This is a genomic window from Thalassospira sp. MCCC 1A02898 (genome assembly GCF_001618185.1).
Classification (GTDB): Bacteria; Pseudomonadota; Alphaproteobacteria; order Rhodospirillales; family Thalassospiraceae; genus Thalassospira; species Thalassospira tepidiphila.
In genome coordinates this window covers 288,358-403,004 of the sequence record NZ_LPXK01000012.1, presented here as the reverse complement: position 1 = coordinate 403,004, position 114,647 = coordinate 288,358, and the positions used below count along the sequence as shown (strand labels likewise).

108 protein-coding genes (2 of these 108 only partly in view) are annotated in these 114,647 nt (G+C 54.4%); 38 read left to right on the top strand and 70 right to left on the bottom strand.

Annotated features, from left to right (window positions below; translation table 11 throughout):
• Positions 1–73, bottom strand: the 5' end (the start) of a protein-coding gene (locus AUQ41_RS16285) for a hypothetical protein (protein WP_063089304.1). 1,106 nt of this gene lie to the left of the window's left edge; only the first 73 of its 1,179 coding nucleotides appear in the window; its start codon is at positions 71–73; the stop codon falls past the left edge of the window.
• Here AUQ41_RS16285 and AUQ41_RS16280 point away from each other — a divergent pair.
• Positions 72–911: a hypothetical protein gene (locus tag AUQ41_RS16280; RefSeq protein ID WP_063089303.1), complete on the top strand. Its 840-nt coding sequence runs from the start codon at positions 72–74 to the stop codon at positions 909–911. The two genes, AUQ41_RS16285 and AUQ41_RS16280, sit on opposite strands and share 2 nt — an antisense overlap.
• 17 nt (positions 912–928) lie before the next feature.
• Here the strand turns inward: AUQ41_RS16280 and AUQ41_RS16275 are convergent, their stop codons facing one another.
• The 14 genes from AUQ41_RS16275 to AUQ41_RS16215 form a co-directional block, all read right to left on the bottom strand.
• A complete protein-coding gene (locus AUQ41_RS16275) occupies positions 929–1,864 on the bottom strand; it encodes a hypothetical protein (protein WP_143588749.1) in 936 nt (311 codons plus the stop codon).
• Positions 1,846–4,260 carry a VirB4 family type IV secretion system protein gene (locus AUQ41_RS16270; protein ID WP_083952854.1) on the bottom strand — a complete coding sequence of 805 codons (2,415 nt, stop codon included), beginning with the start codon at positions 4,258–4,260 and terminating at the stop codon, positions 1,846–1,848. Before AUQ41_RS16270 ends, AUQ41_RS16275 begins: the two co-directional genes overlap by 19 nt.
• Positions 4,257–4,562, bottom strand: coding sequence for a hypothetical protein (locus AUQ41_RS16265; protein ID WP_063089300.1), 306 nt, complete (start codon positions 4,560–4,562; stop codon positions 4,257–4,259). Before AUQ41_RS16265 ends, AUQ41_RS16270 begins: the two co-directional genes overlap by 4 nt.
• Positions 4,563–4,575: 13 nt before the next feature.
• Positions 4,576–4,914 carry a hypothetical protein gene (locus tag AUQ41_RS16260; protein WP_063089299.1) on the bottom strand — a complete coding sequence of 113 codons (339 nt, stop codon included), beginning with the start codon at positions 4,912–4,914 and terminating at the stop codon, positions 4,576–4,578.
• A 28-nt stretch (positions 4,915–4,942) separates the two neighbouring features.
• Positions 4,943–5,380 carry a hypothetical protein gene (locus AUQ41_RS16255; protein ID WP_063089298.1) on the bottom strand — a complete coding sequence of 146 codons (438 nt, stop codon included), beginning with the start codon at positions 5,378–5,380 and terminating at the stop codon, positions 4,943–4,945.
• Positions 5,380–6,123: a conjugal transfer protein TraL gene (locus AUQ41_RS16250; protein ID WP_063089297.1), complete on the bottom strand. Its 744-nt coding sequence runs from the start codon at positions 6,121–6,123 to the stop codon at positions 5,380–5,382. The genes AUQ41_RS16255 and AUQ41_RS16250 overlap by 1 nt, the downstream gene beginning before the upstream one ends.
• Complete coding sequence (locus tag AUQ41_RS16245; RefSeq protein WP_063089296.1) at positions 6,110–6,343, bottom strand: helix-turn-helix transcriptional regulator; 234 nt, start codon at positions 6,341–6,343, stop codon at positions 6,110–6,112. Before AUQ41_RS16245 ends, AUQ41_RS16250 begins: the two co-directional genes overlap by 14 nt.
• On the bottom strand, positions 6,327–7,040 hold the full coding sequence (locus AUQ41_RS16240; RefSeq protein WP_063089295.1) for a hypothetical protein: 714 nt from the start codon (positions 7,038–7,040) through the stop codon (positions 6,327–6,329). The genes AUQ41_RS16245 and AUQ41_RS16240 overlap by 17 nt, the downstream gene beginning before the upstream one ends.
• Before the next feature lie 212 nt (positions 7,041–7,252).
• Positions 7,253–7,618 carry a hypothetical protein gene (locus AUQ41_RS20750; RefSeq protein ID WP_143588750.1) on the bottom strand — a complete coding sequence of 122 codons (366 nt, stop codon included), beginning with the start codon at positions 7,616–7,618 and terminating at the stop codon, positions 7,253–7,255.
• Positions 7,619–8,019: 401 nt separating this feature from the next.
• Positions 8,020–8,742 carry a sulfotransferase family 2 domain-containing protein gene (locus tag AUQ41_RS16235; RefSeq protein WP_168173426.1) on the bottom strand — a complete coding sequence of 241 codons (723 nt, stop codon included), beginning with the start codon at positions 8,740–8,742 and terminating at the stop codon, positions 8,020–8,022.
• 533 nt (positions 8,743–9,275) lie between these two features.
• Positions 9,276–11,837 carry an FAD-dependent oxidoreductase gene (locus AUQ41_RS16230; protein WP_063089293.1) on the bottom strand — a complete coding sequence of 854 codons (2,562 nt, stop codon included), beginning with the start codon at positions 11,835–11,837 and terminating at the stop codon, positions 9,276–9,278.
• A 94-nt stretch (positions 11,838–11,931) separates the two neighbouring features.
• On the bottom strand, positions 11,932–12,789 hold the full coding sequence (gene purU / locus AUQ41_RS16225) for a formyltetrahydrofolate deformylase (RefSeq protein WP_008889668.1): 858 nt from the start codon (positions 12,787–12,789) through the stop codon (positions 11,932–11,934).
• A 35-nt stretch (positions 12,790–12,824) separates the two neighbouring features.
• On the bottom strand, positions 12,825–13,760 hold the full coding sequence (locus AUQ41_RS16220) for an electron transfer flavoprotein subunit alpha/FixB family protein (protein ID WP_063089292.1): 936 nt from the start codon (positions 13,758–13,760) through the stop codon (positions 12,825–12,827).
• A 20-nt stretch (positions 13,761–13,780) separates the two neighbouring features.
• Positions 13,781–14,530 (bottom strand): electron transfer flavoprotein subunit beta/FixA family protein, encoded by a 750-nt coding sequence (locus AUQ41_RS16215; RefSeq protein ID WP_063089377.1) that lies wholly within the window; start codon positions 14,528–14,530, stop codon positions 13,781–13,783.
• A gap of 416 nt (positions 14,531–14,946) precedes the next feature.
• On the opposite strand from AUQ41_RS16215, the gene AUQ41_RS16210 reads away from it, so the two are divergent.
• Positions 14,947–15,996, top strand: coding sequence for a GlxA family transcriptional regulator (locus AUQ41_RS16210; protein ID WP_063089291.1), 1,050 nt, complete (start codon positions 14,947–14,949; stop codon positions 15,994–15,996).
• Positions 15,997–16,069: 73 nt separating this feature from the next.
• Here the strand turns inward: AUQ41_RS16210 and AUQ41_RS16205 are convergent, their stop codons facing one another.
• Together AUQ41_RS16205 and AUQ41_RS16200 are read right to left on the bottom strand one after the other, a co-directional pair.
• Positions 16,070–17,203 (bottom strand): hybrid-cluster NAD(P)-dependent oxidoreductase, encoded by a 1,134-nt coding sequence (locus AUQ41_RS16205; RefSeq protein ID WP_008889672.1) that lies wholly within the window; start codon positions 17,201–17,203, stop codon positions 16,070–16,072.
• Positions 17,200–18,471 (bottom strand): SRPBCC family protein, encoded by a 1,272-nt coding sequence (locus AUQ41_RS16200; RefSeq protein ID WP_063089290.1) that lies wholly within the window; start codon positions 18,469–18,471, stop codon positions 17,200–17,202. The genes AUQ41_RS16205 and AUQ41_RS16200 overlap by 4 nt, the downstream gene beginning before the upstream one ends.
• A 658-nt stretch (positions 18,472–19,129) precedes the next feature.
• On the opposite strand from AUQ41_RS16200, the gene AUQ41_RS16190 reads away from it, so the two are divergent.
• The gene (locus AUQ41_RS16190) at positions 19,130–20,062 is read left to right on the top strand and encodes an L-lactate dehydrogenase (RefSeq protein ID WP_063089288.1); all 933 of its coding nucleotides are present in this window, start codon (positions 19,130–19,132) and stop codon (positions 20,060–20,062) included.
• 9 nt (positions 20,063–20,071) lie between these two features.
• Here the strand turns inward: AUQ41_RS16190 and AUQ41_RS16185 are convergent, their stop codons facing one another.
• Positions 20,072–21,109 (bottom strand): GlxA family transcriptional regulator, encoded by a 1,038-nt coding sequence (locus tag AUQ41_RS16185; RefSeq protein ID WP_063089287.1) that lies wholly within the window; start codon positions 21,107–21,109, stop codon positions 20,072–20,074.
• Positions 21,110–21,122: 13 nt separating this feature from the next.
• Here AUQ41_RS16185 and AUQ41_RS16180 point away from each other — a divergent pair, with 13 nt between their 5' ends.
• The 3 genes from AUQ41_RS16180 to AUQ41_RS16170 all read left to right on the top strand — a co-directional run bounded on the left by AUQ41_RS16180 (position 21,123) and on the right by AUQ41_RS16170 (position 24,587).
• The gene (locus AUQ41_RS16180) at positions 21,123–22,070 is read left to right on the top strand and encodes a 3-keto-5-aminohexanoate cleavage protein (protein WP_232308417.1); all 948 of its coding nucleotides are present in this window, start codon (positions 21,123–21,125) and stop codon (positions 22,068–22,070) included.
• Positions 22,070–23,521, top strand: coding sequence for a carnitine 3-dehydrogenase (locus AUQ41_RS16175; RefSeq protein WP_063089286.1), 1,452 nt, complete (start codon positions 22,070–22,072; stop codon positions 23,519–23,521). The genes AUQ41_RS16180 and AUQ41_RS16175 overlap by 1 nt, the downstream gene beginning before the upstream one ends.
• 127 nt (positions 23,522–23,648) lie before the next feature.
• Positions 23,649–24,587 (top strand): alpha/beta hydrolase, encoded by a 939-nt coding sequence (locus AUQ41_RS16170; protein ID WP_143588751.1) that lies wholly within the window; start codon positions 23,649–23,651, stop codon positions 24,585–24,587.
• A 47-nt stretch (positions 24,588–24,634) separates the two neighbouring features.
• Here AUQ41_RS16170 and AUQ41_RS16165 read toward each other — a convergent pair whose 3' ends face one another.
• The 5 genes from AUQ41_RS16165 to AUQ41_RS16145 all read right to left on the bottom strand — a co-directional run bounded on the left by AUQ41_RS16165 (position 24,635) and on the right by AUQ41_RS16145 (position 31,975).
• Positions 24,635–26,641: a CocE/NonD family hydrolase gene (locus AUQ41_RS16165; RefSeq protein ID WP_063089285.1), complete on the bottom strand. Its 2,007-nt coding sequence runs from the start codon at positions 26,639–26,641 to the stop codon at positions 24,635–24,637.
• A gap of 92 nt (positions 26,642–26,733) precedes the next feature.
• Positions 26,734–28,365, bottom strand: coding sequence for an ABC transporter ATP-binding protein (locus tag AUQ41_RS16160; protein WP_063089284.1), 1,632 nt, complete (start codon positions 28,363–28,365; stop codon positions 26,734–26,736).
• The gene (locus tag AUQ41_RS16155; protein ID WP_008889682.1) at positions 28,358–29,185 is read right to left on the bottom strand and encodes an ABC transporter permease; all 828 of its coding nucleotides are present in this window, start codon (positions 29,183–29,185) and stop codon (positions 28,358–28,360) included. The genes AUQ41_RS16160 and AUQ41_RS16155 overlap by 8 nt, the downstream gene beginning before the upstream one ends.
• The gene (locus AUQ41_RS16150; protein WP_008889683.1) at positions 29,182–30,189 is read right to left on the bottom strand and encodes an ABC transporter permease; all 1,008 of its coding nucleotides are present in this window, start codon (positions 30,187–30,189) and stop codon (positions 29,182–29,184) included. Before AUQ41_RS16150 ends, AUQ41_RS16155 begins: the two co-directional genes overlap by 4 nt.
• Before the next feature lie 196 nt (positions 30,190–30,385).
• Positions 30,386–31,975, bottom strand: coding sequence for an ABC transporter substrate-binding protein (locus AUQ41_RS16145; RefSeq protein WP_063089283.1), 1,590 nt, complete (start codon positions 31,973–31,975; stop codon positions 30,386–30,388).
• Between the two features lie 860 nt (positions 31,976–32,835).
• On the opposite strand from AUQ41_RS16145, the gene AUQ41_RS16140 reads away from it, so the two are divergent.
• Together AUQ41_RS16140 and AUQ41_RS16135 are read left to right on the top strand one after the other, a co-directional pair.
• Positions 32,836–33,249 (top strand): universal stress protein, encoded by a 414-nt coding sequence (locus AUQ41_RS16140; protein WP_063089282.1) that lies wholly within the window; start codon positions 32,836–32,838, stop codon positions 33,247–33,249.
• Positions 33,250–33,313: 64 nt separating this feature from the next.
• Positions 33,314–34,984: a BCCT family transporter gene (locus AUQ41_RS16135; protein ID WP_008889687.1), complete on the top strand. Its 1,671-nt coding sequence runs from the start codon at positions 33,314–33,316 to the stop codon at positions 34,982–34,984.
• Positions 34,985–35,118: 134 nt separating this feature from the next.
• On the opposite strand, the gene AUQ41_RS16130 is transcribed toward AUQ41_RS16135, so the two are convergent.
• A complete protein-coding gene (locus AUQ41_RS16130) occupies positions 35,119–35,577 on the bottom strand; it encodes an META domain-containing protein (RefSeq protein WP_063089281.1) in 459 nt (152 codons plus the stop codon).
• Between the two features lie 233 nt (positions 35,578–35,810).
• On the opposite strand from AUQ41_RS16130, the gene AUQ41_RS16125 reads away from it, so the two are divergent.
• From AUQ41_RS16125 to AUQ41_RS16100, 6 genes are all read left to right on the top strand, one after another.
• Positions 35,811–36,806, top strand: coding sequence for an Ldh family oxidoreductase (locus AUQ41_RS16125; RefSeq protein ID WP_063089375.1), 996 nt, complete (start codon positions 35,811–35,813; stop codon positions 36,804–36,806).
• Positions 36,807–37,110: 304 nt separating this feature from the next.
• Positions 37,111–37,956, top strand: coding sequence for a phosphonate ABC transporter ATP-binding protein (gene phnC, locus AUQ41_RS16120; RefSeq protein ID WP_008889690.1), 846 nt, complete (start codon positions 37,111–37,113; stop codon positions 37,954–37,956).
• A gap of 70 nt (positions 37,957–38,026) precedes the next feature.
• Positions 38,027–39,043: a phosphonate ABC transporter substrate-binding protein gene (phnD, locus tag AUQ41_RS16115; protein ID WP_008889691.1), complete on the top strand. Its 1,017-nt coding sequence runs from the start codon at positions 38,027–38,029 to the stop codon at positions 39,041–39,043.
• 68 nt (positions 39,044–39,111) lie between these two features.
• Positions 39,112–39,924: a phosphonate ABC transporter, permease protein PhnE gene (gene phnE / locus AUQ41_RS16110; protein ID WP_008889692.1), complete on the top strand. Its 813-nt coding sequence runs from the start codon at positions 39,112–39,114 to the stop codon at positions 39,922–39,924.
• A gap of 2 nt (positions 39,925–39,926) precedes the next feature.
• Entirely contained in the window at positions 39,927–40,574 is a 648-nt protein-coding gene (locus AUQ41_RS16105) for a chloramphenicol acetyltransferase (RefSeq protein ID WP_063089280.1), read from the top strand.
• A 95-nt stretch (positions 40,575–40,669) separates the two neighbouring features.
• Positions 40,670–41,371, top strand: coding sequence for a DUF1045 domain-containing protein (locus AUQ41_RS16100; RefSeq protein ID WP_063089279.1), 702 nt, complete (start codon positions 40,670–40,672; stop codon positions 41,369–41,371).
• A 48-nt stretch (positions 41,372–41,419) separates the two neighbouring features.
• Here AUQ41_RS16100 and phnN read toward each other — a convergent pair whose 3' ends face one another.
• From phnN to phnG, 8 genes are read right to left on the bottom strand one after another with little or no spacing between them, the layout of a single operon-like run.
• Complete coding sequence (gene phnN, locus AUQ41_RS16095; RefSeq protein WP_063089278.1) at positions 41,420–42,025, bottom strand: phosphonate metabolism protein/1,5-bisphosphokinase (PRPP-forming) PhnN; 606 nt, start codon at positions 42,023–42,025, stop codon at positions 41,420–41,422.
• Positions 42,022–43,164, bottom strand: a complete 1,143-nt coding sequence (locus AUQ41_RS16090; RefSeq protein ID WP_063089277.1) for an alpha-D-ribose 1-methylphosphonate 5-triphosphate diphosphatase — start codon at positions 43,162–43,164, stop codon at positions 42,022–42,024. Before AUQ41_RS16090 ends, phnN begins: the two co-directional genes overlap by 4 nt.
• Positions 43,157–43,861, bottom strand: a complete 705-nt coding sequence (gene phnL / locus AUQ41_RS16085) for a phosphonate C-P lyase system protein PhnL (protein ID WP_063089276.1) — start codon at positions 43,859–43,861, stop codon at positions 43,157–43,159. Before phnL ends, AUQ41_RS16090 begins: the two co-directional genes overlap by 8 nt.
• A gap of 14 nt (positions 43,862–43,875) precedes the next feature.
• Positions 43,876–44,649: a phosphonate C-P lyase system protein PhnK gene (gene phnK / locus AUQ41_RS16080; RefSeq protein ID WP_063089374.1), complete on the bottom strand. Its 774-nt coding sequence runs from the start codon at positions 44,647–44,649 to the stop codon at positions 43,876–43,878.
• 8 nt (positions 44,650–44,657) lie between these two features.
• Entirely contained in the window at positions 44,658–45,584 is a 927-nt protein-coding gene (locus AUQ41_RS16075; RefSeq protein ID WP_063089275.1) for an alpha-D-ribose 1-methylphosphonate 5-phosphate C-P-lyase PhnJ, read from the bottom strand.
• A 4-nt stretch (positions 45,585–45,588) separates the two neighbouring features.
• On the bottom strand, positions 45,589–46,722 hold the full coding sequence (locus tag AUQ41_RS16070) for a carbon-phosphorus lyase complex subunit PhnI (RefSeq protein WP_063089274.1): 1,134 nt from the start codon (positions 46,720–46,722) through the stop codon (positions 45,589–45,591).
• Between the two features lie 2 nt (positions 46,723–46,724).
• Positions 46,725–47,348 (bottom strand): phosphonate C-P lyase system protein PhnH, encoded by a 624-nt coding sequence (gene phnH / locus AUQ41_RS16065; RefSeq protein ID WP_063089273.1) that lies wholly within the window; start codon positions 47,346–47,348, stop codon positions 46,725–46,727.
• Positions 47,345–47,845, bottom strand: coding sequence for a phosphonate C-P lyase system protein PhnG (gene phnG, locus AUQ41_RS16060; protein WP_063089272.1), 501 nt, complete (start codon positions 47,843–47,845; stop codon positions 47,345–47,347). Before phnG ends, phnH begins: the two co-directional genes overlap by 4 nt.
• A gap of 133 nt (positions 47,846–47,978) precedes the next feature.
• Here phnG and phnF point away from each other — a divergent pair, with 133 nt between their 5' ends.
• Complete coding sequence (gene phnF, locus AUQ41_RS16055; RefSeq protein ID WP_063089271.1) at positions 47,979–48,692, top strand: phosphonate metabolism transcriptional regulator PhnF; 714 nt, start codon at positions 47,979–47,981, stop codon at positions 48,690–48,692.
• A 1-nt stretch (position 48,693) separates the two neighbouring features.
• Here the strand turns inward: phnF and AUQ41_RS16050 are convergent, their stop codons facing one another.
• From AUQ41_RS16050 to AUQ41_RS16040, 3 genes are read right to left on the bottom strand one after another with little or no spacing between them, the layout of a single operon-like run.
• Positions 48,694–50,928: a class I SAM-dependent methyltransferase gene (locus AUQ41_RS16050; RefSeq protein WP_063089270.1), complete on the bottom strand. Its 2,235-nt coding sequence runs from the start codon at positions 50,926–50,928 to the stop codon at positions 48,694–48,696.
• Between the two features lie 60 nt (positions 50,929–50,988).
• A complete protein-coding gene (locus AUQ41_RS16045) occupies positions 50,989–51,624 on the bottom strand; it encodes a trimeric intracellular cation channel family protein (RefSeq protein WP_063089269.1) in 636 nt (211 codons plus the stop codon).
• Entirely contained in the window at positions 51,621–52,601 is a 981-nt protein-coding gene (locus AUQ41_RS16040; protein ID WP_063089373.1) for a LysR family transcriptional regulator, read from the bottom strand. Before AUQ41_RS16040 ends, AUQ41_RS16045 begins: the two co-directional genes overlap by 4 nt.
• A gap of 104 nt (positions 52,602–52,705) precedes the next feature.
• On the opposite strand from AUQ41_RS16040, the gene pcaH reads away from it, so the two are divergent.
• From pcaH to map, 4 genes are all read left to right on the top strand, one after another.
• Entirely contained in the window at positions 52,706–53,419 is a 714-nt protein-coding gene (pcaH, locus tag AUQ41_RS16035) for a protocatechuate 3,4-dioxygenase subunit beta (protein WP_120225792.1), read from the top strand.
• A 3-nt stretch (positions 53,420–53,422) separates the two neighbouring features.
• Positions 53,423–54,052: a protocatechuate 3,4-dioxygenase subunit alpha gene (pcaG, locus tag AUQ41_RS16030; RefSeq protein WP_063089267.1), complete on the top strand. Its 630-nt coding sequence runs from the start codon at positions 53,423–53,425 to the stop codon at positions 54,050–54,052.
• Positions 54,053–54,247: 195 nt separating this feature from the next.
• Positions 54,248–55,918, top strand: coding sequence for a GGDEF domain-containing protein (locus tag AUQ41_RS16025; RefSeq protein WP_063089266.1), 1,671 nt, complete (start codon positions 54,248–54,250; stop codon positions 55,916–55,918).
• Positions 55,919–55,966: 48 nt separating this feature from the next.
• On the top strand, positions 55,967–56,716 hold the full coding sequence (gene map / locus AUQ41_RS16020) for a type I methionyl aminopeptidase (RefSeq protein WP_063089265.1): 750 nt from the start codon (positions 55,967–55,969) through the stop codon (positions 56,714–56,716).
• Positions 56,717–56,826: 110 nt separating this feature from the next.
• Here map and AUQ41_RS16015 read toward each other — a convergent pair whose 3' ends face one another.
• Both AUQ41_RS16015 and AUQ41_RS16010 read right to left on the bottom strand, forming a co-directional pair.
• Entirely contained in the window at positions 56,827–59,019 is a 2,193-nt protein-coding gene (locus AUQ41_RS16015) for a malate synthase G (protein WP_063089264.1), read from the bottom strand.
• 204 nt (positions 59,020–59,223) lie between these two features.
• Entirely contained in the window at positions 59,224–60,639 is a 1,416-nt protein-coding gene (locus AUQ41_RS16010; RefSeq protein WP_063089263.1) for an MFS transporter, read from the bottom strand.
• Between the two features lie 434 nt (positions 60,640–61,073).
• On the opposite strand from AUQ41_RS16010, the gene AUQ41_RS16005 reads away from it, so the two are divergent.
• Complete coding sequence (locus AUQ41_RS16005; protein WP_083952857.1) at positions 61,074–62,036, top strand: TAXI family TRAP transporter solute-binding subunit; 963 nt, start codon at positions 61,074–61,076, stop codon at positions 62,034–62,036.
• 74 nt (positions 62,037–62,110) lie between these two features.
• On the top strand, positions 62,111–63,877 hold the full coding sequence (locus AUQ41_RS16000; protein ID WP_063089262.1) for a TRAP transporter fused permease subunit: 1,767 nt from the start codon (positions 62,111–62,113) through the stop codon (positions 63,875–63,877).
• 68 nt (positions 63,878–63,945) lie between these two features.
• Here the strand turns inward: AUQ41_RS16000 and AUQ41_RS15995 are convergent, their stop codons facing one another.
• The 4 genes from AUQ41_RS15995 to AUQ41_RS15980 all read right to left on the bottom strand — a co-directional run bounded on the left by AUQ41_RS15995 (position 63,946) and on the right by AUQ41_RS15980 (position 67,807).
• Positions 63,946–64,137 (bottom strand): PLDc N-terminal domain-containing protein, encoded by a 192-nt coding sequence (locus AUQ41_RS15995; protein WP_008889714.1) that lies wholly within the window; start codon positions 64,135–64,137, stop codon positions 63,946–63,948.
• 121 nt (positions 64,138–64,258) lie between these two features.
• A complete protein-coding gene (locus AUQ41_RS15990) occupies positions 64,259–65,443 on the bottom strand; it encodes an NAD(P)/FAD-dependent oxidoreductase (RefSeq protein ID WP_063089371.1) in 1,185 nt (394 codons plus the stop codon).
• An 82-nt stretch (positions 65,444–65,525) separates the two neighbouring features.
• On the bottom strand, positions 65,526–66,632 hold the full coding sequence (locus AUQ41_RS15985; RefSeq protein WP_232308416.1) for a GGDEF domain-containing protein: 1,107 nt from the start codon (positions 66,630–66,632) through the stop codon (positions 65,526–65,528).
• A 158-nt stretch (positions 66,633–66,790) separates the two neighbouring features.
• Positions 66,791–67,807 carry a GGDEF domain-containing protein gene (locus AUQ41_RS15980; RefSeq protein ID WP_063089260.1) on the bottom strand — a complete coding sequence of 339 codons (1,017 nt, stop codon included), beginning with the start codon at positions 67,805–67,807 and terminating at the stop codon, positions 66,791–66,793.
• Positions 67,808–68,279: 472 nt separating this feature from the next.
• Here AUQ41_RS15980 and AUQ41_RS15975 point away from each other — a divergent pair, with 472 nt between their 5' ends.
• Entirely contained in the window at positions 68,280–69,239 is a 960-nt protein-coding gene (locus AUQ41_RS15975; RefSeq protein WP_008889718.1) for a hypothetical protein, read from the top strand.
• Between the two features lie 80 nt (positions 69,240–69,319).
• Here the strand turns inward: AUQ41_RS15975 and AUQ41_RS15970 are convergent, their stop codons facing one another.
• Positions 69,320–69,997 carry a D-lyxose/D-mannose family sugar isomerase gene (locus tag AUQ41_RS15970; protein WP_063089259.1) on the bottom strand — a complete coding sequence of 226 codons (678 nt, stop codon included), beginning with the start codon at positions 69,995–69,997 and terminating at the stop codon, positions 69,320–69,322.
• A gap of 236 nt (positions 69,998–70,233) precedes the next feature.
• On the opposite strand from AUQ41_RS15970, the gene AUQ41_RS15965 reads away from it, so the two are divergent.
• Genes AUQ41_RS15965 through AUQ41_RS15955 form a run of 3 tightly spaced genes read left to right on the top strand, consistent with a single transcriptional unit; the run spans position 70,234 to position 72,653 of the window.
• Positions 70,234–70,968: an SIMPL domain-containing protein gene (locus tag AUQ41_RS15965; protein ID WP_063089370.1), complete on the top strand. Its 735-nt coding sequence runs from the start codon at positions 70,234–70,236 to the stop codon at positions 70,966–70,968.
• Positions 70,969–71,016: 48 nt separating this feature from the next.
• Positions 71,017–71,760: an rRNA large subunit pseudouridine synthase E gene (locus AUQ41_RS15960; protein WP_083952873.1), complete on the top strand. Its 744-nt coding sequence runs from the start codon at positions 71,017–71,019 to the stop codon at positions 71,758–71,760.
• A 5-nt stretch (positions 71,761–71,765) separates the two neighbouring features.
• Positions 71,766–72,653 carry a 23S rRNA (adenine(2030)-N(6))-methyltransferase RlmJ gene (locus AUQ41_RS15955; RefSeq protein WP_063089257.1) on the top strand — a complete coding sequence of 296 codons (888 nt, stop codon included), beginning with the start codon at positions 71,766–71,768 and terminating at the stop codon, positions 72,651–72,653.
• Positions 72,654–72,732: 79 nt separating this feature from the next.
• Here the strand turns inward: AUQ41_RS15955 and AUQ41_RS15950 are convergent, their stop codons facing one another.
• Both AUQ41_RS15950 and AUQ41_RS15945 read right to left on the bottom strand, forming a co-directional pair.
• A complete protein-coding gene (locus AUQ41_RS15950) occupies positions 72,733–73,437 on the bottom strand; it encodes a ChrR family anti-sigma-E factor (protein WP_063089256.1) in 705 nt (234 codons plus the stop codon).
• Entirely contained in the window at positions 73,434–74,024 is a 591-nt protein-coding gene (locus AUQ41_RS15945; protein ID WP_063089255.1) for a sigma-70 family RNA polymerase sigma factor, read from the bottom strand. Before AUQ41_RS15945 ends, AUQ41_RS15950 begins: the two co-directional genes overlap by 4 nt.
• A 224-nt stretch (positions 74,025–74,248) precedes the next feature.
• On the opposite strand from AUQ41_RS15945, the gene AUQ41_RS15940 reads away from it, so the two are divergent.
• The 5 genes from AUQ41_RS15940 (at position 74,249) to AUQ41_RS15920 (ending at position 79,611) form a co-directional block, all read left to right on the top strand.
• A complete protein-coding gene (locus AUQ41_RS15940) occupies positions 74,249–75,592 on the top strand; it encodes an NAD(P)/FAD-dependent oxidoreductase (protein ID WP_063089254.1) in 1,344 nt (447 codons plus the stop codon).
• A complete protein-coding gene (locus AUQ41_RS15935) occupies positions 75,589–76,422 on the top strand; it encodes a DUF1365 domain-containing protein (protein WP_063089253.1) in 834 nt (277 codons plus the stop codon). The genes AUQ41_RS15940 and AUQ41_RS15935 overlap by 4 nt, the downstream gene beginning before the upstream one ends.
• Positions 76,423–76,427: 5 nt before the next feature.
• On the top strand, positions 76,428–77,705 hold the full coding sequence (locus AUQ41_RS15930; RefSeq protein WP_063089252.1) for a cyclopropane-fatty-acyl-phospholipid synthase family protein: 1,278 nt from the start codon (positions 76,428–76,430) through the stop codon (positions 77,703–77,705).
• Positions 77,692–79,032, top strand: coding sequence for an MFS transporter (locus tag AUQ41_RS15925; protein WP_063089251.1), 1,341 nt, complete (start codon positions 77,692–77,694; stop codon positions 79,030–79,032). The genes AUQ41_RS15930 and AUQ41_RS15925 overlap by 14 nt, the downstream gene beginning before the upstream one ends.
• An 87-nt stretch (positions 79,033–79,119) precedes the next feature.
• Complete coding sequence (locus AUQ41_RS15920) at positions 79,120–79,611, top strand: DUF3833 domain-containing protein (protein WP_008889729.1); 492 nt, start codon at positions 79,120–79,122, stop codon at positions 79,609–79,611.
• Here AUQ41_RS15920 and AUQ41_RS15915 read toward each other — a convergent pair.
• The 3 genes from AUQ41_RS15915 to AUQ41_RS15905 are packed head-to-tail and all read right to left on the bottom strand — an operon-like array spanning position 79,574 to position 81,587.
• The gene (locus AUQ41_RS15915) at positions 79,574–80,020 is read right to left on the bottom strand and encodes a nuclear transport factor 2 family protein (RefSeq protein ID WP_063089250.1); all 447 of its coding nucleotides are present in this window, start codon (positions 80,018–80,020) and stop codon (positions 79,574–79,576) included. The genes AUQ41_RS15920 and AUQ41_RS15915 overlap by 38 nt on opposite strands.
• A 2-nt stretch (positions 80,021–80,022) precedes the next feature.
• Positions 80,023–80,784 carry an SDR family oxidoreductase gene (locus AUQ41_RS15910; protein ID WP_063089249.1) on the bottom strand — a complete coding sequence of 254 codons (762 nt, stop codon included), beginning with the start codon at positions 80,782–80,784 and terminating at the stop codon, positions 80,023–80,025.
• Complete coding sequence (locus tag AUQ41_RS15905) at positions 80,781–81,587, bottom strand: DUF6134 family protein (RefSeq protein ID WP_232308415.1); 807 nt, start codon at positions 81,585–81,587, stop codon at positions 80,781–80,783. The genes AUQ41_RS15910 and AUQ41_RS15905 overlap by 4 nt, the downstream gene beginning before the upstream one ends.
• A 137-nt stretch (positions 81,588–81,724) precedes the next feature.
• Between AUQ41_RS15905 and AUQ41_RS15900 the strand changes: the two genes are divergently transcribed.
• A complete protein-coding gene (locus tag AUQ41_RS15900) occupies positions 81,725–82,528 on the top strand; it encodes an RluA family pseudouridine synthase (protein ID WP_063089247.1) in 804 nt (267 codons plus the stop codon).
• Here AUQ41_RS15900 and AUQ41_RS15895 read toward each other — a convergent pair.
• The 10 genes from AUQ41_RS15895 to AUQ41_RS15850 all read right to left on the bottom strand — a co-directional run bounded on the left by AUQ41_RS15895 (position 82,475) and on the right by AUQ41_RS15850 (position 95,932).
• A complete protein-coding gene (locus tag AUQ41_RS15895) occupies positions 82,475–83,401 on the bottom strand; it encodes an AEC family transporter (protein ID WP_063089246.1) in 927 nt (308 codons plus the stop codon). The two genes, AUQ41_RS15900 and AUQ41_RS15895, sit on opposite strands and share 54 nt — an antisense overlap.
• Before the next feature lie 56 nt (positions 83,402–83,457).
• Complete coding sequence (locus AUQ41_RS15890) at positions 83,458–83,904, bottom strand: methylglyoxal synthase (protein ID WP_063089245.1); 447 nt, start codon at positions 83,902–83,904, stop codon at positions 83,458–83,460.
• A 189-nt stretch (positions 83,905–84,093) separates the two neighbouring features.
• A complete protein-coding gene (lpdA, locus tag AUQ41_RS15885) occupies positions 84,094–85,500 on the bottom strand; it encodes a dihydrolipoyl dehydrogenase (RefSeq protein WP_063089244.1) in 1,407 nt (468 codons plus the stop codon).
• A gap of 24 nt (positions 85,501–85,524) precedes the next feature.
• Entirely contained in the window at positions 85,525–86,799 is a 1,275-nt protein-coding gene (gene odhB, locus AUQ41_RS15880; protein ID WP_063089369.1) for a 2-oxoglutarate dehydrogenase complex dihydrolipoyllysine-residue succinyltransferase, read from the bottom strand.
• Between the two features lie 105 nt (positions 86,800–86,904).
• Complete coding sequence (locus tag AUQ41_RS15875; protein WP_008889738.1) at positions 86,905–89,817, bottom strand: 2-oxoglutarate dehydrogenase E1 component; 2,913 nt, start codon at positions 89,815–89,817, stop codon at positions 86,905–86,907.
• 70 nt (positions 89,818–89,887) lie between these two features.
• On the bottom strand, positions 89,888–90,763 hold the full coding sequence (gene sucD / locus AUQ41_RS15870) for a succinate--CoA ligase subunit alpha (RefSeq protein ID WP_008889739.1): 876 nt from the start codon (positions 90,761–90,763) through the stop codon (positions 89,888–89,890).
• Positions 90,764–90,765: 2 nt separating this feature from the next.
• A complete protein-coding gene (gene sucC / locus AUQ41_RS15865) occupies positions 90,766–91,995 on the bottom strand; it encodes an ADP-forming succinate--CoA ligase subunit beta (protein ID WP_255356213.1) in 1,230 nt (409 codons plus the stop codon).
• Positions 91,996–92,135: 140 nt separating this feature from the next.
• Positions 92,136–93,086 (bottom strand): malate dehydrogenase, encoded by a 951-nt coding sequence (gene mdh, locus AUQ41_RS15860; protein ID WP_008889741.1) that lies wholly within the window; start codon positions 93,084–93,086, stop codon positions 92,136–92,138.
• Between the two features lie 631 nt (positions 93,087–93,717).
• The gene (zapE, locus tag AUQ41_RS15855; protein ID WP_063089243.1) at positions 93,718–94,845 is read right to left on the bottom strand and encodes a cell division protein ZapE; all 1,128 of its coding nucleotides are present in this window, start codon (positions 94,843–94,845) and stop codon (positions 93,718–93,720) included.
• 97 nt (positions 94,846–94,942) lie between these two features.
• Positions 94,943–95,932 carry a CorA family divalent cation transporter gene (locus AUQ41_RS15850; protein ID WP_008889743.1) on the bottom strand — a complete coding sequence of 330 codons (990 nt, stop codon included), beginning with the start codon at positions 95,930–95,932 and terminating at the stop codon, positions 94,943–94,945.
• Positions 95,933–96,151: 219 nt separating this feature from the next.
• Here AUQ41_RS15850 and AUQ41_RS15845 point away from each other — a divergent pair, with 219 nt between their 5' ends.
• Complete coding sequence (locus AUQ41_RS15845) at positions 96,152–98,770, top strand: DUF3772 domain-containing protein (protein WP_063089242.1); 2,619 nt, start codon at positions 96,152–96,154, stop codon at positions 98,768–98,770.
• A 37-nt stretch (positions 98,771–98,807) separates the two neighbouring features.
• On the opposite strand, the gene AUQ41_RS15840 is transcribed toward AUQ41_RS15845, so the two are convergent.
• The 4 genes from AUQ41_RS15840 to nadA form a co-directional block, all read right to left on the bottom strand.
• A complete protein-coding gene (locus AUQ41_RS15840) occupies positions 98,808–99,641 on the bottom strand; it encodes an isocitrate lyase/phosphoenolpyruvate mutase family protein (protein WP_063089241.1) in 834 nt (277 codons plus the stop codon).
• Positions 99,642–99,770: 129 nt separating this feature from the next.
• A complete protein-coding gene (locus AUQ41_RS15835; RefSeq protein WP_051007597.1) occupies positions 99,771–100,196 on the bottom strand; it encodes an NUDIX domain-containing protein in 426 nt (141 codons plus the stop codon).
• Between the two features lie 6 nt (positions 100,197–100,202).
• Entirely contained in the window at positions 100,203–101,042 is an 840-nt protein-coding gene (gene nadC / locus AUQ41_RS15830) for a carboxylating nicotinate-nucleotide diphosphorylase (protein ID WP_063089240.1), read from the bottom strand.
• Between the two features lie 78 nt (positions 101,043–101,120).
• On the bottom strand, positions 101,121–102,143 hold the full coding sequence (gene nadA, locus AUQ41_RS15825) for a quinolinate synthase NadA (RefSeq protein ID WP_008889748.1): 1,023 nt from the start codon (positions 102,141–102,143) through the stop codon (positions 101,121–101,123).
• A gap of 474 nt (positions 102,144–102,617) precedes the next feature.
• Between nadA and AUQ41_RS15820 the strand changes: the two genes are divergently transcribed.
• Both AUQ41_RS15820 and AUQ41_RS15815 read left to right on the top strand, forming a co-directional pair.
• The gene (locus AUQ41_RS15820; protein WP_008889749.1) at positions 102,618–102,944 is read left to right on the top strand and encodes a hypothetical protein; all 327 of its coding nucleotides are present in this window, start codon (positions 102,618–102,620) and stop codon (positions 102,942–102,944) included.
• 200 nt (positions 102,945–103,144) lie between these two features.
• Positions 103,145–103,369, top strand: coding sequence for a hypothetical protein (locus AUQ41_RS15815; protein ID WP_063089368.1), 225 nt, complete (start codon positions 103,145–103,147; stop codon positions 103,367–103,369).
• Between the two features lie 88 nt (positions 103,370–103,457).
• On the opposite strand, the gene AUQ41_RS15810 is transcribed toward AUQ41_RS15815, so the two are convergent.
• The 8 genes from AUQ41_RS15810 to fsa all read right to left on the bottom strand — a co-directional run bounded on the left by AUQ41_RS15810 (position 103,458) and on the right by fsa (position 109,952).
• Positions 103,458–103,829: a hypothetical protein gene (locus AUQ41_RS15810; RefSeq protein WP_143588754.1), complete on the bottom strand. Its 372-nt coding sequence runs from the start codon at positions 103,827–103,829 to the stop codon at positions 103,458–103,460.
• Positions 103,830–104,417: 588 nt separating this feature from the next.
• Positions 104,418–105,806 (bottom strand): glutamine synthetase family protein, encoded by a 1,389-nt coding sequence (locus AUQ41_RS15805; protein WP_063089238.1) that lies wholly within the window; start codon positions 105,804–105,806, stop codon positions 104,418–104,420.
• A gap of 69 nt (positions 105,807–105,875) precedes the next feature.
• Positions 105,876–106,367 (bottom strand): class I SAM-dependent methyltransferase, encoded by a 492-nt coding sequence (locus tag AUQ41_RS15800; RefSeq protein ID WP_063089237.1) that lies wholly within the window; start codon positions 106,365–106,367, stop codon positions 105,876–105,878.
• A gap of 97 nt (positions 106,368–106,464) precedes the next feature.
• Positions 106,465–107,070 (bottom strand): glutathione S-transferase family protein, encoded by a 606-nt coding sequence (locus tag AUQ41_RS15795; RefSeq protein WP_063089236.1) that lies wholly within the window; start codon positions 107,068–107,070, stop codon positions 106,465–106,467.
• Positions 107,071–107,156: 86 nt separating this feature from the next.
• Positions 107,157–107,462, bottom strand: a complete 306-nt coding sequence (locus AUQ41_RS15790; RefSeq protein WP_063089235.1) for a YrhK family protein — start codon at positions 107,460–107,462, stop codon at positions 107,157–107,159.
• A gap of 86 nt (positions 107,463–107,548) precedes the next feature.
• Positions 107,549–108,499 (bottom strand): tyrosine recombinase XerC, encoded by a 951-nt coding sequence (locus tag AUQ41_RS15785; protein ID WP_063089234.1) that lies wholly within the window; start codon positions 108,497–108,499, stop codon positions 107,549–107,551.
• Complete coding sequence (locus tag AUQ41_RS15780) at positions 108,478–109,167, bottom strand: DUF484 family protein (protein WP_008889756.1); 690 nt, start codon at positions 109,165–109,167, stop codon at positions 108,478–108,480. Before AUQ41_RS15780 ends, AUQ41_RS15785 begins: the two co-directional genes overlap by 22 nt.
• A gap of 128 nt (positions 109,168–109,295) precedes the next feature.
• Complete coding sequence (gene fsa, locus AUQ41_RS15775; RefSeq protein ID WP_008889757.1) at positions 109,296–109,952, bottom strand: fructose-6-phosphate aldolase; 657 nt, start codon at positions 109,950–109,952, stop codon at positions 109,296–109,298.
• A 171-nt stretch (positions 109,953–110,123) separates the two neighbouring features.
• Here fsa and AUQ41_RS15770 point away from each other — a divergent pair, with 171 nt between their 5' ends.
• Positions 110,124–112,355, top strand: coding sequence for a primosomal protein N' (locus AUQ41_RS15770; protein WP_083952860.1), 2,232 nt, complete (start codon positions 110,124–110,126; stop codon positions 112,353–112,355).
• Between the two features lie 26 nt (positions 112,356–112,381).
• Here AUQ41_RS15770 and AUQ41_RS15765 read toward each other — a convergent pair whose 3' ends face one another.
• A complete protein-coding gene (locus tag AUQ41_RS15765; protein WP_063089233.1) occupies positions 112,382–113,209 on the bottom strand; it encodes an ABC transporter substrate-binding protein in 828 nt (275 codons plus the stop codon).
• A gap of 73 nt (positions 113,210–113,282) precedes the next feature.
• Here AUQ41_RS15765 and AUQ41_RS15760 point away from each other — a divergent pair, with 73 nt between their 5' ends.
• The 3 genes from AUQ41_RS15760 to atpA all read left to right on the top strand — a co-directional run.
• Positions 113,283–113,600: a MazG nucleotide pyrophosphohydrolase domain-containing protein gene (locus AUQ41_RS15760; RefSeq protein ID WP_063089232.1), complete on the top strand. Its 318-nt coding sequence runs from the start codon at positions 113,283–113,285 to the stop codon at positions 113,598–113,600.
• A 458-nt stretch (positions 113,601–114,058) separates the two neighbouring features.
• The gene (locus AUQ41_RS15755) at positions 114,059–114,616 is read left to right on the top strand and encodes a F0F1 ATP synthase subunit delta (protein WP_040823053.1); all 558 of its coding nucleotides are present in this window, start codon (positions 114,059–114,061) and stop codon (positions 114,614–114,616) included.
• Positions 114,616–114,647, top strand: partial view of a F0F1 ATP synthase subunit alpha gene (atpA, locus tag AUQ41_RS15750; RefSeq protein ID WP_008889762.1) — the 5' end (the start) only. The gene runs 1,501 nt beyond the window's last position; 32 of the gene's 1,533 nt are visible here — the first part of the coding sequence; it begins with the start codon at positions 114,616–114,618; its stop codon lies beyond the right edge, outside the window. The genes AUQ41_RS15755 and atpA overlap by 1 nt, the downstream gene beginning before the upstream one ends.

Below are 114,647 nucleotides of genomic sequence, written 5' to 3'. Positions count from 1 at the left end.
ATTTCTCGGAAAGACCGATGAAGGTTTGCGCGACAGTACAGGTCGCACAGTCTATTGTTTCAGCGTTTTCCATGATGCTGATCCTTTTGGTGAGCTTGCCCGCTTTGGGTGAAACCCCTGGGCTGTATGAAATTGCCAAAGAACCTGTTCGGACGGCCTTCTTCGATGTTGATAGGGCGAGAAACTTCTGGGAGGAGGACCGCACGTTTCTCCAGCTGGAGAAGGCGTATGAACGATGTGTAGATAACCAAGCGTTCGATTACTGGAACCGTGTCTGGCTTGATACAGAAAGAGGAGGAGGGGATGGCGGATACGGAAATAAAACGCGCGACTTTATTCGCCGTGTTTGGAATCCAATTAATGGAGCCGGTGACCGAAAACTTCGCAGTCAATATGAAGCTGAGTATGAAGCAAACCGTGCCCAATTCACTCTTGACTATATTCTTGGCAGATATGGCACTGAGGGAATGGAATTGGTCAATTCCGACCTTGACACCATCAAATACTGCCATGATTTGTCGAGGGCTTACGAAAAATGGCGCTTTGAATATGCATCCACGGCAATGGGTGGACAGTTCTCTATGATGCCCAGGACTGACTGGATTCGCGTTCCTTACAACGAATGGGACAACGCTATATGTGAAAGCCTTCAGAAAAAAGTTGGGCGTGACGATGTGGTTCTTCTCTCCAACACTTGTGAACTTCCTGATTGGCGATCTCCGGAAGAAGTGGCGAATTACGACACGGCACTGTTGAACAACGTGATCCGTCAGCAAAATGAAGCGAAGAAGAACGCCAAATCCCGCACTCAAAGCCGTCAGGTGATCGAGGCCTATCTGAGCGATCACGGGGATACGCTTAGTGATGCAGACCGTAAGGCCCTGGAGACGATGCTCAAACAACTGAACTGAAGGTGTGGTGAGGGCGATCATTGGTTGCCCCCATTTTCTGCTGTCTCTTCTTCTCCTAAATCCACTCCACCCAGAGCTTCCTCAATTGTTGCTTCAGGCGGCATAAGTTTGAGCAGGGTTGCCGCCTGAATACGGATCAACTGTGCTCTTTGTTGTTGGGATTGAATCTCCTGCCTGTCCTGATGAAGAATAGCTTTGATCAAGACGAGCATTAGGGCTTTCAGATCTTCGGCGGCATCTGCCTCTGCTTCGAGTTCATCCGCTGTTTGCTGGTTTTCGTCCACCTGATCAATAATCTGATCCGACTGAGACAACCCTGTATTGATCGCGTCCTTAACCACTGCATTTTGCCTGGCAAGAACCTGCTGCCGGGCAAGGTCTCTTGCCTTTCGGAACGCAAAATCTGCTTCAGGGGAGCTGTCAGGATTTTGCCAATCTGGACCGTTGCCCGCACCTCCCCAACTGCCACCATCAGGGTTCGACCAGTCTTCAGGTGCTGTTCCTTCATTGAACTTCCAGCTTTCCGGGTCGTTGGGATCGAACCACAACATTTCCTGATAGAAGGCACGACGAGCACAAATGCTTTCCCAGTCCAGATCATCGAGATCGATGCTCGGCAGAAGTCGCGAGAGATCGGGTAAAAGGCAACGAGCGTCTTTGTTAATCGCCTGGACCATCTTCGCCATATTGACGATGGGCATGGTAATTTTACCCATTTTCCCAATGGCGTTGATCTGATCTTGCGCAGCCTTGCTGATTTTCCCAAGGATTTGGGTTTGCTCCATCAATTGATCGAGCTGCTTTTGCAGACTGTTAAATTGCTCTGTGAGCTTTACAAAAGAGGTCGCGTCAAAGACTGGATAAGTGGCGTATGCAAATGAAGGCGTCATGATCAACATGCCAGCGATGATCATGCCCTTAAGCCGCGCTCGCGTTACAGGTGGCTTTGCCATGTCGCCCCCCATTTTTGTTTGAGACTTTCAAGGACCGCATTGGCGGCCGGGCCGCTGCGATAGAAGCGTGCGGGTTCACCAAGAGGAGTCAGGTCCACGTCCAGAATCAGACTTTCTTCATAACCTGTGGTCTCATCACGTTTGACGATCAGGACACGGCGGTCCTTTTTCTTGCGACTGCGTGTTTTGCCTTGAATGAACAGCTTTTGTTCTTCGTTCAAATTGAACGGAATGAGACTTTTCTCGGTGACTTTGGAGTTTGGGAAGAAAATGAAGGTCGCAGTATTCTCAATGATCGCCTCATACCCTTCGCTGTCCGTGAGGGCGGCTGGATCCTGGAAGATCATCCCGACAATGCCGCCAAGCTTTCGATACTCGCGATACATGACGTCGCTGAGATCCCGGAAGCCTTTGTTCTGGCGCAGTCTTGCCGCTTCTTCGAGAACGATGGCAAACCCGCCATCTACTTCCCCATTGGTTGCAGCCATCTGCACAGCAGAGTGATAAATCGCCTCGGAAATGTGAGCGACAATCGGTGCGCCCAGTGTCGGGTCTTTCAATGCTTGATTCATATTGATCCCGACATTGAAAGACTGATCAAGCATCCCAGAAAGGCTATCGTGCGGAGCATTGAAGATGTGGCTGCGGATGCCTTTGTTGCCTTTCTCATCGACAACCCATTGCGCAAATGCATCTCGTAGAGATGATCGACGCGCAAAGGCATAAGGATAGATGGCGTTCAATGTCCGCTCCGGCGGATCAATAAGAAAGGCGGTCTCGACAGCGAGATCAATCGCCTTCCTGTCTTCGCGATCTTCTATCCCTCCGGCGAGGGAATACAGGATGTGCCTAATGCGTTCGCGGTTTTCAGGGGTGTCCTCACCGACATCCAGGGCATTGAGTGCCAGGCTGTCAAAACCTTGATAGAGACCTCCCATGGCTTCCACCATGAAGCGTGACCCTTCTTGGGAATCAAACAGATATGAACGCACTTTGGGAAATTTGGCCAAGCCACTGAGAAGATGCATGATCAGGGTGGACTTGCCACTTCCGGCCGGAGCAAATACGAGGAAGTTTGCCAGCGTCAGAGGTTTGTTTACGACATGAAACTGAAATGAATAGCTCTGCCCTGAAGGTGTCGAGAAAAGTCGCACAGGTGCCGGGCCGAGCGGGCTCTCTGGCATACCGTTAGGTGTGTGGGGCAAAGCCCAGATGGCTGCAATATTCTGATCGCGCAGGTCAAGGCTGGCCATCATCCGGCTTCCGGGGGGCATCATCCCGCCTTTGAGCGGCTTGGGCATCCGGTTGAACCAACAGGCAGGCGCACCTTTTGTCTGGATTGAGTAACCGATCCTCCTGTCAGCAAGAATAACTGTGATTTCGCGGATAAGTTCGTTAAGTGCTTCTTCAGATGCTGCACGCGGAATAATGCAAAACTGAGTTGCAAACAGTGCCGTGGCATTTTCTTTTAAAAGCGACAGTAGTGCAGATGTTTCTTTTGCGCCGGCCGGGTTGCCAAAGATCCGTCCATTCTCTGATATCAGACGCCGTTCGAAGAATAGTGTTGCCTGATCGCGGCCCCACGGTTCACATACCTGACTGACTTCAATGTCGCCTTCCAGTGCAAGAATCTCGCCAAGGAACAAGGCATTCAAAATTTCTGGCCAGTGCGTGATAGTGATGATTTTCTGCAGTTTACGATCAGGGACATGTGTGCCGATCTGGCCTGTCAGTTTATCAAAACTGATATCTGACGCTGGCAAGCGTCCGGAAATGTTGTGGCTGGCAACGGACAGGTCGCGGCGATATTCACCACATACCAGACCATTCAGGAATCCTGTGAGGTAGCATGGTTCATCTGGATATTCTGCAATCCGGACTGGAGTAACATTATATGTTGCCAACAATGCCTGAATCTTGTCGTCGGCCTCGGACAGGGCTTGCATGTCCGTTGCCGACAGCATCAGATACCAATCAATGAAGTAACTCGATTTGTGTCGCTCAGCTTCGGCGTCGCCGATCTCCTGAAGAACCGAATTGGGCCATTCTCCATGACTTCCAATTGAACGCTGACGTTTGACACCGCTGAAACGAACAGCGACCCCCAGCTTTGCCAGATCCTGCAGAAGATTACCGCGCCCCAGAAGGAGATTGTTCTGTTCGGTCTCAACGCGAGCATCATAGCTCGTTCCAGGTAGTGACCAGACACGGAATAATGAACCGTCTTTATTACGACCTGTAACACCATCATTATGATCAATGCTGTCAAATTCCAGCTCGTCCTGGAGCCAGTCGTTGTTAAGATCACCGAGTAACAGTTTGCGGGTGGCTGGTAGAGCTAGACCACCTGCCATCGCAGAGACACCTAGAGTAGAAATCACTTCTGGCCAGATCATTGATGACCTCCACCTGCGCTTAGCACAGATACTTTGTGTCGTCGCTTGAACCAGAACTTCGGCGCAAGGATCAATTCTTTGTCGAAGAAGGGGTTAGCCCGAAATCTGCGCATGAGGAAAACCCATGTGATGATCAGTCCGGCCAAGGGTGCCGGGATCAGCAAAACCACTGTTTGCAAGGCAAGTGGAATAATCAGAGCAACCAGAGCCCCTATTGCCGAAAACGCAATGAGGTTCATAGGAAGACCTGCCAGGGTCATCTGATGCTGGACATGAACCTGCACGACACTTGCCGCCTTCATTCGCTCTTCCTTATCAACTGTTGATAAAGTTCAGGAGCGCGGGGCCGATAAACGGTGCAGCCACAGCGACAACACCACCGACCACTCGGGTTAATGCCTGCATAGGATCAAGTTTGCCGTTGATCGCGCCGACAATCCCCCATGCGCAAAGACCGATCCCAAGCACGACAGCGCCAATCGTTACCAAACCATCCAGAATCCCGGTCAGGCCATCTACGAGGTAGCCGGACCAGGATGTATCGCCGTCGCCTGATGTGTCCCCAAGATCAACTTGGGCCATGACCGGATGAGCGATCATGGTCATTGAAATAAATGCAGATAAGGTCAGAGTGTTGAGGTCAATTTTCTTCATGTTTTCCTCTATGGGATAAAGGTGAAAGCTATCTGGTTACTGAGAACAGGAGGCCGATACTGAAGAACACAGCCAGCAAGTTCACGGCCGTTAAGATTCCTAGGTAAAACATATATTTGCGAATGTTTGCCGAGGCTCTGTCAGCCTGTCGGGAGGCCTCATTCATCGCCTCTATGCGTTCGCGTACGACATCGCCGATTGCTTCATTTTTGAAGGTTTCAATCGCACCTTTGACATCACATGTGAAATGACTGATCGACTGGTTGATGGCCTCGATGAAGTGCTTTCGCTGCCTGTCATAGTGGCGTTCTTGTTGAGCAAGAGCGACCCGGTGCATTGTAAAGACTAAAAGTATCGGATCGTCTTCTCCGACAGTTACTCCATGCTGCTTCCATAAAAATGTGCGCAGTTCATCGATTGTCTCAATGCTGTTTGGAAATGGCGGGGTTTCATCAAGTGCAGACATCAGAGCATCGCCTCTTCCATGATGTTGAAAAGGGTGCCCCAAGTTGTCTTGAGACGCTGACGGGCCATAATGTTGAAGGTTTCGGATGCGATCGCTTCATCAAAAGTCAGGCGGGCTGCCATCATCGCCTTGATATCCTCGCCAAAAGTTGATTGGCGCACAGGCGGGATCTGGATCAGGCTGTATATTCGATCTTTATGGTTTTTGTAGATTTTGAAATCTTCAAACCCTTTGGGCGCAGAACCGGGATCGCGATGTTCAATCTGGCCAGAATACGGATTAAGCCAGACAATGGCAGGAATGTCTGGGATCGAGCGTAATACCCGATCAAGTCCCGTGATAGTGTCCATCATCGGCTGACCGCCCGTGATGACCGACTGTAGACGGACTGAATGACCGGCATCCGTCAGCATTTCCAGCACCTGAGATTCGACGAGATAGGACAAAAGTGGCAGAAACGAACTCGAACCGTTATCGATGACGGCAACGCCATCTTTGGGCAGAGCAACCAGATCTTCGATCAATGTATCGAAATAACGCGGATTGACTTCATCATCGCGATCCGCAAGCTTCGTGATCTTGACTGGCAGTTTCTCAAAACCGGCAAGGGTCTGGTTAACCGGGTCGGTGTCAAACCCCTGAACCGGCACACCGCGCTGAAGGTAATATTGCAATAGCAGCGTATTGACGAAGGACTTACCGACGCCGCCTTTGCCTTGCAGAGTGATGTTAATTAACGCCATCAGCGATAACTCCGTCTGAAATGATGATTTTGATACCGAGCGAACTGGCGAGTTTGAAAAGCTTTGCACCTTCAAGATCCCCGGTACCGTTTTCGAAATTGCGATAAGTTCTTTCAGACACACCAATAAGGCTGGCGGTCTTTAATTGAGACAGGCCAAGCGCTTTGCGCTGTTCGTGCATACGACGGTGAAAAACGAGATAATCAGATTGCCAGTTCATTCGACCTCCATTGGTCGAACCGGCTTACTGAGGGTGTCGGGCTGATCAAGCGGTAGCGGGAGATCAAACTCTTCAATCTCTCCCAATGCCGGAGCGAAAATCCGGGGGGCTCCCAATATATCTGGGGAGGTTCCTCAGCAAGGAATAGCACGACCAACAAATGGCCGAATAGCACACCAAGAAAACTTCCAAGAATGCCGCCGAGACATATTGCCAGAAGTGTAGCCAGAGTTTCTTTGCCCGCAAGCAAGCTCGGAATGTTATTTACTGAACCGGATTTCTCAGTCTTGCCAGACGATAACTCTAGCAAGTGAATATCATCGACCGGGCCAGTTTCAATGCGACGGGGAACAAGGTGAATGTTCTCTTGGGCGAGAACGTCCAGAACCAGATCCAAAACTGCAACAGCGTAACCATCAGATACGAAATTTTCGGTAATATCGTCCCATTTATTAGGGCAGGCCGGATATTTTGATACGACCTCTGCTTTAGCAATCACACGCGCCAGGCGAAGCTTCGAACGGGTATCAAGCGGATAACCTTTCGAAACTTGGGCAAATTTAAAGTCGATATATGGAAGTTCCTTGGCCAGAGCTGACAAGCGTAGGTACCAGTCGCGACGGTTCACCTCCTTAAAGATGAAAGCTGTTGTCGCAGGTGCCGTGATGTCAATTTCTGACGGCTTTTCGCAATCCATACTGTATCCCCACAAACTGACACTGACTTGGCCAGCAACACCGGCCCCTACCCGAAAAGCCCGACCCGATAATCTTCAAAAAAATCGGGTAACGGGCGTAGGTGTTGGGGCATTTACATCCACCAGACCGGAACCAAAATCCGGCGGTGATCGATATGACGCGTGGGCGGATCGTTGCCGCAGGAGGTAACCTTTCTGGTCATTGCTCGGCCTCAAATAAGTTCACCTGCTTCCCTTCCTTCGGCGATTTTTCCGGCAATGCGTTCTTCATTGCTCAAGCCGTCACGAGGCGATGCTTTCGTATCGGGTGAAGGTCGCCGTTGCTGATCATCTGCAACAGAAGGTGCCTGGGGTGATTTTTGTGTCGAAGGAATTGATGAGGATGACGCATTCGAGATGGCGGGTGTTCGCAATCGGCGGCACCATCGGTAAAAAGTTATGCGTGACATGGAAATGCGCTGACTGGTGCTCAGATCATCATAGATGGCACCAACCGATTGGCCTGCTTCCAGAGCGGCTGTTATCTCTGGTTTTAACGCCAGAACCTGTATTCTTGCCTGTCCCCAAGCGGCTTGCATAGACTTCCCCATCATACATCGTTCGGTCATTAACGACTTGACAAGGAAGAGAAAGATATGATCCCAATCTATCACGGGTATGCGATCTTCTGGCTCTAATGAGCTAAAATATGCAAATCCCGTGGAAGTGAATCAAACATCGGCGATTGCCCCCGCAACCAAATAAAAAAAGGCGGTCCCGTATTGGGGCCGCCTTTTTTGTTTGATCACGTGAAGACGCTTTGAACCTTCGATCTTCCTGTGTTCTGAGCCTGTGCTCACAACTGAAGGTCGAGCACGGCGAAGCCGCGCAGACTGCGCAAGGGCTACAAGCTCGCGTCAATGATCCTGTTTGGAGGTTCGTTGCGTAGGCTTTAAATCAATACTTTGTAGCTGTGACACCGCGCAATAGTTGTGGTAGCTCAAAGGCTCTTTGCATACTCGTATAGCTCTCGAGAGAACGAATTATGTTCTTCTATCGCATCTCGCGTTGCTTTGGGAACTTCTTCAAAGTGTGGTCGGTGTTTTCCAACATTTATATGTTGGATGGTAGCCTGTTTTGATAAGTTTAGCAATCTTGAGAGTCTTACGATTGCTGCATCAAGATTATCTAAAGTTCCAACAAGTTCAAATTTGCTACGTAGGTTGGTTTTAGCTTGCTCTAAATCTTCCTCGCTCAGTTTGGTGCTCGGTTTTCCGCAGAGGTAACGGACTTGCAGGTTGTCAAGAAGTGGTGGAGGTGTTGTTCTGTAAATTTCAGATAGATTCATATCTCTTTCTTGAATAAGCGAAAACTGCGAGTGTTTGGGATGATTTTTAATATAGTAGTAAAATGAGACAACGTGATCGACTGGGTCTCGTAAAAACGTAAAGGCAAAATATGGTCTCTCAATGATTTCTAACAGACGACTATCAAAATGACCTTGGATAATCTTGATGTCCGGATTATTTACCGCAAGCTTAAAGCGTTCATTGTCGTACCCGTCTTCGGGGCGCTCTATTGTGGTATAGAAATCCGTACGGGAGACCTTGTTTTCAAGCAGCTCTCCAATCGAACTTCCTGCTGTCTTAGGAATGTGCATAAAGACAGGAACAGGAAGGGACTGGGAGTATTTGTCTTTTTTTTTGGCGTTTGAAACCAGCATCCGCTGATTGTCTATGCAGAGACTTTTGAATAGCCTTTGAGTTATACGTTTATCCAAGCACGGGCCAAAAAAAACATAACGCCTTCGGATACCTAGCTGGAAAAAAAGCTTACGGATAGAAAGGATAGTTCTATATGTGAACAATTTCATGTAATGTAGCAAGCTAGAAAATTTCGAAATTTTTCGACTGTTGGAATCTCAGCCTCAATCCTGCCTGGTATGATACAAATGACCGATTTGGGACCCCATTTCAATATTTTGATTGTTCATTATTTTATCTGACCTAGTGTATAAATATACAATAATTAATCGTCATTGACCATAAAAACTCGCAAGCTTTTGTTGTATGGGGAGCGGATCATCAAGTGCAGTTGCACACAAACATACTGGATTGATAGTATCTGGAGGATATAATGTTTGTGGTTGTGTTCGGCTAGCTAAGATTAACTCCGAACATTGAGCTGATTGCCGATATGCTGCACCGGACCGCGTAAAGTGGAGCGCCCAGTGCAGCTAATGTATCCATTGGTGCTCTAACTGCGCGGCTTGAGGTTTTCCGGGTCATAGATCGGTTTGTAGCCGATGCCGTAAACTTCGACCGGATAGATCTCGTCCATATAAGACACGATCAGTTTGCGACCTTCCTGGCAGTAATCCCATGGCAGGTAGGCAAGGGCGATGTTTTTGCCGATGCTTGGGCCAAAGGCGATCGAGGTGGTGTAGGAACGACGGCCCAATTCATCAATCAGGGTTTTGCCAGTTTCCGGATCCATTACCGGCAGACGTCCGACCGGATAACGGGCAACACCATTGGCATCGACATTATCGGTCATGATCAGGGTGCAGAGCATGGCTGGTTGATGATCGCGTTCGCGATATTCGACATGTTTTGCCTTGCCGCGGAAGTCGGCTTCCTTGACCTTCGGGCGGGCAAGGTCGGCTTCCAGCAGGTTGTACTGCGTGTGCAGATCGGCGTTCTGCAGGCGCAGTGATTTTTCCAGACGGCGTGAGTTGGCATAGGTTTCGACACCCACGGCCAGAACGCCAATACCGCGCAGCGCATCCCAGACAGCCAGGCCGTCTTCATAGCGCATATGAAGTTCCCAGCCCTGCTCACCGACATAGGAAATGCGGAAGGCCGAAACGGTTTTACCGGCAATCTTGATCTGACGGATGGCGGCAAACGGGAAGTTTTCCACATTGAGCGCCTCGGGATCTTCGACAACCTTTTTAAGGTTTTCACGCGCGTTCGGGCCCCAGATGCCGATGGTGGTGAAATCTTCGGTCACATCGGTGATCGTGACATCCCAGCCCTTATCCTGGGCGGTGCGGCGCATATAGGTCAGGTCACGCGGGCCGGCATCGGCACCATTGACCAGACGGCAGCGGTCTTCCATGCGGAAGACGGTGAAGTCGGCACGCACCATGCCTTCGTCATCAAGCATGTGGGTATAGATACCCTTGCCGATATTGCCATCCCCACCGATCTTTGCAGCACAGAGCCATTCCATCAGTTCGACGTGATCGGGGCCGGAAATGTCGGTCATGTGGAAGTGCGACAGGTTGATGATGCCGCAATCGTCGCTCATGGCCAGTTGCTCGGCGTTCGATACGCGCCAGAAATGGCGGTTGTCCCATTCATGTTCACGAACGGGCACGCGGTCAGCGTATTTTTCAAGCAGGTGCTCGTTGGCGGCATAGCCGTGTGCACGTTCCCAGCCGCCGAGTTCCATGAAGTAACCGCCCAGTTCCACTTCGCGTTCGTAGAACGGCGAACGACGAATACCACGTGCATTGGCGAACGGCTCGCGCGGGTGGACCGGCGGGTTATAGATCTTTTTCGCCGTTTCGTAGCAACGGTCGTGGATATACTGTTCGTTCAGCTGGAACTTGTTAAAGCGCGAGAAATCGACCGAGGCGTGGTCGATGTGGGTGCGGCCATGGGTCATCCAGTCGGCAATCAGTTTGCCCATGCCCGGTCCGTCTTTAATCCAGATGCCAACCGCGTACCACAAGCCGCGCAGGTTCTGACTTTCACCCATGCTTGGGCCGCCGTCGGCCGAGGACTGCAACAGGCCGTTGAACGAGTGGCTTTCGTTAAAGCCAAGCTCGGTAAGGATCGGGGTCAGTTCCATGGCGCGTTCAAGCGGTTCCATGACGTCTTCAAGTTCAAGGTCGCGCTGCGACGGGGACAGGCGTGCCTGATCCTTTTCAAGGATGTCGCGCGGATGGACCAGACGCGGGTTTTCCTCGTAATAGTAGCCCCATTCGATCTGGCCACCCTCAGTGCTTTTGGGGTCGCCGGTGTCGCGCATATAGGCCGAGTTGCCCTGGTCACGCAGCAACGGATAACCGATTTCAACGCCGGTACCTTCGAACTGGTTGTACGGCCCGAAGAAGGTCAGCGGGTGGTCAACCGGCATGACGGGAAGGTCTTCGCCGGCCATTTCAGCAATCAGGCGACCCCAGAGACCGGCACAGACAACAACATAGTCGGCATGGATCGTACCGCGTTCGGTGACCACACCCTTGATGCGGCCATCTTCGGTGATCAGTTCAAGCGCCGAGGTGTTGGAAAAGATCTTGAGCTTGCCGGATGCAACGCCCTGATCGATCAGTTTGCCAGCAACGGTTTGGGAGCGCGGAATAACAAGACCTGCATCCGGGTCCCACATCGCACCCATGATCTGGTCTTCTTCGAGAAGCGGGAATTTTTCTTTGGCTTCAGCGGCCGAGATGATTTTGACGTTGGTGCCAAATGCCTTGCCGGAATCAACGCGGCGTTTGAGTTCGCCCATGCGTTCGTGATCACCGACACGTGCGACTTCCAGACCACCGATGCGCGCGTAATGGCCCATCTTTTCATAGAAATTCATGGAATACATGGTGGTCCAGGTGGTCAGCTGATCATGGCTGGTGGCATAGCAGAAGTCGGATGCGTGGGCGGTCGAGCCGATATCGGTCGGAATGCCCGATTTGTCGATGCCGACAATATCATCCCAGCCGTTCTCGATCAGGTGATGCGCCACCGAGGAACCAACAATACCCCCGAGACCGACGATGACGACTTTGGCCTTGCTTGGAAATGCGCTCATTTCTCTCAATCCTTCTTTCCGAGATGTTTGTCAGTGCTCGGCATGGCGAAAACGCGTCAGGGACCGGTCGAAGCCGGCCCCTTTGCGAAGTTTACTACAAAGTGAAGACAACCGTTCGGTGATCATTAAGCATCACCCTGCCTTCAAGATGGTATTTGACGGCGCGGGCGAGAACCCGGGATTCGATATCGCGCCCAGCTGCGACGAAATCGTCTGCGGACATCGCGTGGTTCACGCGTTCGGTTTCCTGCTCAATGATCGGGCCTTCATCGAGATCCGGTGTGACATAGTGTGCCGTCGCCCCGATCAGTTTCACCCCGCGCTCGTAAGCCTGATGATAGGGCTTTGCGCCCTTGAAGCTTGGCAGGAAGGAGTGGTGAATGTTGATGATCATGCCATAGAACTGGCTTGAAAGCTCGTTGGTCAGGACCTGCATGTAACGAGCCAGGACAACCAGTTCAGACTTGGTTTCCTTGATCAGGTCAGCAAGCTTGGCTTCCTGTTCAGCCTTGTTTTCCTTGTTCACCGGCCAGTGGTAGAAGGGAATGCCTTCCTGATCGGCGACCTTGCGGGCATCTTCGTGGTTCGAAACGATGGCCGCAACTTCGGCGTCGAGCCAGCCGACCTTGATTTGGTAAAGAAGGTGCAGCATCGCATGGTCGAATTTCGAAACCATGATGATGATTCTCGGACGGCGTGCAACTTCATCAATCTTGAGCTTCAGGTTAAAGCGATCCACCGCCGGGTTCAGCGACAGGGCAACAGATTCCTTGTCGATATCTGCCGGTGTGATAATCGCAACACGCAGGAAGAACTTGTTGGTGTGGCGGTCCCAGAACTGGTTGGACTCGGCGATATTGGCGCCGCGCGTGGCCAGAGCAGAGGTAACGGTCGCAACGATGCCCGGCTGATCATCACAGGCAACACGAAGGATATAAGAGGTATCATTCACTGGTTTGGTTCCGTCTTGATGTCTCGTGTTGAATGTTAAAGCTGGTTTTCCAGCTGCGGCAGGATTTCAAACAGATCACCGACAATGCCGTAATCTGCGACCTGGAAGATCGGCGCTTCTTCATCGGTATTGATGGCAACGATAATCTTGGAATCTTTCATACCTGCCAGATGCTGGATCGCGCCGGAAATACCACATGCGATATATAGGTCGGGAGCAACGACTTTACCCGTCTGACCCACCTGAAGATCGTTGGGGGCATAGCCCGCATCGACAGCCGCACGCGATGCGCCAACTGCGGCGCCAAGTTTGTCAGCCAGGGGTGTGATAACGGATTTGAACTTGTCTTCCGAACCAAGGGCACGGCCACCGGAAACAATAATCTTGGCAGAACCCAGTTCCGGCCGATCATTTTCCGACAGGATGTTTTCAAGGAAGGAAGATTTCCCGCTATTTGCGCTTCCGGCATCAACCTGCTTGATCTCGGCAGCGCCTTCGCCGGCCTCGGCTGCACCAAAGCTTGAGGTGCGGATGGTGAGCACTTTCTTGGCGTCTGTGCTTTGCACCACTTCGATGGCGTTGCCGGCATAGATCGGGCGTTTGAAGGTATCGGCATCGACAACTTCCATCACCTCGGACACCTGCATGACGTCGAGCAGGGCGGCAACACGCGGCAGGATGTTTTTACCGTTTGCGGTCGCGGCGGCAACGATGGTGTCGTAATCGCCCGCAAGTGAAACGATCAGATCGGCGGCATTTTCGGCAAGATGGTTTGCCAGGGCGTCGTTGTCAGCAACCAGGACGCTTCGAATACCGGCAAGTTTGGCTGCCTGATCGGCAACCGCACCAATGCCCGAGCCCGCGACGAGAATATCAATGTCGCCGCCGATCTGGGTGGCAGCACTCAGTGCCTTTGCGGTCTGTTCGGACAGGGTGGCGTTATCGTGTTCGGCAAAAAGAAGAATAGCCATGATTTCAATCTCCGCCTGGGTCAGATGACGCCAGCTTCATTCTTGAGTTTGTCGGTGAGTTCGGCAACATCGGCAACCTTGATGCCCGCCTTGCGCGTTGCGGGTTCTTCAACCCGGATCAGTCGCAGGCGCGGGGCGACGGTAACGCCAAAGTCAGCGGCGGTTTTGCTATCGAGCGGCTTTTTCTTTGCCTTCATGATATTGGGAAGCGACGCATAGCGCGGTTCGTTCAGGCGAAGGTCGGCGGTGACAATTGCCGGCAGGCGCACACTGATGGCCTGAAGACCACCATCAACCTCGCGGGTTACCTTGGCGTGATCAGCCGAGAGTTCCAGCTTGGAGGCGAAAGTTGCCTGTGACCAGCCAAGCAGGGCCGAAAGCATCTGTCCGGTCTGGTTGGCATCGTCGTCAATCGCCTGTTTGCCCAGAATGACAAGGCCGGGTTCCTCGGCGTTCACAACACCTTTGAGGATTTTCGCGACGTCAAGCGGCTCAACCGGACCATCAACCGTGACCAGGATGGCGCGATCAGCACCCATGGCAAGGGCGGTGCGCAGAGTTTCCTGTGCCTGTGCCGGACCAATCGAAACGGCGACGATTTCGTCAGCCTGACCGGATTCCTTAAGGCGAATGGCTTCTTCGACCGCGATCTCGTCGAAGGGGTTCATCGACATTTTGACATTGGCAAGGTCGACACCGGAGCCATCCGCCTTGACGCGGATCTTCACGTTGTAGTCGACGACCCGTTTGACCGGTACGAGAACCTTCATCATTTCCCTCTCTGACGAAATCCGGATCAAACAAGTTTTGGTCCGGGGTGGGTGCGTCTTGCAGCAACCCGATTTAAGTTTCAAAGACTGGAAGCGTTACGCGATGCGACACTACCGGAGGCGATATTGAGCGTGGTGCAATTCTGGATGCCGAGTTTCCGGGGTCGGGGCAATCTGGACAGGTTTCTGACGATCGTTTCGGGGCGCGAATGTACTGTTTGCCGATTTTGGCATCTTGATCGCAATCCGATTGTTGATTCTGCCGTGACCCTGTGTTTCTCTTGCTTAGCCGACATACCCTTCGGTATCATGAAAAGTAATCTGGCGACTTTTTGCGCCAAAAAATAGAATGTTTGCGTCAAAGTGAGATTACCGCTACGACAAAGCCGGTAACCTTGTCTGTATCGGAGGAACCGATGCTCAAGAAGCCTGAAGCACGTGCCCAGACTGCACCGCGTTTAACCGTCGGTTTTATCCTCGCAAAACGCTTTACGTTGTGCGCCTTTGCCAACTTTGTCGATGTTTTACGCCTTGCCGCAGACGAAGGTGATCGCAGTCGTCCGATCCTGTGTAAATGGACGGTTCTATCCGACACGATGGACCCGATCACATCAAGTAGCGGGATCGCGGTGCAGCCCAAGGAACGCTTGGGCGATCCACGGCGCTTCAATTATATCGTGGTTGTTGGCGGGCTGATGGATGACGCCGAAAAGCTGAGCCCCGCCTATCAGAAATTCCTGCACGAAGCGGCCGAAGCCGGGGTGCCACTTGTTGGTGTTTGCACCGGGGTCTTTATGCTGCATGAGGCCGGGCTTCTTGACGGGTATCGTTGCTGTGTCAGTTGGTTCCATCATTCCGAGGTGGTCGAGCAGTTCGAGGGACTTGATCCGGTTACCGAGCAAATCTTTGTCGTCGATCGCGACCGGTTGACTTGTTCCGGTGGGGTCAGTTCGGCGCATCTGGCCGCCTATCTGGTCGACAAGCATGTCGGGCGGGCGCAGGCGAATAAAAGCCTGCATATCATGATCATTGATGATGCACTTCAGGCGGAGAAGCCCCAGCCGGGCATTCCATTGGATTTGAAAACGCAGGACCAGATCGTGCAGCGCGCGCTTTTGATCATGCAGCAAAATATCGATATGCCGATTTCCGTTCAGGAAATTGCGCGTCGCATGGGCAACAGCAAACGCCAGATCGAACGGCATTTCAGGATGGCGCTGGATACATCGCCCCAGGTGGCGTTCCTTAATATCCGGCTTGATCTGGCCCAGCACCTGATCGAGAAAAGCGACAAGTCTGTCGCCCAGATCGCGGTTGATTGCGGCTTTTGTGATTCTTCGCACCTTAGCCGGATGTTCCGTCGTCGTTATGGCTGTACGCCACAGGCCCTGCGTCGTCCGATCCCGGATTCACTGGCCACAAGTGCGATGGTCGAAGACGCACCGCAGCTTGAGGCCGGCGCATAAGAAACGAAAACGCCCTGCTTACTGTGATGGTAAGCAGGGCATTTTAAATGATGTGCTTAAGATCGCAGAGATATTACATCTCGACCTCGACATCGGAAAGCGGGGTCGAGCAGCAAATCAGGATCTTGCCCTGATCAATTTCGCGCTGACGGATACCGCCACCATGGTTCATGTCGACTTCGCCGGACACCAGTTTGGATTTGCAGGTGCCGCAAATGCCACGCTGACAGGATGACATCGGCATCAGACCGGCTTCCTTGGCGGCCGACAGAATGGTCATGCCCGGGCTGCATTCAACCACGTGGCCGGTTTTGCTGAAGCTGACGCGGAAGGTTTGCTCGCTGATTTCCGGTGCGACGGAAGCGTGTTCTTCGAACGTGCCCGCGGTTTCAGCGCCGAAATCAAAGCTTTCTTCATAGTACTTGCCCATGTCGAAGCCTGCTTCTTCGAGCATGTGACGCACACCCTCCATGAAGCGGGCGGGGCCGCAGCAAAATACCTTGCGATCCTTGAAGTCGGGCGACATCAGCGACAGCATTGGCAGGCTCAGGCGGCCGGTATAACCGGTCCACTGATGGCTTGCAGACGCGCTGTCACACGTCAATGCCACCTTCAGGGTCGGGTTCTGTGCGGCCAGCAGGGCAAGCTCGTCACGGAAAATCAGATCAGACGGCGTACGTGCCGCATGAACGAAATGAAGATCGGTCGGTTCGGACAGGTCACAGGCAGTACGTGTCATCGACATCATCGGGGTAATGCCGCTGCCAGCCGAAATGAACAACAGCTTTTCTTCGCCCGTGGCATCAGCGGTGAATTCGCCGCCCGGACCGGAAACGTTGATTTCCTTGCCCGGAAGCATGTTGTCATGCAGCCAGTTCGACCCCGGACCACCCGGAACCCGTTTGACCGTAATTTCAAGACGGTATGGGCGGGCTGCCGAAGCCGAGATCGTGTAACACCGGGTAATCATGCCATCGACCGGCAGTTCGAACGTCATGAACTGACCGGGGTAGAAACGAAACGCGCGCGGTTCACGTGCGGAAAAGACAAAGGTCTTAACGTCGTGCGTTTCCTGACGCACCTGACGGCAAACAAGGACGTCGTCGTTTTCCGGGTCCCAAAGCGGGACCCGGGTAACTTCGGTCAGAATTTCTTCGACCGGGGCCTGATCGCCCTTGTTGCTGTCGGTGGTATTCTTGTCGGTCATTCTGCGGCAATCCCGGCTTTGGTCGTTGCGAAGTGGTCTTCCAGACGCTTGATATACCAGTCACAGAATGCTTCGACATGCGGTTCGGTAAACTTGGAATAGGGGCCCGGTTCGTATGCAGGCTGTTCGCTGCCAATCTGGGCAAGACGCACAAGGTCTGCATCCTGCTGGTTGGTCATGTTCCACACATGGGTGAGGTTATCAAGCGTGTAATCCTCGTTCTCATGCGCGTCCTTGTGAACCAGCCACGTGGTTCGGACCAGCGTTTTGTTCGGTGCCAGCGGCAGGACAGAGAAGGTCACGACATGGTCAGCCATGAAGTGGTGCCAGGAGTTCGGGTGGGTCCAGAAGCTGAGCCCGCCAAGTTTGGCATCGGTGAAATTGCCAAGCAGTTTCTTGGATGCCGATTTTGTATCAAGGGTGTGTGATTCCCCTTCGCGCATCAGCGGCAGGCGCATGGTGCGGAAACCGGTCACACTCGACAACTGATCCTGTTCCGCAGACGGCAGACCGCAGGCTTCCCAGCGGGCATGGTCATTGGCGATGGTCTGGGTATATTTCGCAACGTCTTCGGAGCGGCGCTGATCAAGTTCATCAGGCGAGAAACCGAAACCGAATTCTGACAGCGGCACGGTCAACTGCGGATGGTTGCCTTCGCAGTGATAGCACTCGCGGTTGTTTTCCATGGTCAGCTTCCAGTTTCCTTCCTCGATCAGTTCGGAAACGTGGGCGACTTTGCAGTTGGCAAGGTCGTGCGGCGCGATATACGGCTCCATGACCTTGGCCATTTCTTCGATATCGGCCGGTGCATCCTTGGCCAGGCAGATAAAGATCAGACCTGCGATGGAACGAACATGGACGGTTTTCAGACCATGGCAGCTTTTATCAAAGTCGGAGCCCATGTGCTCAGCAAGGATAAGGTCGCCATCCTCGTTGTAGGTCCAGCCATGATAACGGCAGACTATATTGCCAATTGTGGTTTGGCGTTCGTCGATCAGTTTCGCACCGCGGTGACGGCAAACGTTATGGAAGGCACGAATGCCCATATCGTCGCCACGCAGGATCAGGATCGACGCCCCGCCGATTTCAACCGTGATGCAATCGCCAGGCTCGGGCAGTTCCGGCTCTACGCCAACAAAGATCCAGTGCTGGCCAAAGATCACTTCCATATCCAGATCCAGAATGTCCTGATCGCTGTAGAACGGCGCTTCAAGGCTTTTGAATGTCTGGCGGCGGGCGACGAGTTTTTGAATGTCAGAAGAATGCATGGTCGGATACCTCGGCTTCTCTCAATGGTATCTGGATGGAATCCTGTGCATGGCTAGCCGTTTGCATCAGGGCGTAAGCATATCACCGATCACATTCGTCGGTGTACAGACAATTGAAACCGGTTGTTTCCGGCCTCGGGCTTATTTCCTGGACGTCTTCAGTGGCTATCTGCGCGCGAGAAAGTTGGTATAGCCGAGGTAACTGACAGTTTTGCGTCCGCACAAAATGTGATGGTCCCGAACGCAGGAAACCGTTTGCCGCAACACCATGGTGATTGGCACGATTGGTATTCGCACCCAAAAGCGAATACGAACATGGTTTCACGTACGATGTACGTGCCGGTTTGCGGGCCGTCAGTTGCACCCAAAGTCTCCCTCTACTCCGCCGGCAGGTAACCTGCTCTTTGGCACGCCCACGGTAAAGAGTGAGCGATCAGAAAATCTATTTCTAAATGAGGTCGCTAAGGGAGAAAGCATAAGTCAATTGGGCAGTAGTTTTGCGACGCAGTTATCATTGTCGGGCACACGATACCGGCTAGGTGGCCTTTGTCTGGAGAAATTTCAATGTGCAACAGCAGTTTTCCTCGCTTTTTTTGACGTCAATCGGCCGCAATGGCATCATCATGACAACAGACCTTGAAAATTGGGGATTCGGGTGATGAAAGTCGGCATTGTCGGGGCCGGAATGGTCGGAAGTTCGGCGGGCTATGCGCTTGCCGTCATGGGACTCGCAAGTTCGGTGGTTCTGGTCGATCAGAACCACGATCTGGCCGTCGCCCAAGCCGAAGACATTGCGCACGCAGTGCCGTTTCTATCCTCAACAATTGTCGAGGCGGCTGACTATGTCGGTCTTGCCGGGGCATCGGTGATCATTCTTGCCGCCGGGGTCAGTCAGAAACCCGGCGAAAGCAGGCTGGCTTTGCTGGAAAGAAACGCCGCCGTTTTCAAGGACGTGGTCGGCAATGTTCTTGCGGTTGCGCCTGACGCAATTCTCCTGATTGCATCGAACCCGGTCGATATCATGACCCAGATCACGCAACGGATATCCGGGTTACCTGCCAACCGCGTGATCGGTTCGGGGACGATCCTTGATACTGCCCGTTTCCGCAGTCTTTTGGGGCGTCATCTGGGTATTTCGCCGCAATCGGTTCATGCCTATGTCCTTGGCGAACATGGCGACAGCGAAGTCTTGGCCTGGTCGAACGCCAAGGTGGGATCGCTTTCACTGGCCGATATTGCCGCCCAGGTCGGATCCCCGATTACAGAACATGTTCGTGCCACCATTGATGATGGTGTGCGCAATGCGGCTTACAAAATCATCAAGGGCAAAGGGGCGACCTATTACGGGATCGGGGCCGGGTTGGCGCGGATCATCAAGGCGATTGCTCAGGATCAGCATGACGTTCTGACCGTATCGTGCGTGACCCCCGAAATTGTCGGGGTCAAGGATGTTGCCCTGTCCATTCCCCGCGTGGTCGGGGCGCAGGGGATTGAGACCGATCTGATGCCTGACCTTGTCAGTGCGGAGCGTGACGGCCTTGAAAAAAGTGCGCGGCTTTTGAAGGACAGTGTTGACTCAATCCGGCTGTAACATGGTCTGTTATGAGCCCAAGACCCCGGCAGGTCGACGTTTGCTGCGCATCGCGCGCAAGGTTGTGCCAAAGGCCTGCGCATAGGCCCGGCTGAGTGCCGCGTGGCTTTTGAACCCGGTTTGAAGGGCGATGTCGGCTAGCTTCATGTCGGTGGATCGTGCCAGATCACGGGCCCGGCCAAGACGCAGCATCTGATAATATTTGCCCGGTGCCATCTGCAAATTGTCCTGAAAGGCGCGATCCAGACTGCGCAGGGAACATCCCGCGTGGGTCGCAATGGATTTCAGTGCAACCGGCGTTTCGATATGGACGATCATTTCGGCAACCGCCCGCCTGACATGATCCGCGCCCGGCCCATGCAACCGGTCTGCGCCGCGTCCAGATATATTGGGGGCGCCGTGCCGCTTATGGCGGGCGTCATAGACAAACAGATTGCTGACATCAAAGGCAACCGCAGGCCCATATTGCCGCGCAAGGATGTGCAGCATCATTTCCATGACGGTTGCAGCCCCCCCGGATGTGATCATTTTACCGTCTTCGACAAAGCGATCAGTCAATACGGTGACATCTGGGAACTGTTCACGGAACTGATCAAGTTCCTGCCAATGGATGGTCGCCGATTTTCCCGCCAACATGTTGCACGACGCCAGCAACCAGGCGGCAGTATCGACACCAATCACCGTGCGCGCATGTTGCGCAGCATTTTGCAATCTTGCACGGGTGCGCGACGACAAATGATGGCGCATGTCATAACCCGAAATCACCACAAGATAATCGATATGTGTCGGGTCAGGGATGGCATTGAGGGCCGCCTTTGGCGTGATGACAAGGTCACTGGAACTTGTCGCCGGTGATCCGTCGATCGTGCAGATATCCCAACTTATCTCCGGCCCGCCCGGCAGACCTGCGGCCGCGCGTAACGGTTCCAGCGCACTGGCCAGAACCAGATTGGAAAATCCGTCAAACAGGACAAAGACAAATCGGTGATGTGTGCTTGGCATGATCAGAAAAGTAAATGACGGAATATGTAAAATCAATATCGGCAATCGAGATATCCTGATGGCAGAGAATGATTGCAAAAACAGTGAGGCCATCATGCCGCTTTCGATGAACAAGGAAGTCTTCATTACCGCCGCCGTAACCGGTTCAGGCGGCACGCAGGACAAATCCCCGCATGTGCCAAGATCCCCCGAACAGATCGCCAATAGCGCAATTGACGCGGCCAAGGCCGGGGCGGCCGTGGTGCATTGCCATGTGCGTGATCCCGAAACCGGGGCACCGTCGCGGGATTTGAAATATTACCGCGAACTGACCGAACGGGTGCGGGCAGCCGATGTCGATGTTGTTCTGAACCTGACGGCGGGCATGGGCGGCGATATCGTCTTTGGCTCAACCGAGGCACCGCTTCCGGTCAATGAAGCTGCGACCGACATGATCGGCGCGTCCGAGCGGATGGCGCATATTGCTGATTGCCTGCCTGAGATTTGCACCCTTGATTGCGGCACCATGAACTTCGCCGAGGCAGACTATGTCATGACGAACACGCCGGGCATGTTGCGCGCCATGGGACAGATGATGACCGACCTTGGCGTCAAGCCCGAGATCGAGGCATTTGATACCGGCCATCTGTGGTTTGCCAAACAACTGGTGTCCGAAGGCATTCTTGAAAGCCCGGCACTGGTACAGCTTTGCATGGGCATTCCGTGGGGCGCGCCAAATGATCTTAATACCTTTATGGCGATGGTGAATAATGTGCCATCCGATTGGAATTGGTCGGCCTTTTCCATCGGGCGCGATCAGATGCCCTATGTTGCCGCATCGGTTCTGGCCGGGGGCAACGTTCGGGTAGGTCTGGAAGACAATATCTACCTGTCGAAAGGCGTGCTTGCCACCAACGCCCAACTGGTTGAGCGCGCGGTTGGCATTATCGAAGGCATGGGGGCCACCGTGATTGGCCCGGATGCGGTCCGCAAGAAGCTTGGCCTGACCAAGCGGGAGCCGCGCTAATGTCCACAAGCTCAAACAAAAAAGCTGCCATCATTGGCGGTGGTGTCATCGGTGGCGGCTGGGCCGCGCGGTTTTTGTTAAATGGCTGGGATGTGGCGGTTTTCGATCCGGATCCGCAGGCTGAACGCAAGATCAACGAAGTCCTGGCAAACGCACGGAGAAGCCTGCCTGCACTTTATGACCGCTCCCTGCCAGAAGAAGGCACACTGACCTTCCATGACGATATGGCAAAGGCCGTGTCTGATGCGCAGTGGATTCAGGAAAGTGTTCCCGAACAACTTGCGCTTAAGCACAAGATCCTTGCCCAAATTCAGGCCCACGTCCCGTCGGACTGCCTGATCGGGTCATCGACGTCGGGCTTTAAGCCAAGCGAGTTGCAGCAAGGGTCAATCAAACCCGAACAGATCGTTGTCGCCCATCCATTCAACCCGGTTTACTTGCTGCCCTTGATCGAAGTCGTGCCGTCTGCCGCGACCGACGCATCGGTGCTTGAAGCTGGCTGTGACGTGTTGCGGTCCGTTGGGCTTAAGCCACTTGTCGTGCGCAAGGAAATTGATGCCCATATTGCCGACCGTTTGCTTGAGGCGGTTTGGCGCGAAGGGCTGTGGCTTGTTCATGACGAGGTCGCGACCACCGAGGAAATTGATGACGCCATCCGGTATGGCTTTGGTCTGCGCTGGGCGCAGATGGGGTTGTTTGAAACCTATCGCATTGCGGGGGGCGAGGCCGGGATGGAACATTTCATCGGCCAGTTTGGGCCGGCCCTTAAATGGCCGTGGACGAAGCTTATGGATGTGCCGGAACTGACCCCGGAACTGACGGCCCGTATTGCGCAGCAATCAGATGATCAATCGGGGCATATGAGCATCCGTGACCTTGAACGCCTGCGCGATGACAACCTTGTTGGCATGATGCGCGCGCTTAAGAAATCGGGCAGTGGTGCCGGCGGCACGATCAATGATCACGAAGCGTCACTTCCCGAACCAATGCCGATCAACGATCTTCCGGTAACCGGTGATCGCCAGATCCCGCAAAGCTGGACGGATTATAACGGGCACATGAACGAAGCCCATTATGTCGAGGTCAGTTCACAGGCAAGCGACCGTTTCATGGAAATGGTCGGGGCGGATGCAAATTATATTGCCAATGGGGGCAGCTATTTCACGGTTGAAACCCATGTCTGCTACCTGCACGAAATCAGTGCAAGCGACCATATCCGTGTGACCACCCAACTGATCAAGGGTGAAGGCAAGAAGCTTCACCTTTTCCATCGCCTGATCAATGATGAGGGTGCGGTTGCGGCAACGATTGAGACCATGTTGCTACATGTCGACCTTAAAACCCGTCGCACATCCGAGCCTGGTGGCGTGGTGGCAACCAATTTGGCCGAAATGGCAAAACGTCATGCAAGCCTGCCCAAGCCAGATCAGCTTGGCCGTGCAATCGGTTAGTCTAAACGTTCGATCCGTTTTGCGTGGAACCAGTTCACAATAACGCTGTGTGATGCCCCTGCAGTCTTTAACTGCGGGGGCATCCGCGTTAGGTTGATCTATCACGTCTTTGACCAAGGATCCGTTGATGGCCAATTCCGATCAGGTTTCCCCCGAAGTGACCTATGACCCGATGCCAGAGGAAGAAGGCATTCGTGCCTTTATCGCCAAATGCGACGGGTTCTATCCGCCCGACGCGGTGGCGGCCTCAATCGAACAGCAACGCAGCTGGTACGATGCACTTTGTGCCGAATTTGCCTTTCCGCATCCGGACGGCATGCAGGTCGAAGATGACGTGATTGCCGATGTACCGGTGCGCCATTACCGCCCGGCCGATTGCACATCAAACCACAAGATCGTCTATATGCATGGCGGGGGCTTTGTGGTTGGTTCGCGCGACAGCCATGATGCGATTTGTGCCGAAATTTCCGAGGCGGCAAAAGCCGAACTGATCGCAATTGATTACCGTCTTGCGCCCGAGCATATCTGGCCCGCCCAGCACGAAGATTGCCATCGGGTGACCCAAAGCATCCTGGCATCGGGCAAGAAGATTGTGCTGGTGGGTGACAGTGCGGGTGGCATGCTGGCCGCGGGGATCGCGGTTCGGGCCTGCGAAGAGGGCTTTGGTAACCGCGTTTTGGGGCAGGCATTGATCTATCCGGCCCTTGGCGGTGATTTGAACTGGCCAAGCTATGGCCAGATGGCCAATGCGCCGGGCTTAAGCACCGATGACGTGATTTATTACCGTGACGTGCTGAAGGCACCGATGGATGATCCGTTTGCCCATGCGCTTTCTGTCGATGATCTGCGTGGGCTTCCGCCGACTTTTATTACCGCAGCCTATTTTGATCCGCTGCGCGATGATGGCCGCGAATATACCGCCCGCCTTGCCCGTGCGGGCATTTCCGTTCAATACCGTGAAGAAGCCCAAATGATCCATGGCTGGCTGCGTGCCCGGCATATGAGCCCGGGGGCAAAGACAGCGTTCGGGCATCTGTGCGAAGCCATTGCCGCTATGGTTGCTTAGAAATAGCAAAAAGGGCCGGATAACCGGCCCTTTTTTCGTGCAGATGGTTACATGAAGTTGCGGGGAATGGTTTTTTCCCAAGTCTTTTCAAAGATCTGTTCACTGCCCTCGTAGCCAATCACCCAAGCCGACACATACCAGTTGTCGCGGTCACATGTCAGTTCCGCGTGGCAATCGGTGCGCACAGACCAGTCATCACGTTCCAGATCACAGGTCCAGGCGGCTTCGCCCTTAACCGAGGTCGGATCAAGCGGATTGATCGTCCAGGTTTCGCTGCGCACTTCGCGGGTCGACAGCCGTGAGTCAGGGTGCTCAAAAAGACCGGTATCTTCATAGATGCGATAACGGGTTTCGTTTTGCGTCAGATTGCGTTGAACACTCCGTTCCGTCCGGCCAGGTTTGTGTTCGATATATTTCGGCAGCGGATCGGGATTGTCGGGTTCTTTGACCTCAATCTTCTTGTGCGCGCCGAGCAACGGCAGATCAAAAGCAATAGAAGATGGTGATACGGTCAGTCCCGCGTCAAAGGGCGCTGGCAGGATCATTGGCCAATAGGATGTCGAAAGCGCCAGACGCATACGATGACCCGGCTTGAAGCGATAGCCGCACGCATCAAGAACAAGTGTGATGGTCACCTTCTTGCCACGCGGCATCGGTTTGGGGTCGTTATAATTGGCATCAAGATCGCGATGGGCAAGGTTCAGAACCCCGAACGACACACGGGTTGCTGTACCATCAGGATGCACATCGACCAGACGTGCGCACAGGTTCGACCAGTCTGCATCGCATTCAACATCAACGCGCAAAACCGGACGTCCCAGAAGGTCAATCTCGGCCTCAAGCGGTGCGCTTTCAAAGACCAGAGATCCGGCATCATCCGAACGCTGATCAATGGCCATTTCGGCATCTGGTTTCAGCGTGAAATATTCGCCCGATGCGGTTCCGGTATCGAGTGGCGATTTCAAATAGATGTCGGCAGCAGGGGCACTTTCGTCACCTGCCTCGAAGGCGAGCCTGCCGTCATTGACATAAACGGTCTTGGTTTCGGGTTGCGACCATGTGTCTTTGGCGATCCAGAAGCCCGGATCACAATCGCGGCGCGGGGCCGGTTTCGGGCCATCAAGGATATAGGCGCGTATTTGTGGCAGGTCATCCATACCGTTATCATCACCCCGCAGCCATTTGTTCCACCATTTGATGGCTTCGCCTGTGAAGTCGGCGCGCGGCTTTGGCCAGGCGAAATGCGGATATTTGTGCACCCACGGGCCGATCAGGGCCTTGGCGCGGTCAGGCATGCCTTCAATCGCGCGCATTGGCGTGTTGCGATAGCCATCAGCCCACCCGGCCAGCACCATCGACGGGATTTCGACAGCATCAAAATCCTCGCAGATCGAGGCATGTTTCCAGAAATCATCGCGGGTCTGGTGTTGAAGCCATTCTTCCAAAAAGAACGGTTCTTCCTTCAGGCGGTGCAGCCACATCGCGCGCCAGTCATCACCAACCAAGGCCGGGTCAGGTGAGCGTGACTGATAGGCCAGCATTGTGCCTGCCCATGACAGTTGTGCCGAGAGGTGACAGCCATTTTTATAGTGAATGTCGTCGTTATAGCGGTCCACCGTTGATGCGATGGAAATCACCGCCTTGAGCGCAGGCGGATTGAGGGCAGCAACCTGCAGGCAGTTAAACCCGCCCCAGGATATCCCCATCATGCCAACCGATCCGTTGCACCATGGTTGATCTGCAATCCATGCGATCAACTCGCAGGCATTGGCCAGTTCAAGTTCGGTATATTCACCGTCAATCACACCATCTGATTCACCTGATCCGCGAATATCAATCCGCACGCCGGCAATGCCGGCCTTGGCAAATTCGGGATAGGTCGACTCATCGCGGGCACAAGTACCATCACCCTTGCGATAGGGCAGAAATTCAAACACGGCCGGAACCGGGTCGTGTTCGGCGTTTTCGGGCATCCACATGCGGGCAGCCAATCGGGTGCCGTCTGCGATGGTAATAAAGGTGTTTTCAATAACAGTGAAATTTCTGTCGGACATATTGGGGCGTGGTCCTTTGGAGTGGTTATGTGGGGCTTATTCAAAAAGGCGGCCCATGATCCGGGCCGCCTTTTTTTGTTTTTGCACGGTTTTTAGTGACCGGCACTTTCCATTCTGCGCGTGGCCAGAACTTTTTCCAGCCAGCCCAGTTCCATTTCCGGCACCGATTTCAAAAGAAGGTCGGTGTAATCGTCAAATGGCGGGTTCAGGACCTCGGACCGCGGGCCGAAATCGACCAGCTTGCCCTGAAGCATCACCGCAACAGAATCGGCAATTGCACGCACAATCGCGATGTCATGGGTGATGAACAGATAGGACACCTGACGTTCTTTCTGCAGACGCAGCAAAAGATCAAGAATGCCCTCGGCCACCAGCGGATCAAGGGCTGAGGTCGGCTCGTCACACAGGATCAGTTCCGGCTGTGCAGCCAGGGCACGCGCGATCGCCACACGTTGCTTCTGCCCGCCGGAAAGTTCGGCCGGATAGCGGTCATAGAAAGCTTCACCCATCTCGATTTCATCAAGAAGTTTGATGACTTCCTTTTTGCGTTCCGCACCACGTTTGCCGAAATAGAACTGCAACGGACGACCAATGATCTGCCCGACAGTCTGGCGCGGGTTCATCGCGGTATCCGCCATTTGATAGATCAGCTGAATACGACGCAAGTGATCGCGTGACCGGTCCTTTTGGGCGTTGGACAGTTCCTCGTCACCGAATGTGACGCTGCCCTGGAAGGGCGGCAACAATCCGGTGATGACGCGGGCCAGCGTGGATTTACCCGAACCGGATTCCCCCACCACAGCCAGTGTCTGACCACGCGGCACATGCAGCGATACGTCATGAAGAACCTGCACACCATTGCCATACGCCGCCGAGATGTTTTCAACTTTCAGCAACGCATCGGACTGATCGCGCGCTTCGGTCTGTTTGGTCTGGCGAACATTGACCAGCGCCTTGGTATATTCCTGACGCGGGTTTTCAATGATCTGCTGGACCGGGCCGTATTCGACGGTTTCACCATTGCGCAGCACCATGATGTCATCCGAAATCTGGGCAACAACGGCCAGATCGTGGGTGATGTAAAGGGCGGCTGTACCGGTCATTTCAATCGCATTCTTGATCGCGGCCAGAACGTCAATCTGGGTGGTCACATCAAGGGCGGTGGTCGGTTCGTCAAAGACAATCAGTTCCGGTTTGGAACACAGTGCCATGGCGGTCATTGCACGTTGCAACTGGCCGCCCGAAACCTGATGCGGGAAGCGGTTGCCGAAATTCTTGGGGTCTGGAAGACCCAGAATTTCAAACAGATAGTCGGCCCGTTTGCGGGCCTCATCCCGGCTCATCAGACCGTGTTCGACCGTGGCTTCAATCACCTGATCGCCCAGTTTGTGCGCCGGGTTAAAAGATGCCGCAGCCGATTGGGCAACGTAACAGACACGTGCCCCACGGATCTTGCGGATACCCTTTTTATCCAGCGGCAGGATGTCCTGGCCATCAAGCAGGACTTCACCGCCGGTGATGCGTACACCACCCCGGCCATAGGCCAAGGCTGCAAGGCCGATGGTGGATTTGCCCGCACCGGATTCCCCGATCAGGCCAAGCACCTTGCCCTTTTGCAGATCAAAGGACACACCATGGACAATTTCGATATCCATCGGGGCTTCACCCGGTGGGAAGATGGTCGCGCCAATGCGCAGATCGCGTACCGATAGTAGATCAGACATCGCCGCGGCCTCCTTTCAGGCTGGAAGTACGTTTCAGCAACCAGTCGACAACCATGTTGACACAGACAGCAAGGGCCGCAATCGCGCCACCCGGAATAAGGGCGGCCTGAATGCCAAAGATGATGCCATCCTTGTTGTCCTTGACCATGCCACCCCAGTCGGCGGCGGGCGGTTGAATGCCAAGACCGAGGAAGGAAAGCGTCGACAGGAACAGGATCGAAAACGCGAAACGCAGCCCGAATTCCGCCAGAAGTGGCGAAAGCGTATTAGGCAGAATTTCACGGAAGATGATCCACATCCGGCCTTCACCGCGCAGTTTGGCGGCTTCGACGAACTCCATGACTGCAACATCAAGGGCCACCGCACGGCCCAGACGATAGACACGCGTTGAGTCGAGAATGGCCATCACGGCAATCAGGATGAAGATGTTTTGCGGCAGAACCGCCAACACCACGAGGGCAAAAATCAGGGTCGGGATCGACATCATCAAATCGTTCAGGCGCGACAGTCCCTGATCAATCGGGCCGCCGGAAACAGCGGCCGTAAAGCTCAGGAAAATGCCGATTGAAAACGACAGGATCGATGCGGCAAGCGACACAAACAGGGTTGTCTGCGCACCGTAAATCAGCCGTGACAGAAGATCACGGCCAAGGTTATCCGTGCCCAGAAGATAAAGGTCACTGGCCGGTTCCCAAACGCCCGCAACAATTTCGCGTTCCCCATAGGGCGCGATGAGAGGGGCAAAGACAGCACAGCCAAAAGCAAACAGAATGCCCAGAATTCCGATCCAGGCGGTCAGCGGGATTTCACGTAATCTCATCGCGGATGCCTCAGTCTCGGATTGGCGACAATGGCGACGATATCGGCCACCATATTGAGCAGGATATAGACCGCCGCAAAGATAAGCCCGCAGGCCTGCACGACGGGCATGTCACGCACTGTCACGGCATCAACCATATACTGGCCCATGCCGGGATAGACGAAGACAACCTCGACCACGACAACACCCACCACCAGATAGGCAAGGTTAAGCGCCACCACATTGACAATCGGGGCGATGGCGTTCGGGGCCGCGTGTTTGACGATCGCCTTGAAAGCACCAAGGCCTTTCAGCTCGGCCGTTTCCATATAGGCCGATGACATCACACTGATAATGGCCGCACGGGTCATGCGCATCATATGTGCGAGTACCACCATCACCAGCGTTGCCGTCGGCAGGGCAATGGCGGCCAGTCGTTCTGACCAGCTCATATTGTCATAGACCGTGGACGGGAAGGTCGCGACCCCCATCTGAACGGCAAAGAACACAATCAGGATATAGCCGATAAAGAATTCCGGCAGGGAGATCGCGGCAAGCGACAGAACGTTGATCACGCGATCAGGAATACGGTTGCGATAGTGAACCGCGACCATGCCAAGCCCAACCGCAAGCGGGACGGAAATCGCCGCGGCGAAGAACGCAAGAAACAGCGAGTTGCCAAGGCGTTTGGTGATTTGTTCGGTCACCGGAGCACCACTGGCCCAGCTGTTGCCAAAATCGCCTTGAACAACGCCGCCAAGCCATTCGAAATAGCGCGTGGTAATCGGACGATCCAGGCCAAGGTCGGCGCGGATGTTGGCAATGGCCTGCGGTGTTGCAGACTGACCAAGATAGGTTTCGGCAAAATCGCCCGGAAGGGCTTCGACTCCGGCAAAAATCAGAATTGATACAGCCCAGAGCAACAACAAACTCAAACCCAGACGTTCGGCAATCAACACCGATAACGGATGGGTTTCTTTCAGTCTGTGTCGCGTGGCTCGTACGCCGGCCAAGGGATTGGCCATGAACACATACTCCCCCTTAATGGCCTGAACGGAAATTCAAGACGGGTGGGACGGCAAAGAATAATTTGCCTCCATCTGGAAATTTCGATCAGACCATGTGTCAAACAAACAGGCGAACAACAAGACGGGGACCACGGTCAAACCAACCGTGATCCCGCAAGTCTTCAATCATCGGGATGCAATGCACCCCGGCTGATTAGCTGTTGATCCACAGACGCGTCGCAACATAACCGTTCGACATGTCGTTTCCGATGTCATCGACAAAGCCGGAAACGTTGGTCGTGGTTGCGTTCACGAAGTCATTGAACATCGGCAGGATAAGGCCACCGGTGTCACGGACCATCAGTGCCATGTCGTGGTACATTTCCTTACGCTTGGCCTGATCAAGCTCAGCACGCGCTTCGAGAAGGATCTTGTCGAAGTCGGTGTTGAAGAAGCGGGTGTCGTTCCAGTCAGCGCTCGACAGATAGGCCGTCGAATACATCTGGTCCTGGGTCGGACGACCACCCCAGTAAGAGGTCGAGAACGGCTGAACGTTCCAGACGTTCGACCAGTAACCGTCACCCGGCTCTCGTTTGATTTCGATATCGATCCCGGCCTTTTTCGCGGTTTCCTGATAGAGAACCGCCGCATCGACAGCACCCGGGAAGGCGACGTCAGACGTGCGCAGAAGGACCGAACCGTCATGGCCGGACTTCTTGAAGTGGAAGGCCGCCTTGTCCGGATCATAGGAACGCTGTTCGATGCCTTCCGGGAACAGGGCATAGGTTTCGTTGATCGGGAAGTCGTTGCCGACCTTGCCGTAACCGCCAAGGATCTTTTCGACCATGGTTTCGCGGTCCATCGCGTATTTCAGCGCCAGACGCAGGTCGTTATTGTCAAACGGTGCGGTGTTGCAATGCATGATGAAGACATAGTGGCCACGGCCCGAAGTAGTCTGAATTTCGACATTCGGTGCACGTTTCAGAAGGCCAACGGTCTTCGGATCAACGCGGTTGATGAAGTGAACCTGACCCGATGACAGGGCTGCCATACGTGCGGTCGCATCGTTCATCACGATCATTTCGACAGAGTCAACAAAGCCGCGATCGGTGCGCCAGTCGTTTTCGTTTTTCACAAACGTTGCGCGTACACCGGCTTCGAAGTTGTCGATCTTGAACGGACCGGTACCGATACCGGCATTCGGATTGTCGTAACCGCCACCCGGCTGGATCACGAGGTGATAATCGCTCAGCAGCAGCGGAAGATCAGCGTTGCCTTCCGAAAGCGTCAGAACAAGATCGCCGCCCTTGTTTTCGATGCCCTTGATCGAGCCCAGAACACCCAGTGCGCCGGACTCGGACTTTTCGTCGGTGTGGCGGTTCAGGGTTTTGACCACATCGTCGATGGTCAGTTCGGAGCCGTCATGGAATTCGACACCCTTGCGGATCTTGAACGTCCAGACAGATGCGTCGGCATTCGGTTCCCAGGACTCAGCAAGCGACGGGACGGCAAGGCCGCTGGTCGGGTGCGATTCAACCAGGGTGTCGCCCCAGTTACGGTTCATGGCAAAGGTGAATTGCGAAGAGGATTTTGCCGGATCAATAACGTCGGTCGAAGCCCCGCCCTGAAGGCCAAGTTTCAGATGCCCGCCGCGCTTTGGTTCCTGTGCCATGGCAGCCTTGCCATAGAGGCTCGTGGCGGCGGCAAGGGTCAGGCCGGCGGCCGTCGAACGGCCGATGAATTCACGACGGTTCATTTCAGATGCTGTGACGCGTGACGCGAAATACTTGATAGGGTCAGTCATCCCTGTTCCTTCTCTGATGCTTTTGATTTTGCTGAATTATTTAAATGGTGTGGCAGATCCTACCCGCGATTTGGTTGTGCTTGGTTGTGCAGGTTGGGGTGTCGTTCAGACACAAACGGGCATGCAGCATGAAGATGTGCTGTTGCGCCATGGCACCGTTATTGCGCAGTTGATCAACTCCCCCGTTGGCCACAATAATTTTCCCTTTCGGGTATGTGCACGGCCATGGATGCCTGCCTTTCACAAGACGGATCCAGCAAATATGTCCATTCAGAACTTATGGTGTTCTGATCTGGAGGCACATGTTGTGTGGGACAGACAGTGCACAAATCGCGCACATCGTGACACGAGTTTGGGGGCTTCATCAAGCCAAGTGCGCATGGCCGTGCGATTTTTCGGCATCTGGGGATAGAGTTTCACCATGTGAAACTCTCTGAAAAATAGAATAGAAATCCGATGGATTTTGCCAAGAAACGCCTTGCCAATTAAGGGGTTTACGGGTGGAAAAGCTGATGGTTTGGATAGGCCGATTTAGAGCGAGAAAAATTTTTTAAAATTTTCAAGTTCGAACATCGAAAATTCGCATAAAGGCACCGGATGTTCTGTCTGGAAACCTGAAAAATAATCATTTGGCGATTCGACTTTAGGCGCAGTTTCCCAATGCAGTCAGGTCAATTTTCGACGACGAGTACTGTCAAACGGTGTGCTGGAATTTTACGGCAAATATTGCAGCATTGCTTGTGCGCGCTTTCGAAAGTCCGTTTTTGATTTTGCGGACCGTCAATGTTAGGTTCTTTTCGCTGCCCTGATATTTCGTGAAACCACGGACTTCAGGGGTGGTGCACATAACGGAGGAATGAATGTATCAGAAGATGCTCGTGCCTGTCGATTTGGCCCACGTTGAAAAATTGGATAAAGCAATTAAAACGGCGGTCGATCTAGCCAAGCATTACAAGGCCGAGATAAGCCTTCTAGGTGTCGGTACCAATACGCCGTCATCGGTGGCGCATACGCCAAAGGAATTTGAACAGAAACTTCAGGCTTTTGCCGAGGATCTGGCGTCCAAGCATGGTGTAAGCACCAAAGCGGTCGCGCATATTTCGCATGATCCGGCAGTGGATCTCAGCAAGGAACTTGTCGCCAAGGCCGACGAGCTTGGTGCCGACGTCATCGTTATGGCATCGCATGTGCCCGGTATTGCCGACCATATTTTTGCATCGCATGGCGGATATGTGGCGTCTCACTCGGATCTTTCTGTATTCCTCGTGCGTTAGAGGATGCGGACGAACCTTTACGGCTAGGGGTAGCTGTATATTCATTTAACCTAGGGAGTTTCAAATGGGGTCTGAAGCTGACACGGGCATTGAAAGCCCGGACGGTGCAGCGAACCCGATTGATACAGAATATGAAATCGGGCAAGACAATATCCAAGCAGAGATCGGGCCATTTGGACTGGATGTCCATAACCCGGTCTTTCTGATTTCGGGTCTTGCGATTGTTGCATTCGTCTTTCTCACCCTGGCCTTTCAGGAAAGTGTCGGGCCGATGTTTAACGACCTGCGTGGTTGGCTGACATCGTCGCTTGACTGGTTCTTCCTGTCTGCTGCCAACGTATTTGTCGTGTTGTGTCTGTTTCTGATTGTCTCGCCGCTTGGCCGTGTGCGCCTTGGCGGTGCAGATGCAACACCGGATTATTCCTATGCGGGATGGTTTGCCATGCTGTTTGCTGCCGGCATGGGCATCGGTCTTATGTTCTATGGTGTGTCAGAACCGATTTCGCACTTCACATCCTCGATGGGTGGAATTGCTGTCGGTGAAGATGGTCTTCGTACCGACTGGGCGCCGCTTGGTGCGGCCGCCGGTGATGCCGATGCTGCATTTGATCTTGGCATGGCTGCGACCATCTTCCACTGGGGTCTTCATCCATGGGCGATCTATGCCACTGTCGCACTGGCACTGGCACTGTTTTCCTTTAACAAGGGCCTGCCGCTGACCATTCGTTCGATCTTCTATCCGATCTTTGGCGAACGTGTTTGGGGCTGGACCGGTCACCTGATTGATATTCTGGCGGTGTTCGCGACCCTGTTTGGTCTTGCGACCTCGCTTGGTTTCGGTGCGGAACAGGCCAATGCCGGGCTTGATTACCTGTTTGGCATTTCGGTTTCCGATACATCGAAGGTTTTCCTGATTGTCGGGATTACCGGTGTTGCACTTATTTCGGTGCTGGCGGGGCTTGATGCCGGGGTGAAGCGTCTGTCGGAAATCAACATGATCCTTGCGGCACTTCTGTTGCTGTTTGTGGTTCTGGTTGGTCCGACGATGGAAATCATCACCGGCTTCTTCTCGAGCCTGCTGTCATATGCGCAATATCTTCCGGCACTTTCAAACCCGGTCGGTCGTGAAGACGCCAACTTCAGCCAGGGCTGGACGTCCTTCTATTGGGCGTGGTGGATTTCCTGGTCACCGTTTGTTGGCATGTTCATTGCACGTGTTTCACGTGGTCGTACCGTGCGTGAATTCATCACCTGCGTTTTGATTATTCCGTCGCTGGTGTGTGTTCTTTGGATGACGGCCTTTGGCGGCACCGCGGTGCATATGGTAACCGAAGGCGTTACGGCGATTGCCGAAGCAGGTCTGCCGATCAAACTGTTCACCATGCTTGATCAGCTGCCGCTGCAAGCCATCACGTCCTTCATCGGGATCGTTCTGGTGATCGTGTTCTTCGTGACCTCGTCTGACTCTGGCTCGCTTGTGATTGATACCATCACCGCAGGCGGCAAGGTCGATGCACCGGTCCCGCAGCGCGTCTTCTGGTGCACCTTCGAAGGTCTGGTTGCAATTGCATTGCTGCTGGGTGGTGGCCTTGGATCATTGCAGGCGATGGCGGTTTCGACCGGCTTCCCGTTTGCGATTGTCCTTCTGATGGCCTGTTATTCGATCATCCAGGGTCTGCGGACCGAACCCAAGGCCGTCGGTGCCAATTCCGAGGCGACGGTTAGCAAGGACTAGAATATCGACATATGCGTATCTCGCCGTTTGGCGGTTATGATACCCGGTCAAAGAAAAGGGGCGCCAACTGGTGCCCCTTTTTCATTTCGCGCAAGCATGGTGCGTCTGGCGGTATGTTGACGATGCCGATGTGCTTATTGTTCGGCGGGTGTCAGCTCGATAACCATGTCGCCGTCATTGTCCTTGAGAACAAGACGCCTATCAACAACATCCCAGCTACTCACCAAGACGAATGCGCCGCTAAAGGCATTTTCGATCTGCATGGCGTTGTCGGCGATGCACATCTTTCGTGTCATGGCGAGCTGCGCGACACCGAGTGACGATCCCGACTGTTCGTAACTGCCGGAATACTGATTGCAACCTGCATTGCCCGACACCATGCCATCGCTGGAAAATGTCGCGGTCGCCATGACAGGCGGTGTTGGCGAAAGGGTGCTGTTGCCATCAATGACCTGCACCAGTTGCCATTCCTGATCGGTTACACTCGCCCAGTCTGTTGTCACGTTGCCTGTGGACTCGGTGCTGCAGGCGGCAAGTGATGCCAATGCCACCAATGCCAAAGGCAAGACGATCCTGTGTTTAACCTGACGCATATCTGAATTCCTGTAATGCTTGCGCGGCCCCCGCGCGAACCTGTTATTCGCAAATTCTGGTGATGGTATCATATTTTCAAAGTCGTTTGCGCCAAAGGCGCTTCTGGTCGCACCCAAAACGGCTTTGCGCGCAGGGATGGCTTGTGGCTATGTTACGGATCCTGCAGGCGCATGATCCTTGCGCCCATTTCCCGGTTCCAAAGCCCCACTTTGAAAATCAAGGTTACCTGACGATGAAGATTTCCGTGAAAGATGCCCACGCACTTGTGTGCGAAACTTTGATGCGTTGCAATGTGCGGGCAGACAATGCGGCCTCGGTCGCAACGGCACTTGTGACGGCCGAGGCATCCGGGCAAGGTGGACACGGTTTTCGTCGCGTGCCGGCCTATAGCGCGCAGGCAAAGGTCGGCAAGGTTGATGGCATGACCAGCCCGATCTTTGAAAAGCCGACACCTGGCGTTTTGCGCATTGATGCGCAGCATGGATTTGCCTATCCGGCACTGGATCTGATGATGGATCACTTGCCAGACATGGCCCGCACACAGGGTATTGCGATTGCCGCAATCCACAGATCGCATCATGCAGGGGTGATGGGGCTTACGGTCGAACGTCTGGCGGAAAAGGGATTGGCAGCGATGATGTTTGCCAATGCCCCGGCGGCGATGGCCGCATGGGGTGGTCGGCGTCCGATGTTTGGCACAAACCCGATTGCCTTTGGTGTTCCGGTTGGCGATGCCGGTGATCCGATCATCATCGACCTTGCGCTTTCGAAGGTCGCGCGCGGCAAGATCATGGCCGCCAAGCAAAAGGGTGTCGCCATTCCAGATGACTGGGCGCTTGATGTGGATGGCAATCCGACCACCGATGCCGTCAAAGCCATTGATGGCACGATGATCCCGGCCGGTGGGGTCAAGGGGGCGGCACTTGCGATGATGGTGGAACTTCTTGCAGCTGGTCTTACCGGTGCACAGTTCGGTCACCAGTCTTCGTCACTTTTTGATGACAAAGGCGCACCACCTGCGCTTGGACAACTGATCATTGCCATTGATCCCAAGGCAACCGGCGGTGTCGGTGTAATGGATCACCTTGCCTATATTGCCAACGAGATTGCCGCAGAAGAAGGCGTTCGTCTGCCGGGGCGTCGCGGCAAGCAGGCGCGCGCACTTGCCGAAGCGGAGGGGCTTGAGATCGAAGACGATGTCATGGAGACCATCAGTCAAATTAAATAAAGTTCGCGATCGGTGTGTCTGTATCGGTGTCAAAATCGTTGATGCAGAATGTTTGACTGTTCTGTAGTTTTAAAATTGGATATTCATCAGACAAGTGCGTGCTGAAAATTTTGAAAATGTTACAGAAATAAGGTCGGAATTACCGGTGAATACTTCGATTAATTCTTGATGTATAGACAAGTTTAATTGTTGTCGGGGCGATATGCTCTGCGTAATCATCGAACTGTAACATCAGTGTCACCGTAGAGTCGCGGTTTGTGCGTAGCTTCTTCATCCAGCGAAACACATTCAGGCGACTCTTTTGATGCTGGTTGTAGATATCTCTGGACTGAACAAAAGCTTTACCCGTGACAAGCGTGCGCTTAGCGGCGTCAAACTGCAGGTGCGGGAAGGCGAGATGGTGGCGCTGATTGGAGCATCGGGTTCGGGTAAATCCACACTGATCCGTCATATTGCCGGTTTGTTGCGCGGTGATCGCGATGGCGGCAAGATCGTCGTGTTTGGCGAAACCATTCAGGAAAATGGCAAGATTTCACGCGGTGCCCGCAAGGTGCGCTCCGAGATTGGTGTTGTTTTCCAGCAATTCAATCTGGTTAGCCGCCTTTCGGTTCTGACCAACGTCCTGATGGGGCTTTTGGGCCGTGTTCCGGCATGGCGCGGCTCGCTTGGTCTGTTTACCAAAACCGAAAAGATGCGCGCCATGAGCGCACTTCATCGTGTTGGCATTGATGCTCATGCGTCGAAAAAGGCGCGTAACCTTTCGGGTGGTCAGCAACAGCGCGCGGCGATTGCGCGCACCATTACCCAGGGCGCCCGACTTATTCTTGCCGACGAGCCGATTGCATCGCTTGATCCGGCGTCGTCCCGCAAGGTGATGAACACGCTTGATCGCGTAAACCGCGAAGACAACGTCACCGTCATCGTATCGCTTCATCAGGTTGATTACGCAAAAGACTACTGCAAACGCACCATCGCCATGCGCGATGGTGAAGTCGTTTTTGACGGACCGTCAAGCGAACTGACGCCGCAATTCCTTCAGGAACTTTACGGCGAACATTCTTCCGAACTTTTTGCCGATGGTGCGGCAAAGGCCGCAGAGCCCGTTACACGGCCCATCGCAGAAAAGGACCTGGCTGTCGCAACAAGCTAGCCGGGCCAGTTGTCATGACTGCCTTACCTTCTCGAAACATGTCGAAATCTATTCTGACAGGGGACTTCTTATGAACGTTAAGACAATCGCATCCGCAGCATTTGCGGCCACGATGCTGGCATCCGTCGTTGCCAAGGCCGATGTTGAATTCAAGCCGCTCGAACAGGATCCGGAAACCATCGTTTTCGGTATCATTTCGACCGAATCTACTTCCAACCTCAAAGCTCAGTGGCAGCCGCTGATCGATGACATGGAAGAAGCACTTGGCAAAGACGTCGAGGCATTCTTTGCACCGGATTATGCCGGCATCATCGAAGGCATGCGCTTTGGCAAGGTTCACGTTGGCTGGTTTGGTAACAAGTCGGCAATGGAAGCCGTTGACCGCGCCGGTGGCGAAGTCTTCGTTCAGACGTCGAAATCTGATGGTTCGAACGGTTACTATTCCCACATCATCACGCAGGCTGACAACGACAAGGTCAAAACCCTTGAAGACATGCTGAAATGTGATGGTTCGCTGAACTTCGGTATCGGTGATCCGAACTCGACCTCGGGCTTCCTGGTTCCGTCCTATTATGTTTTCGCGAAAAACGGCGTTGACCCGAAGGAATGCTTCAAGACCGTTCGTAACGCCAACCACGAAACCAATCTGATGGCGACTGCCAACAAGCAGGTTGATGTTGCTGCCAACAACTCCGAGCAACTTGGCCGTACCAAAATGAACAAGCCGGAAATCACCGACAAGGTCAAAGTCATCTGGACCTCGCCGCTGATCCCGTCTGACCCGATGGTTTACCGTAAAGACCTGTCGCGCGAACTGAAATCCGAAATCAAGGCATTCTTCCTTGGTTACGGTCGTTTCGGTGATGTTGAAAGCGCCAAGGAAGTCCTTGCCAACAACTCCGATGGCATGGGTCTTTTCATGGAAAGCTCGAACGCGCAGCTTTACCCGATCCGTCAGCTGGCCCTGTTCAAGGACAAGCTGAAAATCCAGAACACCGAAGAACTTTCTGCTGAAGAAAAAGCAGAACGCGTTGCCGAGATCGACAAGAAACTTGCTGAACTCGACATCCTGGTTGCCTACCAGTAACCGACTTTTCGACAGGGAGTGCATCGAAGGTGCGCTCCCTGTTTGCTTTTAATTCCGGGATTTGAACGATGAACAGCAGCATTTCTTCGACATCATCTGTCGCAACGGAGCTTCCACCGCGTGACCTTAAACGGTCGGCATCAAGCTTCCTGCTTTGGGCGATCATCCTTGGACTTCTGGCCATGTCGTGGGAGGGGGCAGATATGCGCCCGATGGCGCTGTTTGAAAACAGCGGCAACATGGTCGACTTTGCCGAGGGCTTCTTCCCGCCCGACTTCCTGATGTGGAAGATGTATGTCGCAGAAATGTGGATCACCATCCAGATTGCGATCTGGGGCACAGCGCTTTCCATCGTTTGTTCGATCCCGTTTGGTATTCTTTCTTCTGAAAATATTGTCCCTGTCTGGGTCTATCAGCCGGTGCGTCGCCTGATGGATTCCTTCCGCGCGATCAACGAAATGGTCTTTGCCATGTTGTTCGTGGTTGCGGTCGGCCTTGGCCCGTTTGCCGGTGTCCTGGCGCTTTGGATTCACACCACGGGCGTTCTGGCCAAACTGTTTTCCGAGGCGGTCGAAGCAATTGACCCCGAACCGGTCGAAGGCATTCGTGCAACGGGCGCCAATGCGCTCCAGGAAGTTATCTTTGGCGTGATCCCGCAGGTCTTGCCACTTTGGATTTCCTATTCGCTTTACCGGTTCGAGAGCAACGTGCGCTCTGCCACTGTGCTGGGCATTGTCGGGGCTGGCGGCATTGGCATGGTGCTTTGGGAATATATCCGTGGCTTCTATTACGCGGAAACAGCGGCAGTCATGATCATCATCATTATCTCGGTCAGCCTTCTTGATATGGTGTCCCAGCGTCTGCGCAAACTGGTAACCTGATCATGGCGTTTAAGATTACGCAGGCCAAACCGACAATGAAGGCATTGTCGGAACAGCCCACGATTGACCAAACAGCGATTGTCGTTGATTGCGAAATAGGGATCTGGACCGAAGTCGGTGCACGTACCTCCATGCGCGAAACGAAAATGGATGATTATTCCTATGTCGTGAATGACAGCGAAATCATCTATTCCGATATCGGCAAGTTCGTGAATATCGCCGCCCATACCCGCATCAACCCGGGGCAACATCCGATGGACCGGGCATCGATGCATCATTTCCAGTATCGCTCAAGCGCCTACGAACTGGGCGAAGACGACCCGGCGTTTTTTGACTGGCGTCGCGAAAAACGCGTGCGTTTGGAACATGATGTCTGGATCGGGCACGGTGCGATTGTGCAGGGTGGTGTCACCATCGGCATCGGTTCTGTCGTGGGATCGGGTGCGGTGGTGACCAAGGATGTCCCGCCCTACACCATTGTGACAGGTATTCCGGCAGTCCCCCTACGCCCCCGGTTTGAGGCAGACATCGTCGATGCGCTTCTGCGTATTCGCTGGTGGGGTTGGTCGCATGAAATGCTGCGCGAAAGGTTGCAGGATTTCCGAACGCTTCCGGTGCGTGACTTTTGCCTGAAATACGATACGGTTTAACCGATCAACATTTCCCAATGATTTGATGGATGCCGAAGGTTAAGCTGCTGACCTTTGGCGTTTCTCGCCACGTCACCCGTTTCCAGAGTTTACTCATGACCGACCAATATCAACGCTACGCGCTTTATTATGCGCCAGAACCGCAAAGCGCGTTGGGGCAGTTTGGCAATGCCTGGCTGGGGCGTGATCCGGAAACCGGAAACCAGTTGCCACGGCCAAGTGTTGCTGGCCTGACAGAGGCCGAGATTGTTGCGGCAACCACGTCGCCGAGCCGATACGGCTTTCATGGAACCCTGAAGCCGCCATTCGCAATGCCAAGCGACATGGATCGGGGCGATCTGGAAACAGCCGTTTCGCGCCTGTGCAAAACGATTGCACCGGTAGCGTGCGGACATCTGGTCTTAAAGGCGATTGGTCGTTTTCTGGCCCTTGTTCCGACCGAACCCATCGCAGAATTGGCCGATCTTGCGGCAACGCTGGTGCGCGAACTCGATGACTTTCGCCAGCCCGAAGACGCAGCGGCAATGAATAAACGCCGTGCCAGCGGTCTGACGGATCGGCAGGAAGCCTATCTTCTGCGCTGGGGTTATCCCTATGTGATGGAAGAATTCCGCTTCCATCTGACATTGACCAACAAGCTGTCAGACGACCAGATCGAACCCTTCAAAACTGCCCTGTCAGGCTTGGTCGTACCGCTATGTCAGGAACCATTTACCGTTCGCGAAGTCTGCTTGTTTGGTGATCCGGGTGATCATAAGCCGTTCAGATTGCTGAAACGTTTCCCGTTGGCAGGATAAAAATGCTGCGCTTTTAAGGTGCAGCATTTTTGGATGGCTGAAAGAGCCTCAGGCGCGGTTTGCAATCGGTTGTGGCATTTCAATTGCGTGGATGAAACGCGCGATGCCGGTTTCAAGGTCGGCATCATTATCCACATGAACAACATGGTCGCCCTCAACCTGATAGGCGGATGCGCGCGCAAGCCGGCGTGCGATATCAAGGGCATCTTCGCGCCCGCGGGCTTCAAGCCGTTTGCGCAATGCCTCGCTGCTGGCACGGATGCTGATCACCCGGACGTTGTCTTGCCCGACAAGGGCACAGGCATCGCCAACGACGCTGCGTGATACATTGACGATGACGGTTTTGCCAGCCTCGACCTCACCAAGAACATGGCGCGGAATGCCGTAGCCCAGATCATGGGCCATCCAGCTCAGTAGGAACGCCCCCTGACGTGACATTTGTCCGAAATCTTCAGGCCGGACGGGGATGTGTGTTTCCCCGACCGATCCGGCCGGGCGGGTGATGCAGCGCCGTGGAAAGCAGAACTGCTTGTCATCGGCCAGTCGTTCGCGCGCTGCATCAAGAAGGGTGTCCTTGCCAACACCACTTGGGCCGACGACAAGGACCAGAAGTCCATATCCTGATCTGCAATTATGTGCAGGCGCGTCGGTCATGACACCCGAACACCTTCGCGCCAGACGCCGCGTACAATCGGATGGTGCGGGGAATGATGTACACGGATCAGATCACCGCGTTTGCCAACCGCGATCTCCCCGCGATCATCAAGCCCGACCTGGGTCGCCGGATTAAGCGACACGGTGCGAATGGCGCGTGGCAGATCGTAACCTTCGAACTCGTAAAACAGCTTCATCGCCCCGTGCAAAAGGCTGTGCGGCACATAGTCGCTTGATATGATGTCGAGATAGCCATGCTTTGCCAGCTCGCCTGCGGCAACATTGCCGCTATGCGATCCGCCGCGCACAAGGTTCGGGCCCCCCATCATCACACCAAGTCCGCCTTCATGGGATGCCTTGGCAGCCTCAAGCGTGGTGGGGAATTCGGCGACTGTCATTTTGTCTGCAACCGCCTCGGCGACGTGCTCGGCTGTGGCGTCATCGTGGCTGGCGAGTGCAAGGCCCTTCGCGTGGGCCTGTTCGACCACATGACGGCGGTGCTTTTCGGAATAAAGCTCTGCATCGCGACGGCGGGTGGCGATAAATTTGCGCATTTCCTCATCGTTCAGGCCATATTTGCCCTGATAGTAGGTGTAATAGGCATCAAGACTGACGAACTGGCGCTGACCCGGTGTGTGATCCATCACCGAAAGCATGCTGACCAGAGGCAGGTCGATCAATTGACCAAGGGCCTCGACCATGCCGGGGAAGGACGTTTCGCAGCGCAGATGCAGTTTATGGTCCGCGCGCAGCAATGCATTTTCCAGCGCGTGTTCAAGGGCATTGACCGATTCAATCAGTCTGACAATGCGTTCTGACCCTTCATTGACGTCACCGATGGATACCGCATCAAACACGGTGGTGATCCCGGCACTGGCGACCTGATTGTCGTGCGCGACAACGGCGGCTGTTGCCGGCCAGCGGGTTTTGGGGCGCGGGGTCAGGTGCTTGTCGAGATTGTCGGTATGGAGCTCAACCAGGCCCGGCATCAAATAGTCGCCACCCATGTCCTCTGCCCCTGGCAGGTTCGAAGGACGATCGGAAATATCGCTGATCTTGCCGTCCTTGACCTGTACGGCGCCATCAATGACTTCGTTGGCCAGAACGAGTTTGGCATTGGTAAAAATCTGTTCAGTCATTGGCCCCAACTTTAAACGAAGTCACATCAAACGACCCGGTGCAGACCGCATCACGGGTTTCATGGTCGTGGAAAATACCGGCAATCGCCGCACCACGGCTTTTGGCTTCTTCAATCAGCGCCAGAACTGTGGCGCGATTTTGGACGTCAAGTGATGCGGTCGGTTCATCCAGTAGCATGATCGGATAATCGGCAATAAAGCCACGCGCAATATTCACACGTTGCTGTTCCCCGCCCGAAAAGGTCAGCGGCGAAAGCTGCCAAAGACGTTCAGGGATGCGCAGACGGGTTAAAAGGTCGCGTGCCTTTTCGGTTGCAGTTTCCCGGTCCGTGCCGAGGGCCACCAGCGGTTCGGCAACGATATCAAGGGTTGGCACACGCGGTATCACGCGTAGGAACTGCGAAACATAGCCCAGCGTACGCTTGCGGATTTCCAGTATCGAATGCGGGCTGGCGGTGGTGATATCAAGCCAGTCGCCATCATGGAACACCTTGATGGACCCCTGAGAGCATGTGTAATTGGCATAAAGCATGCGCATGAAGGTACTTTTCCCCGAACCGGATTCACCGGTCAGCGCGATGCATTCGCCCGCCGAAAGCATGAATTCAACGCCCTCGAAAACCGGGATGGTTACGCTGCCTTGTGTGTGCAGGGTAAAGCTTTTGGCGACGTTTTGAGCATGAAGCATTTCAGACATTTTCTTCGCCCCGGTCAGTTTTGCAGAATGGAAGAAACAAGCAGCTGCGTATAGGGATGCTGCGGGTCATCAAGAACCTGATCGGTCAGACCATGTTCAATGACCTTGCCCTGTTGCATCACCATCAGCCGGTGCGAAAGAAGTCGGGCGACTGCCAAATCGTGGGTGACGATGATCACCGCAAGATTAAGGTCGTGAACCAGCCCGCGCAGCAGATCGAGCAATCTGGCCTGAACGGAAACATCAAGCCCACCCGTGGGTTCGTCCATAAAGACGAGGCGCGGGCTAGTTACGAGGTTGCGGGCAATCTGCAAGCGTTGCTGCATGCCGCCCGAAAAGGTCGATGGCAGGTCATCAAGGCGCTCTGACGCGATTTCAACCTTGCCAAGCCAACTGTCCGCATTGCTGCGGATGTTGCCATAATGACGATCACCGATTGCCATCAGCCGTTCGCCAATATTGGCCCCGGCACTGACATTCATACGCAAACCATCACGCGGGTTCTGATGCACAAACGCCCAATCGGTGCGCATCAAAAGGCGACGTTGGGCTTCGGACATCTGATAGACATCGCGCACGCCATCAATGCGGGTTTGGTATTCAACCGTCCCCCTGGTTGGTTCCTGCTGGGCGGAAATGCTGCGCAGCAAAGTAGATTTGCCGGATCCGGATTCACCAACGATGCCAAGGACTTCACCGGGGCGGAGTTCAAAGCTGACATCCTTGCAGCCAACCCGGTCGCCATACATCATGGTCAGGTTGCCCACGCGCAGAAGCGGTTCGTTCATCTGGGTCATTATTCTGCTGCCTTTCCGCGATCTGCGCTACCTAGGGGTTGGTCATGATGTTGCGGGCCGCGATGGCCGGCTTCCTGTCGTTCCGCGCAGTAATCGGTGTCCGAACAGACAAACATCCGGTTGCCCTGATCATCGAGGATGACTTCATCAAGGTAACTGTCGCGCGCACAGCACATGCCGCATTCGTCTTCCCAGGTCTGAACTTCGAAAGGATGGTCCTCGAAATCGAGGCTTTTGACCTTGGTGTATGGTGGCAGGGCATAGATGCGCTTTTCGCGACCAGCCCCGAAAAGCTGAAGGGCCGCCATATTGTTCATTTTCGGATTGTCGAACTTTGGTGTTGGCGACGGATCCATCACATAGCGATCATCGACCATCACCGGATAGGCATAGGTGGTCGCGATATGACCATGGCGTGAGATATCTTCATAAAGCTTCACATGCATCAGACCGTATTCTTCAAGCGCGTGCATCTTGCGCGTTTCGGTCTCGCGCGGTTCAAGGAAGCGAAGCGGTTCCGGGATTGGCACCTGATAGACAAGAACCTGATCTTCGCACAGTTCCTTTTCCGGAATGCGGTGGCGGGTCTGAATGATTGATGCCTCGGCGGTTTTTTCCGTGGTGGCGACCTGTGCGGTCTTGGCAAAGAACTGACGGATGGAAACCGCGTTGGTGGTGTCATCCGCCCCCTGATCAATGACTTTCAGCGTATCATTCGGGCCGATTACGGCGGCTGTTACCTGAACACCGCCTGTGCCCCAGCCATACGGCATCGGCATTTCGCGTCCGGCAAACGGCACCTGATACCCCGGGATCGCAACGGCCTTAAGCAGGGCGCGCCGGATCATGCGTTTGGTCTGTTCATCAAGATAGGCAAAGTTATAGTCCGGTGCCCCGTCGGTCGGATTTTTGACAGTTTGTTCCATGGGATTACTCCGCGGCCTCGGGTTGGGATGTGCCATTTTCAGCTTCGGCTTTCGCCAGACGTTCCTCAATCTCGGCGCGCATGCGGCGCACCAGTTCAAGTTCGCCCTGGAAATCGACATAGTGTGGCAGCTTGATATGTTCGACAAAGCCGGTGGACTGGACATTGTCGCTATGTTCCATCACGAACTCGCTGTCCTGTGCCGGACCCATGATCTGTTCGCCCATTTCATTGGCGCGCATGGCGCGATCCACCAATGCCATCGAAATGGCTTTGCGCTCGTTTTGACCAAACACAAGCCCATAGCCACGGGTGAATTGCGGCAGCTTGGTTTTTGACCCCTTGAACTTGTTGACCGTTTCGCACTCGGTCAGTTCGATATCGCCGATATCAATCGCAAATCCGAGTTCTTCGGGCTCGATCTCGACCGAAACGGTGCCATAGCGGATTTCACCGACAAAGGCGTGGCTGTTGGCATAGCCGCGCTGGGTGGAGTAACCAAGTGCCAGAACAAATCCTTCATCCCCGCGCGACAGATTCTGCAAACGCAAGTCACGCCCGGCCGGGAATTTAACCGGCTCGCGGGTCAGATCGGCGACCGGGGCGTTTTCATCAACCGGAACCGGTTCATCCTGAATAAGGCCTTCATAGTTCAGGATGTCATCCAAAACGCGCGGCATGTTCTCATCAATCGGATTTTCACCACTTGGTGCCTCGGTCGGTGCTTCGCCGTTGGCCATCAGGGTGAAATCCAGCAGGCGATGCGTGTAATCAAAGGTCGGGCCCAAGATCTGTCCGCCGGGCAGGTCTTTGAAGGTTGCCGAAATGCGACGTGAAACATCCATCTCGGCGGTTTTGATCGGTTTGGAAAAGGCAAAACGCGGCAGCGTCGTGCGATAGGCGCGCATCAAAAAGATCGCTTCAATCAAATCACCACGGGCCTGCTTGATGGCAAGGGCAGCCAGATCGCGATCATAAAGCGATCCTTCGGCCATGACACGGGTGACGGATAGCGAGAGTTGCTGTTCGATCTGATCAGTTTCGATTTCGGCAATGTCCGTATCGCCCCGGCGCTGCTCGGCCAGAAGCTTGTGCGCATTGTTGATGGCGCGTTCGCCACCTTTTACTGCAACATACATGATTAATTGACCTCGATCCGGGTGGTGCGCGACAGGGCGGCGATCTGGGTTTCGCTTGCGAAAATCACATCAGCACCGCACGGAAACAGGTGATGGTTTTCTGCGCGCCATGCATGGAAGCTTGCGGGCAGCCCCTTGATGCAAAGGCTATGCGTATCCTTGATGCCCGGGCCCTTAAGGTTCATGGACGGACGATCTGAAATCTCATCGACCATCAGGATCAGGGTTGCGGATTGATCAGGATATTCCGCATTGCCAACGGCAAGATCGGTGACAAAGGACAGATCATCGGAAATGCGGGCAACCGCAAAATCGGCCTGTTTGACATCCGTGCTGAGCGGGCAACCGCAATGGAATTTCAAGTGATCGCCTGCGGCCTTGGTCGAACAGTTTGGTGACATCCAGACTGTGGTATCCATATCGGCCATCGCAAGAAGTGTTGCGGTGGTGGCTTTGTTCAGGCCATCGGGTGCGGAAACACTGACCGGCAAATCATAAATGCGACCGGGCCGTGACATCGCATCAAGCAGGGCGCGAAAAACAGCGTTTGAATCAAATGCCGCATGGTCAAAACCGGGCAACAAGTCACTTGTCTGGGCGGTGGTTGATTGGGATTGGGGCGTCATTCGTCTTCTCCGCGGACAAGGGTGAAGAAATCAACTTTGGTGGCGGCAACCTTGCGGGCATGATCGCGTTTGGCGGCGGCCTGTTCGGCGGCCAGGGTGTCGATGAAATTGCTTGCTGATCCGTCGCGCAGCATCACCGCATCAAATAGGGCTGCATATTGCGCCTGAATGCGATCACGTCCCTTGATATAGGAATGCCCGACCGTGCCGTCTGACAGGGTGACCGCACAACGCGTCACAGTCATTTCACCGAGGTTGAAACGCTGCCCGGCGCCACCAGCACGGCCGCGGACCATCACCATGCCGATTTGCGGTTCGCGCAGGTGCGTCCAGCTCTCATCGCCATGATTTTCCGACCATTCGGTTTCAAGCCGGACACGGGATGTGCGGGCCAGAACCGACATCCATTTTTGGCGCGCGGCAATATGCGGATCGGTGGGGGTGTCTGCATTCCGGTTTTGATCTGTCCGGGCATTCGGGGCGGGGTGCGCCGTCATCAAACTGATCCCTTCTCAACTTATGTCGACAAATCTAAAATTTGTCTAGACGTCTATACCTATTGACGTTATAAGACGATCCAGCAGCAAAGGCAAAGGTCTTGCGGTGAAAGTTTTGTGAACGGGGAATGCAATGGATTGGGAACCGGGCCTATCTATTTGGAGGCAAATCGAAAAGCAGCTTCTGGCTGATATTTCGGAGGGCGTTTTCACACCGGGCGAAAAGATGCCGACCGAGATGGAATTGGTCCGGCGCTTTGGGGTGAATCGCCATACGGTGCGCCGCGCCATGGCGGCACTTGTCGATTCCAATGTTGTCCGTGTCGAACAGGGGCGCGGCGCCTTTGTTCAGGAACAGATCCTTGACTACCCGCTTGGTTCCAAAACCAGGTTTTCGCAGATCGTATCGGGCCGCCATCGCTTGCCCGACAAACGCCTGATCTCGTCCGAGGTCCTCAAAGCCAATTCGACCATCGCGCAGTTCCTGGATGTCAAACCGGGCACGCGGGTGATCGAGTTGTTTTCGGTATCCGAGGCCGACGGTGTACCGCTTGCTGTCGCGACAAGTTATCTTCCCGCCGCGCGCTTTGACGGCATTGTCGAGATATTTGTCGAAACCAAATCGCTTACAGAAGCTTTCAAGCGCTTTGGGATTGATGACTACACACGAAAGACCACGCGCATTTCGGCAACGCTTCCTTCATCACGTGTTGCCAACCTGCTTAAACAGGCGCGCAATCGACCAGTGATTTCGACGGAAAGTGTCGATGTTGATTCGGCAGGTGCGCCAATCGAATACGGTGTGACCGCCTTTTCAAGCGACCGGGTTCAGTTGATCGTTGAGTGAGTTATTTGTCTGCGGTTTTTTGGCACCAAAACTGATACATGCCACGGAATGTATCTGGCCGCTGTTGTTCGTAATCGTGCCAGAGCAATAATCTCTCTTGCGGCGTCCGATTTGCAATGCTGTCCCTATACTGCTGAATGTCACCGGCGAACGGCATTTCAAAATCAAGGAACTGAAGTCCGAGTTCGTCCAAGTGATCTTTGATCATTACGAGATCAAAGCGATGTTCCTGAACATGAAAGATGAGATCACGAAAGGCACTCAGGCTAAAGAAGTCGCTCCTTCGGCTAAGTTGCAACAGGGCTCCGTTTCCTTTGGTAGCTTCTCGAATAATTGTTTGACGACATTGGCGCATATCACTCGCGGATGGAGAATAACCGTGACTTGCAACAGTTTTCCGTCCTTCAATCACGTCCTTGCGTGCAAGTTCGCTGTAAAGCCCGATCTTCATTAGTCCACCTGATCGAAGTAGCTTGTTCAGAATTTTCCAACCTACGATCGGGTTCTCAAGGTGATGAAGCACTCCAACGCATTCGATGATGTCAAAGTTGCAGCCGAGCTCATCCAATTTCAGGATATCTGCGCGTGCAAAGTCAATATTGGTAATGCCAAGTTCCGATGTTTGGCGTTTTGCATAAGCCAAACTGCTTTTGCTGAGGTCTATCGCAGTCACTTTTGCATTGGCAAAACGCGTTGCTGGTTGGATAGCATGTTGTCCAGTTCCGCAGCCAGCAACAAGTATTTCTGGCGCTTCAGGTTCTTTGTAGCCTGCAAGCTGCAGATTTAGCGGTGGTGATTGCAGGCAGATGCTAACAGGTCTTCGCCTGTTTATTTTAATTGTATGCGTCCAGCGCGGATAAGGGTTTTCCTCGTACTGAGAGCGAACAGCATCGGAAACGTCACCAGCACTTGAAGTCCAATCAGGGATGGTTCCGCGAATTCTTTTTTCTTCATGCGGCTCAATCAATAGCCTGCGGAGCATTTTATCGGCATAAGATGGGACTTTGTTTCCAGTGAAAGCGTCTGGATCTAAAAGTTTGATAAGTGGTTGATAGCAGCCGACAAGCGCAACTTCAGAGAGTGTTGCATCTACCCCTGCTGCAACTTGATCTGAAATCCGCCGAGTCAGTTTTTCCAGATAGGTTTCTTCCTGACTTGTAACGGCGAAACTATAATCCGTATTAAAGCATTGCATGGCCAAAGCTGGTAGGAACCCCGGAGCAACTTGTTCGATCATCGTTTGATCGAGCAGAATGCTTTTTCGAAGAGTTGTGAGAAGCTTTTCAATGACCAGATTGGTGACTGGGTATTCTGAAATTAGCTTAATAAACAGGGGAATACGAGCGAGCTCCTCTATGTCGCGTAGAACGTCCGATGAAGCGCCTTCGTAATTAGTATCAAAGCGACCATATTTGCCAATTAGCTCTCGAAAAACTGGCCGATGAAATAGGGTACCTGCTATGGGCATCATGAGGTCATGCGGAGCGATATTTTCCTCTTGGATCAGTCTAAGGAGTTTATCCTCAATACACTCAGTGCCATCAGGTCTGAGGCCATTTACACAGGCGCAAAATGCTGCCCAGTGGCGGTTTTCTCCTGGCTCAATCGCAATAGAAAGACTATTGAACTCAAGGGCTTCTTTGAAACAACCGACCATTTGATATGTAATACCCGTATCAGTTTGCAGGTCGGCATCACGGGCGTCTACCGAAAGAGCCTTTTCAAAAAGTAGAAGCGCTTTTTGCGGTTGGTCGAGATGCAGCAATGCATTGCCGGCTGACTTCAATAATCCTAGATGTCTGGGGTCGAATGACAGTCCGTTTCTGAATTGTTTGAGGGCTTTTTTGAAATCTTTTCGAGCAAAATAGATTAAACCCAGATTACGGTGCGCCTCAACAGAGTCATTTTTTTGGCTTATCGCTTTTTGTAGGTATTGTTCTGCTTCTTCAAACCGCCCAACAGCACAGAGTGTTGCTCCCATGCTGTTAAGTGCAGACGCATTATCCGGATTGATTTCGAGCGACTTCCTAATGCTATCAATCGCGAGTTTCCATTGCTTCTGACTGCGTTGACATAGGCCAAGGTAGTGCCAAGCATCTGGATTGGCAGGTTGCTGGTCTAGCACTGCTATGTAAGCGTTAATGGCTTTGTCCATTTGGCCTGCGTTTTGGGCGGCCAACGCTAATTCAAGCAATTCATTCGGCAATTGAGGTAAGTCAGCCATCTGGTTCGCCATCTCATTTTTCAGATACTCAGGTCAAGTCTTCTTTCAAGAGCAAGACTAACAGATGGGATATTAATATTCTCGACCCGGACGGGCCCTGTAGACCGGGAAGCTTAGCTTGAACTTGATCGCACATGCCCGCATCAGGAATGCCGCAAAGAACGCAATCACGGCAATCGGCCCGCGCGGCAAATCAAGGATCGCAGTGCCAATCACATAGATCCCCGCACCGACCAGCGCACAGGTGATATAAATCTCCGGGCGCAGGATCAGCGGAATTTCGTTACAGACAACATCACGCACCATGCCGCCAAAAGTGGCTGTGATCATGCCCAGAACGATTGCGACCAACGGGGATACGCCCAGATTAAGGCCGATGGCTGCGCCGGTGACCCCGAACATTGCCAATCCCAGCGCATCCAGCCACAGTAACGCGACATAGCGTCGTTCAACCAGATGGGCGGTGAAGTAGGTGATGACGGCAGCACCGATGCAGGTCACAAGCCAGGTAGTATCGCGTATCCAGAAAACCGGTGTTGCCCCGGTAATGACATCGCGCACAGTGCCGCCGCCAATACCGGTAAAGGTCGCAATCAGGACAAATCCGACCATGTCCATCTGACGACGGGATGCCTCAAGCGCGCCGGTAATCGCAAAAACGGCGACCCCCGCCAGTTCAAGCCAATAGATGATTTCAGTAATCGTCATGATGTCCTTTGCGGGGCCTGCCCGTGATCTGTGGGTTGCGAAACGGGGTGTTCTATCGGCATGCGCAATTTGGCTGCAGCAACATCTTCAAGCTGTTCACGTAACCAGAGATGCGATGGATCGTGCTGATAGCGTTGGTGCCAACACATGAAAATAGGAAGATCAAGCGTGCCCTTTTTTAGACCCGCGAGCGGCATCGGCGTACGGGCAAAATCACGCAGCGCATGTTTTTGGAGAAGGCTTGGCAAGGTTGCGATCATATTGCTTCCGCGCAGGAACTCGGCAATGGCGGTAAAGTTCGGTACCCGCAAAACGATGTTGCGTTTAACATCCTGATTTTCAAGCATGTCGTCAAACTCAAGCGTGCGATTATTGCCATAGCGCACCGTGATATGGCGCGCGGATAGATAATCATCATCGCTTTGCGGGGCGTCGCGCATGTCCGGATCATAAAACACCATGTAATGATCGGTCAGAAGGCGTTTTTGCACGATATCCACACCTTCGGGTGGCCGCGGCGAAATCAGAAGGTCGCAATGATTTTCACGCAACAAGGCCGGTCCGGGCAGAAGGGACGGCACCACCGTCATCCGGATATTGGCAAGCGCACCTTCCAGATTGCGAAACAGCATTGGCAACAACAGATCACGCTGCAGATCGTTGGCGGCAATGGTCAGGCTCATCGATGCGCCATCGGGTTCGAAATGCGCACCACTGGCAAAGGCCTGCATATGATCAAGAAGAAACCGCGCCTGTTCGGCCAGGTTTTGTGCATGCGCGGTCGCTACGATCCCGCGCCCGGATTTGGTGAAAAGCGGATCGCGCATGATCCGGCGCAATTTGGTCAGGTTATGGCTGACCGCTGATTGCGTCACGCCAAGCCGTTCGGCGGCAGCCGTGACCGACCCCTCTTCAAGAACGGCCAGAAACAGACGCAGCGCATGGCCGTCCAGTTCCAAATGATCAAAATTGCTCATGAATAACATGATAAATGATGCATTTATTTTATGCAATTGGCCACGCAGGATGCGTTTAACACGGACATTCAACAGTCTGGAGCATCATCTGCGGAGGAAAAATCATGGAATTCTATCAGCGTGACAGAACGCTGCAGCCAGCAGGCTACACCCCGATTTACAAGACATCGGTTGCGCGTTCCCCGCGCCAGTCGCTGTTGTCGCTGCAAGGATCCTTGTCGGAAATTACCGGTCCGGTTTTCGGTCAGAACGAACTGGGGCCGCTTGATAACGATTTGATCCGCAACTATGCCAAGGATGGCGATCCAATTGGCGAACGTATCATCGTGCATGGGCGGGTTCTTGATGAAAACAACCGTCCGGTGCCCAATACGCTGGTCGAATTCTGGCAGGCCAATGCCGGTGGGCGGTATCGCCACAAGAAAGATACCTATCTTGCGCCGATCGATCCGAACTTTGGCGGCTGTGGCCGCGCGCTGACCGATGAAAACGGTTACTACTTTTTCCGCACCATCAAGCCGGGTCCGTATCCATGGCGCAACTACGTCAACAGCTGGCGTCCGGCCCATATCCATTTTTCGGTATTCGGTTCCGGCTTTGCCCAGCGCCTGATCACCCAGATGTATTTCGAAGGCGATCCATTGATCAAGGAATGTCCGATTGTGCATGTCATCCCGGATGAAGATGCGATCAACCGCCTGATAGCGCCGATTGATCTCAAGGGCTCGGTGCCGCTTGATACCATTGCCTACAAGTTTGACATCGTCCTGCGCGGCCGTCGTTCAACCCTGTTTGAAAACCGTCTGGAAGGAAACTGATCCATGGTGCAAAGCCTTGATTATCTCAAAGAAACCGCCTCCCAGACGGCGGGCCCCTATGTTCATATCGGGCTCATTCCCAATCAGGCCGGGTTTGACATTTTTGAAAACAACTTCACCAACGTTCTGGCCGATGAAAACACCCGTGGGGAACGGATCATCATTGAAGGGCGGGTGATTGACGGTACCGGAACGCCACTGCGTGATGCGCTGCTTGAAATCTGGCAGGCCAATGCAGACGGGCGCTACAACCATGAACTTGATCGTCAGAATTCTGGCAAAATCGATGAGGATTTCCGCGGCTGGGGCCGGACGGGAACGGATTTCGATACCGCCGTCTATCGCTTTGAAACCATCAAGCCCGGCGTGGTTTCCGGTCGCAATGGCAAAGACATGGCGCCGCATGTCAACTTCTGGATCGTGGCACGTGGTATCAATATCGGGCTGAATACCCGGATGTATTTCGCCGACGAACAAGATGCGAATGCGGCTGATCCTGTTCTGAACCTGATCGAACAGAAAACCCGTCGCAAGACCCTGATTGCTGATCGTGATGACATTGGACCGATCCCGGTCTACCGGTTTGACATCGTCTTGCAGGGCGATGGCGAAACCGTGTTTTTTGACCTCTAACAGCGCGTAAAACTGTATGAGTAATGCGGCGACCGCCTTTCGTGGTTGCCGTATTTTTGTTCAATCAACTACTTAAAAAGCCGTCCGCTGATTCTTATATTCACGTTGATAAAAGCGGTATGGTAAAACAACCGCTGCCGAGGGTTTCAAAAACAAAAAAGAAGACCCCGGTGATAGAGAGTGAGAGGATCAGCCTTGAACAAGTTGTTACAGGTCGGAATCCGCGTGCAAGTAGCTCTGGCAACAGCGCTGCTACTGGTTGGCCTGACGGTACTGATGAGCTTTGTGGTCGGAAAGCGATCCGGTGCTGATCTGCAAAAGCAGATTGGTCTGGGTGTTTCTGATATTGCCCGTCAGATGGCTGATGAACTTGACCGTATCATGTGGACCCACCGTGGCGAGGTTTCGGTCCTAAGCACGCTCTCTGTCCTGCAAGAGCTCGAAGATACCCAACAGATTTCAAGCATCGTCAATCGCCTAAGCCGTGAAATTCCGATCTTTACCTGGATAGGTGTGCTTGATCGCGACGGGACGGTTGTTGCGTCAACGAATGACTTGTTGCTCGGGGCCGATGTTTCGCCGCGACCGGTGTTTCAGTATGGCAAGAATGGACAGTTCATCGGTGATGTTCACGATGCGAAATTGTTGGCGGAAAAATTCCCGCTTTATAACGGGGAGCCGATCCAGTTTGTCGATATCGCCGTTCCCCTTTTCAATAAAAATGATCAGTTCACTGGTGTACTTGCCACTCACCTGAGCTGGGAATGGGCCGATAATGTCCGCAAAACCCTTTTTGCCGGGCAGGGGATCCATCGGGATGTCGATATATTTGTCGTATCAGCCGATGGCACAGTTCTTTTGGGTGCGGATGGGGCGATGGTCGGATCATCGCTTGAACTTGATGCTCTGCAGCAGGCACAGCGCAGCAATATCGGATGGAAGATCAGCACGTGGCCGGATGGCGCGGAATATCTGACGGGGTATGCCCCGGCCGATGGTCATCTTGATTATGCCGGTCTGAACTGGTCAATCCTGGTGCGGCAGCCCGTTGAAGAGGCGCTTGAGCCGGTTTATGTCCTGCGCCGTGACATCATGGCGTGGGGCTTGGCGTTAAGTATCATCTCCAGCGTGATTGCATGGTGGGGGGCTGGTTTCTTTGTGGGACCGATCGGCAAGATGGCCCTTTCGATCGAGGCAATGAAACGTGGCGAAATTGAACGTCTTCCGGATTTTGATGGCGCAAGAGAAATCAAGATCTTGTCAAACAGCCTCAATGCCTTGCTGGCCAAACTGACGGAAAAGGATGCGGCCCTTGGCCAGATGGAACACATTGCCCATCACGATAACCTGACCGGGCTTGGTAACCGTCTGGCACTTGATGTCTATTTCGAACATGCCCTTGCCCATGCTGATCGCCACAAGACCCAGCTTGCGGTCATGATGCTTGATCTTGATGATTTTAAACCGATCAATGACAAGTTCGGTCATTCAGCTGGCGATGATGTCCTGCGCGAGGTCGCAAAACGGTTGCGCCGTTGTGTGCGCGGTGGCGATCTGGTCGTGCGTCTGGGTGGTGATGAGATGGTGGTGGTGTGTCATGTCGGAACGAGTGGCGAGGGCGAAGCCACAATGTTGGCCGAACGGATTTTGAACGACATCCAGATGCCCTTCATTACCGGCGGCAATCGGGTTTCCATTCATATGAGCATCGGCATTGCCCTTTGTCCGGTGCATGGCAAGACCATTGATGTGCTTCTCGATCAGGCAGATGATGCGCTTTATGCTGCCAAGGCGCGTGGCAAGAGCTGTTATGTGCTTGCGTCTGATGATGGTGAGCCGTCCGGCAGCAAGTCGTCGCTGGCATGAGATGCGGGTTTTCTTGACTTTGTTTCAGGGCATCGCAATAAGCATTTCATGACAATTTCATCCGAAAAAGAACTCGAACAATTGCGCAAGATCGGGCGGATCTGTGCCCGTGCGCGCGATGTCATGGGGGCGGCCATCGTCCCGGGGATCACAACCGCCGAGCTTGATGAGATCGGCCGCAAGGTTCTTGAGGATGCCGGCGCGGTGTCCGCCCCGGAAAGCGAATACAAGTTCCCCGGTGCGACCTGCATCAGTGTGAATGACGCGGTCGCGCACGGTATTCCCGGTGATCTGGTTCTGGCCGATGGCGATCTGGTCAATATCGATGTTTCGGCATCGCTTGATGGCTATTTTTCCGATACCGGTGCCAGCTTCATCTGCGGCACGGCAAAGCCCGAAATCGCCAAGCTGTGCGAAGACGGCAAGAAGGCCATGTGGGCGGGCATCAAGGTGGTGCGTGACAAGGCGCCTATTCGCGAGATCGGGCTTAAGATCGAAATGTTCGCCCGCAAGGGTGGCTATACCCTGATCCGCAATCTTGCCAGCCACGGTATTGGCAAGTCGCTGCATGAACATCCCCATACCATCCCGACCTGGGATGACCCCAAGGAACGCCGGGCCCTTAAAAAGGGGCAGGTGATTACCATCGAACCGTTTCTGTCGCGTGGCGCGAAATGGGCGCTTGATAGCGAAGATGGCTGGACGCTGTATGCCGATACCGGTGACGCAACCGTGCAGTACGAGCACACCCTTGTTGTCACCGAAAAGGGCTATGAAATCATGACGCTGGGGAATTGATCCCGGTTAAAATGTTGTAGCTTATGCTGCAGCATTTCTTGCAACATAAAAGCCGCCCGAATGTATCGGGCGGCTTTTGTTTTACGTGTGTTTGATGTGCGGTGTCGCGGTTACGAACCGTATTTTGCCTTGGCTTCGCGACGGCGCGCATGCAGGACCGGTTCGGTGTAACCGTTCGGCTGTTCGCGGCCCTTGAAGACAAGATCACAGGCGGCCGCAAAGGCGATGCTGTCATCGAAGTTCGGGGCCATGTTGCGATAGGTCGGGTCACCGGCATTCTGTTTGTCGACGACGGCGGCCATACGTTTCATGGTTTCCATGACCTGTTCTTCGCTGCACAGGCCATGATGGAGCCAGTTGGCAATATGCTGGCTTGAAATACGCAGCGTCGCGCGGTCTTCCATCAGCCCGACATCATTGATGTCTGGCACCTTCGAACAGCCGATCCCGCTGTCGATCCAGCGCACAACATAGCCAAGAATGCCCTGGGCATTGTTATCAAGCTCTTCCTGGATTTCGCTTGGCATCGGTTTGATGTCACCCAGACGCGGGATCGCCAGAATGTCATCAAGGCTTGCGCGTTCGCGTTTGCCAATCTCGTCCTGAACCGCACGGACATCAACCTGATGATAGTGGATGGCATGCAGGGTTGCTGCTGTCGGTGAAGGGACCCAGGCGCATTTCGCACCGGCCTTGGGATGGCCGATCTTGGCTTCCATCATTTCTGCCATGCGGTCCGGTTTGGCCCACATGCCCTTGCCGATCTGGGCTACGCCCTTCATGCCGCATTCAAGACCGATATCAACGTTCCAGTTTTCATAGGCCGCGATCCAGTACTGGTCTTTCATCGCTTCCTTGCGGACCATCGGGCCAGCTTCCATGCTGGTATGGATTTCATCGCCGGTACGGTCAAGGAAGCCGGTATTGATAAACACCACACGGTCCTTGGCGGCACGGATGCATTCCTTGAGGTTGACCGTCGTGCGGCGTTCCTCATCCATGATGCCGACCTTAAGGGTATGTTCGGGCAGATCAATCGCCTTCTCGACAAAGGCAAACAGATCGTTGGTCAGCGTGACTTCTTCGGGGCCGTGCATTTTCGGCTTTACGATATAGACGCTGCCATGGCGGGAGTTCGAAAGTTCGTTATTGCCGATGACGTCATGCTTGGCGATCAGGCTTGTGACCATGGCATCAAGGAAGCCTTCCGGGACTTCGTCGCCATTGGCATCAAGCACCGCGTCAGTGGTCATCAGGTGACCGACATTACGGATCAGCATCAGACTGCGGCCCGGCAGGACAACTTCAGTCCCGTCAAAGCCCTGATAAGTCCGATCCGGGTTCAGACGACGGGTGATCGTCTTGCCACCTTTTTCGAATTTTTCTTCAAGCGTGCCTTTCATCAGGCCAAGCCAGTTGCGATAGGCAACGGTCTTGTCTTCGGCATCAACGGCGGCAATCGAATCTTCGCAATCCTGAATGGTGCTGACCGCGGATTCCAGAATGACATCGCACACGCCAGCGGCATGTTCCTTGCCAATCGGATGCGTCGGATCGATATGGATTTCGATATGCAGGCTGTGACGACGCAGCAACACATCGGTCAGCTTGCCGTTCTTTTCGTTGTAACCGATGAACTGGGAGGGCAGCTCAAGTGCGGTTTCGCTGCCATCAGACAGGGTGACAACCAGCGTCCACCAGCCTGACGCGTCTTCGCGCACTTCGTATTTCGTGGCATCGGCATGTTTGCCGGTTGCAAGCGGGGCGGCTTCATCAAGGAAGTTCGCGGCATAAGCCACAACCGCAGCACCGCGTTTCGGATTGAATGACTTGGTCTTTTCCTTGCCGTCGGCTTCGTCGATGACATCGGTGCCATACAGCGCATCATACAGGCTGCCCCAGCGCGCATTGGCAGCATTAAGCGCATAGCGTGCATTCATCACCGGCACGACAAGCTGCGGGCCTGCCACACGGCCAATCTCCGGATCGACATGCGTGGTGGTGATATAGAAATCATCGCCTTCGGGCAGCAGATAACCGATCTCGGTCAGGAATTCCTTGTAGGCAGCCGGGTCGCGTGGCTGATCCTGACGCGACAGATGCCAGTGGTCGATCTTGGCCTGCAATTCGTCCCGCTTTGCCAGCAGCGCCTTGTTGCGTGGTCCAAGTTCAGTGACGAGCTTTTCAAAGGATGCCCAGAACTGATCGGAACTGATCCCGGTTCCCGGAATGACTTCGTTGGCCACCAGATCGTGCAGCACTTTTGCAATCTGAAGTCCACCTTCTTGGATGCGTTGGGTCATGTTTTCTCTCACCAGACTTGGAACTGTTTCGGGCGATTAATATGGCTTTGCCGACGAACACATAAAGCGCGGCAAAGGCAACTCGCCTATCGTTGGTTCACAACATATGGGTTGAAGCAGGCCCGGGTCCACAGCCGGTTTCAAAATTGCGGGATGTTTTCCGCATTATGGAAGCCTGATCATTCTGTCCCAATCGACAGACGTTCACATCTTCTTGTCTGCATTCGGATCCGTCGTGCCGTCGCTGTCTGCCGGCGGCACCTGTCCGATGTCGTCGGGATGTGCCGTGCCATCCGGGGTCAGCACATCTTGCAGATCATGCGGGTCCATTGGTTTTGTGTCATTATCTGGCTCTGTGCTGTCGTCATCGTCATTGAGACTGATGTCGTCCGTAATCGGTGACAGCTCAAACGCCATTGGCGTTGTCCGCGGTACGGCAACGAACTGACCCTGTTCCTCGATCGAGATACGACGGCCAAAGCCAGCGCGGTAAGTTGCAAAGCTCGCAACGCAAATGCCAACGATTGAAAACAGGACCGGCAAGGCCCACGGGCCGAAATAACCAATTGCACTGGACCCCAGAATTGGACCAAACGCAGCAGACCCGCCATAAATGATCAGAAGACCACCCGACGCAGGAACAATGTCTTCGGGTTCAAGGTAGTCATTCACATAGGCCACAGCCAGGCCGTAAACCGGCATGATGAACACGCCGGTGATCCCGCCCCAGACCGTCAGATTGTCGCGGACAAGATCCGGCGCAACCAGCGGGAAAAATCCACAGATAGCAAGTCCGGTCAGAACGAAAATCATCACATATTGGCGCGGCACCATGTCCGAAATCTTGCCGATCGGAAATTGCATGATCATGCCGCCCAGAATGACGAAGAACATGAAATAGGCGATCTCGTTGGTCGCAAGTCCGAGGTCAGCCGCGAAAACCGGCCCGACACCATAAACCGCACCCGAAAGCACGCCTGCACCCGATGCGGCAACAAAGCCCAGCGGGGAAATCTTGTAAAGACGGCGGAATGTCATGCGTTCACCGCTGACTGCAGACGGCGGTGGCTGACGGGTCAGGGCAAGCGGAACAAGCGAAAGCGACAGCAGGACGGACGCCACCGTAAACAGCTCGAAACTGCTGACCGGGGCACCGTTGAGCAACAGCTGACCGATTGCCAGCCCGCCAAGCGAAACCGTCATGTAAATCGCAATCGTCCCACCACGCGATGTATTGTCAGCCTGCGCATTCAGCCAGCTTTCAATCACCAGATACAGGCCCGAAACACACAAGCCGGTCATGATACGAAACAGCGACCAGGTAATCGGATCTACCAGAACGGCATGTAAAAGTGTGATGGCCGATGCGGCCGATGCCAGTGCGGCAAACGTCCGGATGTGGCCGACCCGGTTGACAAGGCTCGCCCCCCAGATGATGCCGGCAACGAACCCGATATAATAGGATGCCATGATGATACCGGTATAGACCGGCGCAAAACCCTCGGCAGATGCGCGCAGTGCAAGCAGCGATGATTGCAGAGATGCCCCACTATTTAGCGCAAACGCGGCGAACAGCGTTGCAGATAGTGCAATAATAAGGGCGACCGGCGAGCGCGGCATGGCATCCTCGTTTGAGTTTCAATTAGGCAGGCACCCTGCGGCAAGGGGATCGACCGTGTCAATCCTTACAAGCCCTTGGCACACAAGGGGAATAGTGCATTTTGTGTTTAACACCACGGCGCACAAGAAGTTCCGCAAAAATTATGAGCCTTCTTTAATCCCGCTTGGCCCACGCGCAAAGTGCCGGTTTCGCGCAACTGATATGTGTAAAGCGGCTTTACTTGGTGCCGAAGCAGGCTTTGTTCGGTGAAAATCGCACAAGCAGCTTGACCTTGGGGGTGTTGATGCTTTCTATGGACCGAAATCAGACGCAATTTGCCAAAATTCCCGCGATCCGGGGTTGGATTTTGCGTTTCGCCACCAGACTTCAGGTTCATTGATGATAATCGGCATTCAAGCCAACAGATGAACTGACCATACAAGGGGAGGAAACCTTGAAAATTTTGCGCACACTCGGCGTGATTGCCGCCGGAATGATGGCTTTGTCCGTGGCGAATGCCGCGCAGGCTGAAACCCGCGTCACCCTGAAATCGGCCAAGGCCGCGTCATCCTATTACCAGATGGCCGCCCAGTTTGCCGAGGCGATGAAAACCGGTACCGATGGCGATATCATCGTCACCGTCGAGGAAAGCCAGGGTTCGGTTCAGAACGTCATGGAAGCCATGGTGCGTCCGGGCAATTATGTCTTTACCTCCCCGCCCGGTCTCGTAAGCCTGGCACAGAACGGCAAAGGCCCGTTCGACGGACGTCCGACCGAAAAGTTTGCCGAAGTCCGCGCCCTGTTCCCGATCCCGTCGCTGACCATGCATTTCGTGATGCGTGCTGATTCCGGTGCAACCAGCTTTGCCGATCTCGAAGGCAAGACCATCCTGCTTGGCAAGGGGTCCTTTGGCGCGCGTGAAGGTGAAAAATACCTTCAGCTGTTTGGTCTTGAAGGCAAGGTCGATCTGGCGGATGCCGAACTGTCCAATGCGGTTGCCGCCCTTAAAAACGGTCAGATCGATGGTTTCGTGACCGCGGGCTCTTGGCCAGCGCCGAACGTGATCGAGGCCGCGGCAGGAACCGACGTCATTGTTCTGTCGCTGTCCGAAGACCAGCTTGCCGAGACCAAGCGTGACAAAACCGTCATTCCGGCCGGAACCTATAACGGTCAGGAAGAAGACATCACCACCGCATCGCTTTCGGTTGTTGCCTTTGCCACCACCCAGATGAATGTCGATACGGCGTATGCCCTGACCAAAACTTTCTGGGAGCAGAAGGCGAAAATGGGTGAAAGCTCTTCGTGGTGGAACGGTGTCAGCCCGGAAATGATTGCCAACATCACGGGTAAAATGCATCCCGGCGCGCTGCGCTACTATGACGAAGTCGGGTTCTCCATCCGTGACGATCAGCGCTAAGTGCTGATCAGATAACATGTTCAAGGCCCGGCAGTTTTGCCGGGCCGTTTCTTGTCAAACAAGCCATTTAGATTATGTCAGCCACCACTCGTCCCTTCTGGATCGCCCTTGGCGCCGTTTCAATTGCCTTTCACCTGTGGCTGATTTTTTCAGGATTGGTTCCCAATCTTGTAAGCCGCCCAATCCATATGGCGCTTGCCCTGCCTTGGGCGTTGATCTTTGTTGCCAAAACCCGCGCACAGAAAATCTCTGGCATCATCCTGACCCTGATTGGTCTGCTTGGGTGTGGTTGGATCGTTGCCAATCATCAGACGCTTGGCGATCAGTACGGTTTCCTGATGGGCAATAGCCAGATCGTGCTGGCAGCGGCGCTATTGCTGATCGTGCTTGAAATGGCGCGCCGTGCGATTGGCTGGCCGTTGCCGACGGTGGCGGCAATTGCACTGCTTTATGCGCTGTTTGGACAACATATTCCGGGCGAATTCGGCCATGCCGGGTTGCCAGTTGAAAGTATGCTGGGCACCTTGACCATCGCAGAGGGCGGCCTTTGGGGCAGCCTGACGGGCGTATCGGTCAATATCGTTGCGATCTTCGTTGTTTTCGGGGCGGTTTTGAATGGCGGCGAAGCCGGTCAGGGCTTTATGAATGTCGCAGGTGCCGCCGCCGGTCGGCTTAAGGGCGGGGCGGCGAAGGTTTCCGTCGTGTCATCCGCGCTGTTTGGCTCAATATCGGGGTCTGCATCGGCCAATGTGGCTTCGACTGGCGCAATAACCCTGCCTGCCATGACCAAGCTTGGTTACCCGAAACGTCTGGCGGCTGCGGTTGAGGCCGTGGCATCCAGTGGCGGGCAGATCATGCCACCACTGATGGGGGCAGGGGCGTTTGTCATGGTGGAACTTACCGGCAAGCCTTATGTCGACATCATGGTCGCCGCCATCTTGCCGGCCGTCCTTTACTTCCTTGCCGTCTGGGTTGGCATCAATGCCTTTGCCATGCGTTATGACCTTCCCGGTGTGCCAAAGGAAGATCGCCCGAACCTGCGGTCGGTCGTAATCACATCGGCTTTCTTCCTGGTGCCATTTACCATTTTGCTTTGGGGTATGTTTGGCGGTGGCTACACACCACAATATGCCGCCTGTCTGGCGCTTCTGGCCGGGGCGGCGTTGCTGTTGCTTGATGCGGATCTGACGGTTGATTTTCCGCGCAGCAAGCAACGGTTTGCCGATGTCTGCCTTAATGCCGGGCGTCAGGTGGCAATGATCGGTTCGATCATCTTGTGCGCATCAATCGTGATCGGGGTTCTCGGCCTGACCGGACTTGGTGTGAAGATCACCTCGCTACTGATTTCCGGATCGGGTGGCATGTTGTGGCCAGCCCTTTTGCTGACCGCACTTGCCTGTCTGATCCTTGGCATGGAAGTCCCGACCACGGCGGCTTATGTGATTTGTGTTTCGGTCGCCGGGCCCGCGTTGATAGAGCTCGGGCTTGAACCGCTTCAGGCGCATCTGTTTGTGTTCTGGTTTGCGCTTTTATCGACGATTACGCCGCCGGTTTGCGGGGCGGTGTTCATTGCTGCGGGTATGGTCGAGGAAAACTGGCTCAAGGTCGCCGGAACGGCGATGGCGCTTGGCATCGGGCTTTATATTGTGCCACTGGCGATGATTGCCAACAGCACGCTGATTGAACTTGGCAGCGATCCGGTTTGGGCGATCATCGCCGGGCTTAAGGTCGCTGTGGGTTTGACGGCCATTTCATATGGCCTAATCGCCCCCAGACCTGTTTGGCAGCGGATCGGGATGGTTGCACTTGGTGGTGCGGTAATTTTTGCTGCGGGTGTTTAGAGCCACGAAAAAAGCCGACAGTTTCCTGTCGGCCTTTTTCGTCATTGAGGGAAATGATTTAACCGGTTTTAAGCGGTCGCGCGTCCGCTGCGCGGGCCAGCAAAGAACCAGATAATCAGGCCAAGGACCGGCAGGACAACAACAAGTACTGTCCACAATACTTTTGCACCGGTGCTTGCACCGCTGCCCATGATATTCACGATTGCCCAGATATCGGCAATCAGGACGAGAAGTCCGATAATTCCACCATATTCAAGCATGTTCCAACCTCACATTTGTTGCTGCGGTATCTGTACCGCGCTTACAACTCAAACGATTGGTTTTCTTGTTTGTTCCCGCACTGAATTCAATCAGTGCATCAGGCGGGTTCGAAAGGGCAGTTTAAACCACCTGTCCGGCAGACCAGCCCGATGACCATGCCCACTGGAAATTGAAGCCGCCAAGATGGCCCGTGACATCAACCACTTCGCCAATGAAATAAAGGCCGGGTACGTCACGCGCTTCCATGGTTTTCGATGACAGGGCATTGGTGTCGACACCGCCAACCGTGACCTCGGCCGTGCGATACCCCTCAGTCCCGCTTGGTGTCAGGGCCCATTGATTGACATCCATCGCCAATTTGCGCAGTGCCTTGTCACCGGTTTCGCCAATCGGGCGATCAAGGCCATGGGTGGCGGCAATCATCTGGGCAAGGCGATTTGGCAATATGCGTGACAGAACCGTGTGCACCGCCTGTTTCGGGTTTTCACCCTTTGCAGTTTTCAAAAGATCGAACGCATCTTCTTCCGGGTTTAGGTTCACCGTGATGCTGTCGCCCTCGTTCCAGTAAGATGAAATCTGCAGGATCGACGGGCCGGAAAGACCACGATGGGTGAACAGCAATCCTTCGCGGAATTGCTTTTTATTGCATTGAACGATGGCATCAACAGATATGCCCGAAAGCTCGCCGGTACGCGCACGCAAATCCGGATCGAAAACAAACGGCACAAGTGCGGCACGGGTCGGAATGACATTGATGCCGAACTGCCGTGCAATCTGATAGCCAAAGCCGGTGGCACCGATTTTCGGGATCGACAGGCCGCCACATGCGACAACCAGCGATGAGCAGGTCCATTGCGCGCCGGTGCGCGTGGTGACATCAAAGCCGTCATCATCGCGTTTGATGATGTTGGAAATCTCGGTGTTAAGCTTGATCGTCACATCGGCGGCATCACATTCATCAAGCAACATGTCAATGATCTGAAAGGACGATTCATCGCAGAAAAGCTGGCCGAGTGTCTTTTCATGCCAGGCGATATTGTGCCGGTTCACCAGATCAATGAAATCTTGCTGGGTATAGCGTTTAAGCGCTGAAACACAGAACCGCTTGTTTTCGGAAATGAAGTTTTCCGGGCTGGTGTGGATATTGGTAAAGTTGCAGCGCCCGCCACCTGAAATGCGAATTTTTTCCGCCGGTTTGGTCGAATGATCAACCACCACGACGGTTCTTCCGCGTTTTCCTGCTTCAATCGCGCACATCAGGCCGGCCGCACCCGCCCCGATGACAAGAACATCAATCTTTTTCAAGCCCGTCAGATCCATTCATGTGAATTTCGGACCTGCTTATACGTGGAAAACGTGACCTTGTCAGTGCCAGTGGCGCAAATACCTACTCGGCGGCGATGCCTCTGGAACTCGGGGGTTTTAGGTCCCCGCGTTTGCCAGCGGTTTTGGATTGTTCAATCTGTTGTTCGCTTGCAACCTGATTGCGGCCGTTTTCCTTGGCGAAATAAAGCGCCCTGTCGGCCCGTTCGATCAATTTGGCGGCCGGTTCGCCGGGCCGGAATTCAGCCACCCCGATTGACGCCGTCGCCTTGCTGATGATCGTCTTGCCGCTTTTGGTCACGACCTTGTGGCTTTCGATATATTGACGCAGCTTGTTGCCAAACAATACGGCATTGCCAAGCGACGTGCTTGGCAGGATGATTGCAAATTCCTCCCCGCCATAGCGGGCGGCAGTATCCTGGCCTTTGATATTGCGTTTCAGCGATTCTGCCATCAACCGGATCACCTGGTCACCGACCTGATGGCCATAGGTGTCGTTGAACTTTTTGAAGTGATCAATATCAAGTAGCAGAAGGCAAAGCGGTTGACCATCTTCCATGGCATGCATCATGCCATCGCGCAGTTGCATATCGAACGCCTTGCGATTGGCAATGCCGGTCAGCCCGTCGGTCATGGCTTCGCGTTTCAGGTTTTCCATATCTTCGCGCAGACGGTTTATTTCCGACGAACTGTTCGTCAACCGGCTTTCAAGGCTGCGATTGACGCCTTCCATCTCGCGGGTGGCGCCCAGAAGGGTATGAAGTGCCTGTTCAAGATTGCTGAGGTTGCGGTTCTTGTCCCCGACATAGGAGCAGAAATGATCAAGCGCCTTTTTGTATTTCCGTGTGTCGACGCCGACCTTGTTCACGGTATCAAGGATGCTGCCCAACTGCGCGCGCAAGTCGTTTGAAATGCGTTCGATGATTTCGTTTTCGCGCTTGTCGCTGAAGAAACGGGTATGGAGCTCTTCGCACTGTGCTTCATCAAATTCGCGATGATTACTGCGCAGAATGTTGATCGTGCGGCAAAGATCGAAGTTCGTCTGCGCGACATAGGTGAAAAACAGTTGGAAATTGTCCGGGTGCGAAACCACACCCAACTCTGCCATCAGTTTGTGGGCAGCGTTGCTGTGCTGTTGAGCTGTTCTGTGATTAAACCCGTACGCGCTCATCAATTGCCTGCAGTAGAATTATGTCGCCATAAGTTTCGGCAACATCCTATGCAAACGCATATGCGAAAGGTTTGATTTAAATCATCGAACCTCCCGTAATCCGGGCGATTTTTGATTTCACATGATAAAATAGGTCAATTGTGAAGGGGGGGGGGCGCTTATGCGCTTTCTGCGCGATTGATCGGCTGGGTCAGAAGATCATTCTGGTTCATCACACAGTTTCGACCATTTGCCTTGGCAAGATAAAGCGCCTGGTCGGCACGATCTATCACGCGGGTCAGGGGTTCACCAAGTTGATACGTCGCAACCCCGACAGATGCCGTGATCCGGCCCAGATCTTCGTTGCGATTGAAACTTCTGAGATGAAGCGCCTCGATTGATGCGCGAATGTTTTCCGCAACCCGCATGGCGTCCGTAAGCGTCGTGGCCGGAAGGACGACGGCAAACTCCTCACCGCCATAGCGCGCGGTGGTGTCGCGTCCTTTGACATTCTGCTGCAGGGTCTTGGCCAATGTCCTGATGACTTGGTCGCCAGCTTGATGACCATGTTTGTCGTTGACCCGTTTGAAATGATCGATGTCGATCAATAGGATGCTCAGGGGCTCACCCCGTTCCATCGTTGTCATTGCCGCGTCGCGGAGGCTTTCGTCAAAGGCCTTGCGATTGGCAATCCCGGTAAGCCCGTCTGTGTGGGCTTCGCGTTTCATTTCCTCAAGATCAAGAAGCAACTGGGTGACTTCGACCGGTGCCGGATCGGCATCGTTCACGCCTTTTGCGCCTTGTTGTGCGTTGGCCCGGTTTTCCATCCCCAAAAGATCGTGGGCAGCATCCCTGAGTTCGGCAGTGCTAATGACGTCCTTGCCTTTTGCCAGTCGATCAATCAGATCGGAAACCTGCCGGTGCAGCTCGTGGGACATGGTTTCACGCAGAAGCTCTGCCCGACTGGGCTCAATAAACCGCTGATAAAGTTCGTGGCATTTGACATCATCCAACGCACGCTTGTTGCCGCGCAGAATATCAATCAGCGCAACAAGGTCATCGTTTGATTTTTCGACATAGGCAAAGAACACAGCATAATTGATCGGGTTTGCACTCAAACCCAATTCATTGATCAATTCCAGCGCTTCGCGCGACAGCGCGTATGACCGCTGCCGGTATTGTTCTTGCTGAGGCATTCCTGGGAACCTGAAGGAGTGATATCGTCGGATGTAAAGGCACTTCTTTAAGTCTGGGCTGCGCATTTCGCACACGCAGTATATCAGCTTTCCCACATGCGCGTACAGAGCGCAGCGGTTGTAGTTTTATTGGTTTGTTCACGTCTGCGCCCTAGGGTCCAAACTCATTCAAATGACCGACCCGGCAATTGATATGAGAGAAATGGCAAGGAAAAGCCCGCAGATCGGGGTGCCCCCCGGTCAAGGGATTTGACGCAGAGGCTTTCTCTCATATCAAGTGTCCTTTGGATCACCCGGATTTGCACGGGCCACTTTGTCGCAAGCCCTTGAAAGATACATATCTTCCTGCGGTTTTGCTTCGCGTATCCGCACAAATCCGGGTGACCGGGACGATTATTTGAATGAGTGTGGACCCTAGTCTGCCTTTGTCAGGAAACGGCTTCGATCCGGAAAAGAAAAACGGGATAAAAAGATGCAGAAACTATCGGCTTTGATGGCTGCTGTTGTGGTGGCGTTGGGTTTTGTTTTGTCAGGTGACGTTGCAAACGCCCAGACCAGTGGTTCAACAGACCAGACGACGGTCAATGGTCAGGTCACCGACAGTACGACCGATGTTCCGTCGATCGATTACCGTCCCCTGTCGGCCGAGGAACGGTCCAACATGCCGCCTCTGATGGAACGCTATGTGCTTGATGAGTTGAAAAACCTGCGTACGGAAATGCAGGGCATGCGTGCCGAATTGCTGCGCGAGGTCGTTAACCGGCAGCTTGAGGCCATCGACAAGGCGATTTCCTATTCATCGAACACCGTGACCTACTTCTTCTATTTCGTGGCGGCCGTCGGTGCACTTTTGACCATGCTGGGATGGCAGTCTCTGCGCGAATTGAAATCAAGCGTGCGCAATCTGGCCAATACTGAACTGCAACGTTTGTCGCAGGAATTCGAAGGGCGGCTCACCTCGCTTGAAAACGAATTGCTGTTGAAATCCAAGCTGATCAACGAACATCAGCACGAGATCGAACGCACCCAGACCATTCATGCCCTGTGGCTGCAAGCCAACCAGCTCAGCAATCCGCGGGCAAAGATCGAAACCTATGACAAGATCCTCGAACTTGCACCGGGTGATCCGGAAGTCATGGCCTATAAGGCGGACGCTGCCTTGCAGCTCGGGGATCGTGACTGGGCACTTAGCCTGTGCAATCGGCTATTGGCCGAGGCCCCCGAAAACGCCAATGGTTATTATCAGCGTGCCTGTGCCAATGCCGGCCTTGGTTTCAAGGAAGCCGCCCTTGCTGACCTGCAACGTGCTGTTGAATTGTCCGATACCATGCGCCAGCCCGCCTGGGTCGAGGAAGAATTCGAACCGCTGCGTGACATGCCGGAATTCACCCAGATTCTCGGCAAAAAGGAAGACCTGCCGCCAGCTGAGTAACTTGGGAAATTCAAGTCACATACGAAAAAGCCCTGCAGGATTGCTGCAGGGCTTTTTGATATCCGGGTATATGCAGTCGCTTAGCTGCTTGGCAGTTCGTTCCACAACGGGTGGATCGGTGCGACGTCTTCTTCGATCTTGGTAAAGCGCGCATCGCAATCAAAGAAGTAGTTATCGGTCAGATCGTCATTGACCTGCGACACTTCGCCGACGATCACCGGACCTTTGCCCTCTTCGCCATAGAAGCGGTGGATCAGCGTACGCGGCAGCGTGACACTTTGACCCGGTTCCAGAACAACCTTGCCACCCGCGGGCAGGACGTTGAGTTTGCCGTCGGTGCGGACACGGACCTCGTTTTCGCGATCCATCTGGCCATCTTCGGTCAGGTTGCACAGTTCGATCACAAGATTGCCGCCACCACGCACGATGATGTCTTCCATTTTGACCTTGTGGTAGTGCCACGGGCATTCCTGGTTTTCGCCAACGATCATGATCTTCTCGGCATAGGGCACTTCACCCGGCTGGCGCAGGATACCGTTGCGCAGGCAAAACAGGATCAGGCCGCGCTTTTCAAAATTGCCTTCGCCGTAATCGGTGACATCCCAGCCCATCTGATGGTTGCGGCACCATTTTGCCAGATCAGGTTCGGCTTCCCATTGCGCCGGGCTGTAATGCGCCCATTCCGGCAGTTTGAATGCGATGGATGCATAAAGTTCCTTGGCATGCTCGATACAGGCATTGATTTCAGAACGCAGCATGGTTGACCTCTTGTGGCATTTGGCATGATTGATTGGGCCGGGTTTTACCACGCCCGAATGGTGAATGCGATAGTTTTTGAATGCATTCAAAACATTTCGATTTCAGAGTGCGGGTCTTGGCGGTTTCCATCAAAAGCTGCCCCGCAATCGCCGTTTTTCAGCGCAATACAGTGAAAATCATACAGTGTGATATCATGTTTGCGATATCGCGCGAAACCGGACAGGGGAACTGCATCATGTCGCAATCATCGGGATTTGCCAAAGTTGTCGCGGCAATCGTTGTCGCTGGCGGACTTGCCGCATCGGGCTGGTTGGTTGGGACTGGCATCGAAAACATGCGTGCCCTTGATCGCTATGTCACGGTCAAGGGATTGGCCGAACGCGATGTAAAGGCCGACAAGGCCGTCTGGCCGATTACCTATGTTGCGACCGATGATGTGCTGCAAAATGCACAAGCCAAGATTGATGCAGACACAAACACCTTGTTTGAATTTCTTGCCAGCCACGGCATCGGTCGCGAAGCGACAGAGCTGCAAAACTTGCAGGTAACCGATCAACTTGCCCAGTCCTATCGGTCGGGGCCGATTGAAAGCCGCTATATCGTCAATCAGACCATTCAGGTCCGCACCGATGATGTTGACGCGGTGGTTGCCGCATCCCAGGATATCGGCAAATTGTTGCAGGGTGGTGTTGTTCTGAGCGGGCAGGGTTATAACCCGGGGCCGAGTTATCTGTTCACCGGTCTTAACGATATCAAACCGGAAATGATCGCGGCTGCCACCGCCAACGCCCGCGAAGCAGCCCAGCAATTTGCCGCGGATTCCGGTGGTGAGCTGGGCGGTATACGCCGCGCGACACAGGGCCTGTTTCAGATACTGGCCGCCGATGGCGCCCCCAACATGATGGAAGCCAACCAGATCAACAAGACCGTGCGCGTGGTCACCACGATGGAATATCTCATCCGCGATTAGGGGCTGAACTAAGTTGACAGCCTCGTCAAAGCTGGTTTTATGCGCGCCATGGCGCAACTGATCCTGTTTAACAAACCCTATGGCGTTTTGACCCAGTTCACCGACCGTGAAAACGGTCGGGCGACCTTGGCTGACTATATCGATCTGCCCGGCGTTTATGCCGCCGGCAGGCTTGATCGCGACAGCGAGGGTTTGTTGCTTCTGACCGATAATGGGCCGCTGAACGCCCAGATCGCCCATCCGAAATTCAAGAAACCCAAAACATATCTGGTGCAGGTCGATGGCGAACCAACTGACGCCGCACTTGATGCCCTGCGCCGCGGGGTAGAGCTTAAAGACGGCATGACCTTGCCAGCCAAGGCCCGACGGATTGATGAACCGGCCGGGCTTTGGGAACGTGATCCGCCGGTGCGCTATCGCAAGGCGATCCCGACAAGCTGGATTGAACTGACGATCACAGAGGGCAAGAACCGTCAGGTACGCCGTATGACCGCCGCCGTCGGTTTTCCGACCTTGCGCCTGATCCGATATGCCATCGGGGACTGGACGCTCGATGGTCTCGCACCCGGCGAATGGAAGGTGATTGAGGTCGACGCGCCCCCTGCCACCCATCGAAGGCTATCCCCCGGATCGGCCAAACCGCCGCGCCGTAATCAGTTGCCCGATGTTACCAACGCGCCCAATACCGACGACAAAGCCAATATTGCGCGTGAAGGCGCAAAGGCGGGCAAAGGTCAACGCAAGGGCGGGTATAAACCTGCACGCCACCGTTCGCGCCCGAAGAAAGGATAGCCGCCATGCTAAGTTACCTGCACGGCTTTCATGCCGGGAATTTTGCTGACATGCACAAACATGCTGCCCTTTGGCTGATCCTTGAACATTTGCGCAAAAAGAAAAAGCCGTTCTGTGTGATTGATACCCATGCCGGATCGGGCTGGTATGACCTTGGCAGTGAACAGGCCGCCAAAACCGGCGAGTGGAAAGACGGCTATGCGTGCGCCAAGAACGGTGCCAATGCACCCGAAATGCTGCAGCAATTCTTAAACTATGTCGCCGCGTTTGATCCGGTCGCGAAGGGCCGTGATTATGGCGTGCGCGAAGGCGATGATTACCAAGGTCCGTTTTACCCGGGATCACCGTTTATCATCCGCGATATGCTGCGCGACGAAGATGAACTGGTCCTGATGGAACTTCATCCGCGTGAACATGAAATGCTTCATCACCGGGTCAAGCGTGATGCACGCATTCATCTGCACAAACGCGATGGCTATGAGGGTGTTGTTGCGATGATGCCGCCCGCCATTCGCCGCGGACTGGTTCTGATGGATCCAAGCTATGATGTGAAGCAGGATTATCAAAAGGCCGCCAAGGCAATCCGCGAAGCCTGGGAAAAATGGCCGACGGCGACTTTCATGCTGTGGTACCCGATCCTGTTGGACGGGTTTGATGCCGACCTTCGCAAATCGTTTGCTGCGATCAAGGCATCGGGTGGCGTTTTAAGTGCCGAACTTGCCACCGACCAGGGTGGGGCCAAGGGCCGCATGCGCGGTACGGGCCTTCTGGTCATCAATCCGCCGTGGCAGTTTGATCAGCAACTTGGCGATATCGGTGACTGGCTTGCGAAAACCTGCAAACTGCCGGGGCCGGCAAACCATCAGATGCGCTGGCTGGTGCCCGCCGCATAGACCCGCTGCAAAGAAAAGAGGCCCCGAAGGCGTGATGCCAGCGGGGCCTCGATGCGTTGGGACGCATTGGTAACAGGTATCAGATGCCAAAGAACGGCTGCAGCAATTTCGGCAGCAGACGGTTGAACTTCATCGGTGCATCGGTTGCGATCAAACAGATGCATTCCTCGGCAGTGTCGGCAATCGGTTGGTGATCGACATCATCATCAAGGTCTGCCACATCACCGGCCCGGAACCGGCCGATCTCGTCGATATAAGATCCTTTGATCAGCAGGGTCATTTCATGACCATGGTGCCCGTGATCGGGGATCGAAACACCCGGCGCGATCTTCATCAGGCGCACGGTGCCCTTGCTTTCGATGGATTTCAGCTGGAAATGCTTCACACCCGGTGCAAGCGATTTCCAGGGAATATCATCAAGCGACATCACATCGTCGGGCAGCAAATCGGCAAGCGGCCTTGGCAGGGCGCTCATGGCACTGCCTGTAATGCTTTCACCGACCGCAACACGACGCAATGACGGCAATTCTTGCGCAACGATGTTTTCGTTCGCTGTTTCACGTTCAAGCATCGCCATGACGTGATCAAGCGAATGATCCGCCATCGACATGCTGTTCGTGGTTTCAAGCGCAGCACCGCCCATGGTTTCGTACCCACTGACCTTGTCACGGCAGTGCGGGCACACGGTCATGTGGGTTGCAACCAGAAGCTCCATCGCTTGCGACAGGGAACCACTGGCATATTCCATCAATGTCTGATCGGTTGGATGATGCTTAATGTTCATGCGACACCTTCCAGTCCGCCACGCAACTTGCCAAGCGCAAGCCGCAAACGGGACTTCACAGTTCCCAGCGGGATATCAAGACGCTCGGCAATTTCACTGTGTGAGCAATCTTCGAAAAACGACAATTCTACAACTACCTTTTGGTCGGCGGGTAATTCTTCCATCGCGGCTTTGACAAGGACGGCCTCCTGGTCACGATTGACTACGTCATCTGCCAGCGGATCTTCGTCGACAATCAAAGTCGGGTCGGAATCATCTACCTCGATATGTTTGCGTTGCCGGAACCGGTCAATCCGAAGGTTCCTGGCGATGGTAAAAATCCACGTACTGGCGGCTGCCTTCGCAGGGTCAAACAGGTGAGCTTTGCGCCAAACCTGCATCATTGCTTCCTGTGCCATTTCCTCGGCGGTCTCGGGATTACCGCCAAACCGGAACATGTAAGCTTTCACGCGCGGGGCGAAATGCGCAAACAATCGCGCAAATGCTTCCCGATCGCGTGTCGCTGCGACGGAAACAATCCAATCGGCACATCTTTTCGCTTCGACCGGATCGGCTGGCCCGGTGCGTCGTGGTGTGGTGCCGCTCATTTTTGTTTCAGGTCCCTGTTGGGGCCGCGCCAGAATTGTGTTCATCATGCAATTCCTACGTCGGCCACGTTCATTCGGATCAAATAAAAATGTATGTTTCCTACCAGACACTTACAATCAGTTCAGGCAAACAAATCCAAAATAATCCGAGTGATCCGCGAATTACAGATCCGCGTACTCATATAAATAATGTCACACAGTAACAGCAAGCGGGCCGCGCCGATATGAACATTGTCACCCCGGGAAAACTCAATATCGCCGTTGTCGGGTCTGGGATATCTGGCTTGTCCGCTGCCTGGCTGCTGAGCCAGTCACACAACGTGACGCTTTATGAAAAGGATGATCGCGCAGGCGGTCATTCCAATACGGTTGATGCCGGGCAAACCCCGGTCGATACCGGTTTCATTGTCTATAACACCCGATGCTACCCCAACCTGTGTGCCCTGTTTGATCATCTGGGCGTTGAAACAACCCCGACAGACATGTCCTTTGCGGCTTCAATGGATGAGGGCGGTCTGGAATACGGTGGTGGTGATCTTTCGGCCCTGTTTGCCCAGAAACGCAACCTGTTCCGTCCGCGCTTCTGGAAAATGGTGCGCGATATCCTGCGCTTCTATCGCGAAGCCCCGGCGGCCCTTGAAGATGGCACGGCTGAGCATATCAGCCTTGGCGATTACCTGCGCGACAATGGTTATTCCAAACCCTTTATCAATGACCATCTGCTGCCGATGGGGGCGGCCATCTGGTCGACGCCGGTTGATACCATGATGGCCTATCCACTGGCGGCATTCGTGCGGTTCTGTCAGAACCACGGGCTTCTGCAGATCAAGGACCGTCCTCAATGGCGCACCGTGGTTGGCGGATCACGTGAATATGTGAAACGCATGACGGCACAGATTTCCGGCGGTGTGGTTCTTGATCGCGCCATTGCCAAGGTCGGCAAGACCGCATCTGGTGGCGCGTTTGTCGAGGACCGCTATGGCAAGCGTGAAGAATATGATCATGTCGTTCTGGCCTGCCATGGTGATCAGGCACTGGCATTGCAGGAAACACCTGACCCGCGTACTGCAGAACTGCTTTCGGCGTTCAAATACGAGCGCAATCTGGCGATCCTGCACAATGACGCCAGCCTGATGCCAAAGACCGAAAAGGTCTGGTCAAGCTGGAACTATCTGGCCGAAGATCATGACGGCGAACAGAAAGTCTGCGTAACCTACTGGATGAACCGCCTGCAGCATCTTGATCCGGGGCAGCCGCTTTTCGTGACCCTGAACCCGCCACGCCATCCGGCAGAGGGCAGTGTCATCAGATCCTTCCTTTATGATCATCCGCTGTTTGATGCGGGCGCAATGGCAGCACAAAAGGAACTCTGGTCGATCCAGGGTGTCGATAACATCTGGTACTGCGGCAGTTACTTTGGCTATGGCTTCCACGAAGATGGCATTCAATCGGGTCTTGCGGTTGCCGAGGCCCTTGGCAATGTGCGACGCCCGTGGAATGTCGAAAATGAAAGCGGCCGTATTCATGTTGGCGAAACAGCCCGTTCGCAATCAAGCGAGGCTGCATGACACGTCCTGTTGCGACAAAACCGGCATCGGCCCTGTTTGAAGGGGTGGTCACGCATCATCGTTTGCGTCCGAAAAAGCACAAACTGCGCTATCGGGTGTTTTCCTTCCTGCTTGATCTCGACGAGATTGATGGCCTTGCTGCCAAGCTGAAACTGTTCAGTCGCAATCGCTTTAACCTGTTTTCATTCCATGACCGCGATCACGCCGACGGGGGTGCCACCGATTTGCGCACCCGGTTGGAGGCAATTCTGAGTGAGCATGGGCTTGGTGATTGCGCGGACAAGATCCGGCTTTTGTGCTATCCGCGCTTGCTGGGTTTTGTGTTCAATCCGCTCTCGGTTTATTTCTGCCATCGTGCTGACGGATCGGTGGGTGCTGTTCTGTACGAGGTATCAAACACCTTCGGGGATCGGCACAGTTACCTGATCCCGGTAAGCGAAGGCGCACTTGATGACAAGAACGTGCTGCGCCAGTCCTGTGCGAAGGGTTTTTACGTCTCACCCTTTATCGACATGGTCGCGGACTATCATTTCCGCATTCGTATGCCCGATGAAAATGTCGCGGTTGCCATTCGCGAAACCGACGCAAAAGGTCTGTTTTTGAATGCTGCCTTTGTCGGTGATCGAACCGAACTTTCCGACCGTAAACTTTTAGGAGCGTTCATTCGATACCCGCTGATGACCCTGAAGGTCGTGGCAGGTATCCACTGGGAGGCGCTCCATCTTTGGCGCAAGGGTATGACATTCCATAAACGACCAGCACCGCCAGAGCAGCCTGTAACCTATGTGCTGGAAGCCGGGACAGCAGCGGCCCAATCAGGGAAGAGATAAAAACAATGCCAAACCGCAATCGTAATGCATCCGTTTCCGCCTTTTCACTGCGTGACCGCATTCTGCCGATGCTGGGCAGCATGACCGGCAGCCGCAGCCTTCTAAAGGCGATGCTCAAGCGCGTTCTGGCGCATCTACATTACGGTCGTTTGACCATTGTTTTGCCCGATAACGACACCCTGCATTTTTCCGGCGAACATGAAACCAATCTGCGCGCGGCGATCCATATCCATGACTGGCAGGCGATCCGCAAACTGGCCACTGGCGGGGATGTTGCCTTTGCCGAGGCCTATATGGATGGCAGTTGGAGCAGCCCGGATCTGACGCATCTGATGCACTTTGCCATGCACAATGAAACGATCGTGCGGGCCCGTCTGGCCGCAGGATTTCTGGCGCGCACGGTGGCGCGGATCGGACATCTGCGTAACGCCAATACGCTTGAGGGATCAAAGCGCAACATCGCCTATCACTATGACCTCGGCAATGATTTCTATGGCGCCTGGCTTGATCCCAGCATGACCTATTCATCGGGCCTGTATAGCTCGCCCGAGATGACCCTGGATGCGGCGCAATTTGCAAAATACGAACGTATTTGCGAACTTGCCGACCTGAAATCAGGCGAAGATGTGCTGGAAGTCGGCTGCGGCTGGGGTGGCTTTGCCGAACTTGCCGCTGGCAAGTATCGTTGCAATGTCACCGGTCTGACCCTGTCCAATGAACAGCACGCCTTTGCACGCGAACGCCTTTTGATGCAGGGACTTAGCGACCGTACCGAAATCGTTCTGCGCGATTACCGCCATGAAGAAGGCCAGTACGACAAAATCGTCTCGATCGAAATGTTCGAGGCCGTGGGTGAAGAACACTGGCCAACCTATTTCGAGATGATCCGCAAACGCCTGAAACCGGGCGGCAAGGCGGTGTTGCAAATCATCACGATTGATGATGACCGGTTTGAAACCTATCGCCGCGGGGCGGATTTCATTCAACGCTACATTTTCCCGGGCGGCATGTTGCCATCGCCAACCGCGCTGTCAGCAGCGGTCAATGCCGCCGGGCTTGAGCTGCGTCATTCGGAATTTTTCGGCAAATCCTATGCCCGCACACTCTCCGAATGGCAGCGCAGCTTCCAGCATGCCTGGGATGGCATTGCCAAGCAGGGATTTGATCTGCGTTTCAAACGCATGTGGGAATACTACCTTGCCTACTGCGAAACCGGATTTGATCAGGGCTCCATCGATGTCGGGCTGTTCGTGATCGAACATCGCGAAAATGCGACAGGCTGAATACCCCACCCGTATTTCGGTTCTCTATGCGCTTCCGGCGATGGCAGCAGCCGTGCCGACCATCCCGGCCTATGTGTTGTTGCCTAGCTATTATGGCGATGACCTTGGCCTTGGGTTGGCGATCACAGGTGTTGTTCTGTTGCTTGTCCGCATGATCGATATGCTGACCGACCCAGTGGTTGGTTGGCTTTCCGACAAGACCGGCAATCGCAAAATCTGGACCGGTGCCGGGGCGGTGATTGCCGGTATCGGGCTTTGGTATTTGTTCAGCCCGCCATCCCAACCGAGCGCGTTATATCTCCTTATCTGGGCAAGTGTGCTGTTTCTGGGCTGGACGATGTTTCAGGTGCCCTATCTTGCCTGGGGGGCGGATCTTTCGGGCGATTACAAAAAACGCACAACGCTTACCGCCCTTCGTGAAGGGGCGGGCTTGATCGGGATTGTACTGGCCGGGGCCATTCCGGTGCTGATCAATGCGCCCGATCGCGCAGCCGAGATTCAAACCCTTGCCACCGTGACACTGACACTGGGGGCTGTGTTTGTTGCCCTTCTGGTCTGGAAGGTGCCCGATCCGGTTGCGCAACATAAACGCACAAGCCGAGCCAGCTTTGGCAGAGGAAGCCTTTGGGCCACTTTGCGCTTGGGCGCCCGAAGCCTGCGTGACAATGGTCTTTTCATGCGCCTGATTGCGGCGTGGATGATCAATGGTCTGGCGGCTGGATTTCCGGCCGTGTGTTTTCCATTGTTTGTGCGCTATTACCTCGAACTTGATCAGGACAGCGAAAATATCCTGATCCTGCTTTATTTTGCCGCGGCGATCATTGCCATTCCGCTTTGGGTTGTGATGGCCGGCCGCGTTGGCAAGCACCGCGTCTGGTGTTTTGCCATGGTGATGGCGATTGTCGCCTTCGCCTTTGTGCCGATCCTTGATGCCGGTGATTTCGCTGCCTTTGCGGTCATATGTCTTGTTACCGGGGCGGCACTGGGCGCGGATCTGGCTTTGCCACCCGCCATTCAGGCCGATGTCGATGACTGGGATCGTTACCGGTTTGGCGTGCGACGCACAGGCCTTTTATTTGCCCTTTGGAACATGACCAACAAGCTTGCCATGGCGCTTGCCGCCGGGATTGCCTTCCCGATTTTGGGGGCATTTGGCCTGACCGACGGAGGAGACGAAAAAACTGGCGCATTGGTTGTGCTGGTTTTGATCTATGCGGTGATCCCCATCGTATTGAAGGGAGGAGCAATCGGGATGATGTGGCGCTTTCCGTTGGACAGCACGCATCAGGTTGCCATTCGTCGGCGCCTTTCACGCCGCAATGATTGATCTTGGGATTGTCAGGACAGGAGAAAATCGATGCTGCGGAACTTCATGGCGCTGTGTGTTTTGGTACTATTAGCCGGATGTGGGTCGATGAAACCGCAGGATTTTGCGCAAAAAGAACCCCGCTTCGACGTGTTTGACTATTTCGAAGGCGACAGCCGGGCTTGGGGAATTTTCGAAGATCGTTTCGGAACCCTGCGTCGTCAGTTCACCGTCGAAATAACGGGAACCGTTGAAGATGGTGTTCTGACACTTGAAGAAGACTTTATCTATGACGACGGCGAAACAGACCGCCGTGTCTGGAAAATCAGCAAAACCGACGAACACAGCTATGAAGGGCTTGCTGACGATATCGTTGGCAAGGCGATTGGCAGTCAGTACGGCAACGCGCTGAACTGGTCTTATGACATGGATCTTAAGGTCGGTGATGGTGCCTGGCGTGTGACGTTCGACGACTGGATGTTCCTGCAACCCGATGGGGTTCTGGTCAACCGGGCACGGGTCAAGAAATGGGGCTTTGAGATCGGCGAAGTAACGCTGTTTTTCACAAAGACCCAACGCGTCGCGCAAGCCGCTGAATAAACCAGCGCAGTACGGGGATTTTGGCATAGAAGTTCTGGCCAGAATCCCAGTGGTCAAAGTGTGATGCCAGGCGCGTGCCATCGTCGTTAAACGTCACCTCTGACATGCCGGTAAATTCCCAGTTGCCGATCACCTTTACCCGCGCACTAAAGCGCCAGCGTAAAAATCCGCGATCCCGATCGATCGCACGATGGGTGACGACAAAACGCGGATGATCCGCATCGGTAAACGCCTTGGCCAGATAGGCACAAACATCGTCAGGACCCCTGACGGTCGTGAACGGGTCGCAAAAGACGAAATCGTCTGTGACCAGTTCCTTTAACTGATCAACAGTCTCAAGCGACAGTTTCTCGTAATAGTCTGCGTAAGTCGCCAGCAACTGGCGCTTGGCGTCGGTGATGTCGTTCATGATCAGAGCAGCTTACGCATCAGTTTGAAGAAAATTGGATACGGCAGAATTTGGGTCAGCTTCAATTGCCGCACAAATGGGGGCGGGAAGGCAATCTCGAATTTGTCACTGCCACAAAGCCCGCGATAGATGTAATCGGCGGCCTGTTCTGGTTCGAGCAGATAGGGCATTTCAAAATCGTTCTTGTCGGTCAGCCGCGTTTTAACAAAACCCGGATTGATCACGCGCAACAAAACGCCGCTGCCGCTTAGTTCGGTATGCAGCGATTCACACAGATTGATCAGGGCAGCCTTTGTCGGGCCATAGGCCGCGGCATTGGGCAGGCCGCGATATCCTGCCACCGATGCCATGACGGCAATCTCGCCTGATTTGCGCGCCCGCATCTTGTTCAAAAGCGGCTCCAGGCAATTGACGATGCCCATGTAATTGGTATCGACGTGACTGCGGATGGTGGCGGCCGAAAACGCACTCAGTTTCATCGGTGAATAGATACCAGCTGCCAAAACAACCAGGTCAGGCAGGCCAAACTGCTTTTCAACCTTGGCAATCGCACCATTTACCGCATTTGTATCGGTAATATCGACCGGTACAGGGGTTAAACCCGGCATTTCTGCCGCAAGTTCATCGAGTTTGTCGGAATTTCGGGCCGAAATGATGATTTTTTGCGCGGGCGATGTCGGGTTTTCATGGAGTTTGCGTGCCAATGCGGCACCAATCCCTGAAGACGCCCCGATAATCCAGATGGTCTGGAAGTGCTTTTTCATTCCTCATCCTTTTGCGCGGTTTGTGTCGCGCAATTCATGCAACGATATGTGATCTGCGATCCGTCGCGTGCCTCGAAGGCAAGACCGACCCACCGGCCGTCGGCATCATACCATGCGGTGGTTTCAAGTTCGCCGTCATAGGTGAAACGGGTGGCGCGCAACGTGCCGTTGGTCGTTTGCAGTGTTTCCGGCTCGTTCGCGCTGATATCGACCGCGTTTGATTTACCGGTGATGGTATTAAGGACCGCTTTGCTGCCCAAGACACCGCAATGCCAGTGATCGGTCGGGAAAATCCCGCTTGGCAACGCCTGATCCCCTTCCGGGCCACTGACAACGAGTGTACCCTGCGCATCAGGTTTGGCGACAACCTCTGTCATGTCACCATCATCATCTACCCGTACTGAAAGGGCGGCTAGGCGGTCATCCTGCCACAGGCTTTCGGATCGATAGTCAAAGCTATAGGCATTAAACCCCAAAAAGCTGATATCGATATTGCTTTGGGCAACGACCTGCAGGCCATCACGTCCCTGATTGAACTGCACAACATGCCTCCCAACCGGGGAATCATTACGCCGGATCTGAAAGCGAAGCTCATTGCCATACCGCTGGATCGCATCAAATTCGCGGCACGTCTCCGGGCCATCGAACGCCTCGGAAAGGCGCGCTTGCTCAACGGGTGTGGTTTTAGGCTGCGTTGATGATTGCGGGTCGGCCGCAAAGGCATTGGAAGACAGCGCGATACCGCCCGCAAAGGCGCAGGCGCGAAACAGCGATTTGACCGGATATGCCATGGACGTCTTCATGATTGGTACCAAAGCCAAGTTGAAAAACTAATACTCCCTTCTTGTTACGCAATGGCGTGATCTGCGGATCAAACGTCATGATCATTGCCCGCAAAGGTCTGATGGGGTAAGCAGGGGCTCACGGGCCAAGACCCGAAATGAAAGGCCACGCCATGCCCCATCCGATTGCAGACGACCTGATCGCGCATGTTCTGCACCGCGATTCCAACATCATTGTTCTGAACAAGCCGCCCGGGCTGGCCTCGCATGGTGGGCCAAAAACCTATTTTCATGTTGATGCCTATCTGCCGGATCTGAAATTTGGCATTCAGCCTGAACCGACACTTGCACACCGTCTGGACCGGGACACCGCCGGCTGTTTGTTGCTGTGCCGTCATCCGAAATCGTCAAAAAAGATCACCCGCCTGTTCACCGAAAAGAAAATCGGCAAGTCCTATTGGGCGGTGGTCCGCGGTGCGATGGAAGAGGATCACGGTTTCATTGATGCGCCGATTGGCAAGATCAATGATGAAAGCGGCTGGACCATGCTGGTGCATGAAGATGGTCAGCCGTCAAAAACCGAATATACCGTGCTGGGCCGTGGCAAGGATGCGGACGGCAAGGACATCACCTGGCTTGAACTGATCCCGCATACCGGGCGTACCCATCAGTTGCGTGTGCATCTTGATCATGTCGGGCACCCGGTGATCGGTGATCCGTTTTATGGCCGTGGCGATGAACCGCCGGTCTTTGGTGCGCCGCCGACTCTGATGCTGCTTTCGCGCCAGATCATCGTTCCGTTCCATGCCGACCGAGATCCGGTAATTGTTGACGCCCCGCCACCAGAACTGATGCGCGCAGGGCTCGAAGCATGCGGTTACGTCGGCGAGTACGCCGCGCATGCAAGCTCAATTGATGCTCAATATACCGGCGATGACAGCGACGCTGAAGGCGGAGAGTAACGTCTCCAGCGTGATGATCGATGCCATTGCCTCCGGGTCGCCATTGAGTTGGCGTGCAAGGATATAGGCATTGCCCGCACACGGCATGCCGGCATAAAGAACCCCCATCGCCAGAACCATGCCATCGACACCGGCAAGATACAGGCAGACGCCGGTGATAACCGGCAAAACCGCAAGCTTGATGGTGGTAGCCAGGGCAATCGCACCCACGGCCTTTTTATCCATCACAAAGCGCAAACCCGCCCCGACCGAAAGCAGGCTAAGCGGCAGGGCAGCTGTCTTGAACAGGGCGGCGGTATTTTCAATTGGCAACGGAACGTGAATATTACTCACATTCAGGATGGCGCCGGCACCAGCGGCAATAATGATCGGGTTTTTCAGAACGCCTGCGATAATCCGTTTAAGGTTGCTTTTGCCACTGCTAAAGGCGCTGAGAACCACAACGCCCAGCATGTTGGTGGCAATCACCATCACCGCAACAAAGATGATGGCAAGCGCCAATCCCTCCGCCCCGTAAAGCGCATCGGCGACCGCCAACAGGACATAACTGTTATAACGTACCGAGCCCTGAAAGATGGATGTGAAAAGCGGCGTGTCACGCGTGATCAGCGGACGCAGCAAAAGCAGGGCCGCAGAAAGCCCCAGTGTCGCAGCAAGCGTGACACCGACGGCGGTGCCCGCATGGCCGCTGGAAAAATCGGCGCGATAAATCTCGACGATCAGAAGCGATGGCAGCAACAGATAATAGGTCAGCCGATCAATCCCGGCCCAGATATCGGCCGTTTTGATCAGGAAATGCTTTAAGGCCGCACCAACCAGAATGGCGGCAAAGATCGGAAAGATCGCGGCGATAACATCATAGGCGAGCTGCATGGCGGGTGGGGCGCTCCGGCGCAGAAAACGTCTTGTTGGGCCGTTTGGGGTGGTGGCTAGACCTTGCGGTTGCTGTAATCGGCAAAGACCTGTTCGGGGGAATGGTCGCGATATTGTTCGCAGATTTCCTCGAACTTCGGATTGCTGATCAAAAGGTCCGCCGTGCTTTGATTGCAGGCAATCGGCACTTCATACATGTTGGCCAGCCGGATCAGGGCACGGACATCAACATCGTGGGGCTGGGGTGTCATCGGGTCGGTGAAGAAGAACATGGCTTGCAATTCGCCGTGCGCAATCATCGAACCCAATTGCTGATCGCCGCCAAACGGGCCGCTTTTAAGCGGATGTACATCAAGTTCGGTAAACCGTTCCTGCAATACGCGTCCGGTGTTGCCGGTGGCAAAGATGCGCATATTGGCGAATACATCCTTGTGTTTTTCCAGCCAGTCAGCCATTTCGCGTTTGCGACGGTCGTGGGCAACAACGCCAACAGACAGCACCATTTTCGTTCTCCGGGCCAGTAAACAGGTTTTGTCATACTAATCCCCAAAGCCCCCCAGCGTCACCTGCCAAAAGTCTGACAATTCCACAAACTTCATAAAAGTTAGGCACTTAGGCGTTTCTGCAGGTCAAAACAAAACGGCCGCCCCAAGTGAATGGGACGGCCGTTTGCAGATCAGAGAACTGATCAATTACATGTGGATTGCGCGTTTGTCCGCGTCCAGTGCTGCTTCCTTGACGGACTCGCCAAGGGCAGGGTGGGCGTGGCAGGTACGTGCAATGTCTTCGGCAGACGCGCCGTATTCCATCGCCAGAACCACTTCGGTAATCAGATCGCCCGCAGCCGGGCCGACAATATGCGCGCCGACAACACGGTGCGTTTTCTTGTCTTCGAGGATTTTGACAAAGCCCTCGGTGCTTTCCATTGCCTTGGCGCGACCGTTTGCGGTGAACGGGAATTTGCCGACTTTGTAGTCTGCGCCTTCTTCCTTCAGCTGCTCTTCGGTTTTGCCAACAGCGGCAACTTCCGGCCAGGTGTAAACAACACCCGGGACCTTGCCGTAATCGACATGGCCTTCTTCGCCCGCCAGCATTTCTGCCAGGGCAACGCCATCTTCCTCGGCCTTGTGGGCCAGCATCGGACCGACGATGGTATCGCCAATCGCAAAGATGCCGCCAACATTGGTCTGGAAATGCTCGTCGGTTTTGACACGACCACGATCGTCGAGTTCAACACCGACAGCGTCGAGACCAAGGCCCTTGGTGTACGGACGGCGACCAATGGCAACCAGAACCACATCGGCTTTGAGTTCTTCTGCATCGCCGCCCTTGGACGGTTCAACAGTCAGGGTCACGCCAGACTTGGTGGTCTTGGCACCGGTAACCTTGTGGCCGAGTTTGAAGTCAAGACCCTGCTTGGCAAAGATGCGCTGGGTCTGTTTGACCAGCTCGCCATCCATGCCCGGCAGAATGCGGTCAAGATATTCAACAACGGTGACTTCGGCACCCAGACGACGCCAGACGGAACCCAGTTCCAGACCGATCACGCCTGCACCAATGACAACCATCTTTTTCGGCACTTTCGGAAGAACCAGTGCGCCGGTCGAAGAGACGATTTTTTCTTCGTCAATTTCGACACCCGGCAGCGGGGTGACTTCCGAACCCGTCGCGATGACGATGTTCTTGGCATTCAGGGTTTCTTCGCCGCCATCAAGAAGGGCAACCTTGACCGAGGTCGGCGAAGTGATTTCGCCGGCACCTTTGACATAGGTAACCTTGTTCTTCTTGAACAGGAACTCGATGCCTTTGACATTGCTGTCAACGACCTTGTCCTTGCGGGCCATCATCTTTTCGATGTTGACCTTCGGCTTGGAGACTTCGATGCCGTGGGTATCGAAATGCTCGGTCGCTTCTTCGAACAGGTGCGAGGAATGCAGCAGGGCCTTGGACGGAATGCAGCCTACATTGAGGCAGGTACCGCCAAGTGCGCCGCGTTTTTCAACGCAGGCGACTTTAAGGCCAAGCTGTGCGGCGCGGATGGCGCAAACATAACCGCCAGGACCGCCACCGATCACGACAACGTCGTAGTTCTCACTCATGAGTTCTTTGATCCTTTTGTCTGATCAGATATCGAGCAGGATGCGTTCCGGGTTCTCGATGCATTCCTTGACGCGTACCAAGAAGGAAACGGCTTCACGGCCGTCAATGATACGGTGGTCATAGGAAAGCGCGAGATACATCATCGGACGAATTTCGACTTTGCCGTCGATTGCGACCGGACGCATCTGGGTCTTGTGCATGCCAAGAATACCGGACTGCGGCGCGTTCAGGATCGGGGATGACAGAAGGGAACCAAAGACACCACCGTTGGAGATGGTGAAGGAACCGCCGGTCATTTCATCCATGCCCAGTTTGCCGTCACGGGCACGCTTGCCGAAATCGACAATGGTGCTTTCCAGGTCCGCAAAGGTTTTTTCCTCTGCCGAACGGATGACCGGAACAACCAGACCCTGCGGGGTGCCAACGGCAACGCCGATATCGCAGTAGTTTTTATAGATGAAGCTGTTGCCATCGATCTCGGCATTGACAGCCGGCCATTCTTTGAGCGCCGTGGTGCAGGCCTTGATGAAGAAGGACATGAAGCCAAGCTTCACACCGTGTTTCTTCTCGAAACCGTCTTTGTATTTATTACGGCAAGCCAGAAGGTTGGTCATGTCCACTTCGTTATAAGTGGTCAGCATGGCCGCAGTGTTCTGGGCTTCTTTCAAACGGCGCGCGATGGTCTGGCGCAGCTTGGACATTTTGACACGCTCTTCACCGTCACGCAGTTCACGTTCCGGTTTCGGAGCTGCCGGGGCGCTCGGTGCCGGGGCAGCAGCGCGGGACGCCGATCCGCCGCCTTCGAGGAAGTTCAGAACGTCGCCCTTGGTCAGGCGGCCGTCTTTGCCCGTTGCCGGGATTTTCGACGGATCAAGGTTCTTGTCTTCGACCAGTTTGCGAACGGCCGGTGCCAGCGGATGATCGCTGTTTGACGCGGTCGTTTCTGCCGGTGCAGCGGCTGGGGCTGCTTTCGGCTCTTCTTTCTTGGCCGGAGCTTCTTCTTTTTTCGCGGCCGGGGCTTCTTCCTTGGCCGGTTCATCAGAAGCAGCGGCGCCTTCGGCACCTTCGTTGATGTGCGCAATCAGCGCGCCAACTTCAACTTCGTCGCCTTCACCAACGACCAGCTCGGCAATTGCGCCAGCAACCGGGGAGTTGACTTCGACGGTGACCTTGTCGGTCTCAAGTTCGACAATTGGTTCATCGGCTGCAACAGCGTCACCGACTTTTTTGTACCATTTTGCCACCGTGGCTTCAGATACAGACTCGCCCAGTGCGGGAACTTTAACTTCAGTCGCCATTTTTTCCTCGACCGTTTTTTCAATCAGGCAGTGTGGGTCTGCCAGCATACGAATGAAATCTAAATGAACGTGGCGGACGGGCGATTTCTCGCCCGTCCGGTAAAGTTATTTTACGCTAAGTGCCGCGTCGACCAGCTCAGCCTGCTCGCGCAGGTGGGCTTTCAGAAGGCCCGTTGCCGGCGAAGCAGATGCTGCGCGACCGACATAAACAGGACGACCTGCCTTGTGCTTGATGCTGGCAAGCGTTGCCTCGATCCGGCGATCAACGAAGAACCAAGAACCCATGTTTTCCGATTCTTCCTGACACCAGACGACATCAGCATTCGGGTATTTGGCCAGTTCCGTTGCCAGTTCTTTTTCCGGCCACGGATAAAGCTGTTCGACACGCACAAGCGCAACATCTTCGATGCCACGGTTTTCGCGTTCAGCAAGCAGATCGTAATAGACCTTGCCCGACGACAGAACGACGCGTTTGACCTTCTTGTCGTCAACCAGCTTAGCGGTTTCACTGATCACAGGCAGGAACGTCGTGCCCGTCGCAAAGTCGGACAGGTTTGACACGCACTGTTTGTGACGCAGAAGCGATTTCGGCGTCATCAGGATCAGCGGCTTACGGAACGAGCGACGGATCTGACGGCGCAGGATGTGGTAATAGTTTGCCGGCGTCGTGCAGTTCGCCACCTGCATGTTGTTTTCACCACAAAGCTGCAGGTAACGTTCCAGACGTGCGGAACTGTGTTCCGGACCCTGGCCTTCGTAACCGTGCGGCAGCAGCATTACCAGACCCGACATACGCAGCCATTTGGCTTCGCCCGAGCTGATGAACTGGTCAATGATGACCTGTGCACCGTTGGCAAAATCACCGAACTGGGCTTCCCAGAGAACCAGCGAATGCGGTTCTGCAAGGGTGATGCCGTATTCGAAGCCAAGAACACCTGCTTCGGACAGGGGCGAGTTGAGAACTTCAAGCTCGGCCTGACCGGTACGGATGTTGTTGAGCGGGGTGTATTTTGCTTCGGTGGTCTGATCGATCAGTTTCGCATGACGCTGCGAGAACGTACCACGCTGGCAATCCTGACCCGACAGACGAACTGGCGTGCCTTCGCACATCAGGGTCCCAAATGCCAGGGCTTCGGCGGTTGCCCAATCAATACCTTCGCCGGTTTCGAACATCTTCGCTTTGGCCTTCAACTGACGAAGGATTTTGCGGTTGATGTCAAAGTCACTCGGCGGGGTCGAAAGTGCGCGGCCGACTTCCTGCAGCAGGTCGTTTTCAACGCCGGTTTTACCGATCCAGTCAGCATCGTCACCATGTGAGGACGCAAGACCCGACCATTTGCCTTCAAGCCAGTCAGCTTTGTTCGGACGGTAGTTTTCCGATGCCTTGAACTCTTCATCAAGGTAGTCCTGGAACGACTTGTCCAGTTCCTTGATGCGTTCTTCGCTCAGAAGACCTTCCTTGACCAGCTGCTGGGCATAGATGTCTTTGGTGGTCGGGTGTTTGCCGATCACGTCGTACATCTTTGGCTGGGTGAATGCCGGCTCGTCGCTTTCGTTGTGGCCAAAGCGGCGATAGCAGAACATGTCGATAACGACGTCCTGCTTGAATTCCTGACGGAATTCGGTCGCGATGCGGGCCGCATGGACCACAGCTTCGGGATCGTCGCCATTGACGTGCAGGATCGGAGCCTGAACGACCTTGGCAATGTCCGAGCAGTAAGGCGAAGAACGGGAATCGGTCGGTTTGGTCGTGAAACCGATCTGGTTGTTGACCACAAAGTGGATCGTACCACCGGTACGGTAGCCTTTGAGGTGCGACAGATCGAAGGTTTCCGCCACAAGACCCTGACCGGCAAAGGCCGCATCACCGTGCAGGAGGATACCCATAACCTGCTCGCGATTGGTGTCTTTGCGCTGGGCCTGCTTGGCGCGGACCTTACCAAGAACAACCGTGTTCACCGCTTCAAGGTGCGACGGGTTCGCTGTCAGCGACAGGTGAACAACATTACCGTCAAATTCGCGGTCGGCGGAGGTACCAAGGTGATATTTAACGTCACCCGAGCCCATCACGTCGTCCGGCTTGGACGGGTTGCCCATGAATTCCGAGAAGATCGCCTGGAACGGCTTGCTCATGACGTTGGCAAGAACGTTCAGACGACCACGGTGCGGCATGCCGAACACAACCTCGCGGATGCCAAGCTGGCTACCACGTTTGAGGATCTGTTCGAGTGCCGGCATCAGGGCTTCGCCACCATCAATACCGAAACGCTTGGTGCCGACATATTTGGTGTGAAGATAGTTTTCGAAACCTTCGGCTTCGATCAGACGCTCAAGGATGGCTTCCTTGCCACGGGTGGTGAACTGCGTCTGGTTGCCGATGCTTTCGATACGCTGCTGAATCCAGGATTTCTGTTCAGGTTCCTGGATATGCATGAATTCGATACCGATCGACCCGCAATAGGTTTTGCGTGCCAGCGAGACGATCTGACGGATGGTCGCGGTTTCAAGGCCAAGAACATTGGCGATGAAGATCGGACGATCCATGTCGGCTTCGGTAAAGCCATAGGTCTTCGGATCAAGTTCCGGATGCGGTTCACGCGGTGCAAGGCCCAGCGGATCCAGGTTCGCTTCAAGATGGCCGCGTACCCGGAAGGAGCGGATCAGCATCAGAGCGCGAATGGAATCATTGGCGGCAGCGCGGATGGCATCAGAATTTACCTGACCAGCCGTGGGTGCTGCATGAGGTGCCGGTGCATAGCCCATCTGGGCCGGGCGTTCGGCGTGCCCCTGTGAGACGTCGTATCCCTCCATGCCGCCAACAACCTTGGTTTCCCGTGGCTGCCAGCTCGGCCCGCGCATTTCTGCGAGGATTTCGGAGGCGTCGTCCTGCAACCCGTCAAAAAACTCAGCCCAGCTCTGGTCAACCGCAGACGGGCTTTCCAGATACCGGGCATAAAGTTCAGCGATGTAGGTTGCGTTCGACTCGTTCAGAATCGTGTCGAGATCTTGAGGTTTCATTTGTGGTCTTGGAAGGCATGGTCCCCAAGAAGGACCACGCCCCCCCTTGCCTTTCCTCTGACTACCCAGATTAGCCCTTCAAAGCCTTCAGCATGGTCGAGCCGAGGCTTGCCGGGGAATCGGCAACAAGAACGCCAGCACTGCGCATGGCTTCCATTTTCGCATCGGCCGTACCTTTGCCACCGGAAATGATCGCACCGGCATGGCCCATGCGTTTACCCGGAGGTGCGGTAACACCGGCGATGAAGCCGGCAACCGGTTTCTTGACTTTGGAAGCCTGCAGGAATTCACATGCTTCTTCCTCGGCCGAGCCACCGATTTCACCGATCATGATGATGCCTTCGGTTTCCGGATCCTTCAGGAACAGGTCGAGGCAGTCGATGAAGTTGGTGCCGTTGACCGGGTCACCACCAATACCGATACAGGTCGACTGACCCAGGCCAGCGGCCGTGGTCTGTGCAACTGCTTCGTAGGTGAGCGTACCGGAACGCGAAACGATACCGATTTTACCGCGGCGGTGAATGTGACCCGGCATGATGCCGATCTTGCATTCGTCCGGGGTAATGATACCCGGGCAGTTCGGGCCGATCAGGCGGGTCGACGAACCGTCGAGCGCGCGCTTGACGCGGACCATGTCAGCAACCGGAATACCTTCGGTGATGCAGACAGCCAGTTCGACTTTGGCGTCGATGGCTTCAAGGATTGCGTCTGCTGCGAAGGGCGGCGGAACATAGATAACCGAGGCATTTGCGCCGGTGACATGTACCGCTTCTTCAACGGTGTTGAAAACCGGCAGGTCAAGGTGCTTGGTGCCACCTTTACCCGGGGTAACACCGCCAACCATTTTGGTGCCGTATGCCAGTGCCTGTTCGCTGTGGAAAGTACCCTGCGAACCAGTGAAACCCTGGCAGATAACTTTGGTGTTTTTATCGACGAGAACAGCCATAGTTACGCGGCCTCCTTCACAGCTTTGACCACCTTCTCGGCGGCATCGGCAAGGTTGTCAGCCGAAACAATCGGCAGACCCGATTCTTCGAGGATCTTCTTGCCAAGTTCGACATTGGTACCTTCAAGGCGAACGACCAGCGGAACGTTCAGGCTGACTTCGCGGGCTGCTGCCACAACGCCGTCTGCGATCACGTCACAACGCATGATGCCACCAAAGATGTTGACCAGGATGCCTTCGACATTCGGATCCGACAGGATCAGCTTGAAGGCGGTGGTCACGCGTTCTTTGGTTGCGCCGCCACCAACGTCAAGGAAGTTAGCCGGTGCGCCACCATACAGCTTGATGATGTCCATGGTTGCCATGGCAAGGCCGGCACCATTGACCATGCAGCCGATGGTGCCATCGAGCTTGATGTAGTTGAGGCTGTGTTTTGCAGCTTCGAGTTCGGCCGGGTTTTCTTCGTCTTCGTCACGCAGCTCTTCGATGTCCGGATGACGGAACAGCGCGTTGTCGTCGAAGTTCATTTTGCAATCAAGCGCAATGATGTCGCCGTCGCCGGTAACAACCAGCGGGTTGATTTCAACCATGGCAGCATCGGTGTCGAGGAAGCACTGGTACATTGCGGTCATGAATTTGACGGCTTTGGAAACCTGCTTGCCTTCGAGACCGAGTGCAAACGCCAGTTTGCGACCGTGGAAGCCAGAGAAGCCAGCCGCCGGATCGATCTCGACAGTGACGATCTTTTCCGGGGTTGCTTCTGCAACTTCTTCAATGTCCATGCCGCCTTCGGTCGACGCCATGAAGATCACGCGCGAGCAAGCGCGGTCGACGAGAACCGAAAGATACAGTTCGCGTGCGATATCGCAGCCTTCTTCGATGTAAACGCGTTTGACTTCTTTGCCATCCGGGCCGGTCTGGTGGGTAACCAGCGTGGAGCCGAGCATCTGTTCGGCATTGGTGCCGACTTCTTCCGGGCTCTTGACGACGCGAACGCCGCCTTTGTCACCTGCCTTGGCTTCCTTGAAGGTGCCTTTACCGCGGCCACCTGCATGGATCTGGGATTTTACCACGTAAACCGGGCCAGCCTGGGACTGGGCAGCTTCGATGGCTTCCTGAGCGGTATATGCAACCTTGCCGTTCGGCACGGTCACACCGTATTTGCGAAGAATTTCTTTCGCCTGGTACTCATGAATATTCATGTTCGGTCGCTTTCTTGCCTTCCGTACGATTTCCGGTGGGTCAGAAATCTGGATTTCAATGTCCCTGTAACGAGCGGGAGGGACTTTGTTAAGAGGCCGCGATCATTGAAGTTTGAATAACAACAATGATTGAAAAACGGGCCGGTCACTGACCAGCCCGTTTCGCGTTCTTAGAGCATGCCCTTTGCAGCTTCGACGAGGCCGCGAACAGCGTTCACGGAATTGTCGAAGTTTGCTTTTTCGGACTCATCAAGATTGATCTCGACGATGCGTTCTACACCGTTGGCACCCAGAACAACCGGGACACCAACATAAAGACCGTCAACACCGTATTCGCCGCTCAGGTAAGCAGCAACCGGCATGACGCGCTTCTGGTCTTTGAGGTAGCTTTCCGCCATCGCGATTGCCGAAGCAGCCGGGGCGTAGAAAGCAGAACCGGTTTTCAGCAGGGCAACGATTTCGGCGCCACCGTCACGGGTGCGCTGCACGATCTCGTCGATTTTTTCCTGCGTGGTCCAGCCCATTTTGATCAGATCCGGAACCGGGATACCGGCAACGGTCGAATAACGGATCGACGGGACCATGGTATCGCCGTGGCCGCCAAGGACAAAGGCGGTAACGTCTTTGACCGAGACGTTGAATTCTTCTGCGAGGAAGTAACGGAAACGCGCAGAGTCCAGAACTCCAGCCATGCCAACAACTTTCTTCGGATCGAAGCCGGTTGCCTGCTGCATTACCCAAACCATCGCATCAAGCGGGTTGGTAATGACGATGACGAATGCGTTCGGAGCGTGTTCCTTGATGCCCTGACCAACCTGGGTCATGACTTTGGTGTTGATACCAATCAGGTCATCGCGGCTCATGCCCGGCTTGCGAGCAACACCGGCGGTGACGATGACGACATCAGCGCCTGCGATGTCTTTGTAGTCACTGGTACCCTTGAGGTCGGCATCAAACATGTCGACGGGGGAGGATTCAGCAATGTCGAGCGACTTGCCCTGTGGCATGCCATCAACGATGTCGAAAAGGACGACGTCGCCAAGCTCTTTGAGACCGACGAGGTGAGCAAGCGTGCCACCAATATTGCCGGCACCGACGAGCGCGATCTTGTTGCGGGCCATTCCGTTACCTTCTTCCCTATTGCGCTTCCTGGGGGTCGAAACTCAACTTGGGAGCGCGATTGAAAATTTAAACCTGCGAACGCGAAATAATCGTTCGTAAACACCGAGTGTCGTAAACTGAATCGGCACGAATGACAAGGGGAAACCCCACTGTTTTTACGAGGAAAACCGCCGCTTCGCGGTTTATTGCAACTATGGTCTAAACGCTTAAAAACCATTCACGTTGCAGATGCGAACATGGGCTAATGCGCAGCAAAACCAAAGCTGGTTTACGATTGCGGCCTGCCTAAATGAAAGGCAGTGCGCCCCTTTGCTGCGAATTCGTGCGTATGAACAGGATTACACTGGCGCAGCATTGCAGGAAACGGCCATCAGCCATGCGGTCGGGACGGGGGCGTGAAATCCAATATATGACGATTTTTGCGTGAAGCTTCGTTTCCCCTGCGTCAAACGCAAGAATCGCGCGATGATAAGCGCTCATATGGCGAATAATTGCGACGATTTTAAAGTGACGTGTATGGAGTCGTTTTCCACAGGCTGCGCTGGCGCTGGCAGATCGTCTGAAAACGGCAGGTCACAGCTGCGATCATAGCTACCGTTTTGATCAGCTGTCCCGCCGTTCTGAAAGCCGTCAGGTGAGGTGCGCCATATCGAGATATTCCTGACTGCGCATTTCGGTCATGCGCGACACTGTGCGCTGGAACTCGAATGAGTAATCACCGTCGGTGTAGATCTCGGTCGGGTCACACTCGATCGCACAGATCAGCTTGGTTTTGTGTTCGTACATCGCATCAACAAGGGTCCCGAACCGTTTGGCCCAGTCGCGGCGCGAGTCCGGCAGTTTCGGGATGAAGTCGATGACGATGGTGTGGAAGTGCGTCGCGAGTGCGATGTAATCCCCCGGTCCCAGCGGACGGGTGCAAAGTTCTTCAAAGCTGAACTTGGCAACCCCGGCACCAGCCGCACTGATTTCGATCTTGCGTCCCTTGACGGTCAGGCTGTCGGATGCGACCCGTGCGCCTTCGGTCAGGGTGGTAAACATCTCGTCAATCCGCTTGGATGCCTGTTCGCGCGATATCGGATACAGGAATACCTCGGCGGCCGTCAGATTGCGCATGCGGTAATCGGTCGGGCTCGCCAGTTCCAGCACATCAAGCTTCTGCTTGATCATGTCTATGAAGGGCAGGAAGTTCTGGCGTTGCAGACCATCCTTATACAGGTCATCAGGCACGCGGTTCGATGTGGTGACAATCACGACTCCATGATCAAACAACTGTTCAAACAGGCGGCCGAGGATCATGGCATCGGTGATGTCAGTTACCTGCATCTCGTCAAAGCACAGCAACCACGCATCGTTTGCAAGGTCCTTGGCGATCGGCGGGATCGGGTCGGCATCGTCCTTTTTCTTGGTCTGGCGATAACGGTGCATGCGTTCATGCACATCCTGCATGAAGTCATGGAAATGAACGCGACGCTTTTTTTCAATGTCGATGGTTTCATAGAACAGATCCATCAACATGGATTTGCCACGACCAACCTCGCCATAAATGTAAAGTCCTGACGGCGGGGTCGGTTCATCGCGCCGACGGGTCAGGCCAAACCGTTCGCGCCAGCCACCGGTGCCGGTCGACGGCTCATAGTTGATCAGCGCGTTTTTCAGGCTTTGCAGTTTTTCCGCACAGAGTTCCTGCATCGGATCGTGGGACAGCTCACCAGCGGTGATTTTCGCGCGATAACGTGAAAGCGGGCCGTCGGTCATCAACAAATCTCGAATGCAGTGAAAGGAATTAGGACTGTGAGATTGTCATAGCTCCAAGTTGCATCGCATTGCAACAAGACGGTTTGCATTGCTGCCATCAGATCAGGCGCATCTTTTTAAACAACCAGATTTCAAAAGCGGTAATCACCGCCAGAATGATCGACACCCCAAGGAACCCATACGGGCTGTCTGTTGCCGGAACACCACCGACATTGATCCCCAGAAGGCCGGTGACGAAACTGATCGGCAGGAACAGACCGGCAATCACAGTAAGCCAGTACATCGTGCGGTTCATCTGTTCGCTTTCGAGCGCCATCAGGTTTTCATTCACGATCTGAATGCGTTCGCGCAGAGAATCAAATTCCTCGACCAGGCGGACGGTTTTATCGGTCAGTGCGCGGGCGCGGCGTTTAAACCGCTTGTCAGACCAGACAGGTTTTTGTTCGACATAATGCGCCAGCGCATCGCGTTGCGGTCCCAGATGCCGGCGCAGGCGCGACAGCCGATGACGGATGTCCGATCCGCGTTTGCGCAGCGCAAGGGTTTTGCCCTCGGCCACGGTTTCCTGATCGTCCTCGATCGCCTCGACATCTTCTTCCATGCCGCGCACGACATTTTCGACCCGAAAGGCAAGCCGTTCGGCAACGGTCAGGACGAAATCATCGACGCTGTTGGGGGCCTTGTGGTCGGCAATGGCGGCCCGCATGTCATCAAACGCCTTGAGCGGCTGGTTGCGCAGCGTGATCACCATGTTGTTTGTGACCCAGAAACGCACCGAAATCATATCGGCGGGATCGTTTTCCGCGTTCAGGTTCACCCCGCGCAGATTAAGTGAATAGCCCGGATCATAGAAAAAGACCGCTGGGCGGGTGCCGCGGGTCGACAGCGTGTCGGTGATGGTCGCATCAATCCCGGCAACCGTGATCAGCCAGTCGCGCACCCCGTCGCCCATCCAGTCCAGATGCACCCAAAGATAATTTCCCTCGGCAATTGGCGGCAGGCCCGATTGCAGGGCGTCCCATCCAACCGGTTGTGCGGTGCCATCCGGGGCAATTTCAAAGGCATTGATCAGCGCGGTTTTGCTCATCGCAGGGCTCCTTGGCTGACTGCGTTCATGCAGGTCAGGGATGGGGTCATCATCACGTCACAATGACAACGGAACGAAACGTTAGATGATTCGTTACTGTTCTCAGTGTAGGGTTCGGTTCTGTGACCAAGTATCAGGCCAACCTGTTTACAAAACGCGAAAAACACTCAAGAAACGGAAGCCGGGCAGCGCTTCGGGCATCAATATGGATCATCAGGCATGACATCAGTTCGTCAGGTAATCGCAAGTCTTGCAATCTGTCTGTTTGCAATGACGGTATCTTTCGGTTTGGCAGCACAGCCCAACGAACCGCGCCCTGACTCTGTGCAGAAGATCGAACTGGAAAATGCACAGAACCGTATTGCGGACTGGGAAGCGACACTTGATGCGATTGAAGAATCGATTTCCGGCGAAGAAATTTCCGGGCGCGTGATCTCCGATGGCCGCGACCGGATCGAAACCATCCAGCTTGCGATTAACGAGCTGCGCGGTCGGGCCGATGAACGTTTGCAGCGGTTTGAAGCTGCCCTTGGCAAACTTGGCGAACCCCCGGCAGAGGGCGAGGAAGAAGTTCCCGAGGTCGCCCGTGAACGTGATCGTATCGGACAGGACATCGCGCGCGTTGGCGGTGTGCTCAAACAGCTTGAGCTGGTCAATTTCCGCGCAAGCGAGCTGTCTGACCAGTTGTCCGGTCTGGCACGTGAACGCTTTACCCGGCGTGTTCTGGGCCGGGTGGATGTGCCGTTTGATCCGGTTGTCTGGTTTGAAGCCTGGCGGGAAATCGTCAAGCTGCCCAGCATGGTACAGGCGCGCTATTCCAACCTTGAACTCGAAGGGGACGTCGCCGATCAGCTGTCCGAGGTGGCCCCCGGTCTGGTTTTCCTGACCTTCATCGTGATCGCCGCCCTGATTGGCGGCGAGGTGGTTGTGCTGCGCTATATGCCAGCACGCTGGAACAGTGTGCCTGACGAAGACCGCGTATCACTGATATCGGGAACGCGGTTCCTGTTTACTGCCTTGGTGCCGGGCATCGCCCTTTTGATTGCTTATGGAATACTTGAATCGCGTGATGCGCTTCTGAGCGGTGCCATGGGTGATTTTGTTCTGCAATGCTTTGCAGCTGCCTTGTTCCTGTTGTTTGTCGGGGCTGCGGTGCGCAGTGTGCATTCACCGTTTGCACCGTCCTTGCGGCGTTCGGGCACAACGCCAAGGGGTGCCCGGGTTGTCGGGTTCTGTTCGCTGGCTGTGGCGGTGATTTTTGCCTTTGACATGGTGCTGTTGCAAGGTGCTACGACCCTTGGAACGTCGCTTGATATCGCGCTTGTGCAAAGCATCTCGAACGTACTGGTGATTTCGGTTTTGCTGTTTGTCTGTTCACTCGGTGTGTTCTGGCAACATGACGAACGCGACCGTCACGAAATCTGGTCAAAGATCGAACGCCGGTCGCGCCGTGGCCTGAAAGTCATCGCGATCATGATGCCGGTGCTGATGTTGCTGGGTTATGTTGCACTGGCGCGCTTCATCCTTGAAAACCTGATGATGGCGCTGGCGTTTTTGACCTGTTACTGGCTGCTGCGCGGTTATTGCCGGGCTTTGATGCATACTTACCTGGTGCGCCCGGAAAGCAGCGAAGACAGCAATGTCAGCGATGCGGTGCATGGCACGCTTTATTTCTGGCTGCGGGTTCTGATCGATGTGGTGATGTTTTCCATCGCCGTGCCGGTCGCGGTGATGATCTTTACCGACATTGCCTGGGCTGATCTTATTCTGGCAGTCCAGCAGGCCTTTATCGGCATTCAGGTTGGCGGCATTCATTTCTCGCTGCGCTCCATCATGCTGGCGGCCTTGATGTTTGTCATCGTGCTGGCAGTGATGCGCTTCTTCCAGCGCATGCTGAGCACGCGGGTGCTGCCCAACACCAAGCTTGATCAGGGGCTGCAACATTCGGTTTCCGCGATCTTTGGCTATGCCGGGATCTGCCTTGCCATCTTGCTTGCGGTTTCGGCCGCCGGGCTTGATTTGTCCAATCTTGCCATCATCGCCGGTGCCATTTCGGTTGGTATCGGTTTTGGCATGCAAAGCATTGTGAACAACTTTGTCTCCGGCCTGATCCTTTTGGTCGAACGACCGATCAAGGTCGGTGACTGGATCGTCGTTGGCGCCGATCAGGGCTTTGTGAAGGACATCCGGGTCCGCGCGACCGAGATCGAAACCTTTGACCGGTCTTCGGTTGTCATCCCGAACTCCGAACTGATTTCCAACCGTGTTCTGAACTGGACGCTCAAGGAACGTTCAGGCCGTGGCATCATCAAGATAGGTGTGTCTTACGGATCGGATGTCGACAAGGTTCGCGAGATCCTGTTGGAAATGGCCGACAAGCGCCGCGAGATTTTGACCTATCCGGCACCGCAGGTGGTGTTCATGGATTTCGGGGCTAGTTCGCTTGATTTCGAACTGCGCTATTTCCTGCGCGATATTGGCGATGTGATTGCGGTGGCAAGCTCGATCCGCTTTGAAGTTGTCCAGCGCTTCCGCGATGAAGGCATCGAAATTCCGTTCCCGCAGCGTGACCTGAACCTGCGCGATATCGATAAGCTGACCGATGCGATCCGCGACGCAGGCAAGGGGGCTCCGAAAAAGATCGAGAAGGCCGAACCTGAGGAACCCGAAACGTCAGAAGACAAAGCAGAAGATGCGCCCTCAGACACCGAGGATAGCGGGGCAGATCAAAAGGCCGCACCACCGTCTGCGACCAAGGATGTTTCGCGCGATCGTGATGCGCCTGGCCGTGAAATTCCCGATGCGGGCGGCAGTCCTGACGGGGATGCACCGCGCTAGGGCATGTGTTCCATCTGCTGTTTCAAGCTGCCTGTTGCTATTGAGCCTTGTGGGGTTGTCCGGTGAAAAATTCCTCAAGCTCGGCAAAGCCCATGGCCTGGTCAGAAAATCCAAATGTGCCGGTATCGATCATTTCGCGCGATGCTTTGACAAAGGCGCCATAGGCAAGGCGGGCAAGTGCTGATCCGACGCTGATCCTTTTCGCGCCCGCGTCCGCCAGTTCAGTCAGGCTGAACGTGTTTCCGGGCATGCCCATAACGACATTCACCGGTTTGCTCAGCGATGAGCAAACCGTGCGGATCGTCTCAAGATCATACAAGCCCGGCGCATAAAGAACATCCGCCCCCGCCTTTTCAAAGGCCTGAAGGCGCTTGATCGTATCGTCGAGGTCAGGGCGTCCCCACAGGAATTTCTCGCACCGCGCGGTCAGGACAAAATCATGCGGCAAGGCTGATCGGGCTTCGACAGCAGCCTGAATGCGTTCAACAGCAAGCGAAAAATCATAGATCGGGTTTGCCCGGTCTCCTGTGTGATCTTCAAGCGAACAGCCTGCCAGCCCGATTGACGCCGCGACCGCAATCGTTTCTGCCGAGCTTTCCGGACTATCGCCCATCCCTTTTTCAAGATCGGCAGTAACGGGAAGCGGCGTAGCCGAAACCAGTGCCTGGCAATGCTTGAACGTATTTTCGGGTGATGTCTTGCCCTCTGCAACGCCAAGGGAAAAGGCCATACCCGCACTTGTCGTTGCCAAGGCGCGAAAGCCGAGTGCGGCAAGAATTCTGGCTGTTCCGATATCCCATGGATTGGGAATGATGAATGCACCAGGTTCTTCGTGAAGCGCCCGAAACAATGCCCCTTTGTCCTGCGTCATGTTCTGATCCCTTCGTGCAAAATCGCAAATCTTGTTTACCACAAAAGAATAGAACATAACAAGAACATTTGTCGCAAAGATTGCAACCGCAAGGTATCGCGCACTGAAGATATAGGGTTGATCGGGGTATCAAATATCGAAAAGGGCAGCGGTGATCTTTTGCCCCATCGGGGCCATCAGGTGGCGTTCACGCGGCGATAGCCACCTGAGTTCGGCGATCTCGCGTTCAGGTGCAAGGGTTCCGCAATAATAGCCGGTAAAACAGGTCATGCGCACAATCGACCCTTCAGGCAGGTTGTGGCCCTGTCCGGCAAACGTGCCCAATTGGCGGAGCGTGCCGGGGATCAGATCGACACCGAGTTCTTCCTTGATTTCGCGTTTGATGGCTTCGCGTGCGGTTTCGCCGGGATCAATCTTGCCGCCGGGCAAATAGAACCGGTCGCGGCCGTGGCTGCGGACCGACAGGATGTTTTCGCCGTCGCGCAAGATCCAGTTGGCGGTTTCGATCACCTTGATCAAGGCTGGGTCTGTGGTGCTATGACTGCTTGCGCGCATTTGGCCTCACAGGATTGCGACATCAAGTCCAATATCAACGGCCGGTGCGGATTGGGTAATCCGCCCGACGGAAACATAATCGACCCCGGTTGCGGCAATCGCACCGATGGTCTGAAGGTTTACACCCCCGGATGCCTCAGTCTTGCAGCGACCAGCGACAATGGCAACCGCTTCGCGCAACATATCCGGGCCCATGTTATCAAGCAGGATGATGTCTGCGCCAGCTTCGGTGGCTTCTTTGACCTGATCAAGGGTGTCACATTCGACCTCGATCTTTGGCAGGTTGGCGGCCCGGGCGGCCTCAACGCATTTGGTGATCGATCCGACAACGCCAATGTGGTTGTCCTTGATCATCACCCCGTCATAAAGACCCATGCGGTGGTTCTGCGCACCGCCCATGCGGGTCGCGTATTTTTCCAGTTTGCGCCAACCCGGCAGTGTCTTGCGGGTATCAAGTAGTTTGGCATTTGTTTGGCCCATCGCCGCAACATAGGTGCGCGTGGTGGTGGCAATGCCAGACAGATGTTGAAGCGTATTAAGGGCTGTACGTTCAGCCGTCAGGATGCCGCGCGCATTGCCTTCGACCACGGCCAGAACGTCTTTGGCCGCAATCGCATCGCCATCTTCGCAGCGCTTTTCGATCTTTGCGTCCGGGACCAGCTTGCGAAAACATTCAAGGGCGATATCAAGCCCGGCCACAACGATATCCTCGCGCGTTTCAAGGGCCACGCGCAGGCGCGCATCGGCGGGGATGACATTGTCCGATGTGATGTCGCCCGTGCCGATATCCTCGGCAAAGGAACGATCAATGAATTCCGCGATTTCGGCTTGGGTCAGGACGGTCATGATGGCGGGCTGCTTTGAGTTCTGATGGGGGATGGCAAACAGCCCCGCAAAATTTGCGGGGCTGTGAGGTTGGCTGGGTTACGCCGCGTCGTCCTTTTTGACCGGAATGTTCTTTGACATTTCCAGCATGCGTTCAAGCGGCTTGACCGCTGCGACGCGCAGGTCTTCGGGCATGACAATCTGCGGGCCGTTATTGACCAGGCACAGATACAGCTTTTCAAGCGTATTGAGTTCCATGAACGGGCAGTTGTTGCACGCACACGACCCGTCCGCACCCGGCACCGGAATGAATTCCTTGTGCGGGGCGGCCTTTTCCATCTGGTGGATGATGTGCGGTTCAGTCGCGATCAGGTATTTCTGATCCGGGCCGTTAATCACATATTCCAGAATCGCACGGGTCGAGCCGATGTGATCGGCATGTTTGAGAATACCGTCATGGCATTCCGGGTGGGCTGCGATCTTGGCATCCGGGTTCTGGGTCTTGAGGCGGATCAGTTCACGCTCGGAAAACTGTTCATGCACAATGCACGAGCCATTCCAAAGCGTCATGTCGCGACCGGTCTTCTTGGCAAGATAGGAACCAAGATGGCGGTCAGGCGCCCAAAGGATCGGCTTGTCGAGCGGGATCTGATCAATGATCTCGGCCGCATTCGACGAGGTCACAATAATATCAGACGCTGCCTTCACCTCGGCCGAGCAGTTGATATAGGTGATCGACACGTGATCAGGGTGCTGTTCGCGGAACTTGCGGAACGGTTCGGGCTGACACGAATCTTCGAGCGAGCAACCCGCCTTTGAATCCGGCAACAGAACGGTCTTGTTCGGGCTGAGGATTTTGGCAACCTCAGCCATGAAGCGCACGCCACAGAACACGATGACATCGGCATCGGTTTCGGCCGCCTTGCGCGACAGGTCCAGACTATCGCCAACAAAGTCGGCAAGGTCCTGAATTTCCCCATCCTGATAGTAATGGGCCAGAATGATCGCGTTCTTTTCCTTTTTCAGGCGCTGAATTTCAGCTTCCAGATCAAGGGTGGGATCAATCTGCATTTCCGACATTGCGTCAGCAGAAGCCTCGGCAATGGTGATCATTTCATTCATGGCGTCGTCTCATCTCGCCTGTTTGCAAGCCGGAGATAAGTCGCGGGGCCCGGCATTGCAAGTTAATGACAGTTTGAAACCTGAATATCGCCATTGCGACGGGATGGCAAGGAATAGGCGGTATACGTCCAATATTGATTGGGGCTGACGGCTGCTGAGCCAGAAAATGGAACGGAATTATCTGAATTAATAAATAAATCCGGTGTCTTTGATCGACGAATTAAATTTCACCATTTTGTTTGAACGTATAAATAAAAAATAATTACGTTGTAAATTAACCAAAAATATTCATATGCTTGATGCTGCAAATATTTTTTGATTCTCAAATTTCCAATATTTTATTGGCCTGGGCACTTTTGTCCGTTGTTAATCCGAAAACTTTGATCTGTCTGTAACCTGAGTCAGTGTCCGACGGCGGGAATGGTCCCGATCGTTTGGCCTGGCCAACGCGCATTCCGGCGCAAGGAGCCTTTTTTGACCAATCGTACCACTTCGAGAATTCTGAATTTCACACGTCCGTTCAGCATGCGTGGCCTTGCAGAAGTCCTTCCGGCCGGATCCTACAAGGTGATTACCGAAGAAACCCAGGATGAAAAGCTGACATACCCGACATGGCAGTGGGTTTCGACGCAGATTCACCTCAATACGAATTCTGACCGCCCGGACACTTCACGGGTTCTCAGTGTCGAGCCCCGCGATCTTGAAGTCGCATATCTCCGCGATCAGAAAACCATGGATGCCCGCCCGCAAGTGGCCTTCTCAGCGCGCAAATCAAACAACCGTGCAAAGCGTGCTTCCTAGCGCTGCACGCTGCCGATAGTCCTGGTCAGAGCAATCTGACCAGACGGCACTTACATCTGAAAATCCCAGATATTCCCGTTCAGTAGCCGTTCTTCCCGGTGTGGCTTTCTGTTTCATAACAGGGTTGCAGAATGGGAAGTTTGCCTTGAGCCAAGATGCGCCCATAACATCCATAACTGCTGCAAATGAAAGTCTTTGTTATGGATTGGGTTCCGATCGCCTTTGGCACGTTCAAGGTTGTCGCACTGCTGACCGCGATGTTCTTTGCCATCAAGTGGCATTACGACCAAGGTCAAAAGTACGGAAGACAGGCAGTTCTGCGCGCCAGCGCCAAGATCACTGGCGTCTTCGTTCTCGCACTTCTGGTCGTGGGGGGCATCACCCTGGCACTTAGTAACTTCCTTGGTTTGGACCTGACCTATTGATGCCGTCATCAGGCGTCATCAGCCAAGGTTGTCTTTCTAAGTATCTACTATGACGCTAAGAGTCTCTCGATTGCGACATCTTGCGGTCTTATACAACTGGCTTTCTGTTCTTGTTCTTGTCAGTTACTCTGATTAAGCTCTCAAAGCTAAGTTTCCCCTCCTTAATGCTTTCGAACTCATCATCAGATATTTCGTAGGTAATCGAGCCAACGCCTTGTGCGCTAGCCTGAAACTCAAAGTAGCACGTACCGTCTTCTTCTCTACGTGCTTCCCAGTCTTGTTCTCGCCATAAGTTATCTGAGTGAATCGATGGTCTACCCATGGGATAGTACTTGTTGCCGATTTTTTTTAAGTGTGGCCCAAATTTTCCGTTCATAGCGGTAATTCCATCGAGTTCTTTGCAGGTCTGGGATGCAGTTTGGATTGCTGCGACGGCTTCGACAGTTCCAAGATTTTTCAATGATTAATTCGAGCATTCACTCAAACAAATGATCAATAGAGATGGTTTCTAAGCGCTCTGTCGTTTCCTCGATCAGTTCTTGCAACTTTATCGAAGGTTTGATGGAAAGCTGACTTCAATACTTTTCATTTCTGGTGCGGTATAGGACATCGTAATTGTGTTTGTCAGATATCCAGAGTTATTTCAAAGTTTGACGGGTATCCGAAGTCAATTTCCTTTGGATGCTCTTAAAGCACAAAAAAGCGCCGGCAAAGTAACCTGGGTCAGGATACATCAATCGCCATATAGATTGGCATTCCATGCAAACAAACTGTCTTTCGGAAATTGACTTGCCAGCAGAGTAATCTAGAGAAGTGACTTCGGTAGCATTGCCGTTGCGCACCTGTCCATCGATCCACGCGACAAAACGTGTGAATTCCGTGTGGCTTCGAAAGCTATCTATTTCTTCCCAGTGACACTTCATTCACGTGAATTCCGTCCAAGAGAACTGGGAGCAGAGAATGTGTTTGCTATCAAAATGCGATATTTCCAGCAAAACTGTTGAGACCGAATTTTGGGTAAGGTCAAAGTAAAAGCGCCACTTAGGGATTAAACAGAGAACCCGTAATATTCCCACTCTGCCGCCGAAACCTTCAGCGCCATCTGTTCGTATTCGGCCTGTTTGATTTTGGTAAACGCGGTGTGGAAGCGTTCGCCGAGTGTGCGTTTGTTGAAATCAGATGCGGCAAACTGATCAATCGCCTCAAGCCAATGACGCGGCAGGTTGTTTGGTGCCTTTGCTTCGCCGATTTCGTCTTCGCACGGTTTGCCAGGATCGATTTTGCCTTCAATGCCGTCAAGGGCGGCCCCAAGGGTCACAGCCGCGACCAGATACGGGTTGGCATCAACCCCGGCGATACGGTGTTCGAAGTGGCGCGTTTTGCCCGGTGTACCGGGCACACGCAGTGCCACAGTGCGGTTTTCAACACCCCAGTCATCAGAGGCCGGTGAATACATCGCCGATGCAAATCGGCGCCAGGAATTCATGAATGGGGCGAGGAGCAGCATGGTTTCGCCAATCGTGCCGCGAATGCCGCCAATCGCATTGAGCATCAAGGGGCTTAACGATCCATCCGACTGATCGGCAAACAGGTTATTGCCATCTTGGCCTGCAAGCGACAGGTGCAAATGCATGCCCGATCCGGCTTCATTGCCGAACGGTTTGGGCATAAAGACAGCTTCCTTGCCAAAACGCCGTGCCACGGTGCGGATCAGACGTTTGGCAATGATCACATCATCGGCCGCGCGCATCAGATCGCGATAGCGGATGGTCATTTCATACTGGCCCGGACCATATTCCGAAATCAGGGTTTCCAGCGTCAGGTCAAGATGCTTTGCACCTTCATAGACCGCATCAAAAAGCGGTGACATTTCGTCAATTTCATCGACCGACATGGTGTTGCGCAATTTACTGCGCCGCTTGGTGATGGCATAGGAGGCCGGGTGATAAAGCCCTTGCGCATCCGGCGTCTGATCGACCAGATAAAATTCAAGCTCGAACGCGCCCATCGGATAGAAGCCAAGGTTTTCAGCCCGTTTGACCTGTGCGCCGAAAACATTACGCGGATCAACGTCATGCGGCGCGCCGTCTTCTTCATACATTGCAATCAAAAGCTGCCCGCGCCCGGTATGGGGCAGATAGCCAAGCGTGCCCGGCACCGGCCAGCAGCGGCAATCACCGCCGCCGCCAGTCTGGACAAGGCCGCAATCATCAACATCCTCGCCACTGACATCCTGCCCGAACAAGGAGCTCGGTAAGCCGCGACCGGATTTATAGATGCCTTCAAGTTCGTGACGGCGGATCGTCTTGCCCCGGCCAATCCCGTGAAAGTCGGTCAGGATGATGTCGATGGCCTCGACATCGGGATATTTGGCCAGAAAGTCCTGTGCTTCGGACAATTGACTTCCACTGGGCGATGGGGCGTTTGCGGTGGCCACGGCACGATTTCCTAAAATGCTGATGGGGGCTTTGCGGGTGCAGAACCAATTCCAAAACTGGGCGCGATATTAGCCCTGATAACGACGGAAGAAATAGCGATCTTTTGGAACGCCTTCGGGCAGTGGTTCGGCAATCGTGCCCGGCACATCGATTTTCTGATCGGATGCGACAATGGCACCCTTGATCAAGGCTGGCGGCAGGGTCGATCCGATAAAGGACGCGATCTTGGCATTCAGGGCCTCGTCCCCGGTGCCGACATCGGAATGGACCAGTGCAACCTTGCCTTTGAACCGCTCAACCGCCTTCGGAAGGGTTTCAAAGATATCGCCAAGGAACAGATGGTCATCATCGGGGATGCATTTCGGGTGGGCGGCGATTTGCCGGTCAAAGACGAAAATCTCGCGGTCTGGCATGATTTCGCGCAGGTGATCAAACGTGCGCCCGTTTCCAAGCCCGACTTCAAGCACGATGCCGTCCTGATCCTTGATCATTTCTGCTGCCGCATTCAGGCAATCGCGTTGGGCTTGAAGGCGACGGATAACGCTGTTCAGACGGGACATTGTGCAAAAGGCTCCGGGTTGTTTTTTTGTGGCTAAGCACTTGATTTAAAAGCTTTGCCCTTTGGCACAAGCAGCATTGAGCCAAAGGGCATCAGTCTCAGGCGACAAACTTGGTGGCCTCAAAGGCCGGGACGCGCGCGTCAAAGGTTTCAAGCCATGTGACCAGCGTCGGATAGCTTTCACGCCATTTGCCCTCAAAGCGCAGATCAAGATAACCCAGCGCACAGGCAATCGCGACATGCCCAATCGTCAGGTCACCTTCCAGTGACGGGGCATTGGCACTTAGATGATCAAGCGATCGTTTGACCTTGTCCGCCTGATAGGACAACCAATCGCCATGGCGTTTTTCTTCCGGGCGCATGCGGCTTTCATAGACCTGCAGGATGGATGCATCGACAATGCCGTCGCCCAGCGCCTGAAGGGTAAGGGCCTCCCACCGTGCGTCGCTTTCGGTGGGATGCAGGCTGGTGCCATCGACCTGCGCATCAAGATATTCACAGATCACGCGGCTATCGAAAATCTTGCGACCGTCCTCAAGGATCAGGATCGGAATTTTACCCAGCGGGTTTTGCTGGCGCAGGGTATCGGTGGGGTCGTTGGTGTTGGAATCTTCAACCGTCAGCTGGTCATAAATGCCAAGCATCTTGGCAACGATTTTGACTTTCCGGCCAAACGGCGACGGGCCACTCGAACGCAATATCATGGTTTTCCTCCGGGCATATCAGGTGTTTGCCCGCAGTCTAATGGCGAAAGGTGATCGCTAGGAACCGAAATTTTGCGAAAAGGTTTTCAAGACCCGGCGCGGTTGCTGGCAGTACCCGGTTCAGTCGTGTCGTGTTGACCCTCGTCACCCAGTCCGGCCAGATGCAATTCACGGGCAAGCCGCACGGCAGGCCGACCGGCAAAGAACACCGATCCAATGATAAACAGCCACGTCCCAGCCTTGACCGTTGCATCATCAAGAAACAACACACTGCCAACGATAAACAGGACAGCCGCCAAAAGGTCGATGACCGAATAGGCAATTTCATAGGCGCTGTAAATCTGGCGATGGCGCGGGCTGGCGTCAAAGCGGCGGGATCGAAATAGCTTCATCACTGGATCTCTTTCGCGGAGCTGTGTCTGGGCATCCAACGCCTGGGCCCGCAAAACGGTTCCGGTGCGTGTTCTGGCGGCGGGGTCTAGCGCCGGGCGCGCGGATGGGTGCCGTTATAGACCGCCATCAATTGTTCGGTATCAACCGCGGTATAGCGCTGGGTCGTTGAAAGCGATGCGTGGCCGAGCAAATCCTGAATGGTGCGCAAATCACCACCCCCGGCCAAAAGATGCGTCGCAAACGAATGGCGCAGCGCATGCGGGGTGGCGGTATCGGGCAGGTTCAAAAGTTCGCGGACCTTGCGCATTTCACGCTGGGCGACTTGTGCCACAAGCCGATTGCCGCGTGCGCCCAGAAACAGGGGATCAGCGCCATTTGGTGTAAACGGGCAGGTGCGGACATAATCCTCGATCGCGTCGCGCACGATGGGCAGAACCGGGACAAGGCGTTGTTTGTTGCCTTTACCGGTGATCACCATCGAATCCCCGGTCGGGCGTTGATTGGCATTCAGATCAAGCGCCTCGGAAATACGCAGGCCGCAACCATACAGCAGGGTGAAAAGGGCGAGGTTACGTTTGCAAAGCCACGGTTCATCCTGCCAGGCATCGGCATTTTCGAGCACCGCCATGGCATCATCTGGCGCCAGCGGTTTGGGCGTTGATTGCGGCAGGCGGGGGTTGCGGATGGATTGCACGGCAGCGTTTTGACCGCGCCCGGACCGTTCAAGAAAACGGTAAAAATTGCGAAGTGAGGATAGCGCACGCGCGGTCGACGTCTTGGCCATTCCATCCATGCTGCGGCGCGCCAGCCAGCTTCGAAAATCGCGCGGATTCAGGCGCAAAAGATCCTTAAGCGTCGGTGTTTCACCCAGATGATCCTTGATGAAACTCAGAAAGGCATAAAGATCAGCCAGATAGTTGTCGGTCGTGTGGTTGGATGCGCGACGCTCATTGGCAAGCCAGCCACGCCAGTCGGCAATGGCGTCGCGCACGTCCTGTGGCAGGGTGATCGCGGTCAGACCGTTTGGGTCAGCCATCGACGCACACCAAACTCGATAACGGATGCCAGGAACATGATCAGGTCATTGGCCTGTGCCGGGCTGAAATAATCTGGCTCCTTGACGCCAAAGGCAACAAGCCCGACCGGATCGCCATAAAACGGTGCCAGGCGCACAATCGCGGCAGACCTGATTTCGGATGCCTTCGGGCCAAAGATCGCCTCGTCACCGGCATCATCGGGCAACAGCCAGACATCGTGCTCGTCGCCCAGAACCTGATCAACTGCGCCGACAACAAGGCGACGCACCCGGCCATCACAGCTTGGTACCGGGGCCTCCTTGCATTCTTCAAAGCACAGCGCAATGGCATCAAGATCAAGAAGCTCTGGCACAAGGTCCTGAAGTGCCTCGACAAAGGTTTCAAATCCGCGTGCATTCAAAAGTGCCAGAACCGCACGGTGAATACGGCTTTGGGTTTCGAGATTGGATTTGGAAATATTGATCAGTTCGCTGGTCGCACCGCGCAGCTTTTCACGTTCATCGCGCAGGCGCGCAACGACATATTGCTGCATGTCGGCAACGCCATTGCCCAGTTCGCGCATCGGCAAATCAAGACTTTCAAGCAAGTCCGGGCGCGTAGTGAAGAATTCAGGATGTTCGGCAAGGTAGTCCGCCACATCGTCGGCGCGCAAAGCTGTCTTTTCCATCGGTTCCGGCTTGAAAAGTGAGAAACAAAAAACCCGGCTGCCACAATGCGGGCTGCCGGGTTAAATGCATGTTAAAAACCGCGCGTGATGCGGGTTTTTATATGTCTGTCGCGATCAGCGATCCAAAATTACAGGATCGACTGGCCGGTTTTTTCCCAATCGGCGAGGAAGGCTTCAAGGCCCTTGTCGGTCAGGGGGTGTTTGGTCAACTGACCCAGAACCTGCGGCGGGATGGTGACAACGTCAGCACCGAGACGGGCCGAGTCGACAACATGCTGCGGGCCACGTGCCGAAGCAACAAGCACTTCGGTGGTCCAGTTCGGGTAGTTGCCATAGACATCAACGATGTCGGCAATCAGCTGCATACCATCCGAGGAAATGTCATCCAGACGGCCAACGAACGGCGAAACATAGGTCGCACCTGCTTTGGCAGCCAGGATAGCCTGACCGACCGAGAAGCAAAGGGTGACGTTGGTCTGAATGCCTTCGTCGGTGAAGGTACGGCAAGCCTTGAGGCCATCAGCAGTCAGCGGCAGCTTGACGACGACATTGTCGGCGATTTTGGCAAGCTTGCGGCCTTCGGCAACCATGGTTTCGTAGTCGGTTGCGGCAACTTCTGCGCTGACCGGACCGTCAACAACTTCACAAATTTCCTTGATCAGTTCGAGAAACGGTCGGCCAGACTTTGCTACCAGCGAGGGGTTGGTGGTGACACCGTCCACGAGGCCGGACATGGCCAGTTCGCGGATTGCGTCGATGTCAGCGGTATCGATGAAAAACTTCATTGGAATTCCTGTTTAGGACCTGTTGTTCAATGATGCGGTTAGCTGCTAGGTTCTGGATCATCTGATGACGGAACCAGATCCTTGCTGTGGGACCGTTTGTTTCTGTGCCCATATGTCTGGCGTTCCTGAAACGGCTCGGTCTGATGGGCAACCTCACGGGGTTTATAATATATGCGTGCCGCAAAGGCCACCTCTGGAAATTTGTTTGCGAATGATCCGGCCTTTGAGGTAACCGCCCAGACCGTGAGCGTCCTGCCGCCGCTGCCTTTGGCCGGGCCATATGACTATCTGGTGCCCGAAGGCGTCTCTGTCGCACCCGGCGATTTCGTTGAAATTCCCCTCGGCCGGCAAACTCAGCGCGGTGTCGTCTGGGGCGATGCCAAGGGCGATGTTGATCCCGCCAAGCTGCGTGAAATTTTCGGTGTTCTGCCCACCCCGCCGATGGCCGATGTCACCCGCAAATTCATTGATTGGGTATCGGCCTATACCATGGCACCGCAAGGGGCTGTGTTGCGTATGGCAATGAGCGTTCCAGATGCGCTTGAGGCCCCCAAACCGATCTTTCGATTTACCCTTAATCCCGAATTTGACGCGACATCTTTGCGCATGACGCCGCCGCGCAAACGCGTTCTGGCGTTTCTGGCCGATCATCCGCCGATGGAGCAGGGCGATATCCTGCGCGAAACCGGTGCCGGGGCGAGTGTCATCAAGGGATTGGTCGACGCTGGCGCTGTGCAGCGCCTGATGGTCACCCCGCCATCGCCGTTTGAGGCACCTGATCTTGATATTCCGCGACCGGATTTGTCGCCCGAACAGAACGAGGCCGCTGACGCGCTATGCGCACGCCTCGATGACGGTGGTTTTTCCTGCACGCTTCTGGATGGTGTGACCGGGTCGGGCAAGACCGAGGTTTATTTTGAGCCGGTCCGTGCCGCACTGGCACAGGGCAAACAGGTTGTGGTCCTGTTGCCGGAAATTGCACTTTCCGCCCAGTGGCTGCAACGTTTCCGTGACCGGTTCGGTGTTGAACCCGCGCTTTGGCATTCCGAAGTCGGTCAGGCCAGGCGTCGTGATACCTGGCGGGCGGTGGCCGATGGATCGGCCAAGCTGGTTGTCGGGGCCAGGTCAGCCCTTTTCCTGCCCTATCATGATCTTGGCCTGATCGTGGTCGACGAGGAACACGAACACGCGTTCAAGCAGGAAGATGGCGTGATGTATCATGCCCGCGACATGGCGGTGACACGGGCGCATCTCGGCAACATTCCCATCGTGCTGGCGTCTGCGACCCCGTCGCTTGAAACCCTGGCCAATGTTGAAGCCGGGCGCTATCAGCATGTTCAACTTGGCAGCCGTCATGGTGTGGCGGTGTTGCCAAGTGTCGAGATCATCGACATCCGCCAGGACAAACCTCAACGCAATCGCTGGATCACGCCGACGCTTAAAAAACGGTTGGCAGAAACCTTTGCCAATGGTGAACAGGCGATGCTGTTTTTGAACCGGCGGGGTTATGCACCGCTTACGCTGTGTCGGGCCTGTGGCCATCGGTTCCAGTGCCCGAACTGCACAGCCTGGCTGGTTGAGCACCGGGCATGGGGCAAATTGCAATGCCATCATTGCGGCTATCAGGCCAAGGCCCCGGATGCCTGCCCGTCCTGCGGCGCGGAGGGCAAGCTGGCCCCTTGTGGTCCGGGGGTAGAACGCCTTTATGAAGAGGCCGTGGAAACCTTCCCCGATATCCGGGTCGAGGTCGCGACATCCGATAACATCATGGGGCCCAAGGCCGCGGCACAGCTGATTGATCGCGTGCATAATCACGAAGTCGATCTTTTGATCGGCACGCAGATTTTGGCCAAGGGCTATCACTTCCCGATGCTGACGCTTGTCGGGGTGGTTGATGCCGATCTTGGCTTGGCCGGCGGTGATTTACGTGCGGCTGAACGCAGCTATCAATTGCTAACCCAGGTGGCTGGCCGTGCGGGCCGTGGTGATCGCCCCGGTACGGTGATGCTGCAAACCGCCGATCCGGCCAACCGCGTGATCAAGGCAATTGCCGCTGGTGATCGCGATGCCTTTAACGAGGTCGAGCTGTCCCAACGCATGACCCATGGCATGCCGCCACACGGTCGGCTGGCCGCCCTTATTATAAGTGGCAAAAAGGAAAGCGAAGTTGATGAGGCTGCCTGGCGCATCGGCCGGGTCGCGCCGCGTGGCGATGGCCTGATGGTTCTGGGCCCGGCACCCGCACCTTTGTCGCTTTTGCGCGGGCGTTATCGTCGACGCTTCATGATCCGGGCCGACAAGTCGGTCAAGATGCAGGCGCTGATCCATGACTGGCTGTCAAAGGTCAAAACGCCGGGCAGTGTGCGCGTGCAGGTCGATATCGACCCCTACAGCTTTATGTAAGCCGGGAATGTTTCGCGTCGTGTCGCTTATTGCGAATATTGTGACTGCCACCAGTCATACCCGTCCGGTCCGAGGTATCGTTCAAAGATACGAAGCAACCGGCCGTCGTCGCGCATTTCGCGGATGATTTCGTCATACCGGCTCAGGAAAGCTTCCTTGTCGGGATAATCGGACGCCTTGGAAAACACATTATAATAGGGCGCACGACGCAGTGGCGGATACAGAAAGGCGATCTTGTTGCGATAGCGATTCTGCAGACTGTCATAAATGGTGTTGAGGTAATTGACCGGTACCGCGTCAAAGCGGTTTTGCAGCAACATCGGGATCAGAAGGTCGCTGCGGGCCACTGTCTGGATATCAAGACCGGAATTCCAGAAGGCGCTGGTGTAGGAATAGTCGGCTGCCGCCCCGATCCGCACCCGTGCGAGATCGGAAAATTCCTCGAACCGGATTTTTTCTTTGTCCTCGGCCCGGATTGCAAATCGCCAATCCAGCAGCAGATGCGCCTCATTGGGATACAGAAGGAATTCGGCGCGCTCGTCATTCATCGAAAGCGTCAGGACGATGTCCGATTGGCCGTTGCGTGCGTTGTGCAGCAAACGGCTGCCATTATCGACAAAACGGAACACATAATCCCGGATTCCCATGGTGCGCAGCACCTCGGTCATGATGTCGATATCAATGCCCATGGGGTCTTCATGGCCAACCCATTTCAGCGGGGCTTCTTCTAGACCCTCGATCACAAGGGTGCGGGCCGAAGGGGTTTTCCAAGATAACAGGATCAGGCACACTGCTGCACAAAGGCAAATCCCCAGTTCAAGGAAGCTTTGTTTTCGTGCCGTTGGCGTCTTCATTGTCGTTCCTGTTGTCCTGAAAACGGCGCAGGTGCATCTGCTGTCATGTTATATTTAAGGAGTTAATTTGATAATGCTTTGTGAAAGTAATAACGAATCATCTGAAAATCAGCGCAGCATGTGCGATTGGGCAGAGCAGACATTTGGCCCGGTCAGTGATCCGGCATCACTTGTTGAACGGGCCCTTGTGGAAATGCAGGAACTTGGCGAAGCGGTTCAGGATCGCGACATCAGCGAGATCGGCAAAGAAGCCGCCGATGTTCTGATTTTGCTGTATCGTCTGGCAGATCAGTTCGACCTCGATCTTGATCAGGAAGTACAGGCCAAGATGGCGATCAATCGGTCAAGAACCTGGGTATCAAAGGGCGATGGCACAGGATCACACGTTTGAAACCATCGATGTCACTTGATTTATTGTGTCGATACCTCGCGATGATCCGGGAACCAGATTGTTCTGCTGGTTCACCTCAAGTCTCGGTCAGGTGTGAAGTTGGTTACAGTTTTGATCGGTTTATCCCGATAATTGCCGCCACGACAAAAACCAACTCTGTGCAATTCGGGGATTCGTCAGCTGAATCAGGAATTCGTTAACCTTGCGGGCCCATCCCCAACCAGAGGCATCTTATTAAATAGTTGTAAGCCTGCCTTAAAAATGGGCGATTTCGGGGTGTTTTGGCCGAACTTTGCCAAAGAATGGAAAAGAGGGCGCAATTGCGCTTGCGCGGGGGTTGCCCACTCAAAGGACATGTGATACCAAACGCTCGCTTCCCGGAAGGAAACCCTTTCGGGGGATCATTTTTTTATACGTATCCGAGTCGTTCTCATAACCAGAATTGAGGGCTTTCACCGGTGTCCCAAAATACTGCCGCGACCGGGCTCCAAGGGCGCTACGCCACAGCACTATTTGACTTGGCCAACTCGGCCAACCAGCTTGATGCTGTCAAAAGCGATCTTGAATTGCTCGACCAGGCCATCGCAACCAGCGATGACCTCCGGAATGTACTCCGCAGTCCCGTGATTTCCCGGGACGTGCAGGCCAAGGCGATGGCGGCTCTTCTGGACAAGCTTGGCGTTTCCGAGTTGACCAAGAAGACCGTAGGGCTTCTGTCTCAGAAGCGTCGTCTGTTTGCCCTGCCGGATGTCATTGATTCCTACCTTTCCATGCTCTCGGCTCACAAGGGCGAAGTTACCGCACAGGTGACCTCGGCTTCCGAGCTGAAAAAAGAGCAAATCGAAGCCGTTACCGGCGCTCTCAAAGAAGTTGTCGGCGCCACTGTAAAAGTGGACCTTAAAGTTGATCCGGCTGTTCTTGGCGGTCTTGTCGTCAAGGTCGGTTCCCGGGTTTTTGATGCCTCGCTTCGTACTAAACTGCAGAAGCTCGAGCTCGCTATGAAAGGGGTTGCGTGATGGAAATCCGCGCCGCGGAAATCTCCGCTAT

Coding starts and splice junctions, on each gene's coding strand:
- nadA (WP_008889748.1), bottom strand. CDS start 102,143: ATGAATGAAATGATCACCATTGCCGAGGCTTCTGCTGACGCAATGTCG.
- AUQ41_RS16125 (WP_063089375.1), top strand. CDS start 35,811: ATGAAGATTTCCGTGAAAGATGCCCACGCACTTGTGTGCGAAACTTTG.
- AUQ41_RS15940 (WP_063089254.1), top strand. CDS start 74,249: ATGAACATTGTCACCCCGGGAAAACTCAATATCGCCGTTGTCGGGTCT.
- phnG (WP_063089272.1), bottom strand. CDS start 47,845: ATGACGGCGCACCCCGCCCCGAATGCCCGGACAGATCAAAACCGGAAT.
- AUQ41_RS16210 (WP_063089291.1), top strand. CDS start 14,947: ATGCTCAAGAAGCCTGAAGCACGTGCCCAGACTGCACCGCGTTTAACC.
- AUQ41_RS16240 (WP_063089295.1), bottom strand. CDS start 7,040: ATGGATTGCGAAAAGCCGTCAGAAATTGACATCACGGCACCTGCGACA.
- AUQ41_RS16000 (WP_063089262.1), top strand. CDS start 62,111: ATGTCAGCCACCACTCGTCCCTTCTGGATCGCCCTTGGCGCCGTTTCA.
- AUQ41_RS16275 (WP_143588749.1), bottom strand. CDS start 1,864: ATGGCAAAGCCACCTGTAACGCGAGCGCGGCTTAAGGGCATGATCATC.
- AUQ41_RS16250 (WP_063089297.1), bottom strand. CDS start 6,123: ATGGCGTTAATTAACATCACTCTGCAAGGCAAAGGCGGCGTCGGTAAG.
- AUQ41_RS16220 (WP_063089292.1), bottom strand. CDS start 13,760: ATGGCTATTCTTCTTTTTGCCGAACACGATAACGCCACCCTGTCCGAA.
- AUQ41_RS15845 (WP_063089242.1), top strand. CDS start 96,152: ATGACATCAGTTCGTCAGGTAATCGCAAGTCTTGCAATCTGTCTGTTT.
- AUQ41_RS16265 (WP_063089300.1), bottom strand. CDS start 4,562: ATGAAGGCGGCAAGTGTCGTGCAGGTTCATGTCCAGCATCAGATGACC.
- AUQ41_RS15920 (WP_008889729.1), top strand. CDS start 79,120: ATGAAACCGCAGGATTTTGCGCAAAAAGAACCCCGCTTCGACGTGTTT.
- pcaG (WP_063089267.1), top strand. CDS start 53,423: ATGGTGCAAAGCCTTGATTATCTCAAAGAAACCGCCTCCCAGACGGCG.
- AUQ41_RS15945 (WP_063089255.1), bottom strand. CDS start 74,024: ATGAGCGGCACCACACCACGACGCACCGGGCCAGCCGATCCGGTCGAA.
- AUQ41_RS16105 (WP_063089280.1), top strand. CDS start 39,927: ATGGCGTTTAAGATTACGCAGGCCAAACCGACAATGAAGGCATTGTCG.
- AUQ41_RS15795 (WP_063089236.1), bottom strand. CDS start 107,070: ATGATATTGCGTTCGAGTGGCCCGTCGCCGTTTGGCCGGAAAGTCAAA.
- AUQ41_RS15875 (WP_008889738.1), bottom strand. CDS start 89,817: ATGAAACCTCAAGATCTCGACACGATTCTGAACGAGTCGAACGCAACC.
- AUQ41_RS15915 (WP_063089250.1), bottom strand. CDS start 80,020: ATGAACGACATCACCGACGCCAAGCGCCAGTTGCTGGCGACTTACGCA.
- AUQ41_RS16230 (WP_063089293.1), bottom strand. CDS start 11,837: ATGAGCGCATTTCCAAGCAAGGCCAAAGTCGTCATCGTCGGTCTCGGG.
- AUQ41_RS15935 (WP_063089253.1), top strand. CDS start 75,589: ATGACACGTCCTGTTGCGACAAAACCGGCATCGGCCCTGTTTGAAGGG.
- AUQ41_RS16200 (WP_063089290.1), bottom strand. CDS start 18,471: ATGCATTCTTCTGACATTCAAAAACTCGTCGCCCGCCGCCAGACATTC.
- AUQ41_RS15930 (WP_063089252.1), top strand. CDS start 76,428: ATGCCAAACCGCAATCGTAATGCATCCGTTTCCGCCTTTTCACTGCGT.
- AUQ41_RS15950 (WP_063089256.1), bottom strand. CDS start 73,437: ATGAACATTAAGCATCATCCAACCGATCAGACATTGATGGAATATGCC.
- AUQ41_RS16160 (WP_063089284.1), bottom strand. CDS start 28,365: ATGTCTGATCTACTATCGGTACGCGATCTGCGCATTGGCGCGACCATC.
- lpdA (WP_063089244.1), bottom strand. CDS start 85,500: ATGAGTGAGAACTACGACGTTGTCGTGATCGGTGGCGGTCCTGGCGGT.
- AUQ41_RS15985 (WP_232308416.1), bottom strand. CDS start 66,632: ATGAGCGCGTACGGGTTTAATCACAGAACAGCTCAACAGCACAGCAAC.
- AUQ41_RS15980 (WP_063089260.1), bottom strand. CDS start 67,807: ATGCCTCAGCAAGAACAATACCGGCAGCGGTCATACGCGCTGTCGCGC.
- AUQ41_RS15955 (WP_063089257.1), top strand. CDS start 71,766: ATGCTAAGTTACCTGCACGGCTTTCATGCCGGGAATTTTGCTGACATG.
- AUQ41_RS16280 (WP_063089303.1), top strand. CDS start 72: ATGATGCTGATCCTTTTGGTGAGCTTGCCCGCTTTGGGTGAAACCCCT.
- AUQ41_RS15835 (WP_051007597.1), bottom strand. CDS start 100,196: ATGCGCGCAAGCAGTCATAGCACCACAGACCCAGCCTTGATCAAGGTG.
- AUQ41_RS15895 (WP_063089246.1), bottom strand. CDS start 83,401: ATGCAGCTCGCCTATGATGTTATCGCCGCGATCTTTCCGATCTTTGCC.
- AUQ41_RS16235 (WP_168173426.1), bottom strand. CDS start 8,742: ATGCTGGTTTCAAACGCCAAAAAAAAAGACAAATACTCCCAGTCCCTT.
- odhB (WP_063089369.1), bottom strand. CDS start 86,799: ATGGCGACTGAAGTTAAAGTTCCCGCACTGGGCGAGTCTGTATCTGAA.
- AUQ41_RS16175 (WP_063089286.1), top strand. CDS start 22,070: ATGTCCACAAGCTCAAACAAAAAAGCTGCCATCATTGGCGGTGGTGTC.
- AUQ41_RS16140 (WP_063089282.1), top strand. CDS start 32,836: ATGTATCAGAAGATGCTCGTGCCTGTCGATTTGGCCCACGTTGAAAAA.
- AUQ41_RS15965 (WP_063089370.1), top strand. CDS start 70,234: ATGTCGCAATCATCGGGATTTGCCAAAGTTGTCGCGGCAATCGTTGTC.
- AUQ41_RS16270 (WP_083952854.1), bottom strand. CDS start 4,260: ATGATCTGGCCAGAAGTGATTTCTACTCTAGGTGTCTCTGCGATGGCA.
- AUQ41_RS15790 (WP_063089235.1), bottom strand. CDS start 107,462: ATGAAGCTATTTCGATCCCGCCGCTTTGACGCCAGCCCGCGCCATCGC.
- AUQ41_RS16150 (WP_008889683.1), bottom strand. CDS start 30,189: ATGGCCAATCCCTTGGCCGGCGTACGAGCCACGCGACACAGACTGAAA.
- nadC (WP_063089240.1), bottom strand. CDS start 101,042: ATGACCGTCCTGACCCAAGCCGAAATCGCGGAATTCATTGATCGTTCC.
- AUQ41_RS16015 (WP_063089264.1), bottom strand. CDS start 59,019: ATGACCCAACGCATCCAAGAAGGTGGACTTCAGATTGCAAAAGTGCTG.
- phnH (WP_063089273.1), bottom strand. CDS start 47,348: ATGACGCCCCAATCCCAATCAACCACCGCCCAGACAAGTGACTTGTTG.
- AUQ41_RS15900 (WP_063089247.1), top strand. CDS start 81,725: ATGAAAGGCCACGCCATGCCCCATCCGATTGCAGACGACCTGATCGCG.
- AUQ41_RS20750 (WP_143588750.1), bottom strand. CDS start 7,618: ATGCAAGCCGCTTGGGGACAGGCAAGAATACAGGTTCTGGCGTTAAAA.
- AUQ41_RS15960 (WP_083952873.1), top strand. CDS start 71,017: ATGGCGCAACTGATCCTGTTTAACAAACCCTATGGCGTTTTGACCCAG.
- phnF (WP_063089271.1), top strand. CDS start 47,979: ATGGATTGGGAACCGGGCCTATCTATTTGGAGGCAAATCGAAAAGCAG.
- AUQ41_RS16050 (WP_063089270.1), bottom strand. CDS start 50,928: ATGGCGAACCAGATGGCTGACTTACCTCAATTGCCGAATGAATTGCTT.
- AUQ41_RS16090 (WP_063089277.1), bottom strand. CDS start 43,164: ATGACTGAACAGATTTTTACCAATGCCAAACTCGTTCTGGCCAACGAA.
- phnD (WP_008889691.1), top strand. CDS start 38,027: ATGAACGTTAAGACAATCGCATCCGCAGCATTTGCGGCCACGATGCTG.
- pcaH (WP_120225792.1), top strand. CDS start 52,706: ATGGAATTCTATCAGCGTGACAGAACGCTGCAGCCAGCAGGCTACACC.
- AUQ41_RS15815 (WP_063089368.1), top strand. CDS start 103,145: ATGGATTGGGTTCCGATCGCCTTTGGCACGTTCAAGGTTGTCGCACTG.
- AUQ41_RS15925 (WP_063089251.1), top strand. CDS start 77,692: ATGCGACAGGCTGAATACCCCACCCGTATTTCGGTTCTCTATGCGCTT.
- AUQ41_RS15850 (WP_008889743.1), bottom strand. CDS start 95,932: ATGAGCAAAACCGCGCTGATCAATGCCTTTGAAATTGCCCCGGATGGC.
- fsa (WP_008889757.1), bottom strand. CDS start 109,952: ATGAAGTTTTTCATCGATACCGCTGACATCGACGCAATCCGCGAACTG.
- AUQ41_RS16070 (WP_063089274.1), bottom strand. CDS start 46,722: ATGTATGTTGCAGTAAAAGGTGGCGAACGCGCCATCAACAATGCGCAC.
- AUQ41_RS15910 (WP_063089249.1), bottom strand. CDS start 80,784: ATGAAAAAGCACTTCCAGACCATCTGGATTATCGGGGCGTCTTCAGGG.
- phnL (WP_063089276.1), bottom strand. CDS start 43,861: ATGTCTGAAATGCTTCATGCTCAAAACGTCGCCAAAAGCTTTACCCTG.
- AUQ41_RS16145 (WP_063089283.1), bottom strand. CDS start 31,975: ATGACTGACCCTATCAAGTATTTCGCGTCACGCGTCACAGCATCTGAA.
- map (WP_063089265.1), top strand. CDS start 55,967: ATGACAATTTCATCCGAAAAAGAACTCGAACAATTGCGCAAGATCGGG.
- AUQ41_RS15840 (WP_063089241.1), bottom strand. CDS start 99,641: ATGACGCAGGACAAAGGGGCATTGTTTCGGGCGCTTCACGAAGAACCT.
- AUQ41_RS16010 (WP_063089263.1), bottom strand. CDS start 60,639: ATGCCGCGCTCGCCGGTCGCCCTTATTATTGCACTATCTGCAACGCTG.
- AUQ41_RS16045 (WP_063089269.1), bottom strand. CDS start 51,624: ATGACGATTACTGAAATCATCTATTGGCTTGAACTGGCGGGGGTCGCC.
- AUQ41_RS15780 (WP_008889756.1), bottom strand. CDS start 109,167: ATGGAAAAGACAGCTTTGCGCGCCGACGATGTGGCGGACTACCTTGCC.
- AUQ41_RS15760 (WP_063089232.1), top strand. CDS start 113,283: ATGCTTTGTGAAAGTAATAACGAATCATCTGAAAATCAGCGCAGCATG.
- AUQ41_RS16165 (WP_063089285.1), bottom strand. CDS start 26,641: ATGTCCGACAGAAATTTCACTGTTATTGAAAACACCTTTATTACCATC.
- phnN (WP_063089278.1), bottom strand. CDS start 42,025: ATGACCGACGCGCCTGCACATAATTGCAGATCAGGATATGGACTTCTG.
- AUQ41_RS16180 (WP_232308417.1), top strand. CDS start 21,123: ATGGCAGAGAATGATTGCAAAAACAGTGAGGCCATCATGCCGCTTTCG.
- AUQ41_RS16170 (WP_143588751.1), top strand. CDS start 23,649: ATGGCCAATTCCGATCAGGTTTCCCCCGAAGTGACCTATGACCCGATG.
- AUQ41_RS15785 (WP_063089234.1), bottom strand. CDS start 108,499: ATGGCTGACCCAAACGGTCTGACCGCGATCACCCTGCCACAGGACGTG.
- phnE (WP_008889692.1), top strand. CDS start 39,112: ATGAACAGCAGCATTTCTTCGACATCATCTGTCGCAACGGAGCTTCCA.
- AUQ41_RS15800 (WP_063089237.1), bottom strand. CDS start 106,367: ATGTCCCGTCTGAACAGCGTTATCCGTCGCCTTCAAGCCCAACGCGAT.
- AUQ41_RS15975 (WP_008889718.1), top strand. CDS start 68,280: ATGCAGAAACTATCGGCTTTGATGGCTGCTGTTGTGGTGGCGTTGGGT.
- AUQ41_RS15970 (WP_063089259.1), bottom strand. CDS start 69,997: ATGCTGCGTTCTGAAATCAATGCCTGTATCGAGCATGCCAAGGAACTT.
- zapE (WP_063089243.1), bottom strand. CDS start 94,845: ATGACCGACGGCCCGCTTTCACGTTATCGCGCGAAAATCACCGCTGGT.
- AUQ41_RS16190 (WP_063089288.1), top strand. CDS start 19,130: ATGAAAGTCGGCATTGTCGGGGCCGGAATGGTCGGAAGTTCGGCGGGC.
- AUQ41_RS15765 (WP_063089233.1), bottom strand. CDS start 113,209: ATGAAGACGCCAACGGCACGAAAACAAAGCTTCCTTGAACTGGGGATT.
- AUQ41_RS15890 (WP_063089245.1), bottom strand. CDS start 83,904: ATGGTGCTGTCTGTTGGCGTTGTTGCCCACGACCGTCGCAAACGCGAA.
- AUQ41_RS16135 (WP_008889687.1), top strand. CDS start 33,314: ATGGGGTCTGAAGCTGACACGGGCATTGAAAGCCCGGACGGTGCAGCG.
- AUQ41_RS16260 (WP_063089299.1), bottom strand. CDS start 4,914: ATGAAGAAAATTGACCTCAACACTCTGACCTTATCTGCATTTATTTCA.
- AUQ41_RS16155 (WP_008889682.1), bottom strand. CDS start 29,185: ATGAGATTACGTGAAATCCCGCTGACCGCCTGGATCGGAATTCTGGGC.
- phnK (WP_063089374.1), bottom strand. CDS start 44,649: ATGAACGAACCGCTTCTGCGCGTGGGCAACCTGACCATGATGTATGGC.
- sucD (WP_008889739.1), bottom strand. CDS start 90,763: ATGGCTGTTCTCGTCGATAAAAACACCAAAGTTATCTGCCAGGGTTTC.
- AUQ41_RS16040 (WP_063089373.1), bottom strand. CDS start 52,601: ATGAGCAATTTTGATCATTTGGAACTGGACGGCCATGCGCTGCGTCTG.
- AUQ41_RS16205 (WP_008889672.1), bottom strand. CDS start 17,203: ATGACCGACAAGAATACCACCGACAGCAACAAGGGCGATCAGGCCCCG.
- AUQ41_RS15770 (WP_083952860.1), top strand. CDS start 110,124: ATGCGTGCCGCAAAGGCCACCTCTGGAAATTTGTTTGCGAATGATCCG.
- AUQ41_RS16255 (WP_063089298.1), bottom strand. CDS start 5,380: ATGTCTGCACTTGATGAAACCCCGCCATTTCCAAACAGCATTGAGACA.
- AUQ41_RS15905 (WP_232308415.1), bottom strand. CDS start 81,587: ATGAAGACGTCCATGGCATATCCGGTCAAATCGCTGTTTCGCGCCTGC.
- AUQ41_RS16245 (WP_063089296.1), bottom strand. CDS start 6,343: ATGAACTGGCAATCTGATTATCTCGTTTTTCACCGTCGTATGCACGAA.
- AUQ41_RS15995 (WP_008889714.1), bottom strand. CDS start 64,137: ATGCTTGAATATGGTGGAATTATCGGACTTCTCGTCCTGATTGCCGAT.
- phnC (WP_008889690.1), top strand. CDS start 37,111: ATGCTGGTTGTAGATATCTCTGGACTGAACAAAAGCTTTACCCGTGAC.
- AUQ41_RS16215 (WP_063089377.1), bottom strand. CDS start 14,530: ATGAAGGTTCTCGTACCGGTCAAACGGGTCGTCGACTACAACGTGAAG.
- AUQ41_RS16130 (WP_063089281.1), bottom strand. CDS start 35,577: ATGCGTCAGGTTAAACACAGGATCGTCTTGCCTTTGGCATTGGTGGCA.
- mdh (WP_008889741.1), bottom strand. CDS start 93,086: ATGGCCCGCAACAAGATCGCGCTCGTCGGTGCCGGCAATATTGGTGGC.
- AUQ41_RS16100 (WP_063089279.1), top strand. CDS start 40,670: ATGACCGACCAATATCAACGCTACGCGCTTTATTATGCGCCAGAACCG.
- AUQ41_RS16075 (WP_063089275.1), bottom strand. CDS start 45,584: ATGGAACAAACTGTCAAAAATCCGACCGACGGGGCACCGGACTATAAC.